General features: G+C 50.5%; 110 protein-coding genes, 2 tRNA genes and 1 pseudogene (1 of these 113 cut by a window edge). 54 read left to right on the plus strand and 59 right to left on the minus strand.

The features are described from left to right. From ACJHYD_RS05045 to ldtE, 10 genes are all read left to right on the plus strand, one after another. A protein-coding gene (locus ACJHYD_RS05045) for an FAD-binding and (Fe-S)-binding domain-containing protein (RefSeq protein ID WP_000612975.1) crosses the window boundary here: on the plus strand, nt 1–2,740 show its 3' portion. The gene continues 317 nt to the left of window position 1, outside the view; the window shows 2,740 of its 3,057 coding nt (coding positions 318–3,057); its start codon lies beyond the left edge, outside the window; it ends in the stop codon at nt 2,738–2,740. Continuing rightward, nucleotides 2,737–3,147: a 1,4-dihydroxy-2-naphthoyl-CoA hydrolase gene (gene menI / locus ACJHYD_RS05050; RefSeq protein WP_000637986.1), complete on the plus strand. Its 411-nt coding sequence runs from the start codon at nt 2,737–2,739 to the stop codon at nt 3,145–3,147. The genes ACJHYD_RS05045 and menI overlap by 4 nt, the downstream gene beginning before the upstream one ends. 99 nt (nt 3,148–3,246) lie before the next feature. Further along, complete coding sequence (locus tag ACJHYD_RS05055; protein ID WP_001296104.1) at nt 3,247–3,435, plus strand: YdiH family protein; 189 nt, start codon at nt 3,247–3,249, stop codon at nt 3,433–3,435. A gap of 548 nt (nt 3,436–3,983) precedes the next feature. Further along, a complete protein-coding gene (gene sufA / locus ACJHYD_RS05060; protein ID WP_000367171.1) occupies nt 3,984–4,352 on the plus strand; it encodes a Fe-S cluster assembly scaffold SufA in 369 nt (122 codons plus the stop codon). An 8-nt stretch (nt 4,353–4,360) separates the two neighbouring features. Then, nucleotides 4,361–5,848, plus strand: a complete 1,488-nt coding sequence (sufB, locus tag ACJHYD_RS05065; protein WP_001389790.1) for a Fe-S cluster assembly protein SufB — start codon at nt 4,361–4,363, stop codon at nt 5,846–5,848. 9 nt (nt 5,849–5,857) lie between these two features. Further along, on the plus strand, nt 5,858–6,604 hold the full coding sequence (sufC, locus tag ACJHYD_RS05070) for a Fe-S cluster assembly ATPase SufC (protein WP_000948872.1): 747 nt from the start codon (nt 5,858–5,860) through the stop codon (nt 6,602–6,604). Continuing rightward, the gene (sufD, locus tag ACJHYD_RS05075; RefSeq protein ID WP_001551170.1) at nt 6,579–7,850 is read left to right on the plus strand and encodes a Fe-S cluster assembly protein SufD; all 1,272 of its coding nucleotides are present in this window, start codon (nt 6,579–6,581) and stop codon (nt 7,848–7,850) included. The genes sufC and sufD overlap by 26 nt, the downstream gene beginning before the upstream one ends. Further along, nucleotides 7,847–9,067, plus strand: a complete 1,221-nt coding sequence (sufS, locus tag ACJHYD_RS05080; RefSeq protein WP_000144587.1) for a cysteine desulfurase SufS — start codon at nt 7,847–7,849, stop codon at nt 9,065–9,067. Before sufD ends, sufS begins: the two co-directional genes overlap by 4 nt. 12 nt (nt 9,068–9,079) lie before the next feature. After that, nucleotides 9,080–9,496 (plus strand): cysteine desulfuration protein SufE, encoded by a 417-nt coding sequence (sufE, locus tag ACJHYD_RS05085; RefSeq protein WP_001551169.1) that lies wholly within the window; start codon nt 9,080–9,082, stop codon nt 9,494–9,496. Nucleotides 9,497–9,644: 148 nt separating this feature from the next. Then, the gene (gene ldtE, locus ACJHYD_RS05090; protein ID WP_000817109.1) at nt 9,645–10,649 is read left to right on the plus strand and encodes a L,D-transpeptidase LdtE; all 1,005 of its coding nucleotides are present in this window, start codon (nt 9,645–9,647) and stop codon (nt 10,647–10,649) included. Nucleotides 10,650–10,712: 63 nt separating this feature from the next. Here the strand turns inward: ldtE and lpp are convergent, their stop codons facing one another. The 3 genes from lpp to ACJHYD_RS05105 all read right to left on the minus strand — a co-directional run bounded on the left by lpp (nt 10,713) and on the right by ACJHYD_RS05105 (nt 12,874). Next, a complete protein-coding gene (lpp, locus tag ACJHYD_RS05095; protein WP_000648420.1) occupies nt 10,713–10,949 on the minus strand; it encodes a murein lipoprotein Lpp in 237 nt (78 codons plus the stop codon). 310 nt (nt 10,950–11,259) lie between these two features. Then, a complete protein-coding gene (gene pykF, locus ACJHYD_RS05100; protein ID WP_001295403.1) occupies nt 11,260–12,672 on the minus strand; it encodes a pyruvate kinase PykF in 1,413 nt (470 codons plus the stop codon). A gap of 7 nt (nt 12,673–12,679) precedes the next feature. Further along, the gene (locus tag ACJHYD_RS05105) at nt 12,680–12,874 is read right to left on the minus strand and encodes a protein YnhH (protein ID WP_240806354.1); all 195 of its coding nucleotides are present in this window, start codon (nt 12,872–12,874) and stop codon (nt 12,680–12,682) included. Between the two features lie 354 nt (nt 12,875–13,228). On the opposite strand from ACJHYD_RS05105, the gene fumD reads away from it, so the two are divergent. The 7 genes from fumD (at nt 13,229) to ydhT (ending at nt 19,624) form a co-directional block, all read left to right on the plus strand. Further along, complete coding sequence (fumD, locus tag ACJHYD_RS05110; protein WP_000528342.1) at nt 13,229–13,438, plus strand: fumarate hydratase FumD; 210 nt, start codon at nt 13,229–13,231, stop codon at nt 13,436–13,438. 455 nt (nt 13,439–13,893) lie between these two features. Beyond that, a complete protein-coding gene (locus ACJHYD_RS05115; protein ID WP_001070230.1) occupies nt 13,894–14,520 on the plus strand; it encodes a ferredoxin-like protein in 627 nt (208 codons plus the stop codon). Between the two features lie 20 nt (nt 14,521–14,540). After that, nucleotides 14,541–16,643, plus strand: coding sequence for an aldehyde ferredoxin oxidoreductase (locus ACJHYD_RS05120; protein WP_001520610.1), 2,103 nt, complete (start codon nt 14,541–14,543; stop codon nt 16,641–16,643). A gap of 12 nt (nt 16,644–16,655) precedes the next feature. Continuing rightward, nucleotides 16,656–17,294 (plus strand): YdhW family putative oxidoreductase system protein, encoded by a 639-nt coding sequence (locus ACJHYD_RS05125; protein ID WP_001551168.1) that lies wholly within the window; start codon nt 16,656–16,658, stop codon nt 17,292–17,294. Nucleotides 17,295–17,357: 63 nt separating this feature from the next. Further along, entirely contained in the window at nt 17,358–18,026 is a 669-nt protein-coding gene (locus ACJHYD_RS05130) for a 4Fe-4S dicluster domain-containing protein (protein WP_001309532.1), read from the plus strand. Then, complete coding sequence (gene phsC / locus ACJHYD_RS05135) at nt 18,023–18,808, plus strand: thiosulfate reductase cytochrome B subunit (protein ID WP_001070006.1); 786 nt, start codon at nt 18,023–18,025, stop codon at nt 18,806–18,808. The genes ACJHYD_RS05130 and phsC overlap by 4 nt, the downstream gene beginning before the upstream one ends. Nucleotides 18,809–18,811: 3 nt before the next feature. Further along, on the plus strand, nt 18,812–19,624 hold the full coding sequence (gene ydhT, locus ACJHYD_RS05140) for a protein YdhT (protein WP_000587586.1): 813 nt from the start codon (nt 18,812–18,814) through the stop codon (nt 19,622–19,624). 11 nt (nt 19,625–19,635) lie between these two features. Here ydhT and ACJHYD_RS05145 read toward each other — a convergent pair whose 3' ends face one another. From ACJHYD_RS05145 to ACJHYD_RS05160, 4 genes are all read right to left on the minus strand, one after another. Continuing rightward, nucleotides 19,636–21,240, minus strand: coding sequence for an FAD-NAD(P)-binding protein (locus ACJHYD_RS05145; RefSeq protein WP_001551167.1), 1,605 nt, complete (start codon nt 21,238–21,240; stop codon nt 19,636–19,638). A gap of 125 nt (nt 21,241–21,365) precedes the next feature. After that, on the minus strand, nt 21,366–21,671 hold the full coding sequence (locus ACJHYD_RS05150; protein WP_001551166.1) for a monooxygenase: 306 nt from the start codon (nt 21,669–21,671) through the stop codon (nt 21,366–21,368). Nucleotides 21,672–21,778: 107 nt separating this feature from the next. Next, nucleotides 21,779–21,855 (minus strand) — tRNA-Val (locus ACJHYD_RS05155). Nucleotides 21,856–21,859: 4 nt separating this feature from the next. Then, a tRNA-Val gene (locus ACJHYD_RS05160) sits at nt 21,860–21,936 on the minus strand. 308 nt (nt 21,937–22,244) lie between these two features. On the opposite strand from ACJHYD_RS05160, the gene ACJHYD_RS05165 reads away from it, so the two are divergent. Further along, complete coding sequence (locus tag ACJHYD_RS05165) at nt 22,245–23,501, plus strand: AIDA repeat-containing protein (RefSeq protein WP_410228812.1); 1,257 nt, start codon at nt 22,245–22,247, stop codon at nt 23,499–23,501. A gap of 40 nt (nt 23,502–23,541) precedes the next feature. Here ACJHYD_RS05165 and mdtK read toward each other — a convergent pair whose 3' ends face one another. Next, nucleotides 23,542–24,915, minus strand: coding sequence for a multidrug efflux MATE transporter MdtK (gene mdtK / locus ACJHYD_RS05170; protein ID WP_001174939.1), 1,374 nt, complete (start codon nt 24,913–24,915; stop codon nt 23,542–23,544). Nucleotides 24,916–25,129: 214 nt separating this feature from the next. Here mdtK and ribE point away from each other — a divergent pair, with 214 nt between their 5' ends. Further along, nucleotides 25,130–25,771 (plus strand): riboflavin synthase, encoded by a 642-nt coding sequence (gene ribE / locus ACJHYD_RS05175; protein ID WP_000493947.1) that lies wholly within the window; start codon nt 25,130–25,132, stop codon nt 25,769–25,771. A 39-nt stretch (nt 25,772–25,810) separates the two neighbouring features. On the opposite strand, the gene cfa is transcribed toward ribE, so the two are convergent. Together cfa and punC are read right to left on the minus strand one after the other, a co-directional pair. Further along, nucleotides 25,811–26,959, minus strand: coding sequence for a cyclopropane fatty acyl phospholipid synthase (cfa, locus tag ACJHYD_RS05180; protein WP_000098896.1), 1,149 nt, complete (start codon nt 26,957–26,959; stop codon nt 25,811–25,813). Nucleotides 26,960–27,249: 290 nt separating this feature from the next. Further along, nucleotides 27,250–28,461, minus strand: a complete 1,212-nt coding sequence (gene punC / locus ACJHYD_RS05185; RefSeq protein WP_001182362.1) for a purine nucleoside transporter PunC — start codon at nt 28,459–28,461, stop codon at nt 27,250–27,252. A gap of 112 nt (nt 28,462–28,573) precedes the next feature. On the opposite strand from punC, the gene punR reads away from it, so the two are divergent. Continuing rightward, nucleotides 28,574–29,506, plus strand: coding sequence for a DNA-binding transcriptional activator PunR (gene punR / locus ACJHYD_RS05190; protein WP_000269493.1), 933 nt, complete (start codon nt 28,574–28,576; stop codon nt 29,504–29,506). Here punR and purR read toward each other — a convergent pair. Further along, complete coding sequence (gene purR / locus ACJHYD_RS05195) at nt 29,503–30,528, minus strand: HTH-type transcriptional repressor PurR (protein ID WP_000190982.1); 1,026 nt, start codon at nt 30,526–30,528, stop codon at nt 29,503–29,505. The two genes, punR and purR, sit on opposite strands and share 4 nt — an antisense overlap. 298 nt (nt 30,529–30,826) lie before the next feature. Here purR and cydH point away from each other — a divergent pair, with 298 nt between their 5' ends. Beyond that, nucleotides 30,827–30,916 carry a cytochrome bd-I accessory subunit CydH gene (gene cydH / locus ACJHYD_RS05200; RefSeq protein ID WP_000102278.1) on the plus strand — a complete coding sequence of 30 codons (90 nt, stop codon included), beginning with the start codon at nt 30,827–30,829 and terminating at the stop codon, nt 30,914–30,916. Nucleotides 30,917–31,081: 165 nt separating this feature from the next. Further along, the gene (locus ACJHYD_RS05205) at nt 31,082–32,251 is read left to right on the plus strand and encodes an MFS transporter (RefSeq protein WP_001551165.1); all 1,170 of its coding nucleotides are present in this window, start codon (nt 31,082–31,084) and stop codon (nt 32,249–32,251) included. 145 nt (nt 32,252–32,396) lie between these two features. On the opposite strand, the gene sodB is transcribed toward ACJHYD_RS05205, so the two are convergent. Further along, a complete protein-coding gene (gene sodB / locus ACJHYD_RS05210; protein ID WP_000007283.1) occupies nt 32,397–32,978 on the minus strand; it encodes a superoxide dismutase [Fe] in 582 nt (193 codons plus the stop codon). Nucleotides 32,979–33,105: 127 nt separating this feature from the next. Next, nucleotides 33,106–33,933, minus strand: a complete 828-nt coding sequence (gene mepH / locus ACJHYD_RS05215) for a peptidoglycan DD-endopeptidase MepH (RefSeq protein WP_000101181.1) — start codon at nt 33,931–33,933, stop codon at nt 33,106–33,108. Nucleotides 33,934–34,267: 334 nt separating this feature from the next. Here mepH and grxD point away from each other — a divergent pair, with 334 nt between their 5' ends. Continuing rightward, complete coding sequence (grxD, locus tag ACJHYD_RS05220; RefSeq protein WP_000108172.1) at nt 34,268–34,615, plus strand: monothiol glutaredoxin 4; 348 nt, start codon at nt 34,268–34,270, stop codon at nt 34,613–34,615. A 50-nt stretch (nt 34,616–34,665) separates the two neighbouring features. On the opposite strand, the gene ACJHYD_RS05225 is transcribed toward grxD, so the two are convergent. From ACJHYD_RS05225 to nemR, 5 genes are all read right to left on the minus strand, one after another. Continuing rightward, nucleotides 34,666–39,282, minus strand: a complete 4,617-nt coding sequence (locus tag ACJHYD_RS05225) for an ATP-dependent helicase (RefSeq protein WP_001551164.1) — start codon at nt 39,280–39,282, stop codon at nt 34,666–34,668. Between the two features lie 92 nt (nt 39,283–39,374). After that, nucleotides 39,375–40,022, minus strand: a complete 648-nt coding sequence (gene rnt / locus ACJHYD_RS05230) for a ribonuclease T (protein ID WP_001282281.1) — start codon at nt 40,020–40,022, stop codon at nt 39,375–39,377. Nucleotides 40,023–40,124: 102 nt separating this feature from the next. Further along, entirely contained in the window at nt 40,125–40,532 is a 408-nt protein-coding gene (gloA, locus tag ACJHYD_RS05235; protein WP_001237796.1) for a lactoylglutathione lyase, read from the minus strand. An 80-nt stretch (nt 40,533–40,612) separates the two neighbouring features. Beyond that, nucleotides 40,613–41,710 carry an N-ethylmaleimide reductase gene (nemA, locus tag ACJHYD_RS05240; protein WP_000093589.1) on the minus strand — a complete coding sequence of 366 codons (1,098 nt, stop codon included), beginning with the start codon at nt 41,708–41,710 and terminating at the stop codon, nt 40,613–40,615. A gap of 36 nt (nt 41,711–41,746) precedes the next feature. Continuing rightward, on the minus strand, nt 41,747–42,346 hold the full coding sequence (gene nemR, locus ACJHYD_RS05245; RefSeq protein WP_001032943.1) for a DNA-binding transcriptional regulator NemR: 600 nt from the start codon (nt 42,344–42,346) through the stop codon (nt 41,747–41,749). A gap of 102 nt (nt 42,347–42,448) precedes the next feature. On the opposite strand from nemR, the gene ACJHYD_RS05250 reads away from it, so the two are divergent. The 3 genes from ACJHYD_RS05250 (at nt 42,449) to sodC (ending at nt 44,235) form a co-directional block, all read left to right on the plus strand. Beyond that, the gene (locus ACJHYD_RS05250) at nt 42,449–42,688 is read left to right on the plus strand and encodes a DUF1289 domain-containing protein (RefSeq protein ID WP_000840481.1); all 240 of its coding nucleotides are present in this window, start codon (nt 42,449–42,451) and stop codon (nt 42,686–42,688) included. Between the two features lie 48 nt (nt 42,689–42,736). Further along, nucleotides 42,737–43,633, plus strand: coding sequence for an aldo/keto reductase family oxidoreductase (locus tag ACJHYD_RS05255; protein ID WP_000250656.1), 897 nt, complete (start codon nt 42,737–42,739; stop codon nt 43,631–43,633). Between the two features lie 80 nt (nt 43,634–43,713). After that, nucleotides 43,714–44,235, plus strand: coding sequence for a superoxide dismutase [Cu-Zn] SodC (gene sodC / locus ACJHYD_RS05260; RefSeq protein ID WP_001298528.1), 522 nt, complete (start codon nt 43,714–43,716; stop codon nt 44,233–44,235). Here sodC and ACJHYD_RS05265 read toward each other — a convergent pair whose 3' ends face one another. The 3 genes from ACJHYD_RS05265 to ACJHYD_RS05275 are packed head-to-tail and all read right to left on the minus strand — an operon-like array spanning nt 44,236 to nt 47,344. Further along, nucleotides 44,236–46,248, minus strand: coding sequence for an FUSC family protein (locus ACJHYD_RS05265; RefSeq protein WP_109553729.1), 2,013 nt, complete (start codon nt 46,246–46,248; stop codon nt 44,236–44,238). It abuts the gene before it with no gap. Beyond that, on the minus strand, nt 46,248–47,105 hold the full coding sequence (locus tag ACJHYD_RS05270) for an HlyD family secretion protein (protein ID WP_001300356.1): 858 nt from the start codon (nt 47,103–47,105) through the stop codon (nt 46,248–46,250). The genes ACJHYD_RS05265 and ACJHYD_RS05270 overlap by 1 nt, the downstream gene beginning before the upstream one ends. A gap of 2 nt (nt 47,106–47,107) precedes the next feature. After that, nucleotides 47,108–47,344 carry a DUF1656 domain-containing protein gene (locus tag ACJHYD_RS05275; protein ID WP_000670998.1) on the minus strand — a complete coding sequence of 79 codons (237 nt, stop codon included), beginning with the start codon at nt 47,342–47,344 and terminating at the stop codon, nt 47,108–47,110. A 200-nt stretch (nt 47,345–47,544) separates the two neighbouring features. On the opposite strand from ACJHYD_RS05275, the gene slyA reads away from it, so the two are divergent. Continuing rightward, complete coding sequence (slyA, locus tag ACJHYD_RS05280) at nt 47,545–47,979, plus strand: transcriptional regulator SlyA (protein WP_000445640.1); 435 nt, start codon at nt 47,545–47,547, stop codon at nt 47,977–47,979. A gap of 46 nt (nt 47,980–48,025) precedes the next feature. Here slyA and slyB read toward each other — a convergent pair whose 3' ends face one another. After that, nucleotides 48,026–48,493 carry an outer membrane lipoprotein SlyB gene (gene slyB / locus ACJHYD_RS05285; RefSeq protein WP_000597196.1) on the minus strand — a complete coding sequence of 156 codons (468 nt, stop codon included), beginning with the start codon at nt 48,491–48,493 and terminating at the stop codon, nt 48,026–48,028. A 273-nt stretch (nt 48,494–48,766) separates the two neighbouring features. Between slyB and anmK the strand changes: the two genes are divergently transcribed. From anmK to pdxY, 5 genes are all read left to right on the plus strand, one after another. After that, entirely contained in the window at nt 48,767–49,876 is a 1,110-nt protein-coding gene (gene anmK / locus ACJHYD_RS05290) for an anhydro-N-acetylmuramic acid kinase (RefSeq protein ID WP_000835077.1), read from the plus strand. Nucleotides 49,877–49,973: 97 nt separating this feature from the next. Then, nucleotides 49,974–50,303, plus strand: coding sequence for a C-type lysozyme inhibitor (mliC, locus tag ACJHYD_RS05295; protein WP_000061974.1), 330 nt, complete (start codon nt 49,974–49,976; stop codon nt 50,301–50,303). Nucleotides 50,304–50,361: 58 nt separating this feature from the next. After that, nucleotides 50,362–51,018 (plus strand): pyridoxamine 5'-phosphate oxidase, encoded by a 657-nt coding sequence (gene pdxH, locus ACJHYD_RS05300; protein ID WP_001282319.1) that lies wholly within the window; start codon nt 50,362–50,364, stop codon nt 51,016–51,018. Nucleotides 51,019–51,146: 128 nt separating this feature from the next. Further along, on the plus strand, nt 51,147–52,421 hold the full coding sequence (tyrS, locus tag ACJHYD_RS05305) for a tyrosine--tRNA ligase (RefSeq protein WP_001295400.1): 1,275 nt from the start codon (nt 51,147–51,149) through the stop codon (nt 52,419–52,421). Nucleotides 52,422–52,482: 61 nt separating this feature from the next. After that, nucleotides 52,483–53,343: a pyridoxal kinase PdxY gene (gene pdxY / locus ACJHYD_RS05310; RefSeq protein WP_001551163.1), complete on the plus strand. Its 861-nt coding sequence runs from the start codon at nt 52,483–52,485 to the stop codon at nt 53,341–53,343. A gap of 43 nt (nt 53,344–53,386) precedes the next feature. Here the strand turns inward: pdxY and gstA are convergent, their stop codons facing one another. The 12 genes from gstA to blr form a co-directional block, all read right to left on the minus strand. Next, nucleotides 53,387–53,992 (minus strand): glutathione transferase GstA, encoded by a 606-nt coding sequence (gene gstA, locus ACJHYD_RS05315; RefSeq protein ID WP_000765742.1) that lies wholly within the window; start codon nt 53,990–53,992, stop codon nt 53,387–53,389. Nucleotides 53,993–54,097: 105 nt separating this feature from the next. Continuing rightward, the gene (gene dtpA, locus ACJHYD_RS05320; protein WP_000100942.1) at nt 54,098–55,600 is read right to left on the minus strand and encodes a dipeptide/tripeptide permease DtpA; all 1,503 of its coding nucleotides are present in this window, start codon (nt 55,598–55,600) and stop codon (nt 54,098–54,100) included. 610 nt (nt 55,601–56,210) lie between these two features. Further along, nucleotides 56,211–56,846: an endonuclease III gene (gene nth / locus ACJHYD_RS05325; protein WP_001551162.1), complete on the minus strand. Its 636-nt coding sequence runs from the start codon at nt 56,844–56,846 to the stop codon at nt 56,211–56,213. Further along, complete coding sequence (gene rsxE / locus ACJHYD_RS05330) at nt 56,846–57,541, minus strand: electron transport complex subunit RsxE (protein WP_001289657.1); 696 nt, start codon at nt 57,539–57,541, stop codon at nt 56,846–56,848. The genes nth and rsxE overlap by 1 nt, the downstream gene beginning before the upstream one ends. A 3-nt stretch (nt 57,542–57,544) precedes the next feature. Further along, the gene (gene rsxG / locus ACJHYD_RS05335) at nt 57,545–58,165 is read right to left on the minus strand and encodes an electron transport complex subunit RsxG (protein ID WP_000920799.1); all 621 of its coding nucleotides are present in this window, start codon (nt 58,163–58,165) and stop codon (nt 57,545–57,547) included. 3 nt (nt 58,166–58,168) lie between these two features. Further along, entirely contained in the window at nt 58,169–59,227 is a 1,059-nt protein-coding gene (rsxD, locus tag ACJHYD_RS05340) for an electron transport complex subunit RsxD (protein ID WP_001551161.1), read from the minus strand. Next, complete coding sequence (gene rsxC / locus ACJHYD_RS05345) at nt 59,228–61,354, minus strand: electron transport complex subunit RsxC (RefSeq protein WP_001551160.1); 2,127 nt, start codon at nt 61,352–61,354, stop codon at nt 59,228–59,230. It lies immediately after the preceding gene. Next, nucleotides 61,347–61,925 carry an electron transport complex subunit RsxB gene (gene rsxB, locus ACJHYD_RS05350; RefSeq protein ID WP_001551159.1) on the minus strand — a complete coding sequence of 193 codons (579 nt, stop codon included), beginning with the start codon at nt 61,923–61,925 and terminating at the stop codon, nt 61,347–61,349. Before rsxB ends, rsxC begins: the two co-directional genes overlap by 8 nt. Beyond that, nucleotides 61,925–62,506, minus strand: a complete 582-nt coding sequence (gene rsxA / locus ACJHYD_RS05355; protein ID WP_000133193.1) for an electron transport complex subunit RsxA — start codon at nt 62,504–62,506, stop codon at nt 61,925–61,927. The genes rsxB and rsxA overlap by 1 nt, the downstream gene beginning before the upstream one ends. 76 nt (nt 62,507–62,582) lie before the next feature. Beyond that, nucleotides 62,583–63,023, minus strand: coding sequence for a DUF2569 domain-containing protein (locus ACJHYD_RS05360; RefSeq protein WP_001306099.1), 441 nt, complete (start codon nt 63,021–63,023; stop codon nt 62,583–62,585). Nucleotides 63,024–63,108: 85 nt separating this feature from the next. Beyond that, a complete protein-coding gene (ydgT, locus tag ACJHYD_RS05365) occupies nt 63,109–63,324 on the minus strand; it encodes a transcription modulator YdgT (protein WP_000217950.1) in 216 nt (71 codons plus the stop codon). 272 nt (nt 63,325–63,596) lie between these two features. Next, the gene (gene blr / locus ACJHYD_RS05370; RefSeq protein WP_001296096.1) at nt 63,597–63,722 is read right to left on the minus strand and encodes a division septum protein Blr; all 126 of its coding nucleotides are present in this window, start codon (nt 63,720–63,722) and stop codon (nt 63,597–63,599) included. 242 nt (nt 63,723–63,964) lie between these two features. On the opposite strand from blr, the gene ACJHYD_RS05375 reads away from it, so the two are divergent. Then, nucleotides 63,965–65,005 carry an oxidoreductase gene (locus tag ACJHYD_RS05375; RefSeq protein WP_001551157.1) on the plus strand — a complete coding sequence of 347 codons (1,041 nt, stop codon included), beginning with the start codon at nt 63,965–63,967 and terminating at the stop codon, nt 65,003–65,005. 35 nt (nt 65,006–65,040) lie between these two features. On the opposite strand, the gene add is transcribed toward ACJHYD_RS05375, so the two are convergent. The 3 genes from add to malX form a co-directional block, all read right to left on the minus strand. Beyond that, the gene (gene add / locus ACJHYD_RS05380; protein ID WP_001551156.1) at nt 65,041–66,042 is read right to left on the minus strand and encodes an adenosine deaminase; all 1,002 of its coding nucleotides are present in this window, start codon (nt 66,040–66,042) and stop codon (nt 65,041–65,043) included. A gap of 103 nt (nt 66,043–66,145) precedes the next feature. After that, on the minus strand, nt 66,146–67,318 hold the full coding sequence (malY, locus tag ACJHYD_RS05385) for a bifunctional maltose regulon transcriptional repressor/cystathionine beta-lyase MalY (RefSeq protein WP_001551155.1): 1,173 nt from the start codon (nt 67,316–67,318) through the stop codon (nt 66,146–66,148). 9 nt (nt 67,319–67,327) lie between these two features. After that, on the minus strand, nt 67,328–68,920 hold the full coding sequence (malX, locus tag ACJHYD_RS05390; protein ID WP_001551154.1) for a PTS maltose transporter subunit IICB: 1,593 nt from the start codon (nt 68,918–68,920) through the stop codon (nt 67,328–67,330). A 174-nt stretch (nt 68,921–69,094) separates the two neighbouring features. Between malX and malI the strand changes: the two genes are divergently transcribed. The 6 genes from malI to uidC all read left to right on the plus strand — a co-directional run bounded on the left by malI (nt 69,095) and on the right by uidC (nt 76,688). Further along, nucleotides 69,095–70,123: a mal regulon transcriptional regulator MalI gene (gene malI / locus ACJHYD_RS05395; protein ID WP_000179512.1), complete on the plus strand. Its 1,029-nt coding sequence runs from the start codon at nt 69,095–69,097 to the stop codon at nt 70,121–70,123. Between the two features lie 111 nt (nt 70,124–70,234). Further along, nucleotides 70,235–71,002, plus strand: a complete 768-nt coding sequence (gene hdhA / locus ACJHYD_RS05400) for a 7-alpha-hydroxysteroid dehydrogenase (protein WP_000483371.1) — start codon at nt 70,235–70,237, stop codon at nt 71,000–71,002. Nucleotides 71,003–71,222: 220 nt separating this feature from the next. Further along, on the plus strand, nt 71,223–71,813 hold the full coding sequence (uidR, locus tag ACJHYD_RS05405) for a DNA-binding transcriptional regulator UidR (RefSeq protein WP_000969092.1): 591 nt from the start codon (nt 71,223–71,225) through the stop codon (nt 71,811–71,813). Between the two features lie 389 nt (nt 71,814–72,202). Next, nucleotides 72,203–74,014 (plus strand): beta-glucuronidase, encoded by a 1,812-nt coding sequence (uidA, locus tag ACJHYD_RS05410; RefSeq protein WP_001551153.1) that lies wholly within the window; start codon nt 72,203–72,205, stop codon nt 74,012–74,014. Continuing rightward, nucleotides 74,011–75,384 (plus strand): glucuronide transporter, encoded by a 1,374-nt coding sequence (uidB, locus tag ACJHYD_RS05415; protein WP_001075890.1) that lies wholly within the window; start codon nt 74,011–74,013, stop codon nt 75,382–75,384. Before uidA ends, uidB begins: the two co-directional genes overlap by 4 nt. 38 nt (nt 75,385–75,422) lie before the next feature. After that, a complete protein-coding gene (uidC, locus tag ACJHYD_RS05420) occupies nt 75,423–76,688 on the plus strand; it encodes a glucuronide uptake porin UidC (RefSeq protein ID WP_001227015.1) in 1,266 nt (421 codons plus the stop codon). Nucleotides 76,689–76,732: 44 nt separating this feature from the next. Here uidC and ACJHYD_RS05425 read toward each other — a convergent pair whose 3' ends face one another. Then, the gene (locus tag ACJHYD_RS05425) at nt 76,733–78,241 is read right to left on the minus strand and encodes a YdgA family protein (RefSeq protein WP_001043323.1); all 1,509 of its coding nucleotides are present in this window, start codon (nt 78,239–78,241) and stop codon (nt 76,733–76,735) included. 100 nt (nt 78,242–78,341) lie between these two features. Further along, nucleotides 78,342–79,517 (minus strand): mannose-6-phosphate isomerase, encoded by a 1,176-nt coding sequence (gene manA, locus ACJHYD_RS05430; protein WP_001170677.1) that lies wholly within the window; start codon nt 79,515–79,517, stop codon nt 78,342–78,344. A 198-nt stretch (nt 79,518–79,715) separates the two neighbouring features. On the opposite strand from manA, the gene fumB reads away from it, so the two are divergent. Both fumB and fumC read left to right on the plus strand, forming a co-directional pair. Beyond that, nucleotides 79,716–81,362, plus strand: coding sequence for a class I fumarate hydratase (gene fumB / locus ACJHYD_RS05435; RefSeq protein WP_000066639.1), 1,647 nt, complete (start codon nt 79,716–79,718; stop codon nt 81,360–81,362). A 142-nt stretch (nt 81,363–81,504) separates the two neighbouring features. Beyond that, nucleotides 81,505–82,908, plus strand: a complete 1,404-nt coding sequence (fumC, locus tag ACJHYD_RS05440; protein WP_001099113.1) for a class II fumarate hydratase — start codon at nt 81,505–81,507, stop codon at nt 82,906–82,908. Here fumC and tus read toward each other — a convergent pair. The 3 genes from tus to rstA form a co-directional block, all read right to left on the minus strand. Then, nucleotides 82,905–83,834, minus strand: coding sequence for a DNA replication terminus site-binding protein (tus, locus tag ACJHYD_RS05445; RefSeq protein WP_001306093.1), 930 nt, complete (start codon nt 83,832–83,834; stop codon nt 82,905–82,907). The two genes, fumC and tus, sit on opposite strands and share 4 nt — an antisense overlap. Before the next feature lie 76 nt (nt 83,835–83,910). Continuing rightward, nucleotides 83,911–85,212 (minus strand): two-component system sensor histidine kinase RstB, encoded by a 1,302-nt coding sequence (gene rstB / locus ACJHYD_RS05450; protein ID WP_001551152.1) that lies wholly within the window; start codon nt 85,210–85,212, stop codon nt 83,911–83,913. Between the two features lie 3 nt (nt 85,213–85,215). Then, entirely contained in the window at nt 85,216–85,935 is a 720-nt protein-coding gene (gene rstA, locus ACJHYD_RS05455; RefSeq protein WP_001551151.1) for a two-component system response regulator RstA, read from the minus strand. A 128-nt stretch (nt 85,936–86,063) separates the two neighbouring features. On the opposite strand from rstA, the gene ACJHYD_RS05460 reads away from it, so the two are divergent. Further along, nucleotides 86,064–86,399, plus strand: coding sequence for a GlpM family protein (locus ACJHYD_RS05460; protein ID WP_000524861.1), 336 nt, complete (start codon nt 86,064–86,066; stop codon nt 86,397–86,399). On the opposite strand, the gene folM is transcribed toward ACJHYD_RS05460, so the two are convergent. The 3 genes from folM to ydgH form a co-directional block, all read right to left on the minus strand. Further along, entirely contained in the window at nt 86,396–87,118 is a 723-nt protein-coding gene (gene folM / locus ACJHYD_RS05465) for a dihydromonapterin reductase (protein ID WP_000513672.1), read from the minus strand. The two genes, ACJHYD_RS05460 and folM, sit on opposite strands and share 4 nt — an antisense overlap. A 36-nt stretch (nt 87,119–87,154) precedes the next feature. Next, nucleotides 87,155–88,537 carry an amino acid permease gene (locus tag ACJHYD_RS05470; protein WP_000412379.1) on the minus strand — a complete coding sequence of 461 codons (1,383 nt, stop codon included), beginning with the start codon at nt 88,535–88,537 and terminating at the stop codon, nt 87,155–87,157. 185 nt (nt 88,538–88,722) lie between these two features. Continuing rightward, nucleotides 88,723–89,667: a DUF1471 family protein YdgH gene (gene ydgH / locus ACJHYD_RS05475; RefSeq protein ID WP_000769322.1), complete on the minus strand. Its 945-nt coding sequence runs from the start codon at nt 89,665–89,667 to the stop codon at nt 88,723–88,725. 523 nt (nt 89,668–90,190) lie between these two features. On the opposite strand from ydgH, the gene pntA reads away from it, so the two are divergent. Beyond that, nucleotides 90,191–91,723, plus strand: coding sequence for a Re/Si-specific NAD(P)(+) transhydrogenase subunit alpha (pntA, locus tag ACJHYD_RS05480; protein ID WP_001295398.1), 1,533 nt, complete (start codon nt 90,191–90,193; stop codon nt 91,721–91,723). Nucleotides 91,724–91,733: 10 nt separating this feature from the next. After that, nucleotides 91,734–93,122 carry a Re/Si-specific NAD(P)(+) transhydrogenase subunit beta gene (gene pntB, locus ACJHYD_RS05485; RefSeq protein ID WP_001551150.1) on the plus strand — a complete coding sequence of 463 codons (1,389 nt, stop codon included), beginning with the start codon at nt 91,734–91,736 and terminating at the stop codon, nt 93,120–93,122. A 24-nt stretch (nt 93,123–93,146) separates the two neighbouring features. Here the strand turns inward: pntB and tqsA are convergent, their stop codons facing one another. Then, on the minus strand, nt 93,147–94,181 hold the full coding sequence (gene tqsA / locus ACJHYD_RS05490; protein WP_001118215.1) for an AI-2 transporter TqsA: 1,035 nt from the start codon (nt 94,179–94,181) through the stop codon (nt 93,147–93,149). Between the two features lie 411 nt (nt 94,182–94,592). Here tqsA and mdtJ point away from each other — a divergent pair, with 411 nt between their 5' ends. Together mdtJ and mdtI are read left to right on the plus strand one after the other, a co-directional pair. Continuing rightward, nucleotides 94,593–94,958: a multidrug/spermidine efflux SMR transporter subunit MdtJ gene (mdtJ, locus tag ACJHYD_RS05495; RefSeq protein ID WP_000276149.1), complete on the plus strand. Its 366-nt coding sequence runs from the start codon at nt 94,593–94,595 to the stop codon at nt 94,956–94,958. Continuing rightward, nucleotides 94,945–95,274, plus strand: a complete 330-nt coding sequence (mdtI, locus tag ACJHYD_RS05500; protein ID WP_000046661.1) for a multidrug/spermidine efflux SMR transporter subunit MdtI — start codon at nt 94,945–94,947, stop codon at nt 95,272–95,274. The genes mdtJ and mdtI overlap by 14 nt, the downstream gene beginning before the upstream one ends. Nucleotides 95,275–95,312: 38 nt before the next feature. Here mdtI and ACJHYD_RS05505 read toward each other — a convergent pair whose 3' ends face one another. From ACJHYD_RS05505 to asr, 3 genes are all read right to left on the minus strand, one after another. Next, a complete protein-coding gene (locus ACJHYD_RS05505; protein WP_001260850.1) occupies nt 95,313–96,134 on the minus strand; it encodes a trypsin-like serine peptidase in 822 nt (273 codons plus the stop codon). 99 nt (nt 96,135–96,233) lie between these two features. Then, the gene (locus ACJHYD_RS05510; RefSeq protein ID WP_000233090.1) at nt 96,234–96,317 is read right to left on the minus strand and encodes a hypothetical protein; all 84 of its coding nucleotides are present in this window, start codon (nt 96,315–96,317) and stop codon (nt 96,234–96,236) included. A 92-nt stretch (nt 96,318–96,409) separates the two neighbouring features. Then, a complete protein-coding gene (gene asr, locus ACJHYD_RS05515; protein ID WP_001362115.1) occupies nt 96,410–96,718 on the minus strand; it encodes an acid resistance repetitive basic protein Asr in 309 nt (102 codons plus the stop codon). A 270-nt stretch (nt 96,719–96,988) separates the two neighbouring features. On the opposite strand from asr, the gene ACJHYD_RS05520 reads away from it, so the two are divergent. Further along, nucleotides 96,989–97,093 carry a KPN_01571 family protein gene (locus ACJHYD_RS05520; RefSeq protein WP_001351109.1) on the plus strand — a complete coding sequence of 35 codons (105 nt, stop codon included), beginning with the start codon at nt 96,989–96,991 and terminating at the stop codon, nt 97,091–97,093. Nucleotides 97,094–97,141: 48 nt separating this feature from the next. Here the strand turns inward: ACJHYD_RS05520 and ACJHYD_RS05525 are convergent, their stop codons facing one another. Beyond that, a complete protein-coding gene (locus ACJHYD_RS05525) occupies nt 97,142–98,395 on the minus strand; it encodes an MFS transporter (protein ID WP_000091840.1) in 1,254 nt (417 codons plus the stop codon). A gap of 106 nt (nt 98,396–98,501) precedes the next feature. Here ACJHYD_RS05525 and ACJHYD_RS05530 point away from each other — a divergent pair, with 106 nt between their 5' ends. From ACJHYD_RS05530 to bioD, 3 genes are all read left to right on the plus strand, one after another. After that, the gene (locus ACJHYD_RS05530; RefSeq protein ID WP_001019558.1) at nt 98,502–99,395 is read left to right on the plus strand and encodes a LysR family transcriptional regulator; all 894 of its coding nucleotides are present in this window, start codon (nt 98,502–98,504) and stop codon (nt 99,393–99,395) included. A 134-nt stretch (nt 99,396–99,529) separates the two neighbouring features. Further along, nucleotides 99,530–100,750 carry a sugar metabolism global transcriptional regulator Mlc gene (gene mlc / locus ACJHYD_RS05535; protein ID WP_000225257.1) on the plus strand — a complete coding sequence of 407 codons (1,221 nt, stop codon included), beginning with the start codon at nt 99,530–99,532 and terminating at the stop codon, nt 100,748–100,750. Between the two features lie 124 nt (nt 100,751–100,874). After that, nucleotides 100,875–101,570 (plus strand): dethiobiotin synthase, encoded by a 696-nt coding sequence (bioD, locus tag ACJHYD_RS05540; protein ID WP_000919226.1) that lies wholly within the window; start codon nt 100,875–100,877, stop codon nt 101,568–101,570. On the opposite strand, the pseudogene clcB reads toward bioD, so the two are convergent. The 7 genes and pseudogenes from clcB to ACJHYD_RS05575 all read right to left on the minus strand — a co-directional run bounded on the left by clcB (nt 101,523) and on the right by ACJHYD_RS05575 (nt 110,528). Further along, nucleotides 101,523–102,815 (minus strand): annotated as a pseudogene (clcB, locus tag ACJHYD_RS05545) (voltage-gated ClC-type chloride channel ClcB). The gene bioD and the pseudogene clcB sit on opposite strands and share 48 nt — an antisense overlap. Nucleotides 102,816–102,972: 157 nt before the next feature. Beyond that, a complete protein-coding gene (gene dmsD, locus ACJHYD_RS05550) occupies nt 102,973–103,587 on the minus strand; it encodes a Tat proofreading chaperone DmsD (protein ID WP_001551148.1) in 615 nt (204 codons plus the stop codon). A gap of 42 nt (nt 103,588–103,629) precedes the next feature. Then, on the minus strand, nt 103,630–104,484 hold the full coding sequence (ynfH, locus tag ACJHYD_RS05555; protein ID WP_001551147.1) for a selenate reductase membrane anchor subunit YnfH: 855 nt from the start codon (nt 104,482–104,484) through the stop codon (nt 103,630–103,632). Between the two features lies 1 nt (nt 104,485). After that, the gene (gene ynfG / locus ACJHYD_RS05560; RefSeq protein ID WP_000213028.1) at nt 104,486–105,103 is read right to left on the minus strand and encodes a DMSO reductase like molybdoenzyme iron-sulfur subunit YnfG; all 618 of its coding nucleotides are present in this window, start codon (nt 105,101–105,103) and stop codon (nt 104,486–104,488) included. 10 nt (nt 105,104–105,113) lie between these two features. Continuing rightward, nucleotides 105,114–107,537: a selenate/tellurate reductase subunit YnfF gene (ynfF, locus tag ACJHYD_RS05565; protein WP_072198879.1), complete on the minus strand. Its 2,424-nt coding sequence runs from the start codon at nt 107,535–107,537 to the stop codon at nt 105,114–105,116. Nucleotides 107,538–107,597: 60 nt separating this feature from the next. Then, nucleotides 107,598–110,024 (minus strand): selenate/tellurate reductase subunit YnfE, encoded by a 2,427-nt coding sequence (gene ynfE / locus ACJHYD_RS05570; protein ID WP_001551145.1) that lies wholly within the window; start codon nt 110,022–110,024, stop codon nt 107,598–107,600. Between the two features lie 198 nt (nt 110,025–110,222). Then, a complete protein-coding gene (locus ACJHYD_RS05575; protein ID WP_001295396.1) occupies nt 110,223–110,528 on the minus strand; it encodes a DUF1161 domain-containing protein in 306 nt (101 codons plus the stop codon). Nucleotides 110,529–110,635: 107 nt separating this feature from the next. Between ACJHYD_RS05575 and ACJHYD_RS05580 the strand changes: the two genes are divergently transcribed. Continuing rightward, nucleotides 110,636–111,346 carry a YnfC family lipoprotein gene (locus ACJHYD_RS05580; RefSeq protein ID WP_001445899.1) on the plus strand — a complete coding sequence of 237 codons (711 nt, stop codon included), beginning with the start codon at nt 110,636–110,638 and terminating at the stop codon, nt 111,344–111,346. 2 nt (nt 111,347–111,348) lie between these two features. On the opposite strand, the gene speG is transcribed toward ACJHYD_RS05580, so the two are convergent. After that, complete coding sequence (speG, locus tag ACJHYD_RS05585) at nt 111,349–111,909, minus strand: spermidine N1-acetyltransferase (RefSeq protein WP_001138584.1); 561 nt, start codon at nt 111,907–111,909, stop codon at nt 111,349–111,351. Nucleotides 111,910–111,943: 34 nt separating this feature from the next. After that, entirely contained in the window at nt 111,944–112,285 is a 342-nt protein-coding gene (locus ACJHYD_RS05590; protein ID WP_000705205.1) for a DUF1283 family protein, read from the minus strand. Between the two features lie 134 nt (nt 112,286–112,419). Between ACJHYD_RS05590 and ACJHYD_RS05595 the strand changes: the two genes are divergently transcribed. The 3 genes from ACJHYD_RS05595 to ACJHYD_RS05605 all read left to right on the plus strand — a co-directional run bounded on the left by ACJHYD_RS05595 (nt 112,420) and on the right by ACJHYD_RS05605 (nt 115,197). Then, complete coding sequence (locus ACJHYD_RS05595; RefSeq protein WP_001314753.1) at nt 112,420–112,746, plus strand: YnfA family protein; 327 nt, start codon at nt 112,420–112,422, stop codon at nt 112,744–112,746. A gap of 205 nt (nt 112,747–112,951) precedes the next feature. Then, a complete protein-coding gene (gene rspA / locus ACJHYD_RS05600; protein ID WP_001295394.1) occupies nt 112,952–114,166 on the plus strand; it encodes a starvation-sensing protein RspA in 1,215 nt (404 codons plus the stop codon). Between the two features lie 11 nt (nt 114,167–114,177). Next, nucleotides 114,178–115,197, plus strand: coding sequence for a Zn-dependent oxidoreductase (locus tag ACJHYD_RS05605; RefSeq protein ID WP_000836035.1), 1,020 nt, complete (start codon nt 114,178–114,180; stop codon nt 115,195–115,197). Nucleotides 115,198–115,343 lie beyond the last annotated feature (146 nt).

Raw genomic sequence — 115,343 nt, forward strand, 5'->3', positions numbered from 1 at the left:
TATGAACCGCATCATCGAAATTAACCCTGAAGAGGGCTGGGTGCGCGTTGAGGCCGGGGTGATAAAAGATCAACTCAATCAGTACCTGAAACCGTTCGGCTACTTTTTTGCGCCGGAACTTTCGACCAGCAACCGGGCAACGCTCGGTGGGATGATCAATACCGATGCATCCGGTCAGGGATCGCTGGTCTATGGCAAAACGTCAGATCACGTACTTGGCGTACGCGCGGTGTTGTTGGGGGGCGATATTCTCGATACGCAACCTTTACCCGTCGAGCTGGCGGAAACGCTGGGTAAATCCAATACCACAATCGGGCGAATTTATAACACGGTTTATCAACGTTGCCGTCAGCAACGCCAGTTAATCATCGACAACTTCCCCAAACTTAACCGCTTTCTTACCGGTTACGATCTGCGTCATGTCTTTAACGACGAGATGACCGAGTTTGACCTGACGCGCATTCTGACGGGTTCAGAAGGGACGCTGGCCTTTATTACCGAAGCGCGGCTGGATATTACGCCCTTGCCTAAAGTGCGCCGTCTGGTGAACGTCAAATATGACTCTTTTGACTCCGCGCTGCGTAACGCGCCGTTTATGGTTGAGGCGCGGGCGCTTTCGGTAGAGACGGTGGACTCAAAAGTGCTGAATCTGGCGCGGGAAGATATTGTCTGGCATTCCGTCAGCGAGTTGATTACCGATGTGCCTGACAAAGAAATGCTCGGGCTGAACATTGTGGAATTTGCTGGTGATGATGAGACGCTGATTGATGAGCGAGTAAATGCACTCTGTGCGCGGCTGGATGAACTTATCGCCAGTCAGCAAGCAGGTGTGATCGGCTGGCAGGTATGCAGTGAGCTGGCAGGTGTTGAGCGTATTTATGCGATGCGCAAAAAAGCTGTCGGCCTGCTCGGTAATGCCAAAGGAGCAGCCAAGCCAATTCCGTTTGCTGAGGATACCTGCGTACCGCCGGAACATCTGGCAGATTATATTGCTGAATTTCGCGCGCTGCTCGACAGCCACGGCTTAAGCTACGGTATGTTTGGTCACGTCGATGCAGGTGTCCTGCACGTCCGTCCGGCACTGGATATGTGCGATCCGCAACAAGAGATTTTGATGAAGCAAATCTCTGATGATGTAGTGGCGCTTACCGCGAAATACGGTGGTTTGTTGTGGGGCGAGCACGGCAAAGGTTTTCGCGCCGAATACAGCCCGGCGTTTTTCGGTGAGGAACTTTTTGCAGAACTGCGTAAAGTGAAAGCGGCATTTGACCCGCATAACCGACTCAACCCAGGGAAGATTTGCCCGCCAGAAGGTCTCGATGCACCGATGATGAAAGTGGACGCGGTGAAGCGTGGCACATATGATCGACAGATCCCCATTGCGGTACGCCAGCAGTGGCGTGGTGCGATGGAGTGTAACGGCAACGGTTTATGCTTCAACTTTGATGCCCGCAGTCCGATGTGCCCGTCGATGAAGATTACCCAGAACCGGATTCATTCACCGAAAGGGCGCGCAACGCTGGTGCGTGAATGGCTGCGTTTGTTGGCAGATCGCGGTGTTGACCCAGTCAAACTGGAACAAGAGCTGCCTGAATCAGGCGTCAGTTTGCGGACGTTAATTGCCCGCACGCGCAATAGCTGGCATGCGAATAAAGGCGAATATGACTTCTCCCACGAAGTCAAAGAGGCGATGTCGGGCTGTCTGGCCTGTAAAGCTTGTTCGACCCAGTGCCCAATCAAAATTGACGTGCCTGAGTTTCGTTCTCGCTTTCTGCAACTCTATCACACCCGTTATTTGCGCCCGCTGCGCGACCACCTCGTCGCCACGGTCGAGAGCTACGCACCGCTGATGGCACGCGCGCCGAAAACCTTTAACTTCTTCATTAACCAGCCGCTGGTGCGCAAACTCTCGGAAAAACATATCGGCATGGTTGATTTGCCGCTGCTGTCGGTCCCCTCGCTACAACAACAAATGGTGGGGCATCGCTCGGCAAACATGACGCTGGAACAGCTTGAAGCTCTCAGTGCAGAGCAGAAAGCGCGCACGGTGCTGGTGGTGCAGGACCCCTTTACCAGCTATTACGATGCGCAAGTGGTGGCGGATTTTGTCCGTCTGGTCGAAAAATTAGGTTTCCAGCCGGTGTTACTGCCATTTTCGCCAAATGGCAAAGCCCAGCATATCAAAGGCTTTCTTAATCGTTTTGCGAAGACGGCGAAAAAGACGGCGGATTTCCTCAACCGTGTGGCGAAGCTGGGGATGCCAATGGTGGGAGTCGATCCGGCGCTGGTACTTTGTTATCGCGATGAATATAAACTGGCGCTGGGCGAGGAACGTGGCGAGTTTAACGTCTTACTGGCGAATGAATGGCTGGCAAGCGCACTTGACTCACAGCCAGTGGCTACAGTCAGCGGTGAATCATGGTATTTCTTTGGTCACTGTACCGAAGTTACCGCTTTGCCGGGCGCGCCAGCACAATGGGCCGCGATATTTGCCCGTTTTGGCGCGAAACTGGAAAATGTCAGCGTGGGTTGCTGCGGCATGGCAGGGACTTACGGACATGAAGCGAAAAACCATAAAAATTCGCTCGGGATCTATGAGTTATCCTGGCATCAGGCGATGCAGCGACTGCCGCGTAATCGCTGTCTGGCGACCGGATATTCCTGCCGTAGCCAGGTAAAACGGGTCGAAGGCACGGGGGTACGCCATCCTGTGCAGGCTTTACTGGAGATTATTAAATGATATGGAAACGAAAAATCACCCTGGAAGCACTGAATGCCATGGGTGAAGGAAACATGGTGGGGTTGCTGGATATTCGCTTTGAACATATTGGTGATGACACCCTTGAAGCGACAATGCCAGTAGACTCGCGGACAAAGCAGCCTTTCGGGTTGCTGCATGGAGGGGCATCCGTGGTACTGGCCGAAAGTATCGGTTCCGTTGCCGGTTATTTATGTACCGAAGGTGAGCAAAAGGTGGTTGGTCTGGAAATCAATGCTAACCACGTCCGCTCGGCACGAGAAGGGCGGGTGCGCGGCGTATGCAAACCGTTGCATCTCGGTTCGCGTCACCAGGTCTGGCAGATTGAAATCTTCGATGAGAAAGGGCGTTTGTGCTGTTCGTCACGATTGACGACCGCCATTTTGTGACGTTGTCACCAGAAAAGTGTGACGCATATTGCTTTTGGTCATTATCTGCACAGTAAACGGTGGTATACTGTGCAGGTCTTGTCTAAAAGCGAGGATGCTATGTCTACTCAACTTGATCCCACCCAGCTGGCCATTGAATTTTTACGCCGTGACCAAAGCAATCTTTCACCTGCCCAATATCTCAAACGTCTGAAACAACTAGAACTTGAATTTGCTGACCTGCTTACTCTCTCTTCTGCTGAATTAAAAGAAGAAATCTACTTTGCCTGGCGTCTGGGCGTGCATTGATCCTGACTTGATGCCGCAATTTCGCCAAATCGACCTGGATTAACCTCCGTCCAGGTTCGATGGCCTTCTTAATACTGCTTATCTACCCGCCTGATATTGTTCAAAAATAATACTAATCGCAGTTTGTGTTAAAACGGCGGGTTAGCTTTATGAGATTATTCTTATCGCCCCTTCAAGAGCTAAGCCACTGAGAGTGCCGGAGATAAGCGCCGGATGGGGTAGAAACCCTTAAGCCTGTGTCGCACAGACTTAAGGGTTTTCTTATTTCTGAACGCTGCACTTTTTTACCTATCTCTTAAATAGTCATTTTCAATACAACTTTTTCTTTTTCATCACAGCCTTAATGCTCCTTAGATAATAATCATTATCTAACAATGAGATACCTAATTCTTAGCGTGCCTGTTAACCCACACATCAGGGTCTATGCTTATTAAAAGCAGGAAAAAAGCATGTTTTACGGTAAAGCCCCTGCGTTTGCTGGGTTGAACTGATAATCATTATCACTAACATGCTGTTATACGCTGAAAGCGATGAAGTGAGGTAAATCGATGGACATGCATTCAGGAACCTTTAATCCACAGGATTTCGCCTGGCAGGGCTTAACGCTGACACCCGCAGCCGCTGTCCACATCCGCGAGCTGGTGGCAAAGCAGCCGGGTATGGTCGGCGTGCGCTTAGGCGTGAAGCAAACGGGCTGCGCGGGCTTTGGCTATGTGCTCGACAGTGTTAGCGAGCCGGACAAAGACGATCTGCTGTTTGAACACGACGGCGCGAAGCTGTTTGTCCCGCTGCAAGCGATGCCGTTTATTGATGGCACGGAAGTCGATTTTGTTCGTGAAGGACTTAATCAGATATTCAAATTTCACAACCCTAAAGCCCAGAATGAATGTGGCTGTGGCGAAAGCTTTGGGGTATAGGCGGTACTATGTCTCGTAATACTGAAGCAACTGACGATGTCAAAACCTGGACCGGCGGCCCGCTGAATTATAAAGAAGGATTCTTCACCCAGTTAGCCACCGATGAGCTGGCAAAGGGGATAAACGAAGAGGTGGTGCGCGCAATTTCGGCGAAGCGTAATGAGCCGGAGTGGATGCTGGAGTTTCGTCTCAACGCCTATCGCGCATGGCTGGAGATGGAAGAACCGCACTGGTTGAAAGCGCACTACGACAAGCTGAATTATCAGGATTACAGCTACTACTCAGCACCATCGTGCGGTAATTGTGACGACACTTGTGCGTCTGAACCCGGCGTGGTGCAGCAAACTGGCGCGAACGCCTTTTTAAGTAAAGAGGTGGAGGCGGCGTTTGAGCAGTTGGGCGTTCCCGTGCGGGAAGGCAAAGAGGTGGCGGTGGACGCCATTTTCGACTCTGTTTCGGTTGCCACCACTTATCGCGAAAAACTGGCGGAGCAGGGAATTATTTTCTGTTCCTTTGGCGAGGCGATCCACGATCACCCGGAACTGGTGCGTAAATATCTCGGCACCGTGGTGCCGGGGAATGACAACTTCTTTGCCGCACTTAATGCGGCGGTAGCCTCTGACGGTACGTTTATTTATGTGCCTAAAGGCGTGCGCTGCCCGATGGAACTTTCCACCTATTTTCGTATTAACGCGGAAAAAACCGGGCAGTTTGAGCGCACCATTCTGGTGGCCGACGAAGACAGCTACGTTAGCTACATTGAAGGCTGTTCCGCTCCGGTGCGTGACAGCTATCAGTTACACGCGGCGGTGGTGGAAGTCATCATCCATAAAAACGCCGAGGTGAAATATTCCACGGTACAAAACTGGTTCCCTGGCGATAACAACACCGGCGGTATTCTCAACTTCGTCACCAAGCGTGCTTTGTGCGAAGGCGAAAACAGCAAAATGTCATGGACGCAATCAGAAACCGGGTCAGCGATTACGTGGAAATATCCCAGCTGTATTTTGCGCGGCGATAACTCCATTGGTGAGTTTTACTCAGTGGCGCTGACCAGCGGTCATCAGCAAGCGGATACCGGCACCAAGATGATCCACATCGGTAAAAACACTAAATCGACCATTATCTCGAAAGGGATCTCTGCCGGACATAGTCAGAACAGTTATCGCGGCTTAGTGAAAATCATGCCGACGGCAACCAATGCGCGCAATTTCACTCAGTGCGACTCAATGCTGATTGGCGCTAATTGTGGGGCGCATACCTTCCCGTATGTCGAATGTCGCAATAACAGCGCACAACTGGAGCACGAGGCAACAACATCACGTATTGGTGAAGATCAACTGTTTTACTGCCTGCAACGCGGGATCAGCGAAGAAGACGCCATCTCGATGATTGTTAACGGTTTCTGCAAAGACGTGTTCTCAGAACTGCCGCTGGAATTTGCCGTTGAAGCACAAAAACTCCTCGCCATCAGTCTTGAACACAGCGTCGGATAAGGAATAAACATGTTAAGTATTAAAGATTTACACGTCAGCGTGGAAGATAAAGCTATCCTGCGTGGATTAAGCCTCGACGTTCGTCCCGGCGAAGTTCACGCCATTATGGGGCCAAACGGTTCTGGCAAAAGTACCTTATCGGCAACGCTTGCCGGGCGAGAAGATTATGAGGTGACGGGCGGCACGGTTGAGTTCAAAGGCAAAGATTTGCTTGCGCTGTCGCCGGAAGATCGTGCAGGTGAAGGCATCTTTATGGCCTTCCAGTATCCGGTGGAAATTCCCGGCGTCAGTAACCAGTTTTTCCTGCAAACGGCACTTAATGCGGTGCGCAGCTATCGCGGCCAGGAAACGCTCGACCGCTTTGATTTTCAGGATTTGATGGAAGAGAAAATCGCTCTCCTGAAGATGCCGGAGGATTTATTAACCCGTTCGGTAAACGTTGGTTTTTCCGGCGGCGAGAAAAAGCGCAACGATATTTTGCAAATGGCGGTGCTGGAACCGGAGTTATGCATTCTTGATGAGTCGGACTCCGGGCTGGATATTGACGCATTAAAAGTGGTTGCCGATGGCGTGAACTCGCTGCGTGACGGCAAGCGCTCATTCATCATTGTTACGCACTACCAACGCATTCTCGACTACATCAAGCCTGATTACGTCCATGTACTATATCAGGGACGAATTGTGAAATCCGGCGATTTCACGTTGGTCAAACAACTGGAGGAGCAGGGTTATGGCTGGCTTACCGAACAGCAGTAACGCGCTGCAACAGTGGCATCACTTGTTTGAAGCTGAAGGGACAAAACGCTCACCGCAAGCACAGCAGCATTTACAACAATTGCTGCGTACCGGACTGCCGACACGTAAACATGAAAACTGGAAATATACGCCGCTGGAAGGGCTGACCAATAGCCAGTTTGTCAGCATTGCGGGAGAGATATCCCCACAGCAGCGTGATGCCTTAGCGTTAACGTCAGACGCCGTGCGGCTGGTGTTTGTTGATGGACGTTACGTGCCCGCGCTGAGCGATGCAACTGAAGGCAGCGGATATGAAGTGAGCATTAACGACGACCGTCAGGGGTTACCCGACGCTATTCAGGCGGAAGTGTTTCTGCATTTGACGGAAAGCCTTGCGCATAGCGTGACGCATATCGCCGTGAAGCGCGGTCAACGGCCGGTAAAGCCATTGCTGTTAATGCATATCACCCAGGGCGTGGCAGGTGAAGAGGTGAACACTGCCCATTACCGACATCATCTGGATCTGGCGGAAGGTGCCGAAGCAACGGTGATCGAACATTTTGTCAGCCTTAATGATGCTCGTCATTTTACCGGGGCACGGTTCACTATCAATGTCGCAGCGAACGCCCACTTGCAGCATATCAAGCTGGCGTTTGAAAACCCGCTCAGTCACCACTTTGCCCATAACGATTTGTTGCTGGCTGACGATGCCACCGCATTTAGCCACAGTTTCCTGCTGGGTGGCGCAGTGTTACGACACAACACCAGTACGCAACTCAATGGCGAAAACAGCACGCTGCGGATCAATAGCCTGGCGATGCCGGTGAAAAACGAGGTGTGTGATACTCGTACCTGGCTGGAACACAATAAAGGTTTTTGTAACAGCCGACAGTTGCACAAAACTATCGTCAGCGACAAAGGCCGCGCGGTATTTAACGGTTTGATCAACGTCGCGCAGCACGCCATCAAAACGGATGGTCAGATGACCAACAATAATCTGCTGATGGGCAAACTGGCGGAAGTGGATACGAAACCGCAGCTGGAAATCTATGCAGATGATGTGAAATGCAGCCACGGCGCGACGGTGGGGCGCATTGATGACGAACAGATGTTTTATCTGCGCTCGCGCGGGATCAATCAGCAAGATGCCCAGCAGATGATCATCTACGCCTTTGCTGCTGAACTGACGGAAGCACTGCGTGATGAGGGGCTTAAACAGCAGGTGCTGGCCCGAATCGGTCAACGGCTGCCAGGAGGTGCAAGATGACTTTTTCCGTCGACAAAGTGCGGGCCGACTTTCCGGTGCTTTCGCGTGAGGTAAACGGTTTGCCGCTGGCTTATCTCGACAGCGCCGCCAGTGCGCAGAAACCGAGCCAGGTGATTGATGCCGAGGCTGAGTTTTATCGTCATGGCTACGCGGCGGTGCATCGCGGTATTCATACCTTAAGCGCCCAGGCGACCGAGAAAATGGAGAACGTGCGCAAGCGGGCATCGCTGTTTATTAATGCCCGTTCGGCGGAAGAGCTGGTGTTCGTCCGCGGCACGACGGAAGGGATCAATCTGGTCGCCAATAGCTGGGGTAACAGCAATGTGCGGGCGGGCGATAACATCATCATCAGTCAGATGGAGCACCACGCTAACATTGTTCCCTGGCAGATGCTTTGCGCACGCGTTGGCGCAGAGCTGCGTGTGATCCCGCTCAATCCCGACGGTACGTTGCAACTGGAGACGCTACCTACGCTGTTTGATGAGAAAACTCGCCTGCTGGCAATTACTCATGTCTCCAACGTGCTGGGAACGGAAAATCCGCTGGCGGAAATGATCACGCTTGCGCATCAGCATGGCACAAAAGTACTGGTGGATGGCGCTCAGGCGGTGATGCATCATCCGGTGGACGTTCAGGCGCTGGATTGCGATTTTTACGTGTTCTCCGGGCATAAACTGTATGGCCCCACTGGGATTGGCATTCTTTATGTCAAAGAAGCCTTGTTGCAGGAGATGCCGCCGTGGGAAGGGGGCGGTTCTATGATCGCCACCGTCAGCCTGAGTGAAGGCACTACCTGGACCAAAGCACCTTGGCGGTTTGAAGCCGGTACACCCAATACCGGGGGCATCATTGGTCTTGGCGCGGCGCTGGAGTATGTGTCGGCGCTGGGGCTTAATAATATAGCCGAGTATGAACAGAATCTGATGCACTACGCGCTATCACAGCTGGAATCTGTACCGGATCTCACTCTCTATGGTCCCCAGAACAGACTTGGCGTTATTGCTTTTAATCTTGGTAAACACCACGCCTATGATGTTGGCAGTTTTCTCGATAATTACGGCATTGCTGTGCGTACCGGACATCACTGCGCTATGCCATTAATGGCCTATTACAACGTTCCTGCCATGTGTCGGGCGTCGCTGGCTATGTATAACACCCATGAAGAAGTGGATCGTCTGGTGACCGGCCTGCAACGTATTCACCGTCTGCTGGGATAACAGGGAGGCACTATGGCTTTATTGCCGGATAAAGAAAAATTGCTGCGTAATTTTTTACGCTGCGCCAACTGGGAAGAGAAATATCTCTACATTATTGAGCTGGGCCAGCGTCTGCCAGAATTACGCGACGAAGACAGAAGCTCACAAAATAGCATTCAGGGCTGCCAGAGTCAGGTGTGGATTGTCATGCGCCAGAATGCGCAGGGAATTATTGAATTGCAGGGCGACAGCGATGCGGCGATTGTGAAAGGGCTTATTGCGGTCGTCTTTATTCTCTACGATCAGATGACGCCGCAGGATATTGTCAATTTCGATGTGCGTCCGTGGTTTGAAAAAATGGCGCTCACTCAACATCTCACCCCATCTCGTTCACAAGGTCTGGAAGCGATGATTCGCGCAATTCGCGCCAAAGCCGCTGCACTTAGCTAAACTAAAGGAACAGCTTTCATCCGGTTGGCTCACATTGCCGGATGGTCAATGTTTACACTGACCTGCACAGGAGTGTTTTGGTTTCAGGTGAACATAAGCGCCATCCGACGTTTCAGCGTGAGTCTCCGGCAAATACAGGAGGTTTACAATGAAACGCGCGTCTTTGCTTACACTCACGCTTATCGGCGCTTTTAGCGCCATCCAGGCTGCCTGGGCGGTTGATTATCCGCTACCTCCAACCGGAAGCCGACTGGTTGGGCAAAATCAAACGTATACGGTGCAAGAAGGGGATAAAAACCTTCAGGCCATCGCCCGACGTTTTGATACTGCGGCAATGTTGATCCTTGAAGCCAATAACACTATCGCCCCGGTGCCAAAACCTGGTACGACGATAACTATTCCTTCGCAACTGTTATTACCTGATGCGCCGCGTCAGGGGATTATCGTTAACCTGGCAGAGCTGCGCCTTTATTATTATCCGCCGGGAGAAAATATCGTGCAGGTCTATCCGATAGGTATTGGTTTGCAGGGGCTGGAAACGCCAGTGATGGAAACGCGTGTGGGGCAGAAAATCCCTAACCCAACTTGGACGCCTACGGCGGGCATTCGTCAGCGTTCGCTGGAGCGTGGCATTAAATTACCGCCAGTCGTTCCTGCCGGGCCAAATAACCCGCTAGGACGTTACGCACTGCGCCTCGCGCATGGTAATGGCGAATACCTCATTCATGGCACCAGTGCGCCGGACAGCGTCGGTTTGCGCGTCAGTTCGGGCTGTATTCGCATGAATGCGCCGGATATTAAAGCCTTATTCTCCAGCGTGCGGACGGGAACGCCGGTGAAAGTGATCAACGAACCGGTGAAATATTCCGTGGAACCGAACGGGATGCGTTATGTTGAAGTACATCGACCACTATCAGCAGAAGAACAGCAGAACGTTCAGACAATGCCATACACACTGCCAGCAGGCTTTACGCAATTTAAAGACAATAAGGGTGTAGATCAGAAATTAGTCGATAAAGCGTTGTATCGTCGGGCAGGGTATCCGGTTGCGGTGAGCAGTGGAGCAACTCCCGCAGCCAGCAATGCGCCTTCAGTAGAGTCAGCGCAGAATGGTGAACCAGAGCAAGGGAATATGTTACGCGCGACGCAGTAGCGGTAAATGGCAGGCAAAAAAAATGGCGCACAATGTGCGCCATTTTTCACTTCACAGGTACTATTACTTGCGGTATTTAGTAGCCATGTTGTCCAGACGCTGGTTAGCACGAGCTGCGTCATCTTTAGCAGCCTGAACGTCGGAACGCATTGCGTTCACGTCGTTGCTCAGCTGGTCAACTTTAGCGTTCAGAGTCTGAACGTCAGAAGACAGCTGATCGATTTTAGCGTTGCTGGAGCAACCTGCCAGCAGAGTAGAACCCAGGATTACCGCGCCCAGTACCAGTTTAGTAGCTTTCATTATTAATACCCTCTAGATTGAGTTAATCTCCATGTAGCGTTACAAGTATTACACAAACTTTTTTATGTTGAGAATATTTTTTTGATGGGAAGGCACTTATTTTTGATCGTTCGCTCAAAGAAGCATCGAACGCTGGGTTTTAGATAAAAAAATTGAGAGAAAACAGGATGCTTCCATCGGATTCATCTTAGATAAAGTGAGATTATATAGTGAAATCCGATTTGATTTTTTATTGCTTCTGGTTATCGATTAAATAAAAAAAGCGCCCATCAGGGCGCTTCGATATACAAATTAATTCACAAAAGCAATATTACAGGACGTGAACAGATGCGGTGTTAGTAGTGCCGCTCGGTACCAGTGCACCAGAAACCATAACTACGACGTCACCTTTGTGTGCCAGACCGCTCTGCAGAGCCAGTTCTTTACCCAGACGGTAGAAATCATCAGTAGAAGTGATCTCTTTAACCAGCTGCGGCACAACGCCTTTGCTCAGTACCAACTGATGAGCCGTTTTTTCGTTGGTGGTCAGTGCCAGGATGGTGGCATCCGGGAAGTATTTACGTACTGCGCGAGCAGATTTACCGCCCTGGGTAGCAACCACGATCAGCGGGGCATCCAGTTTTTCAGCAGTTTCAACGGCACCACGGCATACCGCTTCGGTAATGCGCAGTTTACGGTTGTCATTGTTGAACTCGAGACGGCTGTTCATCACGCGGTCGGTACGTTCGCAGATGGTCGCCATGATAGAAACCGCTTCCAGCGGGTATTTACCTTTTGCGGATTCACCAGACAGCATCACTGCGTCAGTACCGTCGAGGATGGCGTTTGCAACGTCACCGGCTTCTGCGCGAGTCGGGCGTGGGTTTTTGATCATGGAATCCAGCATCTGGGTCGCAGTGATAACGACTTTACGTGCACGGATACATTTTTCGATCATCATCTTCTGGGCGAAGATAACTTCTTCTACCGGGATTTCTACACCCAGGTCGCCACGCGCAACCATGATGCCGTCAGAGGCTTCGAGGATTTCGTCGAAGTTGTTGAGGCCTTCCTGGTTTTCGATTTTGGAGATGATGTGGATGTTTTCGCCGCCGTGCGCTTTCAGGTGCTCACGGATTTCGATAACGTCAGAACGCTTACGAATAAAGGAAGCAGCGACAAAGTCTACGCCTTGTTCGCAACCAAAGATCAGGTCCTGTTTGTCTTTTTCAGCCAGTGCTGGCAGGGCAATGGAAACGCCAGGCAGGTTCACACCTTTGTTTTCACCCAGGTCGCCGTTGTTCAGCACTTTACAGATAACTTTGTTACCTTCAATGGCAGTAACTTCCATACCGATCAGACCATCGTCAACCAGTACGGTGTTGCCAACAGACAGGTCAGTAGTGAAACCTTCATACGTTACCGCAACCATTTCGCTGTTGCCGATAACAGATTTATCAGTGGTGAAAGTAAAGGTCTGACCCGCTTTCAGAGAAACGTCGTTACCGCCTTCCAGTTTCATGGTGCGGATTTCCGGACCTTTGGTATCAAGCAGGATAGCGGCGGTTTTACCAGTTTTGCTCATCACGTTGCGCAGATTCTGAATGCGCTGACCGTGTTCTGCATAGTCACCATGAGAGAAGTTCAGACGCATAACGTTCATGCCAGCGTCCAGCATTTTAGCTAACATCTCTTCAGATTCGGTTTTCGGTCCGATGGTGCAAACAATTTTGGTCTTTTTCATGACAGTCTTAGTCTTTAAGTTGAGAAGGATGGGAGAAACTTGCTTTCTGGGCGCACTGCCGGAAAGCGAATCCGGTATTACGAAAGTGGTGGTGCCTCGCTCTAAGGATAGGTGACATCGAAAAAGCGTGCAGAGGAATGTGTGCTTGTGTCTCAGCCCAACGTGAGTGCCTGTTTTTGAGTCGTTGAGTTCTACAGTCCAAAGTGCTGAAACCATTCAAGAGTCAATTGGCGCGCATTATACGCTGAAATTAATCCAAAAGGAAAACAAAAACAGCGTTTCAAAAAATATACAACTTGTAAGACAATAAATTGTTATCAAAGATTTAACGTTCCAGGGAAAAGGTTACGCAAAAACTTCGCTGTTTGCGCAACGTCTGGTGCCGGGGTTGTCACTGTGAAGATAAGTGAAAGTTCATCCGGTGTATAAATACATCATCGCTCAATTGCTACAGTTAAAATAATTTATCGCGTTATTTGTCTGATTTTGTTTGATTTTTGTCTAATTGGTTAGATTGATATATGCTGATAGTTGGCATGATAAATAGGTATAAAGAATGGGAAATCGGACAAAAGAGGATGAACTGTACCGAGAAATGTGCAGAGTTGTCGGTAAAGTTGTGCTGGAAATGCGCGATCTGGGGCAGGAACCAAAGCATATTGTTATCGCAGGCGTATTACGTACAGCATTAGCCAATAAACGCATTCAGCGCAGTGAGCTGGAAAAGCAGGCGATGGAAACCGTCATTAACGCACTGGTAAAATGACCATTCAGGATGAGGCGATAAGCTTCATCCTGATATTCTTGCTTCAGTTGCGGTCCAGTTAATCATTCTAAATAACAACTGCTGAAATTATACGAATTTCGGTATGTATTTTAATTTATAGCGATAATGTTATTTTTATTTTCTGCAATGAACGTCACAAATAATTGTCGCTTAAGTTAAATTTATTTCAAATGATAATAAATATCAGTTCACTTATAATTTCTTGCTTTGTAATTTTAATTGATAACGATCAATGTTAAGGGCTCAGAATAATCACATTATTTTTTCTCCTAACCATAAAGGATTAGTTTATCGGCGTTAAATCTTTTCTCATACACTATCGGGTTAGGGAAAATATCTGGTGTTGGGGACAGAGTCAGCAGCGTATTAGTTGAATGCTTAATATCAGGCTGCTGAATTGTCAGCACTGTGTTTGCGAAGAGGATGCGAAATAAATGAACCCGGTTGATCGTCCACTATTAGATATTGGCTTAACGCGATTAGAATTCTTGCGTATATCAGGAAAAGGCCTTGCTGGTCTAACAATTGCCCCTGCGTTACTGTCACTTTTGGGTTGCAAACAGGAAGATATTGATAGCGGCACAGTAGGGTTGATAAATACACCCAAAGGGGTGCTGGTGACCCAGCGAGCGCGATGCACGGGTTGCCACCGCTGTGAAATCTCTTGTACCAACTTCAACGATGGCTCAGTAGGGACATTCTTCTCCCGTATCAAAATCCATCGCAATTATTTCTTTGGCGACAACGGGGTTGGCTCTGGCGGCGGCCTGTATGGCGATCTCAACTATACCGCGGACACCTGCCGACAATGCAAAGAGCCGCAATGCATGAACGTCTGCCCGATTGGTGCGATTACCTGGCAGCAGAAAGAAGGCTGTATTACCGTCGATCATAAACGCTGTATTGGCTGTAGCGCCTGTACTACGGCATGCCCGTGGATGATGGCCACCGTAAATACCGAAAGTAAAAAATCCTCGAAATGTGTGTTATGCGGTGAATGCGCAAACGCCTGCCCAACAGGGGCGTTAAAAATTATCGAGTGGAAAGATATTACTGTGTGAATCTTGCAAAGGAAAAAATCATGGCTAACGGTTGGACAGGTAATATATTAAGAGTCAATCTCACGACAGGAAATATTACCCTCGAAGATTCCAGTAAGTTTAAAAGTTTTGTTGGTGGTATGGGCTTCGGCTACAAAATTATGTATGACGAAGTACCGCCAGGCACGAAACCTTTCGATGAAGCGAATAAATTAGTCTTTGCTACCGGCCCATTAACTGGATCTGGTGCCCCCTGTAGTTCTCGCGTAAATATCACCTCACTTTCTACTTTTACCAAAGGAAATTTAGTCGTCGATGCCCATATGGGGGGCTTTTTTGCAGCGCAAATGAAATTCGCTGGATACGACGTCATTATTATCGAAGGGAAAGCGAAATCACCGGTATGGCTGAATATTAAAGATGACAAAGTTAGCCTGGAAAAAGCCGATTTCTTATGGGGAAAAGGTACGCGCGCAACTACGGAAGAGATTTGTCGCTTGACCAGCCCTGAAACCTGTGTGGCGGCTATTGGTCAGGCTGGGGAAAACCTTGTTCCTCTCTCTGGCATGTTGAATAGCCGTAACCACAGCGGTGGTGCGGGAACTGGCGCAATAATGGGTTCGAAAAACCTGAAAGCGATTGCGGTTGAAGGGACGAAAGGGGTCAACATTGCCGATCGTCAGGAGATGAAGCGTCTCAACGATTACATGATGACTGAACTTATCGGTGCGAATAACAACCATGTCGTGCCAAGTACGCCGCAATCGTGGGCAGAGTATTCAGATCCCAAGTCACGTTGGACAGCACGTAAAGGGCTGTTTTGGGGCGCGGCTGAAGGTGGTCCGATTGAAACGGGGGAAATTCCGCCAGGCAATCAGAACACGGTCGGCTTTCGTACCTATAAATCCGTTTTTGACTTAGGTCCGGCGGCAGAGAAATACACAGTAAAAATGAGCGGCTGCCACTCTTGCCCGATCCGTTGTATGACCCAAATGAATATTCCTCGGGTGAAAGAGTTTGGCGTGCCTGGCACCGGTGGTAACACTTGTGTAGCAAACTTTGTCCATACCACCATCTTCCCAAACGGGCCGAAAGATTTTGAAGATAAAGACGATGGTCGTGTGATTGGTAACCTGGTTGGTCTGAATCTATTCGATGACTACGGCCTATGGTGTAACTATGGGCAGCTGCATCGCGACTTTACTTATTGTTACAGCAAAGGGGTGTTCAAGCGTGTTCTACCAGCTGAAGAGTATGCGGAAATTCGCTGGGATCAACTGGAAGCGGGTGACGTTAACTTCATTAAAGATTTTTACTACCGTCTGGCGCATCGTGTGGGTGAGCTGAGTCACCTGGCTGATGGTTCATATGCCATCGCAGAACGCTGGAATTTGGGTGAAGAGTACTGGGGCTACGCGAAAAATAAACTCTGGTCGCCGTTTGGCTATCCAGTTCACCATGCCAATGAAGCGTCAGCGCAAGTCGGTTCCATTGTTAACTGTATGTTCAACCGTGACTGCATGACGCATACCCATATCAATTTTATTGGTTCCGGTTTGCCATTGAAACTGCAACGTGAGGTGGCGAAAGAGCTTTTTGGTTCTGAAGATGCTTACGATGAAACCAAAAACTACACGCCAATCAATGACGCAAAAATTAAATATGCTAAGTGGTCGCTGTTGCGGGTCTGTTTGCATAACGCCGTCACACTGTGCAACTGGGTCTGGCCAATGACCGTTTCGCCGCTGAAAAGCCGTAATTATCGGGGCGATCTGGCGCTTGAAGCCAAATTCTTCAAAGCGATCACTGGCGAAGAGATGACTCAGGAAAAATTAGATTTAGCTGCAGAGCGTATCTTTACGTTGCATCGTGCCTACACGGTAAAACTGATGCAAACCAAAGATATGCGTAATGAACACGATCTTATCTGTTCCTGGGTATTCGACAAGGATCCGCAGATCCCGGTCTTTACTGAAGGTACTGACAAAATGGACCGTGACGATATGCATGCTTCGCTCACGATGTTCTACAAAGAAATGGGCTGGGACCCACAGCTTGGTTGTCCGACCCGTGAAACATTGCAGCGTCTGGGGCTGGAAGATATTGCCGCCGATCTGGCAGCACACAATCTACTGCCTGCGTAAGGAATGGGTGAGATGAACCATCAGGATGAATTGCCGTTAGCGAAAGTCAGCGAAGTTGATGAGGCGAAGCGGCAATGGTTGCAGGGGATGCGTCACCCCGTTGATACGGTAACCGAACCAGAACCTGCTGAAATCCTGGCAGAGTTCATTCGTCAGCATTCTGCGGCTGGGCAGCTGGTGGCGCGCGCCGTGTTTCTTTCGCCACCCTATTCGGTTGCAGAAGAGGAACTGTCAGTTTTGCTGGAAAGCATTAAGCAGAACGGAGACCACGCGGATATCGCTTGTTTGACGGGAAGCCAGGATGATTACTATTACTCAACTCAGGCCATGAGTGAAAACTACGCGGCGATGTCTTTGCAAGTTGTGGAGCAGGACATTTGTCGCGCCATTGCACACGCCGTTCGTTTTGAGTGCCAGACGTATCCTCGTCCTTACAAAGTCGCCATGCTGATGCAAGCGCCATATTACTTCCAGGAAGCGCAGATCGAATCCGCGATCGCCGCGATGGATATTGCACCTGAATATGCTGATATACGGCAGGTGGAGTCATCGACGGCGGTGTTGTACTTGTTTAGCGAGCGATTTATGACCTATGGCAAGGCGTATGGCTTATGCGAATGGTTCGAGGTAGAGCAGTTTCAGAACCCCTGAAATTTCAGGGAGATGTCATGGATAGGGTGGACAGTTGCAGCCACTGCATTAGGGGATAATCAGATGTCCTTCACTCGACGCAAATTTGTTCTGGGGATGGGAACAGTAATCTTTTTTACTGGTTCTGCGTCTTCTCTGTTAGCGAACACGAGGCAAGAAAAGAAAGTTCGGTATGCCATGATTCATGACGAGTCACGGTGCAATGGCTGTAATATTTGCGCCCGCGCATGCCGTAAAACTAACCACGTCCCCGCTCAGGGAAGCCGTTTATCGATAGCACACATTCCAGTCACCGATAACGACAACGAAACGCAGTATCACTATTTTCGCCAGTCATGCCAGCACTGTGAAGATGCTCCTTGCATCGACGTATGCCCGACAGGGGCGTCGTGGCGTGATGAGCAGGGGATCGTGCGGGTAGAAAAATCGCAGTGCATCGGCTGCAGTTATTGCATTGGCGCTTGTCCTTACCAGGTTCGCTACCTTAACCCTGTCACTAAAGTGGCAGATAAATGTGATTTCTGCGCTGAGTCCCGACTGGCAAAAGGCTTTCCGCCCATTTGCGTCAGCGCCTGTCCGGAACACGCATTGATCTTTGGTCGCGAAGATAGCCCAGAAATTCAGGCGTGGTTGCAGGAAAATAAATACTATCAATATCAGCTACCTGGTGCCGGGAAACCGCACCTGTATCGCCGGTTCGGTCAACATTTGATTAAAAAGGAAAATGTATGAACCCGTCGCAACATGCTGAACAGTTTCAGAGCCAGTTGGCGAACTATGTGCCACAGTTCACTCCCCAATTTTGGCCGGTGTGGTTGATCATTGCCGGACTATTGCTGGTAGGGATGTGGTTTGTGCTGGGGCTGCATGCCTTGCTTCGTGCTCGTGGCGTGAAGAAATCAGCCACCGACCATGGTGAGAAGGTTTATCTTTACAGCAAAGCGGTCAGATTATGGCACTGGTCGAATGCGTTACTCTTTGTATTGTTGCTGGCAAGTGGGCTGATAAATCACTTTGCGCTGGTGGGCGCAACTGCGGTTAAAAGTCTGGTTGCGGTGCATGAAGTTTGCGGATTTTTGTTACTGGCATGTTGGCTCGGCTTTGTTCTGATCAATGCCGTTGGGGGTAATGGTCACCATTATCGCATTCGTCGTCAGGGGTGGCTGGAGCGAGCGGCAAAACAAACGCGATTCTATTTGTTTGGCATTATGCAGGGGGAAGAACATCCTTTCCCGGCAACAACACAGTCTAAATTTAATCCCTTACAGCAGGTTGCCTATATTGGTGTCATGTATGGATTGCTGCCGTTGTTACTATTGACGGGGCTGCTGTGTCTCTATCCGCAAGCCGTGGGAGATGTGTTTCCTGGCGTAAGATACTGGTTATTGCAGGCGCATTTTGCTCTGGCATTTATAAGCCTCTTTTTTATCTTCGGTCATCTTTATCTTTGCACCACGGGGCGTACGCCACACGAAACCTTTAAAAGCATGGTCGATGGCTATCACCGGCACTAACGAATGATCATTACACGAGCAGACCTGCGAGAATGGCGTATCGGAGCGGTGATGTATCGCTGGTTCCTGCGCCATTTCCCACGCGGCGGTAGTTATGCCGATATTCATCATGCACTGATTGAGGAAGGATATACGGACTGGGCGGAGAGTCTGGTTGAGTATGCGTGGAAAAAATGGCTGGCGGATGAAAACTTCGCGCATCAGGAAGTTTCCTCTATGCAAAAATTGGCCACAGATCCCGGAGAGAGACCATTTTGCAGTCAGTTTGCCCGCAGCGACGATCATGCTCGCATCGGCTGTTGTGAGGATAATGCCAGAATCGCAACCGCTGGGTATGCCGCGCAAATTGCCAGTATGGGTTATAGCGTGCGGATTGGAAGTGTCGGCTTTAACAGTCACATTGGCAGCTCCGGTGAACGCGCACGGGTTGCTGTAACCGGTAATTCTTCGCGGATAAGCAGCGCTGGAGATAGTAGTCGGATTGCGAATACCGGAATGCGAGTACGCGTTTGTACATTGGGTGAACGGTGTCATGTCGCCAGTAATGGTGACCTGGTGCAAATCGCCAGCTTTGGCGCAAACGCCAGAATTGCCAACAGCGGCGACAATGTACACATCATTGCCAGCGGTGAAGATTCAACAATAGTGAGCACGGGCGTGGTCGACTCAATTATTCTCGGGCCAGGGGGAAGCGCCGCACTGGCATATCATGACGGCGAAAGAGTTCGCTTCGCCGTCGCCATTGAAGGTGAAAACAATATTCGAGCCGGAGTCCGCTATCGTCTTAATGAACAGCATCAGTTTGTTGAGTGCTGATAGCTTTACCTTTAATCAAACGAAAGACGCCTACGTGCACGGGAGGCAGGTTTTACGACAGCCCGAGCCATCGCCTCACCAATTTCTGCACATGCCGTAAGTCCCTGAACGAAAGGCTGGTCGTGCATTAACCAGGGCAACGCGCCGAACGCTACGCGCCCACGAATATCTTCGGGTTGCTGTAACGTATAATCTTCGCCAACATCAGGGTTTTTATCCCCTGTTTTCTGTAATTGTTCGCGTAGTCCAGGGAAAGGAATATCTTTCACTTTAAGCGGACGCTGCCCACGGGCATCAATAAAAACGTCAAACGAGTAGCTGTTGTCTTCCGTTTTCAGGACGGTGCGCGACTCATTAATTTCCATTTCGTAGTCTTCACCGAGGGCGAGAATATGAATGATTCCCGCTTCACGTAAGGCCAGTAGTCGACGAATAGACTCTGAAGGGATTGCCGCATAATTATCGATGAAAACCCGGGCAAGGCCTTTACTGAACCGTTTATGGTCGTGTTCATTCAGATGTGGAACAATTTCCTGTACTGCTTCATGCAGGCGCAGAATGACATAACGCCAGGGAACAGTATGTTTTTCTCGTTTATTGCGTTCGACTTCCTGGAGATTTTTTTCTGCCCAGTCAAATGGGTCGCGTTGTTTGCGCTCGGCAAACCAGGCTTGAGCAAAGGAATCGACATTCAGGCTCTCTAAGGCTATGCGTTGGCTCCAGCCTGGATCAGCAAACTTGATTTCCTCTACTATCAATCTAAATACCCGATCCAAAAGGCCATATTCGCCTTTTTGAATCTCAGCATTTAATGCTTGATCAGTGACGATGTGTAAGGGCTCGTAGGGAATAGGGCAATAGAAATCGGCTTCGGGTAAAATACCCGTGCGCGACATTAACGTAATATTTAGCTTTTCACTTGCGTTATCGCGGTGAAAAATGACGTGTTGTTTATCATCTTCAATGAACGAACCATGCTGAATAGCCACTGCCATTGCCGCATCCAGTCCGCTCAAGGATGTTCCCATAATACCCACGTTACACGCATCGACCTTTGCTTCCATCAGGCCTGACCACGGGCTGGGAAAGTACGTTCTGGTTGCTTCTTCTTCATCAGGCCAGACGTGACCCGTGGCAATCACCGCTAAATCAAACGTCTCGCTGGGTAAATCCTGATTTGTAGCGAGCATGACGCCAGCATTTGTAATTTGCAGATCGGTAACCTGGCATGATTCATAAACAGCCACCGCAAATTTTTGCTGTCGTGCCTGGTCTACTAATCGTAAAAATTGATCGCGGAAATATTCGCCCAGCAGAATTCGCGGTAAAAACTGACGATCGTGCAAGGTTTCTTTTTTAACGCCATAACGCTGGAGATGGCTGGCTTCTTGCTTTTGTAGCCATTCGAGATACGTACAATAAATCGGCGGTATTTCAATACTGGCAATATTTGCCAGCATCAGTTTTGAGTTTTCCTCATCACTGTATGGCATCCCGACACCGGCTTCGTCAGCCTGCTCGAAGATAGAAATAGAAAGTGGAGTTTGTTGCTGTAGAAGCGAGAATAAGGTGTAGATCCCCGTAGGCCCGGCACCCACAATAGCAATTTTTTTCATTGTTACTTACCTGTACGCATTCTTTCGAATTTAGTGTTATCAGATAAGTTTGGTTGAAATTTTTAGAATTTGAGAAATTTCAGACAGGGATGAAAAGGGCGCTAACCGCCCTTGGTTAAAATCTGTCAGGCGAGTTTTGCCTGATTGATTTGACTCAGTGGCTCATTGACATCGAAAACTTTGGCGACAACTTCCTCAACGCCGAGATTTTTCAGTCGGGCAGTATGTTTTTCCAGATAGGCAAGGGCGCTTTTTTCATCAGTGAAAAGGTAGATCCCACCGGCTTCGTGGTTCTTTTCACTTTCTGTCCATACCTTCCACAGAAAACCAGGTTCCTGATTAATCGACTCAGCAAGCGGTTCAAGCTGCTCAGCCATTGCGTCGCCAAATGGGCCATTAAAAGCAAAATGAAGTTGTAACAAAGTTGCCATAGCGATTCTCCTTCTGATAACGCATACGAAGACAGTGTAAATCTTTTAATGTATTGGATACAGAGAAGAAACAGAGGGAAAAAGGAGAAGACCAGATTAAGAAAATCTGGTGCGTCCGAGTGGACTCGAACCACCGACCCCCACCATGTCAAGGTGGTGCTCTAACCAACTGAGCTACGGACGCAGGATGGTGCGTTCAATTGGACTCGAACCAACGACCCCCACCATGTCAAGGTGGTGCTCTAACCAACTGAGCTATGAACGCAACGTTGTAGGTGACAACGGGGACGAATATTAGCGGCAGAGTGGGAAGGTGGCAAGAGGCAAAACGTAATTTTCTGCGCTATTTCGACCGTTTGCAGAGCTTTTAAGCAAATTGGCTATATTTTGTTGATTTGCAAGGGCGATTTTTATTCAGGATCGCATTTACATCTGACACAACCCAATAATCTGTGTATCAGAGTTTAAACAGAGTTGTTTGCCACCATCTCAAAATCTGTCGTGGATAAATCCTCCGTAGCCTTTACACTTAGGTAGCAATAAAGGCACACAGATGCAGCAAAGGAATAAATCATGGGATCTGATGCGAAAAACTTGATGAGCGACGGGAACGTGCAAATTGTTAAGACCGGCGAGGTCATTGGCGTGACGCAACTTACTGAAGGTGAGTTAATTGTTGAAGCTGGCGGAAGAGCCGAAAATACCGTGGTCACGGGGGCTGGCTGGTTGAAAGTGGCAACCGGTGGGATCGCCAAATGCACACAGTACGGCAACAATGGCACGCTATCGGTCAGCGACGGTGCCATTGCCACAGATATTGTTCAGTCCGAGGGAGGCGCAATTAGTCTCTCTACGCTCGCTACGGTTAATGGCCGCCATCCCGAAGGTGAATTCAGCGTTGATAAAGGTTATGCCTGCGGTTTGTTGCTGGAAAATGGCGGTAACCTGCGTGTACTGGAAGGCCATCGCGCGGAAAAAATTATTCTCGATCAAGAGGGTGGCCTGTTGGTCAATGGGACAACCTCAGCGGTCGTGGTAGATGAAGGTGGTGAATTGTTGGTGTATCCAGGTGGGGAAGCCAGCAATTGTGAGATTAATCAGGGCGGCGTTTTTATGCTGGCGGGGAAAGCCAATGATACGTTGCTTGCTGGTGGCACCATGAATAATCTCGGTGGTGAAGACTCTGACACTATTGTTGAGAATGGAGGCATCTATCGTCTGGGTACGGATGGTCTTCAGCTCTACAGTTCCGGTAAGACGCAAAACCTGTCCGTTAATGTGGGGGGGCGGGCTGAAGTGCATGCCGGTACGCTGGAAAATGCGGTAATACAAGGTGGGACAGTCATCCTGTTGTCACCCACCAGCGCGGACGAAAATTTTGTCGTAGAGGAAGATCGCGCACCGGTTGAACTGACCGGTAATGTTGCATTACTGGACGGCGCTTCAATGATTATTGGCTATGGCGCAGATCTGCAACAATCAACGATTACTGTACAGCAGGGCGGTGTATTGATTTTCGACGGCAGTACGGTAAAAGGTGACAGTGTCACTTTCAGTGTTGGTAACATCAATCTAAATGGCGGAAAACTGTGGCTAATCACTGGTGCGGCAACGCATGTGCAACTGAAAGTGAAACGCCTGCGCGGAGAGGGAGCGATTTGCCTGCAAACCAGTGCGAAAGAAATTTCACCTGACTTCATCAATGTGAAAGGGGAAGTTACTGGTGATATACACGTTGAGATAACAGATGCCAGTCGGCAAACTCTGTGTAACGCACTGAAACTACAGCCAGACGAAGACGGGATTGGCGCAACGCTCCAGCCTGCGTAAAAACACAGGCGCAACCCGTGAAGGTTGCGCCTTGTCTTTACTAGCGAGCTGCTCGTTGCAGAATGATGGCTGACGGCAGACGTTGCAGGAACCGCATACGCAGCATCATCATAATGGCTGCCGACGTCAGGCCAATAATAAAGCCTATCCAGAAGCCTGCTGGCCCCATAGGTTCAACGACCAGATCGGTCAGTGCCAGAATATAGCCGCTTGGCAAGCCCAGCACCCAGTAAGCCGTAAAGGTGATATAGAAAATGGAACGCGTATCTTTATAACCACGCAAAATCCCACTGCCAATCACCTGGATAGAGTCAGAAATCTGATATACCGCCGCCAGCAACATCAAATGCGCAGCCAGCGTTACAACCTCGGGATTGTCGTTGTACAACAGGGCGATTTGCTCCCGCAGTGAAACCGTGAAAATGGCCGTCAGGGTTGCCATACAGACACCCACCATAAGCCCGGTCCGCGCAGCGGTTTGCGCATCCAGCGTTGAGCCCTGACCCAGACGATAACCTACGCGGATAGTTACCGCTGCCGCCAGCGACATTGGAAGCACAAACATCAGTGAACTAAAGTTCAGGGCAATCTGGTGTCCTGCGACATCAACAATACCGAGCGGAGACACTAACAGAGCCACGACGGCAAACAGCGTTACTTCAAAGAACAGCGCCAGCGCAATTGGCAAACCGAGTTGAATCAGTCGTTTCATAACCGCAGGATCGGGCTTCGCAGTGCCTTTTTCGTTACGAATATCGCGCATCGAGCGGGCGCGTTTAATGTAAGAAACCATGGCAAGGAACATGACCCAATACACCGCAGCAGTAGCCACGCCACAACCAACGCCACCGAGCTCAGGCATACCGAAATGACCGTAAATAAAGATATAGTTCACCGGAATGTTCACCAGCAGGCCGATAAAGCCCATCACCATACCCGGCTTGGTTTTTGCCAGACCTTCACACTGGTTACGGGCAACCTGGAAGAAAAGATAGCCCGGCGCGCCCCATAGCAACGCACGCAGATAACCCACGGCTTTGTCCGCCAGAGCCGGATCGATGTTTTCCATGGAGCGGATAATGTAACCTGCATTCCACAGCACCAGCATAATGAGAACGGAAACAAAACCCGCCAGCCAGAAACCTTGTCGCACCTGATGCGCAATGCGCTCACGTCGACCGGAACCATTTAATTGCGCGATAACCGGCGTTAATGCCAGCAGCAGTCCGTGACCAAAGAGGATCGCCGGAAGCCAGATAGAAGTACCGATAGCGACCGCCGCCATGTCGGTGGCACTATAGCCGCCCGCCATCACGGTATCGACAAAACCCATCGCAGTTTGGGCGATTTGCGCGAGAATCACCGGGATTGCTAATGCTAATAACAGACGCGCTTCACTGATATACTTCTGCACGTGAACACCTTTTATTTGTAGTTATATGAGAGACTAAAAAGCCGCCTGAATGGGCAGCAAAAAGAAGAAGCAGGGGAAATTCAGTCTATTGTAGCGAGGATTTATTAATTCTCCAGTGAAAAAATAGCCATTCTTACCCCTTCACTGGTAAGGGCGTTTGCCACCTGCTATTGTGCTGAACAGAATGTCTTAACTGATTTCAGGAGTTGTAAGTATGTTTACGGGGATTGTACAGGGCACCGCAAAACTGGTGTCGATTGACGAGAAACCAAATTTTCGCACACATGTGGTGGAGTTACCCGACCACATGCTGGACGGCCTGGAAACCGGTGCGTCCGTGGCGCATAACGGTTGCTGCCTGACCGTGACGGAAATTAACGGCAACCATGTCAGTTTTGACCTGATGAAAGAAACGTTACGCATTACCAATCTTGGCGATTTAAAAGTGGGGGATTGGGTAAACGTTGAGCGTGCGGCGAAATTCAGTGATGAAATTGGCGGACACTTAATGTCAGGTCATATTATGACCACCGCGGAAGTGGCGAAAATATTAACCTCGGAAAATAATCGCCAGATCTGGTTTAAAGTCCAGGATAGTCAGTTGATGAAATATATTCTGTACAAAGGATTTATTGGCATCGACGGTATTAGCCTGACCGTCGGCGAAGTCACGCCAACGCGTTTTTGCGTCCATTTAATTCCGGAAACCCTGGAACGCACGACTCTTGGGAAGAAAAAACTCGGCGCACGCGTCAACATTGAAATTGATCCACAAACTCAGGCAGTGGTAGATACCGTAGAACGTGTGCTGGCGGCACGAGAAAATGCCATGAATCAACCAGGTACAGAAGCCTGATCTGAAATCGCCCCCGGAGAGGGGGCGATAGAATAGCCTTTAGCGAGCCACTCGAAGGCCGTTTTCAACACCGCGTGAGAACACCACCTGCCAGAGCTGAATATCACGGGCGCGGAAAGCACCCGCACAGGCATTCAGATAATAGGTAAACATCCGTTTAAAGCGTTCACTGTAGTTATCCGCAATTTCTGGCCATGCGGCGAGGAATCGTTCATACCACGCCATCAACGTAGTATCGTAATCAGCACCGAAGTTATGCCAGTCTTCCATCACAAAGTGGGGTTCGCTGGACTGAGCAATCTGGCGTACAGAGGGCAGGCAACCGTTCGGAAAAATATATTTATTAATCCAGGGATCAACATTCAGATCGGTTTTTTTCGAACCGATAGTATGGAGCAGGAATATGCCTTCCGGTTTCAAATTACGATCCACCACCGCAAAATAGGTATCGTAATTTTTCGGTCCGACGTGCTCGAACATCCCCACAGAAACAATACGATCAAACTGGTCGTTCAGGTCACGATAATCTTGCAGCAAAATGGTGACATCCAGGCCTTCACAGCGTTCCTGAGCCATTTTTTGCTGTTCGGCAGAAATGGTGACGCCAACCACGCTTACGTCATAATTAGATGCCATGTAGTGCGCCAGTCCGCCCCAGCCGCAGCCAATATCCAGTACGCGCATCCCTGGTTTTAACTGCAATTTTTCACAAATCATTTTGAGCTTCGCCTGCTGGGCAGATTCCAGATTATCGGCATCTTTCCAGTAAGCGCAGGAATATTGCATGAAGGGATCAAGCATGCGGCTGAACAAGTCATTACCCAAATCGTAATGCTCTTTGCCGACTATCCAGGCACGTTTTTTACTCTGAAGATTGAAGAGACGAGCGCCGGCAATACGCAGCGTGTCTTTGAAATGATGGGGGAGTTGGTTCTCGAGACCTGCGCGTAAGACTTTGCTAAAAAACATATCCAGTCGGTCACATTCCCACCAGCCATCCATATAACTTTCGCCTAACCCCAAAGAGCCTTCCTGCAGAACGCGTTTAAAAAAATCGGGGTTTTTCACACGAATATCCGCCGGGGCAGAACCGTTAATGGCTATACCGGCACGGCTAAGTAATTCGTTGGCGATACGGTACCAGTTGTCATCCGGTACACTGACTTCTTCTATACACGATGAACTCATAGTTTCTCCATCACTGGTCGGTGATCAGAACCTTAAAACAGCGTAGACGCTTTTTGGGCTTTGTGAGAAATCTCGCAGAAAAAACCGCGAGTCTATAATCCGACGTAGAACAGAGGGAAAGGAGGAACCCTTGCCGAAATGACCATCCATAGCGAGTCGGGAACGATCCTGTCCCCGTAAAAACATAATATTTATCGTAGCTTTAACAACTCGAAATTAGTATAGGCCGCTAATTTCAATCATACAACAAAATTTTGTTAGCAGCCTAAGTATAAGTATATCGATATAGATCAGTGTGATTCGCTATGAGCGACTTCGGCATTGCCATGATTCTGGCAGTCAACTTCTTCACAACGTTGCATCATGTAACCCAGAGCAACCAGCACTACTGTTGATAACATCACGCTGGTGGTGGTGAGCAATGGCGTGCTGATACTGATAAGCCAGGAAACTACCAGACTTGCGAGGAAGCACAGACCCAGTTGTAGAGTGTTTTGCAACGCTGCGGCGCGACCAGTTGCATGTGGGAAGGGACGCAGCGCCTGGGCGACAACAATCGGGTAGATCGCGCCATTGGCAATCGCCATCACACAGAATGGGATCAGGATTTCGACTAGCGACACATGGCTAATGAAGCCCGCAGCCCAGGTCGCAATGACGCTGACAGCAAACAGTACCAGCAACCACGGTAATAACTGCTTGCCTTGCCATTTCTGCAGTGCGGCGCGACAGCCATAACCACCAATCAGAAACGCGATAGTTTGCGGGACATAACTTAAACCAATAACTGCCGGGCTGTAGCCCATTTCACTAAGGATGAACGGTGAGCCGGTCAGCCATGCAAAAAAACTGGCTGAACAGGCCGCATATATCAGCACGTTGCCGCGATAGGTTTTAGAACGTAGCAGGTCGGTAAAGGTCAGACCATCCTGACTATTGTTACGGGCCTTCGTCGTGGGTTTGAGCCAGAAAATAGGCAGAATCAGCACCACGGTAATGGCAAACAGGGTGGCGAAAATCGCCTGCCAGGAAAAATGGACCAGCAGCCAGCTTCCTAACAGAGGAGCCAGTGCCGGAGATAGACCCACCAGCGGCATGATGGTCGCAAAAATACGGTTAACTTTCTGTGAAGGATAATAATCCGTCACTAACGCTTGCCAGATAACCGCCGCGGCGCAGACACCCACAGCCTGTACAAAACGCAATACCAGCAGCGTAGCGGCGTTTTCTACCCACAGCATCCCCAGACTACCTAACGCAAAAATTGTCAGGCCGATTAATAATACCGGTTTACGACCATAACGGTCGGAGAGCGGCCCCCACAGAAGCTGGGCTGCGGCAAAACCGGCAAGGAACAGACTAAGGCTGGCACTGACAGCAGACGCAGGCGTTTGCAGGTCGGCCTGTATGGCGGCGAAAGCAGGCAGATACATATCGGTTGCCAGAAAACCGAGTACGCTCAAACCCGCCAGCCAGACTAAAAATCTTTTCCCAGGTTGCATGTATATTCTCTAAATCTCTCAATTAAACACCGCCGCAAAGTGTAGGGAGTGAAATTAGTGTTGTGAAACGGTAATATTTGATGACTGGTTTCAAAAATTTTGCAGGCAGACTATGTGGTCAGAATATTCACTCGAAGTTGTTGATGCGGTAGCGCGTAATGGTAGTTTTAGCGCTGCGGCACAGGAGTTGCATCGCGTTCCTTCTGCGGTCAGCTATACCGTGCGTCAGCTGGAAGAGTGGCTGGCGGTGCCGCTGTTTGAACGACGTCACCGTGATGTGGAACTGACCGCTGCCGGGGCGTGGTTTCTCAAAGAAGGGCGCTCTGTTGTCAAAAAAATGCAGATCACCCGGCAGCAATGTCAGCAGATAGCGAACGGCTGGCGCGGTCAGTTAGCTATCGCAGTGGATAATATTGTCAGGCCGGAACGTACACGGCAGATGATCGTTGATTTTTATCGCCATTTTGATGATGTCGAACTCCTTGTCTTTCAGGAAGTGTTCAACGGTGTCTGGGATGCGCTTTCCGACGGGCGCGTGGAACTGGCGATTGGCGCAACACGCGCGATTCCGGTAGGCGGTCGTTATGCCTTCCGCGATATGGGGATGCTAAGCTGGAGTTGCGTTGTTGCCAGTCACCACCCGCTGGCGTTGATGGATGGCCCGTTCAGCGATGATACGTTGCGCAACTGGCCGTCGTTGGTGCGCGAAGACACCTCGCGAACGCTACCTAAACGTATTACCTGGTTGCTGGATAACCAAAAAAGACTTGTCGTGCCTGACTGGGAATCATCGGCAACCTGTATCTCTGCAGGATTATGCATAGGGATGGTGCCAACACATTTCGCCAAACCGTGGCTTAATGAGGGGAAGTGGGTGGCACTAGAACTGGAAAACCCCTTCCCGGATTCGGCATGTTGTCTGACATGGCAGCAAAATGATATGTCGCCTGCGTTAACCTGGTTGCTTGAGTATCTCGGCGATAGTGAGACGCTGAATAAGGAGTGGCTGCGGGAGCCGGAAGAGACTCCCGCAACGGGTGATTAACGACGATAGTCGCGGAACGGGCCGTCAGCCACGGAGCGGCGTTCAATCAACCGCGGATGCACTTCAATGGATTGCGGTTCTTCGCGTTTATTGACGATACGATCCAACAGCATATTGAACGCAGTTTCGCCCAGCGAATCTTTTGGCTGATGGATCGTGGTCAGCGCCGGCGTAAAATAGCGGGCGTTGCGCACGTTATCATACCCGATCAGCGAAACATCCTGCGGGACGCGCAGACCCATTTCATCAGCAGCACAAAGTGCGCCCATTGCCATGATATCGCCACCACAGAAGACGGCAGTAGGGCGATGCGGCTGCGACAGGATTTGCTGCATGGCGCGATAACCGGATTCAGGTTCAAAGTCACCCTGCACAATCCAGCTTTCCGGCACTTTGATCATCGCTTCTTCCATCGCCTTCATAAAACCGGCAAGGCGGCCTGCGCCGGTGTTACGTTCCAGTGGGCCAGGGATAACGCCGATTTCGCGGTGACCGCGTTCAATCAGATAACGCCCGGCCATGTAGCCGCCTTCGAACGCGTTATCAATGACCGCATCGGTGAAGTCAGCTTTTGCTTCACCCCAGTCCATCACCACCATCGGGATATGGCGATACTCTTCCAGCATCGCCAGCAACGGCTCTGGGTACTCAGAACACATCACCAGCAGACCATCGACGCGTTTTTGCGCCATCATCGACAGATAAGCCCGCTGTTTCTCAAGATTGTTCCACGCATTGCCCAGAATCAGGGTGTAACCTTTCTGGAAGCAATTTTTTTCAACCGCTTCAATGATCTCGGCAAAATAGGCCGCTTCGCTGCTGGTCGCCAGCAAACCGATAGACTTGGTGTGGTTAACCTTCAGACTACGCGCCACCGCGCTAGGGGAGTAGTGTAATTCTTTGATCGCTGCCCACACGGCGTTGCGCGTTTCTTCAGCGACGAAACGTGTTTTGTTGATCACGTGTGACACAGTTGTAGTGGAAACGTTTGCTCGTTTCGCTACATCTTTTATTGTTGCCATTCCATTTCACTCCAGACCCTAACTTCAGCTCCTGCAAAATCGCAAGGTAAACGTTTGCCTTTACACACCTTACGCACAACAAAAGTGTTGCGGTACGCCGGAAAAACGACACGGAGCGTCAGGAAGGGGTCAATGGCCAGTACGCAAATAGTGTAAGCGTGGAATTTTGGCCGATCTTGACGAAAAGGGGAAGTGGTAAAAACACTTATCATTATAAATGACGGGAGATTTTTTCATCACAGTGTGTAAAAATGCGTAATATCACTTTTTGTGTGGTAATAAAAAAGGAGAAAACTTGATGAGCACCGACCTTAAATTTTCACTGGTAACAACGATTATCGTCCTCGGTTTGATCGTGGCCGTGGGTTTGACTGCCGCGCTGCACTGATTTCCTCTCGAGGGAGCGCGTTCTCCCTCGCATCTCCTTCCTGTTTGTTAGCAAAATGGCAAAAGTGTTTTCTCTTTTTGTTATTTTCATTTTTTTGTGATTGCTGTCATGCTTTCGCCACTTTAATGAATATCGCGTAATGACGCGAAGAGGTGGAGATAAGGCATGAAAATTAACTATCCGTTGCTGGCGCTGGCGATTGGCGCGTTTGGTATCGGGACAACGGAGTTCTCGCCAATGGGCTTGTTGCCCGTCATTGCGCGCGGTGTGGATATCTCGATTCCCGCTGCCGGAATGTTAATCAGTGCCTATGCAGTTGGCGTAATGGTTGGCGCGCCGCTGATGACGCTTCTACTTTCTCATCGTGCCCGCCGCAGTGCGTTGATTTTCCTGATGGCGATTTTCACGCTCGGCAATGTACTTTCCGCCATCGCGCCGGATTATATGACTCTGATGCTTTCACGCATTTTGACCAGCCTGAATCACGGAGCATTTTTTGGTTTGGGTTCAGTTGTGGCCGCAAGCGTGGTGCCAAAACATAAACAGGCCAGCGCAGTTGCCACTATGTTTATGGGGTTAACCCTGGCAAATATCGGTGGCGTGCCGGCGGCGACCTGGTTGGGTGAAACCATCGGCTGGCGGATGTCATTTCTGGCAACGGCGGGGCTGGGAGTGATTTCAATGGTAAGTCTGTTCTTCTCATTACCTAAAGGTGGCGCAGGGGCGCGACCTGAAGTGAAAAAAGAGCTGGCGGTATTAATGCGTCCGCAGGTGTTGTCTGCATTGCTGACGACGGTACTGGGAGCTGGTGCAATGTTTACCCTCTACACCTATATCTCTCCGGTACTGCAAAGTATTACCCACGCAACACCGGTGTTCGTTACGGCAATGCTGGTGCTGATTGGTGTCGGATTCTCTATCGGTAACTATCTCGGCGGCAAACTGGCAGATCGTTCAGTTAACGGCACGTTGAAAGGCTTTTTGTTGCTGCTGATGGTGATTATGCTGGCAATCCCGTTCCTGGCCCGCAATGAGTTCGGCGCAGCTATTAGCATGGTGGTGTGGGGAGCTGCAACCTTTGCGGTCGTACCGCCGTTACAGATGCGCGTGATGCGTGTCGCCAGTGAAGCGCCAGGTCTGTCTTCATCAGTCAATATTGGTGCCTTTAATCTTGGAAACGCGCTGGGAGCAGCTGCTGGTGGTGCGGTAATTTCCGCTGGGCTGGGATACAGCTTTGTGCCGGTGATGGGGGCGATTGTCGCGGGACTGGCATTATTGCTGGTGTTTATGTCAGCCAGAAAACAACCTGAGGCAGTTTGCGTTGCCAACAGCTAATTAAACAAAAACGCAGAAGGATAACCTTCTGCGTTACAGTTACTGGCAACGTGCGATTTATCTTGCCGGATGCGGTGTTAACGCTTCATCCGAGTTGGCATGGTAAGCGAAGCGCACCAGGCAATGTTGCATTTGCCATCAGTTATTATGCAGCGAGATTTTTTGCTACGAATTCCCAGTTCACCAGCGCCCAGAAGTGCTCCAGATAGCCAGGACGTGCATTGCGATAGTCGATGTAATAAGCGTGTTCCCAGACATCAACGGTCAGCAGCGGAGTTGCATCGGTGGTCAGCGGAGTACCCGCGTTAGAGGTTGAAACGATAGCCAGTTTGCCATCGCTGTTTTTCACCAGCCAGGTCCAGCCAGAACCAAAGTTTTTGATTGCTGCATCAGTAAACTGTGCTTTGAAATCGGCAAAGCTGCCAAAAGATGCGGCGATAGCTTCAGCGACTTTTCCAGTCGGTTCGCCACCCGCGTTCGGTGCCAGGCAGTTCCAGTAGAAAGTATGGTTCCAGACCTGAGCTGCGTTGTTGAATACGCCACCTTCAGAGCTGCGAATAATCTCTTCCAGTGATTTACCTTCAAACGCGGTACCTTTAATCAGGTTGTTCAGGTTAGTGACATAAGTCTGATGATGCTTGCCGTAGTGATACTCGATGGTTTCCGCAGAAATGTGCGGTGCCAGAGCATCTTTAGCATATGGTAGTGCAGGTAATTCGAATGACATTGCTACTCTCCTTTATTATTAATTTGCATACGTACAATAGCCTTATTGTGCGTATGGATAGGGTAGCAAATTAAAAGGTGAGACAAAAGATGAACTTACCCTGTTGCCGTAACAACAGGGTAAAGTTTTAGCGAAGTGTTTTTGGGGTCATTACCCGGCGAGCGCCAACATAGTGGCGCTGCCAGTAGTCTTCACTGAGAGAAGTGATTTGAATTTCCTGACCCGTACGCGGTGACTGAATAAATTTGCCGTTGCCGACATACACGCCGACATGATCGGCTGTACCGCGTCCCTGAGTACGGAAAAAGACCAGGTCGCCGTTTTTCAGCTCACTACGTTCGATAGGTGCTGCATCACGCAGGTGATACATTTCATTCGCCGTACGCGGAATACGAATTTTCACCAAATCTTTATAAGCGTAATAAACCAGGCCGCTGCAATCAAAACCGGTACGCGGTGAGCTGCCACCCCAACGATATGGCTTACCAATTTGCTGCATCAGTTTATTCATTGCCACTTTCGTGGCTTTTTGCACCTTCGCTTTGTGCGCGTCGGCAAGAGTTCCTGACGCGGCATTTTTGACTTTCACACAATGCGATTTATAGCCCTTACGTTTGGTACACTTTTCGGTAAAGCTGGCTGAGGCCGTTTTATTGACGGCGTGTTTGCTGCGAGTTTTGGCGTTTTTAGAAGCGGTAATGGAAGATTTTTTAACGGAAGAAGCGGTTTTGCTTTTGATCGTACTTTTACTGGCGGCTTTTTTCGCTGTTTTCTGGCTGGCTTTCTGGGTCTTTTTGGTGGTTGCCGTGCTTTTCTTTTTATCTGCTTTTTTGGTGATATGAGTAGTAGCAGAACTCTCCCTGGCTTGCTTTGAAGCATGGGCCATAGGCGTTAAAGGCAGGGTGGTAAAAAGTAAAGCACAGAGCGTGATCGAAATACGGTTTATCCGCGCCACTGAGCGTCCCTCTGTTAAGGCAGGTCTATCATGCCTGCGTCTGATTTACAAAACTTGATGATTCTAATGCATAGAAGAAGAGAAAGTTAATAGCTTTTATTGTTAAAAAATACGTTTCGTCGGCGAGCGCAAAAAAATGCAGCAGTGAAAGCTAAAAATGGTCATAAATACGCCAGTTTGCCTTGCGTCAGGGAAGAAACGAATATTTGAAATGCAACAAATAGAGCAAAGGGATAAAATAGCAAAAGCGTGATGAAAATGTTATTTTCCGATGCCGCACTGACCCGCTACAATGTCAGATTACTGCCGTAAAGAAGTTTGAGGAAGCAAGACAATGAGCACCACTATCGAAAAAATCCAACGCCAGATTGCTGAAAACCCGATCCTGCTGTACATGAAAGGTTCACCGAAACTGCCGAGCTGCGGTTTCTCTGCCCAGGCAGTCCAGGCGCTTGCCGCATGTGGCGAACGTTTTGCCTATGTTGATATCCTGCAGAATCCGGACATTCGTGCGGAACTGCCGAAATATGCTAACTGGCCGACTTTCCCGCAACTGTGGGTTGACGGCGAGCTGGTCGGCGGTTGTGATATCGTGATCGAAATGTATCAGCGTGGCGAACTGCAGCAGCTGATCAAAGAAACTGCCGCTAAATACAAGTCTGAAGAGCCGGACGCGGAATAATCCGTCCTGCAATACTGACGGATGCGAACGGGCATCCGTCAGTTCTTTATCTATCCCCAATCCAGCCCTTGTGGCGAACTTGAAAATCCCGCCTCACGCAGCAGCGTAAACATCGGCGTTTGCCGGACCGGTAGATCATTCACTTCTGTTAGCGTAAAGCGCAGCCGTGGTTCGCGACGCAGTGCGGTGGTCAGCGCCTGGAAAATTTCTGGGGCGAGTAATTCATCTTTTTCCTGCCAGACCAGCATTTTTTTGCCGCCTTGCGCCAGATAGAGTAACAATTTGCCGCCAGAAACGACCACCAGCGCACCCGCCCGACGCGTTGGAACCAGCGTTGCCGGATGTGCAGGCCAGGGCAGAAGATTTCCCCACACATTAGCCGGATCGTTGGCGGAGAGCGCCACTGGTGTATAGTGGCGCGTTTGCGTGGCTTGTGTCGCCAGATCGCGCAATCGGTCAATAGTCAGACGTTCAGCGAATTGCGCACTCCCCAAACCTTCTACAAAACGACCTCGCATAATTCGCCCGGAGTCTTCCATACTTCGACAAAGCGTTTGCATCGATGGAAACCCGCCAGGGATATTTTCGGCTATCACCGCCTGACGACTGATGATGCCGTAGCGGTCGAGCATATTTTCCGCCAGCGCCAGCATCCTTTCGGTATCGTTTAGTGGCTCCACCTGCAATAACGACCAGCGTCCGGCCAGCTTTGGTGTGTTGTAAGATACCCGCGGCGAGACGGGTTGTGCATAGACAGGACGCCCACGACGAGCCCGGTGACTGCGGCGAGTTGAGGTGCGCGCGTTGGAACTGCTGCGGGTGAGGGCGCGTAACGGTGCCCAAATATCGCTGGTGATGACGCCTTGCCAGACCAGCGCCCATAACGCCTCTTGCAGTGCCGAGGGATCAACCGATTCGCCGATTTTATCGCGTATCCGTTGGCTGATTTGTTGTGCAAACCAGGCTCCTCCGTCAGCCAGAACCGTGACTATCGCTTGCTGCAGTGCCGAACGATTCGCCTGATTCGCTTCGGCGGGAGTGAACGATTCTGCAGCATATTCCTGTAGATGCAGTGCCACCAGGCCGTCATCTTCACCCAGTTTTTTTTGCCCCGACCAGATAACCGCACCGGTTGCCAGTAATTCATCGAGCATTTCTGGCGAATAGTCGCGTACGCGGGCAGGCAGGATCTGGCTTTCCCAGAGTGAGGCGGGTAAACCGACTCCGGCAAGCTGTTCGATCACCCGCATGACGCCATCCACGCCCTCATAAACGCCTGGCGATGTTGAGGCAAAGAGTGCCGGGCTACCATCGGTGGCGGGTAATACGCCCTGACGTTCCAGCAGCAATCGCGCATAGGTCGTGGCCGCAACGGGACGTGTCGCTTCTCTGGCGGCTTGCAGCGAGCGCAAACGCAGACGACGAAATACTTCACCGCTCACCCAGATGTCTTGTTGCAGATTCATCACCAGCCCCTGTTCGCGCAGTTGCTGAAGTTGCTCTTCGACAATGGCAATACCGAGACTAAACTCATGAGCCAGTTGTTCAGACGTGACCAGAGCATGAGCCCGGAGATAGCGCAGAAAGAGGTCGCGAAGCGGGTAACTGACTCGGTGCAAATCAATCTCTGGCAGTGACTCTGGTAGTCGTACGCCGAGAGCATCGCGCAGCCTGGCGGCATCATCCATACAGGCAAGACGCTCCTGCCCGCTAATCATCGTCCGGAAGATTCGTTTTACTGCAAGAAGATTTTCCAGATACGACGCAATCTCTTCACTGCTGCCTGTATGCCGTTGCACCAGGTCTTCAACGGTCATTGGCCCCAGTTCGCGCAGCAGGTCGAACAATCCTTCTTCACCTTTCGCTCTTCTGCCAGGAGCCAGTCGTTGCAACTCTTCTTCCACCTGGCGAATGACCTGCGGGTCGAGTAATTCCCCCGGATCGACCTGTCCGAGTAGATTGCGCAGTAACTCGCTGTCCAGCGACAGTACGGATGCCCGGCGCTCTGCCAGCGGGGCGTCGCTCTGGTACATAAATTCCGCGACATAGCCGAACAATAAACTAGCGGCGAAAGGCGAGGGCGTAGTGGTCGTGACATCGGATATTTGAATTTCGCCACCGTTCAGGCGACGCATCAAACGTTCCAGCGCGGGAAGATCATAAACATCTTGCAGACATTCGCGTAGGGTTTCGAGAATGACCGGAAAATCCGGATATCCCTGAGCGATTTCCAGCAACTGACTGGCGCGCAGCCGTTGTTGCCAGAGCGGGGTGCGATGGCCCGGCGTGCGGCCCGGCATTAATAATGCCCGCGCGGCGCATTCGCGAAAACGGGCGGCGAAAAGTGCCGAGCTGCCTACCGCCTCGCGGACAATTTGCAGCAACTTTTCTGGTTCAAACAAAAAAATCGCGGCATCGGGCAATTTACCATCGGTGTCAGGAATGCGCGCAACAATGCCGTCATCACTGGCAACCACAGACGCGTCAGCGCCCCATAGTGCATGTATTCGCCCGGCAATCGCCAGCGCCCAGGGTTCATGCACCCGTCTTCCATAGGGAGAGTGCAAAATAATACGCCAGTCACCAATTTCATCACGGCACCGTTCGAGGACCAGATGACGACTCCCCGGAACGATGCCCGTCGCGTTGCGCTGCTCGTCAATCAACCCCTGAATATTGGCGATCGTATTTTCTTCTGCCAACCACGGGGGAATAGTCCCGGAAAAGAACGCGCCATCCGCCAGTAAATGGAGAAAATCGCCGATCATCTCGCCTAATTCTGCCGGACGTCCGTTACCTTCACCACGCCAGAAGGGAAGGCGGGCAGAACGACCCGGAGCAGGAGTCACAATCACCTGATCGCGGGTGATTTGCTGGATCCGCCATGAGGTAGCGCCGAGAGTGATAATGTCGTTCACCCGCGACTCATATACCATCTCCTCATCCAGTTCACCCACCCGCCGCGAACCGGCCTGTTCTTCACCTTCGGGTAATAACACGCTATACATGCCACGATCCGGAATGGTGCCACCACTGGTAACCGCCAACAGCTGAGCGCCAGGTCGGGCGGTCAATATCCCGGTCTCCCTGTTCCAGACCAGTTTTGGTCGAAAAGCAGAAAAATCGCCAGAGGGATAGCGCCCGGAAAGCATATCCAGCGTGGCGTCAAAAACACGTCTTGGCAGATCTTTCCACGGTGCGGCACGGCGTACGCGGGAGTACCATTCGTCTGCCTGTAATGCATCCATCGACGCGGCGGCAACGGTTTGCTGCGCAAGGACGTCGAGTGGATTATGCGGTGGTGTCAGGTTTTCCAGCCTGCCTGCGAACATACACTCAACAATGACTGCGGAATCGACTAAGTCACGCCTGGTTCGGGGGAAAAAAAGCCCTTTGGAGATACCTCCTACCTGGTGTCCGGCACGTCCAATGCGTTGTAACCCACTGGCAACAGAAAGCGGCGTTGCCACCTGAATCACCAGATCCACCGCGCCCATATCAATCCCCAGTTCGAGACTGGAGGTTGCGACCACGCAGCGTAATTCACCCGATTTCAGCGCCTGTTCGGTTATTGCTCGTTGTTCTTTAGAGACGGAGCCGTGGTGTGAGCGGGCAATAAAAATGTCGCTACTTTGTACACGGTTAGAGGTTGCGCCGGAGGTCGACTCGAAATGGGCCGCATCAACGGCGATAGACGGGGAACGCTGTAAGCGTGCGGCGTAAAGCTCATTCAATCGTGCCGTCAGTTTTTCCGCCAGCCCGCGTGAATTAGTAAAGACAATGGTCGAGCGATGGCGCAACACTTCATCAAGGATACCCGTTTCAATATATGGCCAGATGGAGCCTTCCCGGCCGGCATGGCTGTCTTCGCCGGTGCCGCTGGCGACCGATGAGACATCATCCATATTGGCGACCGGTACGACAATTCGTATCTGCGGATGGCGCATTGCGGGCGGGTTGACTACCGTAACCGGGCGATCGCCGCCAAGAAATGCTGCCACATCGCTGGCTGAACGCACAGTGGCAGAAAGGCCAATTCGCTGTGCTGAGGTGTGGAGCAGCGCATCGAGCCGCTCCAGACTTAACGCCAGATGCGCACCACGTTTACTGCCTGCTACCGCGTGGACTTCATCAATAATTACCGTTTCGACGCCGCGTAGCGTTTCGCGCGCGCGGGAGGTCAGCATCAGATAGAGTGATTCGGGTGTGGTGATCAGAATATCCGGCGGATTACGGGTGAGTTTGCTGCGTTCCTGTGCAGGCGTATCGCCAGTACGGATCCCCACGCGAAGATTGACTTCCGTTTCGCCGCGCCGCCGCCGTTCATCGGCAATACCCTGTAACGGGATCTGCAAGTTGCGCTGAACGTCGGTGCCAAGGGCTTTTATCGGTGAAATATAGAGGATGCGTGAGGTTTTACGTTTATGCGCCTCGCGGGTATCTTCGCCGCCTTCGCGGAAGAGCTGATCGAGGGCGTAGAGAAATGCTGCCAGCGTTTTCCCGGAGCCAGTCGGTGCAATCACCAGCGCATGTTCGCCTCGCGCCGCTACATGCCAGGTTTGCGACTGGACAGCGGTCGGCTGTTTAAAGGCGCGAAGAAACCAGTCGCGGGTTGCCGGTGAAAACACGTCCGGCAGGGGCGATGAAAGGTTTGGATTATCTGCCATTAACGCTATTCCCCGTGAATATCATGCATGATGCGTGGAATAGCCTCACTATAGATGCCTGAACCATTGCATGTCATCAGGCATCGACTCGATTACACCTCTTCGGCGGCAGGTAGCGGCCAGCCTCCCAGACGTTTCCAGCGGTTGACGATTTCACAAAACAGCACAGCAGTGCGTTCGGTGTCGTACAGCGCGGAGTGCGCCTGGGTGCTGTCGAAGTCCATGCCAGCGGTCTGGCAAGCCTTTGACAATACGGTTTGTCCGAGTGCCAGCCCGGCAAGTGCAGCAGTGTCAAAAGTGGCGAAAGGGTGGAACGGGTTACGTTTCAGTGAGGCGCGTTCTGCGGCGGCCATCATAAAGCTGTGATCGAAATTGGCGTTGTGCGCCACCATAATGGCGCGGTTACAGCCGCTCGCTTTAATGCCTTTACGTACAACTTTAAAAATTTCGTGCAGCGCCTCGTATTCGCTGACCGCGCCGCGATCGGGATCGTTCGGGTCAATGCCGTTGAAGGCGAGGGCCTCTGGCTGCAAATTTGCGCCGACAAATGGTTCGACGTGGAAATGTAATGTGGTGTCCGGCATCAGCCAGCCTTGTTCATCCATTTTCAGGGTGATGGCGGCAATCTCAAGCAGCGCATCGGTTTTGGCGTTAAATCCGGCTGTTTCAACATCGATCACAACAGGATAAAAACCACGAAAACGGTCGCACAGACCGGTAAGTTGAGCGTTATCGGACATCTGATTCTCTTAATACGGATAAATTGCAGCGCGCATTATGACAAATATTACTTGTCGATGCAGTAAAGATGCGGGCGCGATGAGTTCACGCCCGGCAGGAGATTAGTTGCCCAGACCGCGACCAGCGTCTTTCTCTTCGATTAATTCAATTTTGTAACCGTCCGGATCTTCCACAAACGCGATAACCGTAGTGCCGCCTTTTACCGGACCCGCTTCACGGGTGACGTTACCGCCGTTCTGACGGATTTTTTCGCACGCTTCAGCGGCGTTATCAACGCTAAGCGCGATGTGACCATAAGCAGTGCCGAGTTCGTATTTATCCACGCCCCAGTTGTAGGTCAGTTCAATCACCGCTTCTTCGGTTTCCGGGCCGTAGCCAACAAACGCCAGTGAGTATTTGTATTCCGGGTTTTCGCTGGTACGCAGCAGTTTCATGCCCAGCACTTTGGTATAAAAATCGATGGAGCGTTGCAGATCGCCAACGCGCAGCATGGTATGAAGAAGACGCATCTTTTTATCCTCAAAATGGCTAACAGATTCAAAATGTTGTTTTAGTATAGCGGCGGCTTTGCGCCGCTCGCAATGTTGGATTACAGCGTCGGGTAATCCGTGTAGCCTTCCGCACCGCCGCCATAGAAACTTTCAGCACGCTGTGGATTAAGCTCAGCTTTGCGCTGCAAGCGGGCGACCAGATCCGGGTTCGCAATCCAGTCACGACCAAATGCCACCGCATCAATTAACCCTTTGCCAATCAGCGTTTCGGCTTTTTCTACCGTGTATGCACCTGCGCCGATAATCGGACCGTGGAAACGGGCGCGTACTTTTTCGCGGAACGCATCAGTATACGGTTCACCTCCCGCCCAATCTGGTTCTGACATATGCAGATAAGCAATGCCGCGTTTACCCAGTTGTTCAATCAGATACAGTGCATCGGCTTCTTCATTCGGGCCGTTATCCGTGTTCTGGAAAGTACCGATTGGCGAAACGCGAATGCCAATGCGATCGGCCCCCCATTCTTCAATCCCTGCATCGACCACTTCCAGCACCAGACGTGCGCGATTTTCCACGCTGCCGCCGTACTGATCGGTACGATGGTTTGAAGAAGGAGAAAGGAACTGATGCAGCAAATAACCATGAGCAGAGTGGAGCTCTACCAGATCAAAACCGGCTTCACGCGCGTTAGCAATGGCCTGACGGAAATCATTGACGATACCCGGAATCTCTTCCAGTTCAAGCGCACGCGGCATGGATGTTTCAACACGGATCGCCTGACCATTTTCATCGCGCAGAGAAGTACGTGTTCCCGCGCTAAGTGCGGAAGGCGCTACCGGTGCCTGACCGCCAGGTTGCAGGCTGGCGTGAGAAATGCGTCCGGTGTGCCACAGCTGTACGGCCATATGACCATTTTCAGCATGAACGCCAGCGGTAATTTTTTTCCATGCGGCAATTTGTTCCGGACTATGGATGCCAGGTGCACCAGCATACCCTTTTGCCTGGGCAGAAATTTGCGTGGCTTCGCTAATAATCAAACCGGCACTGGCACGTTGGCGATAGTATTCCGCCATCAACGGGGTAGGGATGTCACCCGGTTCAATACTGCGCAGACGCGTCAGCGGTGCCATAAAAATACGGTTTGCCGCCGTGATCGCGCCCACTTTCAGTGGGGAATACAGTTTTTCAGATGACATAAAGGCTCCCGGTCGTCTGGTGATAAAAAATGCCTGCTAAACGGCAGGCGTCGCAATAATGGTTTTTACATGTGCCAGCGCGTTTTCCAGTGGCTCGGAATTGCGCGAAATTTTGGCCTGCAGATTCGCACCCAGCCATAGTGCGTAAAGCACTTGTGCCTGTTGCAGCGGTTCGCCACAAAAGGTTAAACAATGGCTATCACGGCCATTTTCCAGCGCCTGCGAGAGCAGAACGATCACGCCGCGAGCGCCTTTATCCATCGCGCTACGCATATCTTCTGACAGATCGCACACTTCGGCAGAGAGTTTTACTGTCAGGCAACCACTGATGGTTCCATGTTGGCAAAACTGGTTCAGTGTTTGCTGGTAATAAGCCAGTATGCGGTCGCGGTAGTTACCTTCGCCGGATTGCAGCAACTCAGTCAGTCGCTGGTGATATGCGGCGTAATGGCGCTCAAGCATGGCAACGCCAAACGCTTCTTTAGAGCGAAAGTAGTGATAGAAGGACCCTTTCGGCACTTCAGCAGTTTTTAGTAATTCGCTTAGCCCCATCCCGGTGAATCCACGTTGCAGGCAAAGTTGCTCGCCCGTCGCCAGGAGATGTTCGCGAGTATCATGTTCGGTGTGTTTGTTCATGCGTTGGAGTGTAGTAGACCAGTCGGTCTAGTGCAAGCAAAGTTGCTACTTTGGGCATTAACAGCTTCAATAATGGTAATAATCTTATTTGAGGAGGGCGAAGTGGCGGAGCAATTAGAGTTTTTTCCCGTCCAGAGCCCGTGCCGGGGAATTTGCCAGTCTGACGAACGCGGGTTTTGTCGCGGCTGTTTTCGTAGTCGGGATGAGCGTTTTAACTGGAATAAAATGAGCGATGGCGAAAAACAAGAGGTGCTGCGCCTTTGTCGGCAGCGATTAATGCGCAAATTACGCGCAAATAAGCCAGCGTCATCAGACGAACCGGAGCAACCATCACTCTTTTGAGCCTAATCTTGCGTATACTCCTCTCATATCTGATAAGAGGAAGCGATTATGGTTCAGCGTATTACTATTGCGCCGCAAGGCCCGGAGTTTTCCCGTTTTGTGATGGGCTACTGGCGATTGATGGACTGGAATATGTCCGCCCGCCAGCTGGTCAGTTTTATTGAAGAGCATCTGGATCTCGGCGTGACCACCGTGGACCATGCTGATATTTATGGTGGCTATCAGTGCGAAGCGGCGTTTGGCGAGGCACTGAAACTGGCACCTCACCTGCGTGAACGGATGGAAATCGTCAGTAAATGCGGTATCGCGACGACCGCGCGTGAAGAAAACGTCATTGGTCATTACATCACTGACCGCGATCACATCATTAAGAGCGCCGAACAGTCGCTAATTAATCTCGCGACCGATCATCTGGATCTGCTGTTAATCCACCGACCAGACCCGTTAATGGATGCCGATGAAGTGGCGGACGCGTTTAAACATCTGCATCAGAGCGGCAAAGTGCGTCATTTTGGCGTATCGAACTTTACGCCTGCGCAATTTGCGCTTTTGCAATCACGCCTGCCGTTTACCCTTGCCACTAATCAGGTGGAAATATCCCCGGTACATCAGCCGTTACTGTTGGATGGCACGCTCGACCAACTGCAACAACTGCGTGTTCGTCCGATGGCGTGGTCCTGCCTTGGTGGTGGTCGTCTGTTTAATGATGATTATTTCCAGCCGCTGCGTGATGAACTGGCTGTGGTGGCGGAGGAGTTAAACGCGGGCTCGATTGAACAGGTGGTTTACGCCTGGGTATTACGTTTACCGTCGCAGCCGCTGCCAATTATCGGCTCAGGTAAAATTGAGCGCGTACGGGCAGCTGTCGAAGCTGAAACACTGAAAATGACCCGTCAACAATGGTTCCGTATCCGTAAAGCGGCATTGGGTTACGACGTACCGTAAGCACTTTTAGGAATAGCCGCCGTTCAAAAATGTGTCACTGGTTTACACTTATTCAGGAATGCACAATGAACGGAGGTCCTATGAAACGTTTTAGTCTGGCCATTCTGGCGCTGGTTGTTGCGACCGGCGCACAAGCTGCCAGTGAAAAAGTCGAGATGAACCTCGTCACGTCGCAAGGGGTTGGGCAGTCAATTGGTAGCGTCACCATTACTGAAACCGATAAAGGTCTGGAGTTTTCGCCCGATCTGAAAGCATTACCCCCCGGTGAACATGGCTTCCATATTCATGCCAAAGGAAGCTGCCAGCCAGCCACCAAAGATGGCAAAGCCAGCGCCGCGGAATCCGCAGGCGGGCATCTTGATCCACAAAATACCGGTAAACATGAAGGGCCAGAAGGTGCCGGGCATTTAGGCGATCTGCCTGCACTGGTCGTCAATAATGACGGCAAAGCTACCGATGCCGTCATCGCACCTCGTCTGAAATCACTGGATGAAGTCAAAGACAAAGCACTGATGGTCCATGTTGGCGGCGATAATATGTCCGATCAACCTAAACCGCTGGGCGGTGGCGGTGAACGCTATGCCTGTGGTGTAATTAAGTAATTAAGAGGCCAGCGTACCTTGCGGTGGTGCTTGCTCAAGTTGCGAAAGCGAGCAGTACAGCCGCCAGACAATTGCCGCCAGCTCACGGGCGGCAGGTTGATGATGGCGGGCAAGGCTGTCGCAAATCCGCTGTAATTCTTCAAGTGTGGCCGCCAGTGATTTTTGCTGAACGCCACGCTCACTCATCACTCCGCGCAACAGTGAAATACAGTTATCCCGTACTCGTGATAACGGATCGGAACGCGATTCCCAGTCGCGTAATTGCCAGACAACATGAGAACAGTTCAGCAGCACTACACCCCAGCGTAATAACCAACGGCGAGCCAGCGCATCCTGGCTGTTACTCAACTGACTGACGTGATGATAAGTGAGCGATTCAAATTCGCTTTCACTCAGTGTTGGATGGCGGCTTAGCTGATCGACAAAATCCCGGCGCAGCGCGCGAATATGACGACGGCTTTTACGAGCACCCGACCCTGGACGCAAAATGGCGAACGCTAACCACGCCAGCGCAACGCCAACGATTTTTGCCAGATTATCGTTAAGAAAATCAGCAAAATCATACACCGGGGGATTAGTGACAGCGATAAACAAACCCATAAAAACAATCAGTTGCCCCCACAGTGCGGCAAATTTGGGCATCTGCAATTTAAGAAGCTGCATTGTCGCCAGCAGTGGAAAGAGAAACAGTAAAAATTGCCACAGATCGCTAATCTGGACCATCAGGCCAAATTTGACCACAAAGCTGAATAGCGAAAGTAACACCAGAGTGCGCATCAGTAGTGACAACGACTTAAACGGTGCTGCGACGGCGGAGTAGAGTACGCAGCTAATTGCTGCCAGCGTTAATGCATTGGCACCGGCATCCCATTGCGAAGCAATACTCCATGCGCCAATCATCATCAACGTACAAAATGTACGCAGTCCGCTCCACATAGCTTCGGCGTTATCGGTATGACGAGCCAGGCCGGATGTCCGTGGGAGTCTGGTATGATCATCCACACCGCTTTGCAGACGATGTAATTCCTGACTACTTTGCAGATAAAGGCGGCAAAAATAACGTAGTCGCTGCCAGAAGGCGACGTGCCGGTAGTCGGCGACGTTGGTCGGGCGTAGCGGGGCGATAATACGTGCGACGGTGTAAACATCTGTTTGCGAACTGGCGAGCGCCGTCAGCAGCTGTTCGAGAATTTCTCGTGTGGCACATGGCGGTGAGGGCCAGTTGAGCAACATACGTCGCAGGCTGGAGATGACACTGGTCATACGTAATTGCTGGTGGAGCAGCGCATTAAGGCGTGCGTTTTGCTGGCGAAAACGATAGTGGCTCCAGAAAGCCTGGATACGGAGCAAATTCATGGTCAGTATCTGTCCAATCACCCCCTCATGTGCTGCACGAATGGCATCGGTTGTTTCAGGCTGCCAGAGTAAACTGGCATGTTCCAGTAATCGGGCGTGCATGTTTTTCAATGCGGTTAAAAGGGCAGTAGCATCGGAACTGCTCGGCAGGATCATCATCATCATGCCGCCGCACAAAATACCGACAATCACCTCGCAAACGCGCGCCTGAGCGATATCCCACAGCTGGCTGGCCTCAGTAATATTAACCATCGGAAAGGCGATGATGGCAGCCGTGTAGCCCGCCAGTTGAAATGCATACGCGACATTATTCGTGAAGTGCGCACAGGCCCAGGTACAAAAGCCAAGCCACGCCGCCATGCTCAAAAGAAAAAACCACGGCTCATTGAGCGTATGTCCGGCAAGAAGCAGTGCCGCAATGGCTCCGAGCAAACTGCCAGCGATGCGTCCGAGGCTTTTGCTGATGACACCGCCAACGGTGGGAAAGCTAACCACGGCAGCCGAGGTCATCGCCCAATAGGGTTCATCCAGATTTAAATAATAGGCAACCGTCAGCGCCAGACACATGGCAATGGTATTGCGTAACGCATAACGCCATTGCGCCAGCGTGGCCCTGAACCAGGGCAAATTGCGCAAGGACCATGACGATGCGTTCATTATTGACCTACGGCAATGCTACAGGTGGTGCCCGACACCAGCGTGACATCGCCTGGGACTTTATCCAGCGCAAAGCGGACGGGAACGCGTTGGGCAAGTCGAACCCAGGGGACGTTAGGTTTCACATCCGGAATAAGGCTTGAGTCACTTTCAACGCTCTGATCATAAATCGCCCGACCGATACTGGAAACGTGACCCTGTAACGTTTTGTTATCACTATAGAGGGTAATTTGTGCTGGTGCACCTTCGCGGATATGGCGCAACTTGGTTTCTTCAAAATAACCAATGACGTAAAACGAGTGGCTGTCGACAAGGGCAAACAGCGGTTTCCCGGTGTCAGCGTAATCGCCGATGCGGGTAGTGAGGTTAGTCACCCATCCACTCACCGGGGCGCGAATTTCCGTTTGCGCCAGTTGCCATTGTGCCTGTTTCAGCGTCGCCTGTGCGGCATCAACACTGGCCTGCATCGCTTTAACATTGAGGTTAGCGGTATCGAGTTCTTCGGCAGAAATAAAATTTTGTGAGAGATGACGACGACGATTCGCTTCGTTATTGGCTTTTGCGAGGTCAGATTGCGCTTTCGCCAGCTGAGCCTGTGCGTTCAGCTCGGCGATCTGAAAGGGCGTTTTATCGATCGTGAGCAGAAGATCCCCCGCGTTAACCAGTTGGTTGTCTTTTATATTCAGCTCAACAATACGTCCCGACACCTGAGGGGTGATAGAAACCTGTTCAGCGCGTATTTTCCCGTCGCGTGTCCACGGAGATTGCATGTAATAATTCCACAGCCACCATCCGGCAAGAACCGCAACTACCGCTACAATGATTGTTGAGAAATACTTAATTGTTTTAATTGACATAGTTACCACGCAATCAGTATTGCCAGGGCAAGGCAAACGCAAATCGCAAACAGCGATAAATCCATTAACAAGGGATGCCAGATGTCACCGGCGTAGATCCAGCCACGAAGCAGGCGGTGTACGACAAGCCAGATGACGAATCCAAACGCGAAGGCTTTGAAAAACGGAGGAAAGTAGACGGACGCACCGAACACCAGATCTTGTAAGGGCAATCCTGTTGCATTGAGCATAAACTTCACAAAGTAGATTCCTTTACGACCGAATATATTGCGTTAGATTAATAAATATTCTTTAAGTGCGAAAAATTTACGCGCAATTTCTGAAAAATATGTCTGACGGTAACCAAATGCAGCAATACATTTGTTTTAGCAATACAATTGCTGCACACTATTCTAAAAGCCGCATAATATCTTAGCAAGCTAATTATAAGGAGATGAAATTGGAATCGCCACTAGGTTCTGATCTGGCACGGTTGGTGCGCATATGGCGTGCTCTGATAGACCATCGCCTGAAACCGCTGGAGTTAACACAAACCCATTGGGTTACGTTACACAATATCCATCAGTTACCTCCAGACCAGTCGCAAATTCAACTGGCAAAAGCGATTGGCATCGAGCAGCCATCACTGGTCCGTACTCTGGACCAACTGGAAGAAAAAGGGTTAATTTCGCGTCAAACTTGTGCCAGCGATCGTCGGGCTAAACGTATTAAACTGACGGAAAAGGCAGAGCCGCTGATCAGCGAAATGGAAGCTGTTATTAACAAAACCCGCGCGGAAATTTTACATGGCATCTCCGCAGAGGAACTGGAACAACTGATTAAGCTCATCGCAAAACTTGAGCATAATATCATTGAGTTACAGGCCAAAGGGTGAAATGAAGGGGGCGTGTGGTCAGTAACCTGACCACACGCAAACTTATTTAGCGCGGGGAAACGGTCACCTGACTGCCATTGCTGGCCAGTACGACACGTTGGCCCGGAGAGAAACGAGTGTTGCCTTGTTTCTGTACCACCATGATGGTATTACCATCGTCTTTACGAATTTCCAGCTCGACACCCTGCGTTTTGTTCATTGCACTCTGTACGCCCTGACCGGCTACGCCACCTGCAACAGCACCTGCTGCAGTAGCCAGAGAACGCCCGGTTCCGCCACCAACAGTATTCCCCAGGAAACCACCAAGAACAGCACCGCCAATTGCGCCGATAACGTTGGAATCATCACCGCCCTGAATCTGTACCGGACGTACGTTAACGATGGTGCCATAGCTGACATTCTGTACTTGTTTCGCTTCAGAAGCGGTATAAACATCCCCTGACAGGGTGTCGTTATTAACACAACCGACAAGAGACAGACCTACCATTGAAACAACCAATACGCGTTTAATCATTGAAAAATCTCCTGTTCACCATGAAACGCCACGCAAGCATCCCTCATGGTCAAAGTATATGGCATATGTGAATCCATGGTTACATGTTCTACCAAATATGAGCAAATCATAATGAAAGTAGGATCAACCAATTATAAACAAAATATTCATGATGATTATTGATTTGAAGATAATGTTTTACTACCAACGGTAAAAATCGGTCATTCCGCATAGTATTCACGAAAAGTTTATGTTTGAGTGGTGCGCAAACGTCAGATTGAAAAAGGATGAACTATGAAATCGGGCCGCTTTATTGGCGTTATGTCAGGCACCAGCCTTGATGGTGTTGATGTTGTGTTGGCGACAATTGATGAACACCGGGTCGCACAGCTGGCAAGTTTGAGCTGGCCGATCCCGGTGTCTCTGAAACAGGCTGTACTGGATATTTGCCAGGGCCAGCAGCTTACACTTTCGCAGTTTGGACAGCTTGATACTCAACTCGGGCGACTTTTTGCTGATGCGGTCAATGCCTTGCTTAAGGAACAAAACCTGCAGGCGAGAGATATCGTTGCGATCGGCTGTCACGGTCAAACCGTCTGGCATGAACCGACGGGCGTGGCACCACACACTTTACAGATTGGCGATAACAATCAAATTGTGGCACGCACCGGAATTACGGTTGTCGGTGATTTTCGCCGTCGCGATATTGCCTTGGGAGGACAAGGCGCACCGCTGGTACCTGCGTTCCATCATGCGCTGCTGGCTCACCCAACCGAGCGACGAATGGTGCTCAATATTGGCGGCATCGCAAATCTGTCACTGCTCATTCCTGGGCAGCCGGTTGGGGGCTACGATACCGGTCCTGGTAACATGCTGATGGATGCCTGGATCTGGCGTCAGGCAGGTAAACCTTACGATAAAGATGCCGAGTGGGCACGGGCGGGTAAAGTCATTCTCCCACTGCTGCAAAATATGCTTAGCGACCCGTATTTCTCGCAACCTGCACCGAAAAGTACCGGACGCGAATACTTTAACTACGGCTGGCTGGAGCGCCATTTGCGCCATTTTCCGGGTGTTGATCCCCGAGATGTACAGGCGACACTGGCAGAACTCACCGCCGTGACCATTTCTGAACAAGTTTTGTTGAGCGGTGGCTGCGAACGATTGATGGTATGTGGTGGAGGAAGTCGTAATCCGCTACTCATGGCGCGTCTGGCGGCATTACTGCCAGGCACAGAAGTCACCACCACCGATGCCGTTGGCATTAGTGGCGATGACATGGAAGCATTGGCTTTCGCCTGGCTTGCCTGGCGGACGCTGGCGGGATTACCAGGAAATCTGCCTTCCGTCACTGGCGCAAGCCAGGAGACGGTACTCGGGGCTATTTTCCCCGCTAACCCGTGATATCAGAGTTAACTGAATTTTTCTTACCGCGTCTGCCGTTACACTTGGAACGTTAGGGAGGGCGTATTGCCCTCCAGACCAGGAAAGTCTTCGGGATATGTCTATGAAAAAACTGTTACTGATCTGTTTGCCGGTCCTTCTCACCGGCTGTAGCGCGTTCAATCAACTGGTTGAGCGCATGCAAACCGATACGCTGGAATACCAGTGTGATGAAAAACCGTTGACGGTCAAACTGAATAATCCGCGCCAGGAAGTCAGTTTTGTTTACGATAATCAACTACTGCATCTCAAACAGGGCATTTCTGCGTCTGGTGCACGTTACACCGACGGGATCTATGTTTTCTGGTCGAAAGGCGAGGAAGCGACTGTCTATAAACGCGACCGCATCGTCTTGAATAACTGTCAGTTACAAAATCCACAGCGTTGAGATTTTTCCAGGGGCGGCGCACAATAGCGTTACCCACTGACAATCCGTAAAGAAAACCATGTCTGATAACGACGAATTGCAGCAAATCGCGCATCTGCGCCGTGAATACACCAAAGGCGGATTACGCCGCCGCGATCTTCCCGCCGATCCATTAACCCTTTTTGAACGCTGGCTCTCTCAGGCGTGTGAAGCCAAACTGGCGGACCCTACCGCGATGGTGGTCGCTACCGTGGATGAACATGGTCAGCCTTATCAGCGCATCGTTTTACTCAAACATTACGACGAAAAAGGCATGGTGTTTTACACCAACCTCGGCAGCCGTAAAGCACATCAAATCGAAAATAATCCGCGCGTTAGCCTGCTGTTCCCGTGGCATACCCTTGAGCGCCAGGTGATGGTGATCGGTAAAGCGGAACGACTTTCGACTCTCGAAGTGATGAAATATTTTCATAGTCGTCCCCGTGATAGCCAGATTGGTGCATGGGTTTCGAAGCAGTCCAGTCGCATTTCTGCCCGCGGTATCCTTGAAAGTAAATTCCTGGAGCTGAAGCAGAAGTTTCAACAGGGCGAAGTGCCATTGCCGAGTTTTTGGGGCGGTTTTCGCGTCAGCCTTGAACAGATTGAGTTCTGGCAGGGCGGTGAGCATCGCCTGCATGACCGCTTTTTGTACCAGCGTGAAAATGATGCGTGGAAGATTGATCGTCTTGCCCCCTGAAAAGATGCAAAAATCTTGCTTTAATCGCTGGTACTCCTGATTCTGGCACTTTATTCTATGTCTCTTTCGCATCTGGCGAAAAGTCGTGTACCGGCAAAGGTGCAGTCGTTATATACATGGAGATTTTGATGGCAAGCAGTAACTTGATTAAACAATTGCAAGAGCGGGGGCTGGTAGCCCAGGTGACGGACGAGGAAGCGTTAGCAGAGCGACTGGCGCAAGGCCCGATCGCGCTCTATTGCGGCTTCGATCCTACCGCTGACAGCTTGCATTTGGGGCATCTTGTTCCATTGTTATGCCTGAAACGCTTCCAGCAGGCGGGCCACAAGCCGGTTGCGCTGGTAGGCGGCGCGACGGGTCTGATTGGCGACCCGAGCTTCAAAGCTGCTGAGCGTAAGCTGAACACCGAAGAAACTGTTCAGGAATGGGTGGACAAAATCCGCAAGCAGGTTGCCCCGTTCCTCGATTTCGACTGTGGAGAAAACTCTGCTATCGCGGCGAACAACTATGACTGGTTCGGCAATATGAATGTGCTGACCTTCCTGCGCGATATTGGCAAACACTTCTCCGTTAACCAGATGATCAACAAAGAAGCGGTTAAGCAGCGTCTCAACCGTGAAGATCAGGGGATTTCGTTCACTGAGTTTTCCTACAACCTGTTGCAGGGTTATGACTTCGCCTGTCTGAACAAACAGTACGGTGTGGTGCTGCAAATTGGTGGTTCTGACCAGTGGGGTAACATCACTTCTGGTATCGACCTGACCCGTCGTCTGCATCAGAATCAGGTGTTTGGCCTGACCGTTCCGCTGATCACCAAAGCAGACGGCACCAAATTTGGTAAAACTGAAGGCGGCGCAGTCTGGTTGGATCCGAAGAAAACCAGCCCGTACAAATTCTACCAGTTCTGGATCAACACTGCGGATGCCGACGTTTACCGCTTCCTGAAGTTCTTCACCTTTATGAGCATTGAAGAGATCAACGCCCTGGAAGAAGAAGATAAAAACAGCGGTAAAGCACCGCGCGCCCAGTATGTACTGGCGGAGCAGGTGACTCGTCTGGTTCACGGTGAAGAAGGTTTACAGGCGGCAAAACGTATTACCGAATGCCTGTTCAGCGGTTCCTTGAGTGCGCTGAGTGAAGCGGACTTCGAACAGCTGGCGCAGGACGGCGTACCGATGGTTGAGATGGAAAAAGGCGCAGACCTGATGCAGGCGCTGGTCGATTCTGAACTGCAACCTTCCCGTGGTCAGGCGCGTAAAACTATCGCCTCCAATGCCATCACCATTAACGGTGAAAAACAATCCGATCCTGAATACTTCTTTAAAGAAGAAGATCGTCTGTTTGGTCGTTTTACCTTACTGCGTCGCGGCAAAAAGAATTACTGTCTGATTTGCTGGAAATAATGCATTAAGTGGAAAGGGGGAGTGAGAAATCACTCCCCCTGGTTTTTATACAGGGAACATGATGAAAAATATTCTCGCTATCCAGTCTCACGTTGTTTATGGTCATGCGGGTAACAGTGCGGCAGAGTTTCCGATGCGCCGCCTGGGCGCGAACGTCTGGCCGCTGAACACCGTTCAATTTTCTAATCACACCCAATACGGCAAATGGACTGGCTGCGTGATGCCGCCCAGCCATTTAACCGAAATTGTGCAAGGCATTGCCGCCATTGATAAATTACACACCTGTGATGCCGTATTAAGTGGCTATCTGGGTTCGGCGGAGCAGGGTGAACATATTCTCGGTATCGTTCGTCAGGTGAAAGCAGCAAATCCGCAGGCGAAATATTTTTGCGATCCGGTAATGGGTCATCCGGAAAAAGGCTGTATCGTTGCACCGGGTGTCGCAGAGTTTCATGTGCGGCACGGTTTGCCTGCCAGCGATATCATTGCGCCGAATCTGGTTGAGCTGGAGATACTCTGTGAGCATCCGGTAAATAACGTCGAAGAAGCGGTTCTGGCAGCGCGTAAACTCATTGCGCAAGGGCCACAAATTGTGTTGGTTAAACACCTGGCGCGGGCTGGCTACAGCCGTGACCGTTTTGAAATGCTGCTGGTTACCGCCGATGAAGCCTGGCATATCAGCCGTCCGCTGGTGGATTTTGGTATGCGCCAGCCGGTAGGTGTTGGTGATGTGACGAGCGGTTTACTGCTGGTGAAACTGCTTCAGGGGGCAACGCTGCAGGAGGCCCTGGAACATGTGACCGCTGCAGTATACGAAATCATGGTGACCACCAAAGCAATGCAGGAATATGAGCTGCAAGTGGTTGCTGCTCAGGATCGTATTGCCAAACCAGAACATTATTTCAGCGCAACAAAGCTCTGAAATATCTCATTTCGGCCCACAACGACCTGTGGGCCGATGGCTATTACTTTAAGCCTTCCGCTGACAGCGCGTCTTGTACTTCCGGACGTTCAGCCATACGTTGCATAAATGCCGCAATGTGCTCTAACCCTTCCAGATTCAGTTTCACCGCGTATGCCCAGCGCAGAACCGTAAACAGATAGGCATCAGCAATTGTAAATCGTTGCCCGCAGATCCAGTGCTCATCCTTCAGAGCATCGTTCACATATTGCAGCTTCTTCTCCAGCTGCGCGCGAACTGTTGGTTTGTACTCTTCCGGTGTATCAGGGCGAAACAGAGGTGTGAAGCCTTTATGCAGCTCGGTGGCGATGTAATTCAGCCATTCGATGGTTTTATAGCGGGAAATACTGTTTACCGGTGCCAGCAACTGGCGGTCGGGGACGCTGTCGGCAAGATACTGCATAATCGCTACGCCTTCCGTCAGCAAAGTACCATCGTCCAGCAGCAATGCAGGTACCTGTCCCTTAGGGTTAACGGCAAAGTAATCGTCACCGTTTTCGAGACGTTTTTTCATTAAATCCACACTGACGAGCGTAAAATCCTTTCCGCTCTCACGCAGGGTGATATGGGAAGCGAGAGAGCAGGCGCCCGGTTTGTAGAACAATTTCATCGGTAACTCCTTTTGTCTGTGGTTTAAAGTATGGTAGTGCGTTGCTGAACAAAAAAAAAGCCGCTAACGAAAAGTTAGCGGCTTGTAAAAGAGTTTCCCTGAATTTTACGCTACAGCAGCTTTCGCCGCTTTGTCTGCAGCGTCATCCTGCGTCATGCGGTGCAGTTTCGGCGCGGTCAGCAGCATCAGTACAGCAATAACGGCAGTAGCGACACCAATCTGCAAGAATACGCGACCATAGACTTCCAGTGACATCAGCGGATCGGTAACGTTATCCGGCACAGCCATCATACCCGCAACATAACCACCAATCAGGTTTGCACCGGCAGTGGTCAGGAACCAGCTACCCATAATGAAGCCCATCAGACGCTGCGGAACGAGTTGTGCAACCATTGCCAGACCCAGACCAGAGATCATAAGTTCCCCGATACTCTGCAGGCCATAGCTTGCGACCAGCCAGCTTACAGACACGATACCTGCGTCAGACGCGAATTTTGCACCCAGCGGCAGAATCAGGAACGCACCAGAACACATCACCATACCGATTGCAAACTTAGTTGGCATCGGCAGGGTATCGCCCATCTTGTTATAGATAGCGGCCAGAATCGGGCTACCAATGATGATCCAGAACGGGTTCAGTGCCTGATACTGCTCAGGTTCTACGGCCAGGCCCAGAATGGTGTGTTCAACGTTACGAATCGCAAAGAAGTTCAGTGACGTTGGCATCTGGCTGTACAGCACGAAGAAGATAATGGCTTCGAGCATCAGGATGAAGGCAACGATCATTTTACGACGCGCAGCACCTTTCATCGCGAAGGCTTCTTTACCGAAGATAACCACAATACCGAAGGCAACAACGCCCAGCGCCATACGCGCAACTTCCTGATTGTGCAGCAGCCAGGTGGCGATAGCGATCAGTGCCACAACACCAATAATGGTCAGCAGCAGGTTACGGTAGTTGATAGGCTCGAAGTCTGGTTTTGAACCGTACTGTTTAACCCAGCGTTGGCAGAAGGCGAAGTTAACGATAGTGATCAGCAGGCCTACAACGCTCAACGCAAACGCAACACTCCAGCCGTATTTCGCGGCCAGCCACGGGGTGGCGATCATAGAGAAGAAAGAGCCGATGTTGACGGACATGTAGTACATGGTGAATGCACCGTCCAGACGCGGGTCGTTTTTCTCATAGCATGTAGAAAGCAGAGAAGACGGGTTAGCTTTAAACAGGCCGTTACCGACCGCAATAGCCGCCATACCCATATAAACGATACCGGCGTCGTGACCAGACCAGGCAACCAGAGCATAACCAATCGCCAGCACAATAGCGCCAAGCATAATTACGCGTTTAGTACCCAGTACCTTGTCACCTAACCAGCCGCCGATAGCGACCAGACCATAAACCAGGGCACTAAAGGAAGAGAAAAGGGTGATTGAATCCGCTTCAGACATACCCAGTTGTTTAACCAGGTAAACAGCCATAATTCCTTGTAGGCCGTAATAACCAAAACGTTCCCATAACTCAATCGAGAAGATGAGATAGAACGCCTTCGGTTGTTTGAAAGCGTTCAAACTGACGCTTTCAGTTGGTTTTTGGTTTGCAGTGGACACTTTTACCTCTTTTTTTACATCCCATATTAACGGGGGTGCTTTCTCGCGTTATGCCTAAAAAACATACGCGCAATTGTTATAGTGGGAGGGGAAACGGCAGGTAATGTTCACTATCTTGCACTTTCAGACAAGTCCTTTGTAATAATCTGTTACATATAACTGAGGCGGGGAATTCAACCATTCCGGGAAATGTTATCCAGCGTTAAATTTTTCAAAAAACGTAACGGCAGATTTTTTCACTACCCTGAGAGGGGGATGATGGCTTAACGGCGATATGTTCTGCTATTTAGCGTTTTTCCTAGTGAGATAGTCCAGTTTCTGAAAAATAGCCAGTGTAATGTTTTGTAGGTCAATATTTGTTGCGTGTGTAAATTTAAATGATTTTAACCTAGTTCTTGCAATGTTTTTACATTGCCACAGCATCGTGATCTTGATCACGAATGAATAGAAAATTTCGCTATTAAAAAAACAATTAACCTGCATTTTTGGTTATCCACAAACGGATTACCTGATGATAACGCTAAGCAATGGCATCATTGACGTTAAAAAGATGTTTTAAAAGAGGATAAAGAAAGGTTATCAATGGGGTAATCGGTGTTACCCCTTTTCTTCAGATGTCAACTTTCTCTTTGTATTCACAAAGATCTTCAATAATACAAGAGCCACAGCGAGGCTTGCGGGCAATACAGGTATAACGCCCGTGCAGGATCAACCAATGGTGGCAGTCGACTTTAAACTCTGCCGGAACCACTTTCAGTAGCTTTTCTTCTACCTGTTCGACGTTTTTCCCCGGCGCAAATTGAGTACGATTACAAACGCGGAAAATGTGCGTGTCGACAGCAATAGTCGGCCAGCCGAATGCAGTGTTTAATACGACGTTGGCTGTTTTACGACCTACACCAGGCAGGGCTTCAAGCGCAGCACGATCTTCCGGAACCTCGCCATTATGCTGTTCCAGTAAGATACGGCAGGTTCTGATGATATTTTCTGCTTTGCTGTTATAAAGCCCAATGGTTTTGATATAGGTTTTCACCCCTTCGACGCCCAGTTCAAGCATCGCTGCAGGTGTATTAGCCACCGGGTAGAGTTTCGCCGTCGCCTTATTAACACTGACATCGGTCGCCTGAGCGGAAAGCAGTACGGCAATCAGCAATTCAAAAGGCGAACTGAAATTAAGCTCGGTGGTGGGATGAGGATTGTTCTCACGCAGGCGAGTGAGGATCTCCAGGCGTTTTGCTTTGTTCATCAGACATTCCCTGTTTCACCGTTTGGCAATGCACGTTCGGCAGCTGCTTCAGTACGGCGCTTTTTCATTCTTTCATCAATCAGGTATTTCCCTGCCAGCATCAGTCCCAGGCCAATAAATGCACCTGGTGGCAGCATCGCCAGCAGGAAAGGGGAGTCGGTGTGGAAAATTTCCACGCGTAATACTTTTGCCCAGCTACCTAACAGCGCATCTGCACCGTCAAACAACGTGCCATTGCCGATAATTTCGCGTAGTGAACCCAGCACGAACATGGCGCAGGTTGCGCCCATACCAATTGAAAAGCCGTCCAGTGCCGAAAGCGCCGGACCTTTTTTGGCGGCGAAGGCTTCAGCGCGGCCCACAACGATACAGTTAGTGACAATCAGCGGAATAAAAATCCCTAATGATTGATACAGGCCAAAGGCGTAGGCGTTGATCAGCATCTGTACAGCGCTGACCACCGAGGCGATGATCATCACGTAAATGGGAATGCGGATCTCGGCTGGCGTCCAGTGACGCAGCGTCGAAATGGTCAAGTTGGTCAGCGTCAGTACCAGCGTAGTCGCAAGTCCTAAACCCAGAGCGTTAGTGGCAGTGGACGTGACCGCCAATAGCGGACAGAGGCCGAGCAGCTGGACCAGCGCAGAGTTGTTTTTCCACAACCCCTGAACAATAACGTCTTTAATTTCGCTCACGCTTTATTCTCCACAGGCAGGAAGTTGAGAAAGTTGTGACGGTAACGTCTGAGCGTACAATCCGGCGCGTTTTACCGCATTAACCACCGCGCGCGGAGTAATCGTCGCGCCGGTGAACTGGTCGAAATCACCACCATCTTTCTTCACCGCCCAGTGCGCATCATCCGCACCACTGATTTTTTTACCCGCAAAATGGGTGATCCAGTCAGAAAGGCGCAGTTCGATTTTATCGCCAAGCCCTGGCGTTTCGTGGTGCTCTGTCACGCGCGTGCCAAGTACCGTGCCGTTAAAATCGGCTCCCACCAGCAGCTGAATCGCACCGGAATAGCCATCTGGCGCGGTTGTTTCCAGAACGGCGGCTACCGGTTTGTCATCCTGTTTGGCGATGTAAACCCGATGCTCACCTTTACCTAACTCTGGCGCAGTTACCAGATAGCAACTCTGTGCCAGCGCATTGTTATAGCGTTCGGCTGGCAGCACCTGATCAAATAACGCTTTTTGTTGCAGACTGGCCTGTTCAGCAATCGTCGTTTTGGTCATCTGGTTGATGGCCGCAGTTAACCCTGTAGAACCCGCTGCAAATAGTGCCAACGTAATGCCGTGTTTTCGGATAGTTTTCAGCATGGTTTACCCTTTGCGATGGCCGTAGACGCGCGGACGCGTGTAGTAATCGATCAGAGGAACCGTGATGTTCGCCAGCAGGACGGCAAAAGCCACGCCGTCAGGATAGCCGCCGAAACTGCGGATCAACCAGACTAATAAGCCCGCCAGCGCGCCGAAAATAAGACGACCACGATTGGTCGTAGAAGCGGTAACCGGGTCAGTCAAAATAAAGAATGCGCCGAGCATAGTCGCACCAGACAGCAGATGAATTTGGGGTGATGCCAGTGTTTCTGGTGAGAACAACCAGCCCAACGTTGCGCATAACGCCAGCGTTACTAAGAAGCTGAGGGGAATATGCCAGCGAATCGCTTTCTGCCATAGCAACCACACGCCGCCAGCCAGCCAGGCGAGATTTACCCATTGCCAACCAGCGCCCGCCAGAATACCGCTGTAGATCGGATATTGCATAATCTGTTCAACCGAATGACCGGCACGGACAGAGGTTTTAAATGTATCCAACGGTGTCGCCTGACTAATGCCATCAATACCTAAGCGTAGCGTGTTCATATCACCACCACTGGGGGTATGTCCGCTGAAAATAACCTGTATGGCGTCGATAAAACCAGGGATGTTGACCGCAATTTCATGTGGCGGTAACCAGCTGGTCATCTGCACCGGGAAGGAGATCAGTAAGACCACATAACCAATCATTGCCGGATTAAACGGGTTTTGCCCCAGACCGCCATACAACTGTTTAGCGATGATCACCGCAAACACCGTACCCAGTACGACCATCCACCATGGCGCGAGGGGGGGAATACTTACCGCCAGCAATAAGCCTGTCAGCAATGCTGAGTTATCTTTCAACGTTGCGGCTACCGACTGCTTGCGTAGTTTGAGTACGAGAGCTTCGGCTAACAGAGCACTGACCGACGCCAACAGGATCTGAACGAGAGTACCCCAACCAAAAAACCACAGTTGCGCTGCGATTCCTGGCACGGCTGCGAGCAACACCAACAGCATAATGCGCGATGTCTGGCGCTGGTTATGGGTATAAGGGGAGCTAGCTATTCTGAATACCATTTAGTCCTCGTTTACAACCTTTTGCTGGGCGGCTTTTTTGGCCTGAACGCGGGCAATAGCCGCGGCAACTGCCGCTTTGCGCGGATCAACCTGTTCTTCTGGTTCCGCATTGGCCTTTTGCTGTTCCAGCTTGCGTGCTTTGGCGCGGGCAATAGCGGCTTCGACGGCGGCTTTGCGCGGATCGACCTGTTCTTCTGGTTCCGCATTAGCCTGTTGCTGTTCCAGCTTGCGTGCTTTGGCACGGGCAATAGCGGCTTCGACGGCGGCTTTGCGCGGGTCAACCTTTTCTTCTGGCTCCGCATTAGCCTGTTGCTGCTCCAGCTTGCGCGCTTTGGCGCGGGCGATAGCGGCTTCGACGGCGGCTTTGCGCGGGTCAACCTGTTCTTCTGGCTTCGCATTAGCCTGTTGCTGCTCCAGCTTGCGTGCTTTGGCGCGGGCGATAGCGGCTTCAACTGCGGTTTTACGTGGATCAGCAACGGTTGCTGCGTCGTTAGTTTGCTGCAGTTCTGCCTGTTTCGCTCTGGCTTGCGCTTTACGGGCTTCTCGTACTGCAATAATTGCACTGTTATCCGGGCGTTCGCCCGCTTTAATCACAATCGGCTGTGTAGCCTGGGCCTGTTTCTCTTTCACCCGCGCCAGAGCGGCAGCAATCGCATCTTTATCTTTGGCTGCAGGTTGAACGGCTGCGCTCTTATGTCGTTCAAGGCGAGCCGCTTTTTCGCGCTCCAGACGAGCCTGGCGCGCTTCGAAACGCGCTTTGGCTTCTGCGGCGCGCTTTTCTTCCTGATGAATAGCCGCAATTTCAGCTTTTTCCTGACGGAAATATTGCACCAGGGGAATATTGCTCGGGCAAACCCACGCGCAAGCCCCACATTCAATGCAGTCGGCAATGTTATGCGTGGTAGCTTTATCGTGTTGCTGACCTTTGCTGAACCAGTACAACTGTTGCGGCAAAAGATCCGCAGGGCAGGCGTCAGCACAGGCGCTACACCGGATGCAGCTTTGTTCTTCCTGTGGTTCGCCAAGCTCATTGGCAGAGGGAGCCAACAGACAGTTGGTAATCTTTACGACCGGGACATCCAGCCATGGCAAGGTAAAGCCCATTAGCGGGCCGCCCATAATCACCATTTGATCGGCAGAGGGGCAGAATCCGGCGTCATTCAATAAATGACGCACTGGCGTCCCCAGCCGTGCCCAGACGTTGCCCGGGCGAGCGATTGCTTCGCCAGTCAGGGTTACGACACGCTCGGTAATCGGCTCGCCATCAATAACGGCACGTTTCACTGCATAAGCAGTGCCGACGTTTTGCATTAATACGCCGATATCGGATGAACGCCCGCCATGTGGAACCTGCTTCCCGGTCAGAATGTAGGTTAATTGTTTAGCACCGCCAGAAGGATATTTAGTTGGAATCACCCGCAGAGAAATATCGTGAGAGTCCGCCAGCACCGCGCGGAGCATGGAAATCGCCTGCGGTTTGTTATCTTCAATGCCGATAAGAATTTCGCGTGGCTGCAGAATATGCGCAAGAATGCGAATACCCTCTACGACCTGAGCCGCGCAATCCTGCATCAAACGGTCATCGGCGGTAATGTACGGCTCGCACTCAGCAGCGTTGATAATCAACGTTTCAATCTTATCTCCGCCGCCCTGCAATTTAACGCCTGTCGGGAATCCCGCACCACCCAGCCCGGCAACACCAAACTGATGAATGCGCTCGATTAACTCTTCGCGACTGCGAGAGCGATAATCGTCCCAGCCGTCGCGCGGGATCCAGCAGTCTTCGCCATCAGCATCAATAATCACGCTTAATTCAGCTAAAGCTGAAGGATGAGCCGTAGAGTGGGGCGCAATAGCCGTAACGGTACCCGAGGTGGGCGCGTGAACTGGCAGCATTTTGCCGCGACCACGGGTAAGCGGCTGGCCGCGCAGTACTTTATCGCCGACGCTAACGCACAACTCACCTTCAGAGCCAATATGTTGTTTCAGTGGTATGACAAAACGCTGCGCCAGGGGTACCTGGCGCAGGGGCGTACCGTTGGACTGGGTTTTCATCTCCGGTGGATGGATGCCGCCGTTGAAATCCCAGATTTTATTTTTTCTGAATGCAGAGAATAACTTAAGCATGGTGTTCCACGGGAATGATACGCACGGGAATGGTGTTCAGATCCCATTTCCAGGAGTCAGGTGTTTCTGCAACCGGTTGCAACGAGATGCAGTGCGTCGGGCACGGATCAACACATAAATTGCAGCCCGTACAGAGATCACTCATTACCGTATGCATGGCGCGGGTAGCGCCAACGATGGCGTCTACCGGACACGCCTGAATACATTTAGTGCAGCCAATACAGTTATTTTCATCAATAACCGCCACCATCCGCGTAGGCGTTAGCTCTTGCGCTTCGCCATCCAGCGGCTGTGGCTCGACATTAAGCAACTCAGCAATTTTTAGCATCACAGCTTCGCCACCTGGGGCGCAGCGGTTAATTTTTTCACCGTTACAGCTGATGGCTTCCGCGTAGGGGCGACAGCCGGGATAACCGCACTGACCACACTGGCTCTGCGGTAAGATTTCGTCAATTTTCTCAACGACCGGATCGTCTTCCACCGCAAAACGGCGGGAGGCATAACCCAGAATGGCGCCAAACGCCAGGCCCAGCAGGCTCACGGCGGCAACGGCAATCCAGATAGCATTCATTACAACTTCACCAAACCACTAAAGCCCATAAAGGCCAGAGACATAAGACCTGCGGTAATTAACGCAATGGCATTACCGCGAAAAGGTGCCGGGACATCAGCCACAGCAAGGCGTTCGCGGATGGCGGCGAAGAGCACCATCACCAGCGAGAAACCGACAGCGGCGGAAAAACCGTACAGCGCCGACTGCAAGAAATTGTGCCCGAGATTGATATTCAGCAACGCCACGCCGAGCACTGCACAGTTGGTGGTGATAAGCGGCAAAAAAATCCCCAGCAGACGGTAAAGCACCGGGCTGGTTTTGCGCACCACCATCTCGGTGAACTGCACAACCACAGCAATCACCAGAATAAACGCCAGGGTGCGCAGGTAAATCAGATTAAGCGGGATCAAAATCCACGTATCGATAAGCCAGGCGCAAATAGACGCCAGCGTCATCACAAACGTTGTTGCCAGCCCCATGCCCATCGCGGTTTCCAGCTTTTTGGAAACTCCCATAAACGGACAGAGACCGAGAAACTTGACCAGTACAAAGTTATTGACCAGTACAGTTCCGACAAACAGTAACAGGTAGTCAGTCATTTTTCGGCCTGAAATAAAAAAGCCGCCTATTATCCGTTAATCCAGAGCAGGCGACAACAGGTTAACTGTAAGGTTATTACGGATTCACAAACGTCGCTTTCACCCGCGACGAGCGTTTAAAATAGGGGACGATCAATGCGGTTGCCAACAAAGTAAACAGTAACTGGCGAACGGCTATGCCATCTTCCACGGGTGAAAAAGCGAACGCTTTTACTGCCAGCAATACGGAAATAAGCAGCCAGATAATATAGTGTTTAGGAACACAACGCCGACGTTTAAAGAAAGCGATGGTCAACCACAGTGTGTAATACCACATGGCGATAGCGGTAATAAAAGAAACGCCCCATAAGATTTGTGTCGTCAGTGCTTGTTCGCCGAGCGTTTGAAATGTTTGCGGAGAAGATAACGCAGCGGTATACAGCAACAACGCCAGCGTCGTACTTAACAGAGCGACTAAAAGCCAGGCCAATGGGCCAAGCAACCAGCCTCCAATACGTTGTGGCGTTGTGGTGGTCATAGGTTCTCCAGAATAGCGACGCAAACAGGCAAATCTAATTTTAGGGGCGTTATTATAAGGCTTTTATAACCGATCGCTACTTTCTTTATTGGACATAGTGCCAGACGGACTTCGGTACCTGGCCGAGGTCAAACAAACGCCCGCCAGAAACCAGCTCTGCGCGACGGTGATCGGCAGCACGATACATATTGATCAGTTCCTGATCGTCCGTCAGGGTGTAATTAAGATGGTCGTAGAGTTTTTCCAGACTTTCGAGTGAACTGATTTTGCGAAATTTTAATAAGTAGTCCTGAACAGTCATAAAAGGTCCATAAAATAATTAATACCAAAGGGGTAGGTATTATTAGTGATGATAAAATTTCACCAAAAGTGAACGCTTGTGTTATTACAATAATAAGAATGCGCTGATGGCAAATATTCAGGGATGAAAAACTGCTCTGAAAAGAGTAACGCGCTTTACTATCTCTGACAATCACCAACAACATCGAACAAGATAATAAATTCCTGGTTTAATATCCGACAAGTGAAAACATGCACCCGGACGGGCAGCATGTCGCTCTACAAGCACAGAGCTTACTTGTGTTGTACCGTAGTACTCTGTTCAGGTGGCTGATAGTTGTCAATGTGACTCGCCACGCCAAGAAGAATGACTGAAACGACAAGAACGATCCAACCTGTTAATTCAATAAGACGATTCATTACAGCCCACATCTCTGTTGATTGATCCATTAACTTCAGGGGGTAAATGTTACTTAGCAATAATAGCTCCAGCAAGATTTTTACTGAGGTTTTTGCGATATTTAGCTTTTGTCGTTGGAAAATTCGCTATTTTTTTGACTTAAGTTAAACAACATCCCTTATTGCTGGCAGGTTATTAAACTGTTGAGCGAGGGTAAAGGATAGTGTCAAATAGCCATCATACTTCAATGAGAGGCAATGACATGAGCGACAACATCCGTGTTGGGTTGATTGGGTATGGTTATGCGAGCAAAACCTTCCATGCGCCCCTGATTGCGGGCACGCCCGGGCTGGAACTGGCGGTAATCTCCAGCAGCGATGAAACAAAAGTAAAAGCCGACTGGCCAACGGTTACGGTTGTCTCTGAGCCGAAGCATCTGTTTAACGATCCCAACATAGACCTGATTGTCATCCCTACACCCAACGATACCCATTTCCCGTTAGCCAAAGCGGCGCTTGAGGCGGGTAAACATGTGGTCGTTGATAAACCCTTTACCGTGACACTGTCACAAGCGCGAGAGCTGGAAGCGCTGGCAAAAAGCCTGGGGCGTGTGCTGTCTGTATTCCATAACCGTCGCTGGGATAGCGATTTCCTGACGCTAAAAGGTTTGCTCGCGGAAGGCGTACTGGGTGAAGTTGCTTACTTTGAGTCTCATTTTGACCGCTTCCGTCCGCAGGTGCGCGATCGTTGGCGTGAACAGGGCGGCCCAGGCAGCGGTATCTGGTACGATTTAGCACCGCACCTTCTTGATCAGGCCATTACGCTATTTGGTTTACCGGTCAGCATGACGGTAGATTTGGCACAGTTACGGCCCGGAGCGCAGTCGACCGATTATTTCCACGCCATCTTGTCCTATCCGCAGCGGCGAGTCATTTTACACGGTACCATGCTGGCAGCCGCTGAGTCAGCACGTTATATCGTGCATGGATCCCGAGGCAGTTATGTAAAATATGGCCTCGATCCACAGGAAGAACGTCTGAAAAATGGCCAGCGTCTGCCGCAGGAAGACTGGGGCTACGATATGCGTGATGGCGTACTTACCCGCGTGGAAGGTGAGGAACGTGTCGAAGAAACGCTGTTGACAGTACCAGGGAATTATCCGGCTTACTATGCGGCTATTCGTGATGCGTTAAATGGCGATGGTGAAAATCCGGTTCCGGCAAGTCAGGCAATCCAGGTAATGGAGTTGATTGAGCTGGGCATCGAATCCGCCAAACATCGCGCGACGCTGTGCCTTGCGTGAAAAGAGGATGGTGCAATTAGCACCATCCATTTTTGTTACTTCGCAGCGACTTTTTCTCGCAGTGCGCGTTTTTCCTCTGCGCTGAGGAAAGCCATTTCCAGACCATTAATCTGCGCCTGGCGGATTTGCTCGCGGGATAACCCAGCAGCCGGCGCGGCAACGGTATATTCGTGAATGATATCCACTCCCTGTACGCCGGGATCGTCAGTGTTAATGCTGGCACGAATGCCATGCTCAAGGAACGTTTTCAGCGGATGTGCCGCCAGCTCTGCCACGGTGCTGGTCTGAATATTGGAGGTCAGACAGGATTCAATACCAATTTGCTGCTCGGCGAGAAAATCCATCAGCGCCCGATCTTCAATGGCTTTTACGCCATGTCCAATACGTTCCGCCCCCAGTTCACGAATCGCCTGCCAGATGCTTTCCGGCCCGGCAGCTTCGCCTGCATGGACGGTAATATGCCAGCCCGCATCACGCGCGCGGTTGAAGTGAGAAAGGAACAGACTTCCCGGGAAACCAAGTTCATCACCGGCTAAATCAAGTGCGGTAATCTGGTCTCGGTGGGCTAAAAAGGCCTCCAGCTCTTGCTGACAGGCGGCTTCACCGAAGGTCCGGCTCATAATGCCGATAAGCTTCGCCTGTACACCAAAGGTGCGGCAACCCTCACGTACGCCATCGATCACCGCTTCGACAACACCCGCTACAGGCAGCTGATGTGCCATTGCCATGTAGCCCGGTGAAAAACGCAGCTCGACATAGTGCAGGCCGTTACGGGCTGCATCTTCAATGTTTTCAAATGACACGCGGCGACAGGCATCAAGAGAGGCGAGAACTTTAACGCCCCAGTCAAGTTTGGTCAGAAAGCTCACAAGATCGGGTTCGTTGGCAATGACCTGAACGTGGGGAATCAGTGTTTCTAGGGATTGTGCAGGAAGCGAGATATTATACTGGCGGCCAAGTTCAAGAATGGTCTGGGGACGAATGTTGCCATCAAGGTGGCGATGGATATCAGTTAATGGCAGGGTGGTATCAATCATGGTCGCACTCTTTTTCTGGATATAAAAGTGCGCACCATTATAAAAACAAAGCAGGGTAAAAATCCACGATTGCGCAACGATTTTTTACGTTGCGCAATTGGGGTTAACGAACAGCGCGGATGGCGTTAATTAATCCAGCAACACCTTTTTCCAGTTTCGAACGCGGGCACCCGGCATTGAGACGGACAAAACCACGACCTTCTTCACCGTAGGTATACCCCGGCATGATCGCGACCTTCTCTTGCTCGATAAGCGCTTTTTGCAACGCGTTGTCGTCAATATTCAACGGACGTAGATCAATCCAGGCCAGATAAGTGGATTGCGGGATCTGCCAGTTGAGTTCAGGGAACGCGGCGTTCATTTTATCTGCGATATACGTCAGGTTATCTTTCAGATAGACGCGTAAGGCATCCAGCCACGGCGCGCCTTGCTGATAGGCGGCGATATGGGCAGTTAACGCCAGTACTGAAGGGGAAGAAAGGCCATCACGTCCTTTCAGTGCCGATAAATAGGCATCACGGCTGCTGCTATTTTCTATAATCCCGTAAGCACCGGTCAGGGCGGGAATATTGAAACTTTTCGATCCCGACGTTAGCAATGCCCAGTCTCCGCGCGCCACATTACTCCAGGGAATATGCGGCTGCTCGGCCCAAACCATATCCATATGGATTTCATCGGAAATAACCCGCACACCATGACGCTCGCACAGGTCAGCCATGATCTCCAGTTCATCGCACGTCCACACTTTCCCGGTAGGATTCTGTGGGCTACACAGGAGCATAATTTTACATTCTGGTTTCGCCAACACGGCTTCAAGCTTGCCCATATCGCAAAACCAGCCGTCAGCCCGCTTCTCTAAAGCGACGGGCATTACTGTGCGCTGGTTACCTTCAATGGCCTTGTAAAATGCGTCATAGGCGGGTGTGTGGATCACCACGCCTTCACCTGTTTCAGACCACTGACGAATCAGTTCTGAAACCATATAGATAACAGAAGGGCCATACACCACCGACTGCGTATCAATTGCGGTGTAATGCTGGGTGGAAAACCAGTGGGCAATAGCCGCGAGAAACTCATCGTTTTTCCAGCGGCTGTAGCCAAACACGCCGTGCATCAGGCGCTGATTCAGCGCCTCGATAATGCAGGGGGCAGTGGCAAAATCCATGTCTGAAATCGTGAACGGTAACAGGTCAGCAGTGCCGAAACGGTCAGCGACATAATCCCACTGCGTACACCATGTGCCATGACGATCCACGACCTTTGAAAAATCGAACATATCTTATCCTTATGCCTGGACAGTATGCATCAGACCGGCCATTTCATCTTTTACTGACTGAACTTGTGGCCCGATAACAACCTGCAGGTTATGTTGATTAAGTTGTACTACGCCAATTGCCCGATTGTCCTTCAGTGCCTGCACATTAACAAGCGACATATCTTTCACAGACAAACGCAGACGGGTAATGCAGTTATCGAGGCTGACAATATTGTCGGCACCGCCTAAGGCTTCGAGGATTGCCGGAACGTTGTAACCTGATTTACCCGGCACACCGGCAACGGCTTTTTCGATTGAGCTGGCAACTTCGCTATCGCGCCCCGGGGTTTTCAGATTGAAGCGGGTGATAGCGAAACGGAAGATGACGTAGTAAACGACAAACCAGATTGCCGCCACCACTGGCACCATGTACCACTTGGTTGACAGACCATGCAAAATACCGAACACCACGAAGTCGATGATATTGCCGTCGGTATTACCGATGGTGACGCCGAGCACAGACATGACGGTGAAGCCGAGGCCGGTTAACAGCGCGTGGATGACATACAGAACTGGCGCTACGAACAGGAACAGGAATTCCAGCGGTTCGGTCGTGCCGCCAACGACGCAGGCGATCAGGCCAGAAATCAGCAGACCTTTAATTTTATGGCGATTTTCCGGGCGCGCGCAGTGATACATAGCTAACGCTGCACCTGGCAGACCGCCGAGAAACGCAGGCATTTTACCTTGCGAAAGGAAACGCGTGGCGCTTTCAGAAAAACCGTGAGTGGTCGGGCAACTCAATTGCGCCTGGAAGATGGTCAGTGCGCCGCTGACGGTTTGACCGCAGACTTCCTGCGTGCCGCCTGCGTCGGTAAAGCGAATTAATGCCACCAGAATGTGATGCAGACCAAACGGCAACAGCAGACGTTCACCGGTACCAAACAGCATCGGTCCGAAATCACCCGCACTGTTGATCATATGGCCCAGGCCGCTAATACCCATGGCGAAAATCGGCCAGACTAATGGAATCACCAGACCGACAAGGCCCATCACCAGCGAGGAGATGATTGGTACGAAGCGCGTACCGCCGAAGAATGCCAGCGCATCCGGCAGGCGGATATTATGGAATCGCTCATGCAGCATCCAGACGATAATACCGGCGATCACCGCACCGAGGATCCCGGTATCGATCGACTGGATCCCAAGAATGCTCTGTATGTTATTGGTTTTCAGAACGGCGGCGTCTGTGGTTGGCAGAATGCCTTTATTGGTTAACCAGAAGTTTACCGCGAGGTTCATTACCGCATAACCGACGAAGCCAGCGAATGCCGCTACGCCTTTGTTTTCGCGTGCCAGGCCCAGCGGGATGGCGATACAGAACATGACTGGCAGGAAACTAAAAGCAAACGAGCCAATCTTACTCATCCAGGTAAAGATAGCCTGCAACACGGGGTTGCCCAGGACCGGGATTAGGGTGATGACATCGTGGCTACTAAGGGAACTACCAATGCCGAGCATAATGCCGCAGAACGACAATAATGCCACGGGTAACATGAAGGTTTTGCCTAACTGCTGGAAGAACTCCCACAGCGTGACTTTCGGTGCTGTTTTCGCCGTCATAAAACGACTCCTCGTAGAGAACAATCTGGATTCAGTAAATTGCGCGAAAAGATAAAACGTTTTATCAAATTTTAGTGAGGCATAAATCACATTACGCAACGATAATAGCGGGTATAAGATAAATAAAAGGTAAAACGTTTTATCTGTCACATAATCAGGGAGTAGGTCATCTGCATGGCTACCGCCAAAAAAATAACCATTCATGATGTTGCGCTGGCTGCGGGCGTGTCGGTAAGTACCGTTTCGCTGGTGCTTAGTGGCAAAGGGCGAATCTCTACCGCCACAGGAGAACGCGTTAACGCCGCCATTGAAGAGCTGGGATTTGTGCGCAATCGCCAGGCGTCGGCGCTGCGCGGCGGGCAAAGCGGCGTCATTGGTTTGATCGTCCGTGATTTATCTGCGCCGTTTTACGCCGAATTGACGGCCGGATTGACGGAAGCTCTGGAAGCGCAGGGACGGATGGTGTTTTTGCTTCACGGCGGTAAAGACGGCGAGCAGCTGGCACAACGGTTTTCACTGTTACTGAATCAGGGGGTCGATGGTGTGGTAATTGCCGGGGCTGCAGGAAGCAGCGATGACCTGCGACGGATGGCAGAAGAAAAAGCTATCCCGGTGATTTTCGCTTCCCGTGCCAGTTATCTTGATGATGTTGATACGGTTCGCCCGGACAACATGCAGGCTGCACAGTTGTTGACGGAGCATCTCATTCGCAATGGGCATCAGCGGATCGCCTGGCTGGGAGGGCAAAGTTCCTCATTAACCCGTGCAGAACGGGTGGGGGGCTATTGTGCGACTCTACTAAAATTTGGCCTGCCGTTTCACAGTGATTGGGTGCTGGAGTGCACTTCCAGCCAGAAGCAAGCCGCGGAAGCTATCACGGCGCTTTTACGTCATAACCCGACCATCAGTGCCGTGGTTTGCTATAACGAAACTATTGCGATGGGGGCATGGTTTGGTTTGCTGAAAGCAGGGCGGCAAAGCGGGGAAAGCGGAGTCGATCGTTACTTTGAGCAACAGGTTTCGCTGGCGGCATTTACCGATGCGACACCAACCACACTTGATGATATACCCGTTACCTGGGCCAGCACGCCAGCGCGGGAACTTGGTACCACACTTGCGGATCGCATGATGCAAAAAATCACTCATGAAGAGGCGCATTCACGCAATCTTATTATTCCCGCCCGGCTCATTGCGCCGAAATAATCCTCTCTTTATCTGCTATACCTGGTAGTGTCCTTTCCTCAAGGTTAATGATAAAAAATGTGGCACACAGGCGGTGCCTTTTATTTTTACTGAAGTTCACAGGAGGTTTATGTGTTTAATTCTGACAACCTGAGACTCGACGGAAAATGTGCCATCATCACAGGTGCCGGTGCAGGTATTGGTAAAGAAATTGCCATTACATTCGCGACAGCTGGCGCATCTGTGGTGGTCAGTGATATTAACGCCGATGCAGCTAATCATGTTGTAGATGAAATTCAACAACTGGGTGGTCAGGCATTTGCCTGGCGCTGCGATATTACTTCCGAACAGGAACTCTCTGCACTGGCAGACTTTGCCGTCAGTAAGCTGGGTAAAGTTGATATCCTGGTTAACAACGCCGGTGGCGGTGGGCCTAAACCGTTTGATATGCCAATGGCAGATTTTCGCCGCGCTTATGAACTGAATGTATTTTCTTTTTTCCATCTGTCACAACTTGTTGCGCCAGAAATGGAAAAAAATGGCGGTGGCGTTATTCTGACCATTACTTCTATGGCGGCAGAAAATAAAAATATAAACATGACCTCCTATGCATCATCTAAAGCTGCGGCCAGTCATCTGGTCAGAAACATGGCGTTTGACCTAGGTGAAAAAAATATTCGGGTGAATGGCATTGCGCCGGGGGCAATATTAACCGATGCCCTGAAATCCGTTATTACACCAGAAATTGAACAAAAAATGTTACAGCACACGCCGATCAGACGTCTGGGCCAACCGCAAGATATTGCTAACGCGGCGCTGTTCCTTTGCTCGCCTGCAGCCAGCTGGGTAAGCGGACAAATTCTCACCGTCTCCGGTGGTGGGGTACAGGAGCTCAATTAATACACTAACGGACCGGTAAACAACCGTGCGTGTTGTTTACCGGGATAAACTCATCAACGTCTCAGCTAAATAACTGGCAGCCAAATCACGGCTATTGGTTAACCAATTTCCGAGTGAAAAGTATACGAATAGAGTGTGCCTTCGCACTATTCAACAGCAATGATAGGCGCTCACCTGACAACGCGGTAAACTAGTTATTCACGCTAACTATAATGGTTTTATGATGGATAACATGCAGACTGAAGCACAACCGACACGGACCCGGATCCTCAATGCTGCCAGAGAGATTTTTTCAGAAAATGGATTTCACAGTGCCTCGATGAAAGCCATCTGTAAATCTTGCGCCATTAGTCCCGGGACGCTCTATCACCATTTCATCTCCAAAGAAGCCCTGATTCAGGCGATTATCTTACAGGACCAGGAGAGGGCGCTGGCCCGTTTCCGGGAACCGATTGAAGGGATTCATTTCGTTGACTATATGGTCGAGTCTATTGTCTCTCTCACCCATGAAGCCTTTGGACAACGGGCGCTGGTGGTCGAAATTATGGCGGAAGGGATGCGTAACCCACAGGTCGCCGCCATGCTTAAAAATAAGCATATGACGATCACGGAATTTGTTGCCCAGCGGATGCGTGATGCCCAGCAAAAAGGCGAGATAAGCCCAGACATCAACACGGCAATGACTTCACGTTTACTGCTGGATCTGACCTACGGTGTACTGGCCGATATCGAAGCGGAAGATCTGGCGCGTGAAGCGTCGTTTGCTCAGGGATTACGCGCGATGATTGGCGGTATCTTAACCGCATCCTGATCCTCTCTCTCTTTCCGCGGGCTGGTGACAACTGAGCCCGCGTTTCATATCGTAATTTCTCTGTGCAAAAATTATCCTTCCTGGGTTCGGAGAATTCCCCCCAAATATTCACTGTAGCCATATGTCATGAGAGTTTATCGTTCCCAATATGCTCGAACGAACGTTCGATTGCTTATTTTGTGGCTTATGTCAACGCTGTTTTAAAGATTAATGCGATCTATATCACGCTGTGGGTAGTGCAGTTTTTGGTTTTTTGATCGCGGTGTCAGTTCTTTTTATTTCCATTTCTCTTCCATGGGTTTCTCACAGATAACTGTGTGCAACACAGAATTGGTTAACTAATCAGATTAAAGGTTGACCAATATTTTTATCTTAATGAGGAGTCCCTTATGTTACGTCCTGTAGAAACCCCAACCCGTGAAATCAAAAAACTCGACGGCCTGTGGGCATTCAGTCTGGATCGCGAAAACTGTGGAATTGATCAGCTTTGGTGGGAAAGCGCGTTACAAGAAAGCCGGGCAATTGCTGTGCCGGGCAGTTTTAACGATCAGTTCGCCGATGCAGATATTCGTAATTATGTGGGCAACGTCTGGTATCAGCGTGAAGTCTTTATACCGAAAGGTTGGGCAGGCCAGCGTATCGTGCTGCGTTTCGATGCGGTCACTCATTACGGCAAAGTGTGGGTAAATAATCAGGAAGTGATGGAGCATCAGGGCGGCTATACGCCATTTGAAGCCGATGTCACGCCGTATGTTATTGCCGGGAAAAGTGTACGTATCACCGTTTGTGTGAACAATGAACTGAACTGGCAGACTATCCCGCCGGGAATGGTGATTACCGATGAAAACGGCAAGAAAAAGCAGTCTTACTTCCATGATTTCTTTAACTATGCCGGGATCCATCGCAGCGTAATGCTCTACACCACGCCGAACACCTGGGTGGACGATATCACCGTGGTGACGCATGTCGCGCAAGACTGTAACCACGCGTCTGTTGACTGGCAGGTGGTGGCCAATGGTGATGTCAGCGTTGAACTGCGTGATGCGGATCAACAGGTGGTTGCAACTGGACAAGGCACCAGCGGGACTTTGCAAGTGGTGAATCCGCACCTCTGGCAACCGGGTGAAGGTTATCTCTATGAACTATGCGTCACAGCCAAAAGCCAGACAGAGTGTGATTTCTACCCGCTGCGCGTCGGCATCCGGTCAGTAGCAGTGAAGGGCGAACAGTTCCTGATCAACCACAAACCGTTCTACTTTACTGGCTTTGGTCGTCATGAAGATGCGGATTTGCGCGGCAAAGGATTCGATAACGTGTTGATGGTGCACGATCACGCATTAATGGACTGGATTGGGGCCAACTCCTACCGTACCTCGCATTACCCTTACGCTGAAGAGATGCTCGACTGGGCAGATGAACATGGCATCGTGGTGATTGATGAAACTGCAGCTGTAGGCTTTAACCTCTCTTTAGGCATTGGTTTCGAAGCGGGCAACAAGCCGAAAGAACTGTATAGCGAAGAGGCAGTCAACGGAGAAACCCAGCAGGCGCACTTACAGGCGATTAAAGAGCTGATTGCGCGTGACAAAAACCACCCAAGCGTGGTGATGTGGAGTATTGCCAACGAACCGGATACCCGTCCGCAAGGTGCACGGGAATATTTCGCGCCACTGGCGGAAGCAACGCGTAAACTCGACCCGACGCGTCCGATCACCTGTGTCAATGTAATGTTCTGCGACGCTCACACCGATACCATCAGCGATCTCTTTGATGTGCTGTGCCTGAACCGTTATTACGGTTGGTATGTCCAAAGCGGCGATTTGGAAACGGCAGAGAAGGTACTGGAAAAAGAACTGCTGGCCTGGCAGGAGAAACTGCATCAGCCGATTATCATCACCGAATACGGCGTGGATACGTTAGCCGGGCTGCACTCAATGTACACCGACATGTGGAGTGAAGAGTATCAGTGTGCATGGCTGGATATGTATCACCGCGTCTTTGATCGCGTCAGCGCCGTCGTCGGTGAACAGGTATGGAATTTCGCCGATTTTGCGACCTCGCAAGGCATATTGCGCGTTGGCGGTAACAAGAAGGGGATCTTCACCCGCGACCGCAAACCGAAGTCGGCGGCTTTTCTGCTGCAAAAACGCTGGACTGGCATGAACTTCGGTGAAAAACCGCAGCAGGGAGGCAAACAATGAATCAACAACTCTCCTGGCGCACCATCGTCGGCTACAGCCTCGGTGACGTCGCCAATAACTTCGCCTTCGCAATGGGGGCGCTCTTCCTGTTGAGTTACTACACCGACGTCGCTGGCGTCGGTGCCGCTGCGGCGGGCACCATGCTGTTACTGGTGCGGGTATTCGATGCCTTCGCCGACGTCTTTGCCGGACGAGTGGTGGACAGTGTGAATACCCGCTGGGGAAAATTCCGCCCGTTTTTACTCTTTGGTACTGCGCCGTTAATGATCTTCAGCGTGCTGGTATTCTGGGTACCGACCGACTGGAGCCATAGCAGCAAAGTAGTGTATGCATATTTGACCTACATGGGCCTCGGGCTTTGCTACAGCCTGGTGAATATTCCTTATGGTTCACTTGCTACCGCGATGACCCAACAACCACAATCCCGCGCCCGTCTGGGCGCGGCTCGCGGGATTGCCGCTTCATTGACCTTTGTCTGTCTGGCATTTCTGATAGGACCGAGCATTAAGAACTCCAGTCCGGAAGAGATGGTGTCGGTATACCATTTCTGGACGATTGTGCTGGCGATTGCCGGAATGGTGCTTTACTTCATCTGCTTCAAATCGACGCGTGAGAATGTGGTACGTATCGTGGCGCAGCCGTCATTGAAGATCAGTCTGCAAACCCTGAAACGGAATCGCCCGCTGTTTATGTTGTGCATCGGTGCGCTGTGTGTGCTGATTTCGACCTTCGCGGTCAGCGCCTCGTCGTTGTTCTACGTGCGCTATGTGTTAAATGATACCGGGCTGTTCACTGTGCTGGTACTGGTACAAAACCTGGTCGGTACTGTGGCATCGGCACCGCTGGTGCCGGGGATGGTCGCGAGGATCGGTAAAAAGAATACCTTCCTGATTGGCGCTTTGCTGGGAACCTGCGGTTATCTGCTGTTCTTTTGGGTTTCGGTCTGGTCACTGCCGGTGGCGTTGGTTGCGTTGGCCATCGCTTCAATTGGTCAGGGCGTTACCATGACCGTGATGTGGGCACTGGAAGCTGATACTGTAGAATACGGTGAATACCTGACCGGCGTGCGAATAGAAGGGCTCACCTATTCACTATTCTCATTTACCCGTAAATGCGGTCAGGCAATCGGAGGTTCAATTCCTGCCTTTATTTTGGGATTAAGCGGATATATTGCCAATCAGGTGCAAACGCCGGAAGTTATTATGGGCATCCGCACATCAATTGCCTTAGTACCTTGCGGATTTATGCTGCTGGCATTCGTCATTATCTGGTTTTATCCGCTCACGGATAAAAAATTCAAAGAAATCGTGGTTGAAATTGATAATCGTAAAAAAATGCAGCAGCAATTAATCAGCGATATCACTAATTAATATTCAATAAAAATAATCAGAACATCAAAGGTGCAACTATGAGAAAAATAGTGGCCATGGCCGTTATTTGCCTGACGGCTGCCTCTGGCCTTACCTCTGCTTACGCGGCACAACTGGCTGACGATGAAGCGGGACTACGCATCAGACTGAAAAATGAATTACGCAGGGCTGATAAGCCCAGTGCTGGCGCGGGAAGAGATATTTACGCATGGGTACAGGGAGGATTGCTCGATTTCAATAGTGGTTATTATTCCAATATTATTGGCGTTGAAGGTGGGGCGTATTATGTTTATAAATTAGGTGCTCGTGCTGATATGAGTACCCGGTGGTATCTTGATGGTGATAAAAGTTTTGGCTTTGCCCTGGGAGCAGTAAAAATAAAACCCAGTGAAAATAGCCTACTTAAATTAGGTCGCTTCGGGACGGATTATAGTTATGGTAGCTTACCTTATCGTATTCCGTTAATGGCTGGCAGTTCGCAACGTACATTACCGACAGTTTCTGAAGGAGCATTAGGTTATTGGGCTTTAACGCCAAATATTGATCTGTGGGGAATGTGGCGTTCACGAGTATTTTTATGGACCGATTCAACAACCGGTATTCGTGATGAAGGGGTGTATAACAGCCAGACGGGAAAATACGATAAACACCGCGCACGTTCTTTTTTAGCCGCCAGTTGGCATGATGATACCAGTCGCTATTCTCTGGGGGCATCGGTACAGAAAGATGTATCCAATCAGATACAAAGTATTCTCGAGAAAAGCATACCGCTTGACCCGAATTATACGTTGAAAGGGGAGTTGCTCGGCTTTTACGCGCAACTCGAAGGTTTAAGTCGTAATACCAGCCAGCCCAATGAAACGGCGTTGGTTAGTGGACAATTGACCTGGAATGCGCCGTGGGGAAGCGTATTTGGCAGTGGTGGTTATTTGCGCCATGCAATGAATGGTGCCGTGGTGGATACCGACATTGGCTATCCCTTTTCATTAAGTCTTGATCGTAACCGTGAAGGAATGCAGTCCTGGCAATTGGGTGTCAACTATCGTTTAACGCCGCAATTTACGCTGACATTTGCACCGATTGTGACTCGCGGCTATGAATCCAGTAAACGAGATGTGCGGATTGAAGGCGCGGGTATCTTAGGTGGTATGAACTATCGGGTCAGCGAAGGGCCGTTACAAGGGATGAATTTCTTTCTTGCTGCCGATAAAGGACGGGAAAAACGCGATGGCAGTGCGCTGGGCGATCGCCTGAATTACTGGGATGTGAAAATGAGTATTCAGTATGACTTTATGCTGAAGTAACAAATAACGCCGGAGAGAAAAATCTCCGGCGTTTTGGCTGTGAATTACTGCTGCGGAATAGCGGGTACAGCCGGAACGTTTAATGCCGGCATTGCAAACATCCCAACAAAATCTTCCAGTGGCATTTTCTGCCCGTTTAACGTGATCTGACCGTTAGCATATTGCAGGCTGGTGGTGATGGTATTGTCCTGCAAGGTGGTCAGGCGGAACATCTGCCCCATTGCTGACGCACCTTCAACTTGCTGTTTCGCCAGTTTTTTTGCTTGATCTTCCTGATAACCTTCCAGCTTCGCTACCTGAGTCATAAACTCAGTTGCCATATCCACCGGAATGGTCAGTTTCGCATCCAGAGATTTAACCGAGCGGTCTACTTCCTGCGCCAGCGTTTGCGGCGCTTCTTTAGTCGTTGCCGGATCTTTCAGGAACAGCGACAGATTCAGCGCACTTTCACCCTGACTGTTTTTCCAGCTTAGCGGCGCGATAGTAATCACCGGATCGCCTTTCAACATCAGCGGCAGGGCGCTAAAGAAGGCTTCCGTCACTTTCTCCTGATAAAGTTCGGGATTGTTGGCAATTTCTGGCTGTGCCAGCAGCGCCTGAGTTTGCGCGTTATATTGCTGGCTAAACTGATGCCAGGCTTCACCATCAATCTGGCCGACTTTTAAAGTCAGCTTGCCGCTGCCCAGATCCTGATTCTGTACCTTCAGGCTGTTTAGCGAGTAATCCAGTTGGCTATTGATCGTTTTACCGTCATTGACCAGATCCGATTTACCGCTGATCTCCATGCCTTCCAGCAGTGCCAGTTCTTTGCCTTCCACTGAAATGGTCATTTTTTCCAGCGACAGTTTTTGATTTCCTACGCGCTCACCAAAACTTGCCAGCGTGCTGGAACCGTCGGTTTTCAGATTATTAAAGGTCAACTGTACTTTCTGGTTGTATTCGTTAACCGCGTCTATCCGACCACTTTGCGCCTCCCCGGAAAGGGAGATAGCTTTGCCGTCTCTGTCTGCATTTAACTGGAACTCGCCGCCGCTAAAGGCGACTTTTTCATCCTTTTGCTCGTAATTCAGTGGCTTGAGCGAAATATCGGAACTGGAATCACCTCTGTAACCAATGCGGGAGTTAATCTCAAAAGGCGTTTCACCTTTTGCCATATCAAACAGTGGCTTGCTAACTTCGTTATTAACCAGCGTGGTTTGAATTGATGCCATCGACGGGATCAGGTTCAGTTTTTTTAGCTGGGCAAGGGGGAAGGGACCATGATCAACTGATTCGTTGAAGATGACGCTCTGACCGCTTTTAATCCACGGATTTTCTTTCCCGGCAATGGGTTTCACCAATAGTTGCAGCTGACTGCTGAATACGCCGCGATGATAGTTTTGATAACTCACTTCCAGGTTGGATTCAGGAGCGGTCAGTTTGAGTTGCGCGTTCGCCTGCGCGACCATGTCTTCGAGATGGGTTTCAATCTTCTTGCCTGTATACCATGCGCCGCCTGTCCAGACTACGCCTAGCGCAACAATGACGCCTACCGCTACCAGCGATTTATTCATAATGATTATCCATAAAATGAAATCAGGCGGACTGGCCGCCTGAAGGTGTTATAAGCCTTTAATAAGCTTAGCAAGAGATGTTAATTTTTTCAGTAAGCTCTTACAGCTTGTTGTAAACACGCGCTAAACGGCCGTGGCCTTTGACAGTCACCGGTGATTCGTTGGCGGCAATAAACGCTGATTCACCCGGTTTAAGCTGTAACTGCTGAGAACCTTTCCACAGCGTTGCATCGCCTTCGACGCAGAACAAAATGGCGGCACTCTGCTGGCTGATGGTGGTTTCTTTATCACTAAGGTCATGCAGCGAGAAGGCAAAATCATCCACAGGAATCGGGAAGTCCAGTTCTGCACCTTGTTTCACCGGCTGGGTCAACAACTGGTTAGCCGGTTTGGCTTCGAACTTCACATTGGCAACCAGTTCCGGAATATCAATGTATTTAGGCGTCAGACCCGCACGCAGCACGTTATCGGAGTTCGCCATCACTTCCAGCGCCACGCCTTGCAGGTAAGCGTGCGGTGTTTCAGCGAACAGGAACATCGCTTCGCCAGGATTCAATTTCACCACATTCAGCAACAGCGGGGAGAACAGACCGCTGTCATCCGGGTAAAATTCAGAAATTAAACGAATTGTTTGCCACGGTTCACCCTGCTGGCTGTCAAGGGCCGATTTTAAAATCGCCAGCGCGCGGGATTTTTCTTCACCCTGCATATTCAACAGGCTGGCGAACAGTTCGCTTAAACGTTCGGCATCAGGCTGTTGTAAAAAGTGAGCAATCGCCGGATGTGCACCTGCGACCGGCTGGAGCAGGGAGACAATCTCGGAAAACTCACGAAACGCGTTCATCGCAAGGAAAGGCGTCAGCGCAAAAACCAGCTCCGGCTTGTGGTTAGGATCTTTATAGTTACGCTCGGCGGCATCCAACGGAATACCTGCGGCATTTTCTTTGGCAAAACCGATTTCAGAATTGCGTTTGTTTGGATGAACCTGAATGGAGAGCGGCTGTGCTGCGCATAATACTTTGAACAGGAAAGGCAGTTCGCCAAAGCGTTTGGCAACGGCCTCTCCGAGCAGAGTCGATTTATCACTCTCAATCACATCACGCAGTGAAACGATATCTCCGGCGGCATTCTGCACTCGTGAACTGCTTTTCGGATGTGCGCCCATCCACAGCTCGGCCATCGGCTGGCTGGACGGATTTTCCATACCATAAAGTTCAGTCAACGCCGTTTTGCTGCCCCAGGCATAGTTTTGCACTGAGTTAATGAGTTTTTGCATGATCAATCCCTGTTTTAATGTGGAAATTAATCCCGCTATTAAAGCAAGAATCCTACGGGAAGTAACCTGGAGCCGCAAAAAGTCGTACTAGTCTCAGTTTTTGTTAAAAAAGTGTGTAGGATATTGTTACTCGCTTTTAACAGGGCAACGGAACACCCGCCCAGAGCATAACCAAACCAGGCAGTAAGTGAGAGAACAATGTCAAACAAACCCTTTCATTATCAGGCTCCTTTTCCACTCAAAAAAGATGATACTGAGTATTACCTGCTAACCAGCGAACACGTTAGCGTATCTGAATTTGAAGGGCAGGAGATTTTGAAAGTCGCACCCGAAGCGTTAACTTTGTTGGCGCGTCAGGCGTTTCATGATGCGTCATTTATGCTGCGTCCGGCTCACCAACAACAGGTGGCCGACATTCTGCGTGACCCGGAAGCCAGCGAAAATGATAAATATGTGGCGCTGCAATTCCTGCGCAACTCCGACATCGCCGCAAAAGGCGTTCTGCCAACCTGTCAGGATACCGGCACCGCGATTATTGTTGGTAAAAAAGGGCAGCGTGTATGGACCGGTGGCGGTGATGAAGCGGCGCTGGCACGCGGTGTCTATAACACTTATATCGAAGATAATCTGCGCTACTCGCAAAACGCGCCGCTGGATATGTATAAAGAGGTGAATACCGGCACCAATCTACCAGCGCAGATCGATCTTTATGCCGTTGATGGCGACGAGTACAAATTCCTCTGTATCGCCAAAGGTGGCGGTTCGGCAAACAAGACGTATCTCTATCAGGAAACCAAAGCGTTACTGACGCCGGGGAAACTGAAAAATTACCTGGTTGAGAAGATGCGCACGCTGGGTACGGCGGCCTGTCCTCCGTATCATATTGCGTTCGTTATTGGTGGAACTTCTGCAGAAACGAACCTTAAAACGGTGAAACTGGCTTCCGCTAAATACTATGATGAACTGCCAACGGAAGGGAATGAGCACGGACAGGCGTTCCGCGATGTGGAACTGGAAAAAGAATTGCTGATCGAAGCGCAAAATCTTGGTCTGGGTGCGCAGTTTGGCGGTAAATACTTCGCTCACGACATCCGCGTGATTCGCCTGCCACGTCACGGCGCATCCTGCCCGGTCGGTATGGGCGTCTCCTGTTCTGCTGACCGTAATATCAAAGCAAAGATCAACCGTCAGGGGATTTGGATCGAAAAACTGGAACATAATCCAGGCAAATATATCCCGGAAGAGCTGCGCAAAGCGGGAGAAGGCGAAGCGGTGCGCGTTGACCTTAACCGTCCGATGAAAGAGATCCTCGCACAGTTGTCGCAGTATCCCGTTTCTACACGCTTATCGCTGAATGGCACGATTATCGTTGGTCGTGATATTGCTCACGCCAAACTGAAAGAGCGGATGGATAACGGCGAAGGGCTGCCGCAGTATATTAAAGATCATCCGATTTACTACGCGGGTCCGGCCAAAACGCCGGAAGGTTATGCCTCCGGTTCTCTTGGCCCAACGACCGCCGGACGGATGGATTCTTATGTCGATCAACTGCAAGCGCAGGGCGGAAGTATGATCATGCTGGCGAAAGGCAACCGCAGCCAGCAGGTGACGGATGCCTGTAAAAAACACGGCGGTTTCTACCTCGGTAGTATCGGTGGTCCGGCAGCTGTATTGGCGCAGGGAAGTATTAAGAGCCTGGAATGTGTTGAATATCCGGAACTGGGAATGGAAGCCATCTGGAAAATTGAAGTGGAAGATTTCCCGGCATTTATCCTTGTGGATGATAAAGGAAATGACTTCTTCCAGCAGATACAACTCACACAGTGCACCCGCTGTGTGAAATAAACAGAGCCGCCCTTCGGGGCGGTTTTTTTACATGGCACGAAAGACCAAACATTTGTTATCAAATAGTAAATAATAAGTGAGCTAAAAGTTGCTTAACGAAAGCAAAACAGAAAGAAAAAATTAATCAGGTGAGGAGCAGGCCATGAATACAGTACGCAGCGAAAAAGATTCGATGGGGGCGATTGATGTCCCGGCAGATAAGCTGTGGGGCGCACAAACTCAACGCTCGCTGGAGCATTTCCGCATTTCGACGGAGAAAATGCCCACCTCACTGATTCATGCGCTGGCGCTAACCAAGCGCGCAGCGGCAAAAGTTAATGAAGATTTAGGCTTGTTGTCTGAAGAGAAAGCGAGCGCCATTCGGCAGGCGGCGGATGAAGTACTGGCAGGACAGCATGACGACGAATTCCCATTGGCTATCTGGCAGACCGGCTCCGGCACGCAAAGTAACATGAACATGAACGAAGTGCTGGCTAACCGGGCCAGTGAATTACTCGGCGGCGTGCGTGGGATGGAGCGTAAAGTTCACCCTAACGACGACGTGAACAAAAGCCAAAGTTCTAACGATGTCTTTCCAACGGCGATGCACGTTGCGGCGCTGCTGGCGCTGCGCAAGCAACTCATTCCGCAGCTTAAAACCCTGACACAGACGCTGAGTGAAAAATCCCGTGCATTTGCCGATATCGTAAAAATCGGTCGAACCCACTTGCAGGACGCCACGCCGCTAACACTGGGGCAGGAGATTTCCGGCTGGGTAGCGATGCTCGAGCATAATCTCAAACATATTGAATACAGCCTGCCTCACGTAGCGGAACTGGCTATGGGCGGTACAGCTGTGGGTACTGGACTAAATACCCATCCGGAGTATGCGCGTCGCGTGGCAGATGAACTGGCAGTCATTACCTGCGCACCGTTTGTTACCGCGCCGAACAAATTTGAAGCGCTGGCGACCTGTGATGCCCTGGTTCAGGCGCACGGCGCGTTGAAAGGGTTGGCTGCGTCACTGATGAAAATTGCCAATGATGTCCGCTGGCTGGCCTCTGGCCCGCGCTGCGGAATTGGTGAAATCTCAATCCCGGAAAATGAGCCGGGCAGCTCAATCATGCCGGGGAAAGTGAACCCAACCCAGTGTGAGGCATTAACCATGCTCTGCTGTCAGGTGATGGGGAACGACGTGGCAATCAACATGGGGGGCGCTTCCGGTAACTTTGAACTGAACGTCTTCCGTCCGATGGTGATCCACAATTTCCTGCAATCGGTGCGCTTGCTGGCAGATGGCATGGAAAGTTTTAACAAACACTGCGCAGTGGGTATTGAACCGAATCGTGAGCGAATCAATCAATTACTCAATGAATCGCTGATGCTGGTGACTGCGCTCAACACCCACATTGGTTATGACAAAGCCGCCGAGATCGCCAAAAAAGCGCATAAAGAAGGGCTGACCTTAAAAGCGGCGGCCCTTGCGCTGGGGTATCTTAGCGAAACCGAGTTTGACAGCTGGGTACGGCCAGAACAGATGGTCGGCAGTATGAAAGCAGGGCGTTAATCTGCAACATACAGGTGCAGCCGGGGAATGATCAAACGAAGCGGCTGCGCCTGTGGTTTATAACGGTGTTGCACATTGTCGGCATCGTAATTTAACAACTCCCCAACGTCCGGCACGCCCGCGCCATTATCCCGATTAATCAGCGCAATAAGCGGTGTAGGGCAAGCGTGTTGTACTTGTTTTTGATCTCCCTTGTACCAGACGCGGGCAATCGGCTGCACCTTCACCGGACGTTTGATTTTTAACTTCGCGTCCTGTGGCAGGGTAGCAATATCCTGATACTCTCTCTCCAGTTTTCTTTGCCACTCCTCGCGCGTCCACGGTGCGACACTGCGCGGTGATTTCAGGCTTTTTTCCAGCTGTGCCAGGACTTCATCACGATGCAAATTCTTAATGATATGTTTATTGGCCCAGCCAAAACGTAAAGTGGCGGGGTCGTGCAGAACAGTGAGCGTTCGGTAAGCATTAAGGGTGATCAGCCCCGGCAAATGACGATGCACCCATTCAAAACGCGCCGCTGTGGGGAGTTCTGACTCAACCGTGACGATACGCTCGAACGTAGTCTTGAGTTGATTGATGCGCTGAATATGACTGACCAACGCTGCTTGCGAAAGGTTATCGACCTGGTAACACAATACGCCAGGTAGACGAACAGCGGCCTTGCTGCTGCGATTTTCGGACTGTTGTTGAATAAATAAATGGCGGAAATGACGTAACGCCAGCGACTGCGCGTCGTTGCCGAGATGTTGCTTTACCTCAATACGATTAAGCGGATTATGCTCATCCTCTTTTTTTACCTCCGGCAAAGAGAACACGCGGGCAACCAGCAATTTGTGCTGTTCTAGCTCAGCGGCAAATGCAGCCAGTTCTTGTTCCATCTGGCGAAAGGTAGTGTTGAGTCGGTCTACGAGATCGTAACGCGCCATAATATTAACCACCTTAGTTACAACATACTTTATTTTATAGCACAGTATCGACAGCCTGACCACCGTGCGCATAGTGTCAGGCAGAGGTAAATTGCGGGATGTTATGCCATAACGGCCAACTAAACGAGAAGCGGGCACCACCCAGTTCGCTGGTGTCACAATTAACCGTACCGCCCATTGCTAGTGCTATAGAGTGGACAATCGCCAACCCCAGCCCGCAGCCGCCGGTTGAGCGATCCCGGCTGGGATCGAGGCGAACAAAAGGTTCAAAGATATGTTCGCGGTTTTCAGGGGCAATCCCTGGGCCATCATCCTCAACAATTAATGTCGCTCTATTCCCCGACAGTAGCAGGCTGGTTTCAACCGTTGAGTGACAGTAGCGCAGGGCGTTATTGAGCAAATTATCCAGCACGCGCTCCATTAAGCGCATATCCAACGCCGCATAATGGCCTTGCATGAGCGTTTTTATCCGTACCATTTTATCGGGCGTTACTGCCTGAATATCTGCCAGATGCGTTGACAGCCATAACGGCAGGTCTGGTTCGCTAAGATGAAGCTCATTTTGTGGGCGATCGAGTCGGGCATAAGTTAGCAACTCTTCAATTAAAGCTTCAAGTTGACTGATATCACGATTCAATGCCTGGGATTCGGCGGCGCTCAGGTTATCACTCATCTCCAGTCGATAACGCAAGCGCACTAACGGCGTTCGCAGTTCGTGAGCGACTCCGTCAATAAGCTGTTTTTTGCTGGCTATCAAGGCGTTGATATTGTCCGCCATCTGGTTAAATGCGACGCCAAGGCGTTCAAAGCTCGAACCCTCATCAAAGTGGATACGTTCATTGAGATGCCCATCGCCAAATCGTTGCGCCGCTGCTTCCAGTTTTAACATATCCTGCCAGTGCGGACGCATCCAGATAAACACCGGAAAGGCGAGGGAAATGGCAATAAAAGCGATCAGGGCGATATCCAGCAATCGCATCTGATGGAGGTAATAAAGATAAGGAACAGGACCAACTGCCAGCACGTAGTGGCTGCGCGGGATACGTTGCAAAAACGTGTACTGATCGTCCAGGGCGACAATTTCGCCGCCACGCAGCCGGTGCATGGAAATATCATCAAGATGGTATTTACTCAGTGGCTCGACTCGCAGATCGAAAGAGAGATTTAAATCCATCTCCTTCAGCGTCTTACCCCAATCGTGTGGGGGGATCTCACGCAATTCGCTGCGCATCAGATACAGCGAACTGTTCATCAAATCATCCAGCGACTGTTTGCCCGCGCGTTCGGCGGTAAATTTGTACACCAGCCCAACCAGCAGAGACATCACAAGGAAGCAGACAAACAATAACAGGTAAAACTGGATAAACAGTTTTTTCATCGCTTATTCCCATGCATGAGGCGCAAAAAGATAGCCTTTGTTACGCACAGTTTTAATGCGATAAGGTTCTGCGGCGTTATCGAGCAGTTTTTTTCTTAACCGCGAAATAGCCACGTCCACGCTACGATCCAGGCCGTCATAACTGACGCCGCGTAAATTTTTCAGCAATGCATCGCGGTCCATGATTTGCCCGGCATGGGTAGCTAATTCCCACAATAATTCGAAATCAGCTGTCGAGAGCGAGATTTCAGTGTTAGCCAGGGTGACTACGCGGTTGATAGGATCGATGGTCAACGTGCCGAAATGCAGGGCTTTGTAGGGAGTCAGTGACGTTTCCTGAAGACCTTTGGTCAGCGTGGCTTGCTCATTCTGACGCAAATGCAAACGTAAACGCGCTAACAAAACAGCAGGGGGCGTCGTTTTGAGAATATAGTCGCAGGCTCCCATTTCCAGTGCCAGGATGTGGTTCATATCGCTATCGAGAGAGGTTAGAAGAACAATTGGTCCGGACCACTTTGCGCGTAAATCACGACAAATGGTCATGCCGTCCTTGCCTGGTAGCATGATGTCGAGTAACACCAAATCCGGATTTTCTCGCAAAATGGTTTCTTCGGCATGGTCGCCGCGCGGCTCTACGGTAACCTGCATATCATGTTTTGCCAGGTACGCGGCAATCAGTGAACCGACTTCCGCATCATCTTCCACAAATACGATAGTGTTCATATTATTCACGGTAGATATAAAAACGTCACAATACACCGCGCTGTTTTTACTTACTATCAATCGTTTCTAAACAAGTTTTCATCAGGTATTCTACTGATGACTTGTTATGGAAGTGTTAAGGTAAAAAGATGGGGCTGGTAATCAAAGCCGCGCTCGGTGCGCTGGTAGTGCTGTTGATTGGTGTTTTAGCAAAAACGAAAAATTATTATATCGCCGGGCTGATCCCACTTTTCCCGACCTTTGCGCTCATCGCGCATTATATTGTTGCCAGCGAACGCGGCATTGAAGCCTTACGCGCAACCATCATTTTTAGCATGTGGTCGATTATTCCCTATTTTGTTTACCTGGCGTCGCTGTGGTATTTCACCGGAATGATGCGCTTGCCCGCCGCTTTTGTTGGTTCTGTTGCATGCTGGGGGATAAGCGCATGGGTGTTGATTATATGCTGGATTAAGCTGCATTAACGCAGATGACGACCGCCATCAAGAGGGAAACTGCGTCCGGTGACAAAGCAGCTGGTAAGTAAGTAATCGACCAGGTCGATCACTTCTTTCTCGCCAGGCGCGGTTTTCATCAGTGATTTATTCAGCGCCTGTTGTCGATATTCGGCATCATCATGTTCATTAAACAGGATCAGCGATGGCGCAATAGAATTCACTTTCACTTCCGGTGCCAGCTTGCGGGCAAACGAACGGGTCATATTATCCAGTGCCGCTTTGCTTGCAGCATAGGCAATATGTTTGTCGCTACCGCGCTCCACCACATAATCGGTAAAGTGAATGATATCGCTGGCGGCGTGTCCGTGCCCACGCAGTAATCTTTCCAGGGCATGGTTGAGTAGATATGGGGTATTAACGTGGATCTGCATCATGCAAGCCAGTACGTCGGTCAGTGGCGCTCCCGGTTTTTCCGCCATCCACGCGCTGGCGTTATGCAAAATAGCACGCAGGCCATGGGTGCTTTTTAGTACTTCATCGGCAAACGCCATCACACCGTCGTTGGTCGAAAAATCAGCCTGAATACACTGCGCACCTGCCTTAATCAGTCCATCAATGGCTGGATAGTGCGTCCGATAGCTGACAATCACCGGTTGCTTTTGATTAATGAAATGCCAGGCGAGTGCGAGGCCGATGCGACGACCTCCGCCAGTAATTAATATTGGCAAGGGCTGGGCTTTACCCATCGTTATCTCCTTTGCTATCCAACGATGGGATGAACGTTATCCCACCAGCATCCAGGTCGCCGGAACTGAGGCAATTAACAGCATGCCAATTAGCACCATTTCCTGACGGTTCAGTACGTTATCATGTGTATGCGTTTTACGCGCATACAGGAAAACCAGCAGCCCCGGCGCATACAGAACAACGGATAACAGCAAGTGCATTGGACCAGAGGCGTACAATAACCATAAGCCATAAATGCAGGCACCGACACCTACCGCTTTATGCAGTGGACGGGTTGCGATTTTCAGCAAGAACGCGCCGACCAGGAAATAGGGCACCAGAATCATTTCTGAGGCGATGGTCAGCAACGTGTTGTAATCGGAACCGGTCAGCCAGATGAGCACCAGACAAATTTGCACGCAGATGTTGGTCAACCACAGTGAGGCGGATGGCGCGGCTTGTGCGTTCTGGCGCGCAAAAATGCGTGGGAATGCTTTATGAGTGGCAGCCAGGAACGGAACTTCTGCCGCCATGATGGTCCAGCTTAAGTACGCGCCGCAAACGGAAACGATCAAACCGGCAGCGATGATGATTTCGCCCCACGGTCCCATCATTTCCACCATCAGACCGGCCATTGACGGGTTACGAATTTCAGCCAGTTCAGGACGTGCCACCACGCCCAGCGAAAGCAGCGTTACCAGCAAATAAACGCCCAGAGCGGAGAGAACCGCCAGCAGTGTCGCTTTGCCAACATCACGTTTATTACGCGCACGCGCAGAAACAACCACGGCACCTTCAACACCAATGAAAACCCACAGGGTGATCAGCATGGTGTTTTTCACCTGTTCCCACACGGGTACGCCAAGTGCAAGTCCGGTGAAGTCGAGCTTGAAGGTATCCAGTTTGAACATCATCATCGCCAGCACAACAAACAGACCCAGCGGCAACAACTTTGCCAGTGTCGCCACCAGGTTAATGCTGGCAGCGGTTTGCACTCCGCGCAGGATCAAAAAGTGAACAATCCACAATAACGCCGATGCACCGACGATCGATTGCCAGGTATTACCATCACCAAACAGGCGCAATTCCGGCGTGTCCGTAAAAAAGCTTAACGCGGAAAAAACGATCACCAGATAGGAGACGTTGGCGATGACTGCGCACAGCCAGTATCCCCATGCGGAACAAAAGCCGATTAGCTCGCCAAACCCTTCGCGGGCATAGGTAAAGATACCGCCGTCAAGTTCGGGACGAATGCGCGTGAGGATCAGCATGGCAAAGGCCAGCAATAAAATGCCAGCGCCAGTAATACCCCAGCCGATGAGCAGTGCTGCCGGGCTGGCAACTGCCGCCATATTTTGCGGCAGACTGAAAACACCCGCGCCCAGCATTGAGCTTAATACCAGCGCGGTGAGTGCGCTCAGTCCCAGTTTCTTTTCCATCGATATCCAGTGATTAAAACGTGACAAGAAGAATAAATATTAGGGCAAAACGCATAAAAATGGAGTTTGCCACTGAAGCGCGGGATTTTACGAAGAGATGTGTCTGCATGCAATGGTCGCGGGGAAATTTGTGACTAAAAATGCGAAAGGCGGCATCAAGCCGCCTTATAGGAGTAACTGAATAGTTATTTATACAGATCTGCGCTGACGGTCAGGTTATTACCACGTTCCTGCCACTGGCGGGTGATGTGGTAATACTTAGCACCTTTCTTCGCGGCACGTTTCGCAACCTGATAGGAGACTTCGGTCATGTTGCCGTAGTTGCCAGAGAATTTGATGCTGTCGAACGGGACCATCATCGCTGCGGTCGCTTTGTTCAGTTCTTCGACTTTAGTGCCATCCGGGAGCGTGACGGTGTAACGCCCGCCTTTTGATGACTGGGTTTCAAAGAAGCGACCGACTTCAGAACTTGGTGATGCGGTAGTCGCAACACCCGGGATCTCAACTTTCTTCGCAGCTTCGCCACCGGCAGCCAGAGCTGCACGTCCTGCTTCGGAATCTGCCGGGATCACATCCGGGCTCTGGACGATACGTTTCTTCGCATCTTTTTTATAGATGAATGCAGTAATACGCTGGTTGCCGCCCTGGTTGGCATCGATTTGACGAACGATGTAGAAAGAGTAGGCACCTTTCGCTTTTGCCGCTTTGGTGATGGCATCATTGACTTCTGGCTGGCTACGATAGAAGCCCTGGACGGTGACCGTGTCAAACGGTTCAATCAGAACAGCCTGATCTTTCGGCAGTTCGACAACACCGTTAATTACGCGATTACTTGTTTCTTCTGCTTTTTCAGCATCGGCTTTATAGAGGTCAGCGACCACACGCCAGTTACCGCTGTTACCAAAATCAGAAGTGTCGACAACATAAAAAGAGGCGGCACCTTCTTTATCTGCGCGACGAGAAACGGCTTTCACCGCTTCGCCAATAGCATTAAAACGACCGGTAACCACTACACGGTCAAAAGGTTTAACCGCTGCCGCTTGCTCCGGTGTCAGTTCTGTTGCTGCGTTAACGGAGAATGCCGTAGCAGAAAGCAGTGCCGACGCCAGGAGGGTGTTCTTAAGCTTCATAAAAATAATCCTTCGCCTTGCGCAAACCAGGTACTGGTATTGTTATTAACGAGAAACGTGGCTGATTATTGCATTTAAACGGTGTAACTGTCTGCGTCATTTTTCATATCACATTCCTTAAGCCAATTTTAATCCTGCTCAAATGACCGTCTATGCTTAAAAAACAGCCGTATCAGCATCATTACTACTGAAGCAACTGAATTGTATAAGTTAATTTAATGTTAAGTAGTGATTCGTGCCGGGGCGATGTCTCGTTTTACCCGACCGCCGAAGACAATTATCAGTCTTTATCCGGCGTTCTAAGGTGTTTATCCCACTATCACGGCTGAATCGTTAATATTTTGCGAGTTCACGCCGAAATACTGATTTTTGGCGCTAGATCACAGGCATAATTTTCAGTACGTTATAGGGCGTTTGTTACTAATTTATTTTAACGGAGTAACATTTAGCTCGTACATGAGCGGCTTGTGTGACTCCTGACACAGGCAAACCATCATCAATAAAACCGATGGAAGGGAATATCATGCGAATTGGCATACCAAGAGAACGGTTAACCAATGAAACCCGTGTTGCAGCAACGCCAAAAACAGTGGAACAGCTGCTGAAACTGGGTTTTACCGTCGCGGTAGAGAGCGGCGCGGGTCAACTGGCAAGTTTTGACGATAAAGCGTTTGTGCAAGCGGGCGCTGAAATTGTAGAAGGGAATAGCGTCTGGCAGTCAGAGATCATTCTGAAGGTCAATGCGCCGTTAGATGATGAAATTGCGTTACTGAATCCTGGGACAACGCTGGTGAGTTTTATCTGGCCTGCGCAGAATCCGGAATTAATGCAAAAACTTGCGGAACGTAACGTGACCGTGATGGCGATGGACTCTGTGCCGCGTATCTCACGCGCACAATCGCTGGACGCACTAAGCTCGATGGCGAACATCGCCGGTTATCGCGCCATTGTTGAAGCGGCACATGAATTTGGGCGCTTCTTTACCGGGCAAATTACTGCGGCCGGGAAAGTGCCACCGGCAAAAGTGATGGTGATTGGTGCGGGTGTTGCAGGTCTGGCCGCCATTGGCGCAGCAAACAGTCTCGGCGCGATTGTGCGTGCATTCGACACCCGCCCGGAAGTGAAAGAACAAGTTCAAAGTATGGGCGCGGAATTCCTCGAGCTGGATTTTAAAGAGGAAGCGGGCAGCGGCGATGGCTATGCCAAAGTGATGTCGGACGCGTTCATCAAAGCGGAAATGGAACTCTTTGCCGCCCAGGCAAAAGAGGTCGATATCATTGTCACCACCGCGCTTATTCCAGGCAAACCAGCGCCGAAGCTAATTACCCGTGAAATGGTTGACTCCATGAAGGCGGGCAGTGTGATTGTCGACCTGGCAGCCCAGAACGGCGGTAACTGTGAATACACCGTGCCGGGTGAAATCTTCACTACGGAAAATGGTGTCAAAGTGATTGGTTACACCGATCTTCCGGGCCGTCTGCCGACGCAATCCTCACAGCTTTACGGTACTAACCTCGTTAATCTGCTGAAACTGTTGTGCAAAGAGAAAGACGGCAATATCACTGTTGATTTTGATGATGTGGTGATTCGCGGCGTGACCGTGATCCGTGCGGGCGAAATTACCTGGCCGGCACCGCCGATTCAGGTATCAGCTCAGCCGCAGGCGGCACAAAAAGCGGCACCGGAAGTGAAAACTGAGGAAAAATGTGCCTGCTCACCGTGGCGTAAATACGCGTTGATGGCGCTGGCAATCATTCTTTTCGGCTGGTTGGCAAGCGTTGCGCCGAAAGAGTTCCTTGGGCACTTCACTGTGTTCGCGCTGGCCTGCGTTGTCGGTTATTACGTGGTGTGGAATGTTTCGCACGCGCTGCATACACCGTTGATGTCGGTCACCAACGCGATTTCAGGGATTATTGTTGTCGGAGCACTGTTGCAGATTGGCCAGGGCGGCTGGGTTAGCTTCCTTAGTTTTATCGCGGTGCTTATAGCCAGCATTAATATTTTCGGTGGCTTCACCGTGACTCAGCGCATGCTGAAAATGTTCCGCAAAAATTAAGGGGTAACATATGTCTGGAGGATTAGTTACAGCTGCATACATTGTTGCCGCGATCCTGTTTATCTTCAGTCTGGCCGGGCTTTCGAAACATGAAACGTCTCGCCAGGGTAACAACTTCGGTATCGCCGGGATGGCGATTGCGTTAATCGCAACCATTTTTGGACCGGATACGGGTAATGTTGGCTGGATCTTGCTGGCGATGGTCATTGGTGGGGCAATTGGTATCCGGCTGGCGAAGAAAGTTGAAATGACCGAAATGCCAGAACTGGTGGCGATCCTGCATAGCTTCGTGGGTCTGGCGGCAGTGCTGGTTGGCTTTAACAGCTATCTGCATCATGACGCGGGAATGGCACCGATTCTGGTCAATATTCACCTGACGGAAGTGTTCCTCGGTATCTTCATCGGGGCGGTAACGTTCACGGGGTCGGTGGTGGCGTTCGGCAAACTGTGTGGCAAGATTTCGTCTAAACCGTTGATGCTGCCAAACCGTCACAAAATGAACCTGGCGGCTCTGGTCGTTTCCTTCCTGCTGCTGATTGTATTTGTTCGCACGGACAGCGTCGGCCTGCAAGTGCTGGCATTGCTGATAATGACCTCCATTGCGCTGGTATTCGGCTGGCATTTAGTCGCCTCCATCGGTGGTGCAGATATGCCAGTGGTGGTGTCGATGCTGAACTCGTACTCCGGCTGGGCGGCTGCGGCTGCGGGCTTTATGCTCAGCAACGACCTGCTGATTGTGACCGGTGCGCTGGTCGGTTCTTCGGGCGCTATCCTTTCTTACATTATGTGTAAGGCGATGAACCGTTCCTTTATCAGCGTTATTGCGGGTGGTTTCGGCACCGACGGCTCTTCTACTGGCGATGATCAGGAAGTGGGCGAGCACCGCGAAATCACCGCAGAAGAGACAGCGGAACTGCTGAAAAACTCCCATTCAGTGATCATTACTCCGGGGTACGGCATGGCAGTCGCGCAGGCGCAATATCCTGTCGCTGAAATTACCGAGAAACTGCGCGCTCGTGGTATCAACGTGCGTTTCGGTATCCACCCGGTTGCGGGGCGTTTGCCTGGACATATGAACGTATTGCTGGCTGAAGCAAAAGTACCGTATGACATCGTGCTGGAAATGGACGAGATCAACGATGACTTTGCTGATACCGATACCGTACTGGTGATTGGTGCTAACGATACGGTTAACCCGGCGGCGCAGGATGATCCGAAGAGTCCGATTGCTGGTATGCCTGTGCTGGAAGTGTGGAAAGCGCAGAACGTGATTGTCTTTAAACGTTCGATGAACACTGGCTATGCTGGTGTGCAAAACCCGCTGTTCTTCAAGGAAAACACCCACATGCTGTTTGGTGACGCCAAAGCCAGCGTGGATGCAATCCTGAAAGCTCTGTAACCCTGACGGCCTCTGCGGAGGCCGTCACTCTTTATTGAGATCGCTTAACAGAACGGCGATGCTTTGACCTCCCGCTGTTTGTTCAAGCGCAATTTTGACAATAATTGTCAACGGCACGGAAAGCAGCATACCCACCGGTCCTAACAACCATCCCCAAAAAATCAACGACAAAAATACCACCAATGTGGAAAGCCCCAGCCCACGCCCCATGATGCGTGGCTCCAGAATATTGCCGAAGACCAGATTAATCAGCAGATATCCCGCCAGCACCAGCAACGCTTCGTAGAAGCCATTAAACACCAGTACCTGAGCGATAGGGGGAATTGCCGCGAGAACTGAACCAATATTAGGGATGTAATTAAGCGCAAAGGCCAGCAATCCCCAGACAAAAGCGAAGCGAACATCGAGTGCGGCGAGCATCGCCCAGGCGACCAGGCCGGTGATGATGCTGATGGCTGTTTTCAGCACCAGATAATGAGAAACACTGTCAATCGCACGTTGAATCGCCGCCATCCCTTCAACCGGACGCGCCATCATTTGCTGAAATTTTCCGGGCAATTGTGGCACTTCGAGCAGCATAAACAGCACCGTCAGCAGCAATAAAAATATTGATGACATGGCATTAGATAACTGCGTCAATAAGTTGGTGAGCAACGTCATCGCCGCGTTCGGATCAATGTAATGCGCCAGTTGGTCAACTGAGACATCAATCCCTACGCGTTGCAACAACGGTTCAATCGCTTGCAGCGGCGTCATAATAGAGTTGCGATATTGCGGTAACGTCCGCGTCAACTCGTTGAGTGCGGAACCCAGATAAGCTAACAGCAACACCATCGCCATCACGATGATGGTCATCAAAATCGACACCGCCAGTACACGCGGCACTCGCCAGCGGACCATGTGTTGCACCAGCGGGTTAAGAATAACAGCAATAAATAATGCGAGAATAAACGGCACGATGATCTCGGCGGCAAAACGGATACCGCAGAGAATAATGACCAGCATTCCCAACATAATGACGATTTTTAGGCCATTGAGCGTGATGATCGGCTTTGCCATGCTTGTCCCCGTTTTTTCTTCCTTTGCTAATAATAATGTCTTTTTCGCTCCGTCATCATAACGAAAATCAAACCGCTCAGGTAAAGAAGTGAAAATATTTTGAGTTAATTCTTAAGCTATGATACAAATCAGGCGTGTTCAACTACCGAGGACAATTATCATCCGCGATGACGAGAAGCAACACTGCGGATAATTGTAATATTATGGACAATTTGTTCAGGACGTTATTTTCTACATTTACCCATCTTCGTACCTCATCCACTATCTTGCTCGTAGGTGAGCAGCACTGGCGCAACGCGCTTTAGTCCTTTCTTCTGCTTAAGCTTACGCTATGCGCGGGGCTTGACCACTTTACTTTGGTTTCGCTGAATTAAGCGAAAATTAAAATAATTCTCTTGCAGGAGAAGGACAATGTATATTTATTGGATTTTATTAGGTCTGGCTATTGCTACAGAAATTACCGGTACGCTGTCTATGAAATGGGCGAGCGTCAGTGAGGGAAATGGCGGCTTTATTTTAATGCTGGTGATGATTTCTCTGTCGTATATATTTCTCTCTTTCGCCGTTAAAAAGATCGCCTTAGGCGTGGCTTATGCGCTGTGGGAAGGTATCGGTATTTTATTTATTACCTTGTTTAGTGTTTTGTTATTCGACGAAAGTTTATCGCTGATGAAAATTGCCGGGTTAACCACCCTGGTGGCCGGGATTGTATTGATCAAATCAGGTACCCGTAAAGCGCGTAAACCTGAACTGGAGGTGAACCATGGCGCAGTTTGAATGGGTTCACGCCGCCTGGCTGGCATTGGCAATCGTGCTGGAAATCGTTGCTAACGTCTTTTTGAAATTTTCTGACGGCTTTCGTCGCAAAATATTTGGCTTGCTCTCCCTGGCGGCGGTGCTGGCTGCCTTTAGTGCGCTTTCTCAGGCCGTTAAAGGGATCGACTTGTCTGTCGCTTATGCATTGTGGGGCGGGTTTGGTATTGCCGCCACGTTAGCCGCAGGTTGGATCTTGTTTGGTCAACGGTTAAATCGTAAAGGCTGGATTGGCCTGGTCTTGCTGTTGGCTGGAATGATCATGGTGAAACTTGCCTGATGAACACGCTGCCCGCGCTGTCGGGCAGCGTTTGAACATTATTTTTGCGACAGTTGATCCAGCCTGTCGCGAAAACCGGTAACAGAAATGGCCCGGTTATCGGCGCGCCAGCGATCTTTCGCGGCAGGAGCCGAACTTTGCACCCCAATTAATTGCCAGCCGTCATCGGTATGCAACATCAGAGGCGAACCGCTGTCACCCGGCAAGGTATCGCACTGATGCGACATCACCGACGTTTGCGCCCAGCCAGTCACTTCACAGTTTTGATGACTGTACAACGTATCGAGATGATCTTCAGGGTATCCCGCCTGAGTCACTTTACGACCTGCCGCTTTTAATGCGGCGGTAAGCGCGGCTTTATCTCCCTCAAATAACGGCAATGGTGTAATGCCAGAAGGCGGATTACGTAGCACAATCAAACCGAAGTCCCACGGCGCAGCTGCGGGAGGAACAATCCAACCATCCCCATCTGCTTTTAACCGCTTTCCCAGTGTCGGATCAACGCGGCCTTCTATGTCGTGGATCTCATAGCGCCAAAGACCTTTATTTGACACGAAACGCAGCGCTACCGCTTTATCGGCTTTACCCTTTGGCGGCGTCAATAAACAGTGTCCTGCCGTTAATGCCAGATTGGGTGCAATCAGCGTCGCCGTACATAAATTGCCGCTGGCCGTTTCCAGTTGGCCAACCGCATCCCACGGTGATTGGGTCGTGTCATTCACTGGCACACGATCATCATGACCAAAAAACAGGGTGCTGACCTCATCGTTTGCCGATTTGGCAACGTCTGGTTTATCTGCAAACACAAAAGCAGACGTCAAACTAATTGCACCCAACACTACAGCAATGGTTGTACGCATATCACACTCTGGTGGGTAATTATGATTATTAAAAGCAAACCCTCATAAATACTATAGACGGGACGGGATGAAAGTGGGAGTAAAATCAGATAACTACGATCAGGAAAGATAAAAACGGGCGGCAATCAGTGCGCATAAAATAAGGATGATAAGAATGAACTCAAAGCGATAACGGCCCACCATACTACCCTCCGCTAAAGGCGGTGCTAAACGTTATCCGCTTAGCACCGTAATTTTCAGGCGCGAGGGGGCGCGCCAGCATTACTATTGATAACTTACGCTGCGGGTTGTGCAGCAGGTTTTGCCGGTTGCTGATGGCTGTGTTTCTTGGCGTGTTTCTTCGCTGCCTGCGCTTTTTGTTCAGGAGCTTTCTGTTCAGCTTTGGCATTTTTATGATGCTTTTTAGCCGCCTGCGCTTTCTGGGCAGGTGCTGCTTTATGCTGTTTTTTATGATGTGTGGTTTTCGCAGGCGCTGCTTTGGTGGTCGTCGCAGTCGGAGCAGGTGTGGTCGCAGTCTCTGCAGCAAAGGCGGCAGAAGACAGACCCATAGCAGCGGCAACAACCAGAGCTAATACTTTTTTCATTGTCATACCCTCAATTTGTTTTTTCATTTAACCCCACTGCGGGGCCGTTGAAATAACTATATCCCTGGGAATGGCAGACTTCCGTGAGTGGTTGGTTTCAGCGTGTAACGATATGTACAAACGCTGAATAAATTACAGCGTTGATAATAACGTATTGTGACTTAAGGGAAATTTAGCTACCAATAATAGTAGTCTTGATCGGGTTAACTATTTTACTACTTACAAAGCGGTAGAATAACTGCGCATCAGTAATAAATGACACACAGCAAAATGAATCCGTTTATTTGGGTACTTATAATCCTGATGACACTAGATGCGCTGCGGGAATTGGCTGGCGCTTCGTCTATTTTAGGATGGCTATTAACGTTGGTTTGAGCAGGCAATAAGTCCGGATGGGTATTTACCGCAGTCCGGACTTATTTTTCAGGCGTGCAGACGACGATGCAAACGCGTCCCGACCAGCAGAGCAATGACCAGCATCAGAGCAATAAATGCGCCGACGCCGTTCCAGCCATAGTTATGCCAGAAAACACCACCCAGCGTCCCGGCAATACTCGACCCCAGATAGTAACTGAACAGATACAGCGAGGAGGCCTGGCCTTTAGCGCGTTTTGCGCGGGGGCCGATCCAGCTGCTGGCTACTGAGTGGGCTGCGAAGAATCCGGCTGAGAAGAGTAACATTCCGGCAAAGATCAGCCACAGCGAGCTAAATAAGGTCATCAGTAAACCAAACAGCATAACCCCCGTCGAAAACAACATCACCGGACCGCGCCCATAGCGGGTGGTCATGGTTCCGGCTTTGGGTGAGCTCCATGTACCGGTCAAATAAGCCAGCGATAATAAGCCAACCACGGCCTGGCTGACATGCCAGGGAGAGAGCATCAACCGATAGCCGATGTAATTAAACAGCGTGACGAACGACCCCATCAGCAAAAAGCCTTCTGCGAACAATAACGGTAATCCCCGGTCACGCCAGTGCAGACGAAAGTTGATAAACAACGTCTTAGGTCGCAGCGAAGTCGGGCGAAAATGGCGTGATTCAGGGAGGATTTTCCAGAACATTAACGCCGAGGCCAGCGCGAAACAACCGATTGCCGCCAGAGCAATTCGCCAGTTGAAAAAGTCCGTGAAGACACCGCTAATTAAGCGTCCGCTCATACCGCCAATTGAGTTGCCGCTGATATACAACCCCATCGAAAAGGCCACGAAACTGGGGTGGATTTCCTCGCTAAGATAAGTCATGCCAACAGCTGCCACGCCACTTAACGAAAGCCCAATCAAGGCGCGCATAATCAAAATGCCGTGCCAGCTGGTCATCATTGTCGAAAGTAACGTACAAATGGAGGCCAACAGTAGCGCCGTGACCATCACTGGTTTGCGACCAATGGCATCGGATAGCGGGCCAGTAAACAGCAAACCGATAGCCAACATCGCCGTTGAAATGGACAGTGAAATACTACTGTTAGCAGGCGTTAAGCCAAACTCCTGCGAAAGCACCGGAAGGATAGGTTGCACACAATAGAGAAGTGCGAAGGTTGCCAGTCCGGCAGAGAAAAGCGCCAGGGTGACACGCATAAATTGCGGCGTACCGCGTTTAATAAATTGATTTGGCTGAGAAATGCTTTGCTTGTCAGTGTCGCTTGCCGGAGCGCCATCAACAGTTGTAGTACGGCTCACTTGAAATCCTTGCTAAATATGCCTGTGGATCAGGCTTATGAATAGATTAGGAAAATCGAATTGTTCTGTCTAATATATTAATAATCTCAAATAAGATGTTTTAAATATGAATATTGAACTTCGTCATCTGCGTTACTTTGTTGCGGTTGCAGAAGAGCTGCATTTCGGGCGCGCCGCTGCCCGCCTGAATATTTCGCAACCACCGCTAAGTCAACAGATTCAGGCGCTGGAGCAACAAATTGGTGCCCGACTGCTGGCACGGACCAATCGCAGTGTATTGCTGACGGCAGCAGGAAAACAGTTTCTTGTAGATAGTCGGCAAATCCTGTCTATGGTGGATGATGCTGCCGCTCGCGCTGAAAGACTGCATCAGGGTGAAGCGGGGGAGTTGCGCATTGGTTTTACTTCGTCCGCTCCTTTTATTCGGGCGGTGTCCGATACGTTATCGCTGTTTCGCCGTGATTATCCCGATGTCCATTTACAAACCCGCGAAATGAACACTCGCGAGCAAATCGCTCCGCTCATTGAAGGAACGCTGGATATGGGATTGCTGCGTAACACAGCGTTACCGGAGACGCTTGAACACGCAGTCATCGTCCATGAACCGCTTATGGCGATGATCCCGCACGATCATCCCCTGGCAAATAACCCGAGTGTAACGCTGGCTGAACTGGCGAAAGAACCCTTTGTCTTTTTTGATCCGCACGTCGGGACAGGGCTGTATGACGATATTCTCGGGCTGATGAGACGTTACAATTTGACGCCCGTCATCACTCAGGAGGTGGGTGAGGCAATGACCATCATCGGTCTGGTTTCCGCCGGTCTGGGTGTTTCAATTTTGCCTGCGTCATTTAAACGTGTTCAGCTCAACGAAATGCGCTGGGTGCCGATTGCTGAAGAGGATGCGGTTTCTGAAATGTGGTTGGTCTGGCCGAAACATCATGAACAAAGTCCGGCTGCGCGTAACTTTCGTATTCATCTGCTGAATGCTCTCAGGTGAGGGAAATTTCAGCGAAAAAGCCCGAAAAATGTGCTGTTAATCACATGCCTAAGTAAAAATTTGACGACACGTATTGAAGTGCTTCACCATAGCCTACAGATTATTTCGGAGCGCGAAAATATAGGGAGTATGCGGTGGTTGCTGAAAATCAGCCTGGGCACATTGATCAAATAAAGCAGACCAACGCGGGCGCGGTTTATCGCCTGATTGATCAGCTTGGTCCAGTCTCGCGTATCGATCTTTCCCGTCTGGCGCAGCTGGCTCCTGCCAGTATCACTAAAATTGTCCGTGAGATGCTCGAAGCACACCTGGTGCAAGAGCTGGAAATCAAAGAAGCGGGGAACCGTGGCCGTCCGGCAGTGGGGCTGGTGGTTGAAACTGAAGCCTGGCACTATCTTTCTCTGCGCATTAGTCGCGGGGAGATTTTCCTTGCTCTGCGCGATCTGAGCAGCAAACTGGTGGTGGAGGAGGCGCAGGAACTGGCGTTAAAAGATGACTCACCATTGCTGGATCGTATCATTTCCCATATCGATCAGTTTTTTATCCGCCACCAGAAAAAACTTGAGCGTCTGACTTCGATTGCCATTACCTTGCCGGGAATTATTGATACGGAAAATGGTATTGTACATCGCATGCCGTTCTACGAGGATGTAAAAGAGATGCCGCTCGGCGAGGCGCTGGAGCAGCATACCGGCGTACCGGTTTATATTCAGCATGATATCAGCGCATGGACGATGGCTGAGGCCTTGTTTGGTGCCTCACGCGGGGCGCGCGATGTGATTCAGGTGGTTATCGATCACAACGTGGGGGCGGGCGTCATTACCGATGGTCATCTGCTACACGCAGGCAGCAGTAGCCTCGTGGAAATAGGTCACACGCAGGTCGACCCGTATGGGAAACGCTGTTATTGCGGGAATCACGGCTGCCTCGAAACCATCGCCAGTGTGGACAGTATTCTTGAGCTGGCACAGCTGCGTCTCAATCAATCCATGAGCTCGATGTTACATGGACAACCGTTAACCGTGGACTCATTGTGTCAGGCGGCATTGCGCGGCGATCTGCTGGCAAAAGACATCATTACCGGGGTGGGCGCGCATGTAGGGCGCATTCTTGCCATCATGGTGAATTTATTTAACCCACAAAAAATACTGATTGGCTCACCGTTAAGTAAAGCGGCAGATATCCTCTTCCCGGTCATCTCAGATAGCATCCGTCAGCAGGCCCTTCCTGCGTATAGTCAGCACATTAGCGTTGAGAGTACTCAGTTTTCTAACCAGGGCACGATGGCAGGGGCTGCGCTGGTAAAAGACGCGATGTATAACGGTTCTTTGTTGATTCGTCTGTTGCAGGGTTAACATTTTTTAACTGTTCTACCAAAATTTGCGCTATCTCAATTTGGGCCAGGAAAGCATAACTTAGACTTTCAAGGTTAATTATTTTCCTGGTTTATATTTGTGAAGCATAACGGTGGAGTTAGTGATGCTGAAGCGTTTCTTTATTACCGGTACAGACACTTCTGTAGGGAAAACGGTGGTTTCCCGCGCATTGCTACAAGCGTTAGCCTCCCAGGGAAAAACGGTTGCGGGATATAAACCCGTAGCGAAGGGGAGCAAAGAGACACCCGAAGGGCTGCGTAATAAAGATGCCCTGGTGTTGCAGAGTGTTTCAACCATCGAACTGCCTTATGAAGCAGTTAATCCTATCGCGTTAAGCGAAGAAGAAAGTAGCGTGGCGCACAGTTGCCCAATCAATTACACCCTCATTTCAAACGGCCTGGCAAACCTGACCGATAAAGTCGATCATGTGGTGGTAGAAGGGACTGGCGGCTGGCGCAGTCTGATGAATGATTTGCGTCCGCTCTCTGAATGGGTGGTGCAGGAACAACTGCCGGTGTTGATGGTTGTCGGTATTCAGGAAGGTTGCATTAACCATGCACTGCTAACAGCTCAGGCGATCGCCAACGACGGGCTACCGCTCATTGGCTGGGTGGCTAACCGAATCAATCCAGGACTGGCGCATTATGCGGAAATCATTGATGTGCTGGGTAAAAAACTTCCGGCACCGCTCATTGGTGAACTGCCTTATCTGCCGCGCGCCGAACAGCGTGAACTGGGGCAATACATCCGCTTAGCTATGCTGCGCAGTGTGCTGGCGGTAGATAGAGTCACGGTGTAAAGTCCGCGAAATTACCGACGCAATTACGCAGGCAATCAATAAACCGGGGAGTAGCTGATACTCCCCGGTCATTTCACATATCATCAACGTCGACATAATCGGCGCGTGCGTGGTTGCCGCCAACAGTGTCGCCATCCCGGTCAATCCGAGTAAAAGCGTAATTTCTTCGCCATCAGGGAACCATAATCCCAGGCTACGACCATACAACATGCCAATGGCAAGACCGATAAATAGCGTCGGTGTAAAGACACCACCGGGCGCGCCAGAACCACTACTCGCCAGCACGGCAAACAGTTTACAGAGGAAGATCCCGGCAATGATCATTAACAGTGGCGGGGCGGTTAAAAAGGATTGTACGGTGCTATAGCCGTTGCCCCACACTGCAGGTGTGAACAGGGAAAGCAGACCCACGATCAACCCGCCCAGTGCCAGTTGCCAGGGCGGCGCAAGTTTGAGACTTACAAATCCACGATGACAGGCGTTCATTAACGTTAACAACAGTGGTCCGCACAGACCTGCCAGCACACCTGTACTGATAATCAGCGCATAGTCACGAGCCTGAACCGTCACTGAGAGTTGTACGCTGTAGAGTAACGCGTCGCTATGATTAATCAGATTGCTAACCAGCAACGCCACGACGGCGGAAATAATCACCGGGCCGAGAGAGGCCAACATCATAGTGCCAAACAGCACTTCGGCTATAAATAAACTGCCAGCAAGCGGGGCGCGATAGGCCGCAGCCATTCCCGCCGCAGCTCCACAGGCGATCCATAATTTCCACTCCTGGCGTGGCGTAAAACGTTGGACAAAACAGGAGGCGGCAAGGGCAGCTAAAAGAATCATCGCACCTTCGCGACCAATTGCACTGCCGCTGGTTACTACCAGCAGAGAGGCAAGCGATTTAACCAGGCTTGCTGCGTAATCAAACTGCCCATCGGTTTGCAACGCTTCCATGTAATCGGTCGGCGCATGAGGGCGTTGCTAGGTAAATTTCTGCCAGCCCATCAGCAACAAACCCGCCGCCAGTCCGCCGAGCGCCGGAGTTAGCAGCCGTCGCCACGGGGAAAGATTTGTCGCTGCATTGACCAGACTGCCCGAGTCATTATTGAGGAACAACCACTCCAGTAGCAGCATTGCATGACGAAACCCGGCAACGGCAAAGGCCGCGAGAATACCGACGACTGTTGCGATAAGCAGACGGCGGAACATAGTGCGCAGATCCGGATAGATGTGTAGATGATGCATGAGCAGAAATGGGCAATGAAACACGGGCGACTATTTTGCGGCAAAAGAAGCCAGACGCAAAAGCAGTGCGTGCTTTAAGAGATAAAAAACGTGACACTGTAACGTATTATTGCCGAATTGCGCGTAATCGTCACCATCCGGCAATATTACGGTGATCCTATCGAAACAGCGATTTAACCGCGACAGGAATTAACAGTTGTGATTGCCATTGCGCCAGCGTTAAGCGAGCCAGTTCACCCAGTGCACGGTAGAAAGGGTGTTCTGCTTTTTCGATAAAAACGTCAAGAAATCGTGTTGACCACGGAAAAAGGTGCCATGCCAGCAATTCTTCGCATTCTGTCTGGCGACCATTCTCCGCCAACCACGCAGCCATCAACAGCAGTGAACCAAAATGATCTTCCGGTTCGTTTTGCTGCATTTCAAACTGAATGCCTTTCTCGCGCATCCACTGACGAAGTGCCAATGTTGAATCGCCAAACAGCACAGATTCGCGATCCAGCCAGACCGACCCCCACGGCGGTGACGGCAGTGCCCACGGGCCGACAAACAAACGCTGCCAGGCCTGGGCGTGAGTCTCTTCACTCTGTGTCTGAAAAGCCGTCACCAGCGGCGCTAATGACGCTTCTGGTAGAGGCCACTGAGTTTCCCAGCCGTCACGGGTGAGTACCGCAACCAGGGGGGCGGCTTCCGCACTCTCTGGAGCGTAATAAAACAGCGCGCCCAACACGCGCGCCGCGACAGAAAAATTATCTTGCTGTGAAAAATGGGTCATTCCTAACATCCTGAAATGTGCGGGTTGCCCCGCACCAATTTGTTAACCTGCAATAGCCATTCCTACCGTCATGTGCAGGCCATAAAAGAGCACACGCCCGATCATCTCACCGCCAAGTATGAGGATTAGCCCCAGAACAAGTCCGGCAACGTGAGGTTCACGGCGACGAATGAGCGGACAAAGCCAGCATCCTAGACCTGTGCATAACAATACCACACGCCAGACCTGTAAGGAGGCGTAATCTGGTACCAGTGCGCTGGCTTGTTGTACGGATGAGTGAATAGACGCCAGAGACAAACCTTGCAGCACAATCACCCCGGCACAAGCGATCAGCGCCAGAACGCTAATGATGGCAAATGGTGTGGTATTAAATGTAACGCGGGCTGCCCGCAGAATTGCAGCAGCAAGTATTGGACCGCTCAATAATACTGTCAGAAAGAAAGCCAGCGTAGTGTAACCGTTATGCCAGGTTGGCACAGTGTCGATTTGATACACGCCGGTCATCATCCAGACGAAAATGACGCCGAGCGCCATGCTGACAAGTAACCAGAGTTTCCCCAACGCTTGCGGCATTTTACCGATGATCGTCACCAGCCACCATAATCCGCCAACGGCAAAAAATATTGAACCGGCAGCAATCTCGTTACTCAGACCAGAAGCTCCGATTCGATTCAGCGAGTTAAACGCCCGCAGTGGCGATCCCAGGTGCATGACAGAGGCAATAAACCCGATGCCCATCAACAGCCAGAGGAAAAACATGCCACGAACAATGTGCTGACGGTCTGCGTCATTTTTGGCGGCGAACCAGCCAATTCCGCTAACAATCAGCGCGCCTACTACGCATTGACCCAATACGGTAAAGATAACCAGTGGCCATTCATGCCATCCATTTCCCATTTTACACTTCCTCCGGATTAGCCAGATAACCAGTGGTATCGCCGGTCGGGCGGCTGTTGGCGTTAGGTTTGATAACGATATTGGGTTTTGTGAAATGCGCGCGCGGCAGTGGCGCGACGGCAGCCAGAGTGCCGTGCTTCTGGCGCAGCTCTTCAATTGGACCGAACTCAAGTGCACGCAGCGGGCAGGATTCGACACATATGGGTTGTTTCCCCTCGGCGACGCGCGAATAACAACCATCGCACTTCGTCATGTGCCCTTTTTCAGCATTGTACTGTGGCGCGCCGTACGGACAAGCCATGTGGCAGTAGCGGCAGCCGATACAAACATCTTCATCAACCACCACAAAGCCATCTTCACGCTTATGCATTGCGCCGCTGGGGCAGACTTTTGTACATGCGGGGTCATCGCAATGGTTACAGGAGATGGAGAGATAATAAGCGAACACGTTCTGGTGCCAGACGCCATTATCTTCCTGCCAGTCGCCGCCAGCATATTCATAAATACGGCGGAAACTGACTTCCGGGCCAAGATCTTTAAAATCTTTGCACGCCAGTTCGCAGGTTTTACAGCCAGTACAGCGGCTGGAATCGATAAAAAATCCATATTGTGTGGTCATGGGCTACTCCTTAAACCTTTTCGATCTGGACAAGATTGCTGTGCGACGGGTTTCCCTTTGCCAGCGGTGAAGGGCGGTGAGAGGTCAGAATATTGATACTGCCGCCGTGATCGACCCGGTCACCAAACATATCCGCTTTAAGCCACGCACCTTGCCCGATGGCGGTAACGCCAGGCAGAATACGCGGAGTCACTTTTGCGGCAATCAGCATTTCTCCATTATTGTTAAATACCCGCACGGTATCGCCATGACGGATACCGCGTGCCTGAGCATCAATGGGGTTGATCCACACCTCTTGTGGGCAGGCCTGCTGTAACACATCAATATTGCCGTAGCTGGAGTGGGTACGCGCTTTGTAGTGGAAGCCCGTTAGCTGCAGTGGATAGGTTTTCCGCAGGGGATCGTCCCAGCCATCAAAACCTGGGGTATACGCAGGAAGGGGATGAATAATTTCATCTTTTTTCAATTCCCAGGTATCCGCAATCGTCGCCAGTCGTTCAGAATAAATTTCGATTTTCCCCGAAGGTGTTTTCAACGGGTTTGCCTGTGGATCTTCACGGAATGCGCGGAAAGCGACGTAGTGTTCTTCCGGGCATTTTTTCTTAAAGATCCCGGTCGTTTTCATCTCCTCGTAGTCGGGCATCTCAGGGTTACGTTCCTTCGTTTTCGCATGGAGATATTTGATCCATTCATGCTGACTGCGACCTTCAGTAAAGGTTTGATAAACGTCCGGTCCTAAGCGTTTGGCGACTTCACTCAGCATCCAGTAGATGGGTTTGCGTTCAAATTTTGCTGAGGTTGCGGGTTGGGCGAGGATCACATAGCCCATATTCCCTGCAGATTCATGAGAGATAAGGTCTTCTTGCTCTGTTGGCATCAGGTCGGGCAACAGGATATCGCAATACTTAGCCGAGGCCGTCATGAAGTGGTCAATGCCAACAATCATCTCGCACTTGCTGTCATCCTGAAGCACCTCATGGGTGTGATTGATGTCGCCATGTTGATTGATCAATGTGTTACTGGCGTAGCACCATAAAAACTTGATGGGGACATCCAGTTTTTCTTTTCCACGAACACCATCACGGGTCGCGGTCATTTCCGTACCGTGGTCGATGGCATCTGTCCATGTAAAGACGGAAATCTGCGTTTTAACAGGATTCTCAAGCATCGGGAACCATTCTACCCCCAGATCCCAGCTACCTTCGCGTACACCTGAGTTGCCGCCGTTTATGCCGACGTTACCGGTGAGAACGGAAAGCATGGCAATAGCGCGGGACGTTTGTTCGCCGTTGGAGTGTCGTTGTGGCCCCCAACCCTGACAAATATAAGCAGGTTTTGCTGAACCGATCTCTCGTGCCAAATGGATAATTTTTTCTGCCGGTATGCTGGTGATTTTTGCTGCCCATTCCGGCGTTTTAGCTATGCCGTCAGGCCCTTCGCCCAGAATATAGGCTTTATAATGCGCGTTACGTGGTGCGTTGGCGGGCAGCGTTTTTTCATCGTAACCAACACAATATTTGTCGAGAAATGGCTGATCGACCATGTTTTCAGTAATCAGTACCCAGGCAATCGCACAGGCCAGTGCTCCATCGGTGCCAGGGCGAATGGGCAGCCATTCATCTTCACGTCCGGCAGCTGTGTCGTTATAACGTGGATCGATGACGATCATGCGTGCATTTGAACGTTCGCGGGCTTGCTCGACGTAGTAAGTGACACCACCGCCGCTCATCCGGGTTTCTGCCGGGTTATTTCCGAACATAACGACCAGTTTCGTATTGGCGATATCATCCGGGCTGTTGCCATCATTGGCACCGAACATATAACTCATTGCGGCACTGATTTGAGCGGTACTGTAGCTGCCATAGCGACTGAGAAAACCACCGCAAGAGTTCATCAGACGGTACGGGACGTTCGAGTTGGTGATGTTTCCGCCATCTACGCCTGTTCCGTACAGGACATGTACAGCCTCATTGCCGTAATCTTTAAGGATCCGCCGAAGATTATCACTGATGGTATCCAGGGCTTCATCCCAACTTATCCGTTCAAATTTACCTTCACCGCGCTTGCCGACGCGCTTCATGGGATATTTCAACCTGTCAGGATGATTCATCCGTCGGCGGATAGAGCGCCCGCGTAAACATGCCCGAACCTGATGATTACCGTAGACGTCGTCACCTGTCGTATCAGACTCCACCCAGTACACGGTGTCATCTTTCACATGCAAACGTAACAGACAGCGGCTCCCGCAGTTAACGGTGCAGGAACTCCAGACCGCTTTCTCTTCTACCGGTGTCTCTGCCGCTCGGACCATTTGGGAAAATGGCAGAGTGAAAGCACTGCTTGCCAGCGCAAGACTGCCAAGTGCGGAGGTTTTCATCAGACTTCTACGGCTGATTTCAGCCTTCATGAGCGCCTCTGTGGTATGGATTTTCATCATTACTCACTTATTGCTTTTCAAACAAAATGTCATGTCAAAATTTATGGTCGTAGTGGGTTATATTTTTTCGATCTCGACCAGATTAGTGTGCTGCGGGTTTCCCTTCGCCAGTGGTGAAGGGCGCAGAGTGGTTAGCGTATTCACACAGCCGCCGTGGTCGATTTTATCGCCAGACATATTGGCCTCGTGCCAGGCTCCCTGACCCATAGCGCTAACTCCAGGAAGAATGCGTGGTGTCACTTTGGCTGGTAGCCGAACTTCGCCACGATGGTTAAACACCCGCACCATATCGCCGTTGGCAATCCCACGTTTCTGTGCATCTATAGGGTTGATCCACACCTCCTGACGGCAGGCTGCCTTCAGGACATCAATATTGCCGTAGGTCGAGTGGGTACGGGATTTGTAATGGAAACCAAACAGTTGCAGTGGGAAGGTTCTACGTTCAGGGGAGTCCCAGCCTTCAAAGGTTGAGGCATAAACTGGCAGTGGGCTTATCACTTCATCTTTTTCCAGTTCCCAGGTACGGGCAATTTCCGCCAGCTTGCTGGAATAAATTTCAATCTTACCGGAAGGCGTTTTAAGTGGATTTGCCTCGGGGTCGTCACGAAATGCTTTGTAGGCGACAAAATGACCATTGGGATCTTTACGCTTATAGATACCCATTTTTTTCAGTTCGTCGTAAGACGGTAACGCCGGATCTTTGGCAAGCATTTTGGCGTACAGATGTTGTAACCATTGTTCCTGCGTGCGACCTTCTGTGAACTTTTGATAGACGTCAGGTCCAAGACGTTTCGCGACCTCACTCAGGATCCAGTAAATCGGTTTGCGTTCGAATTTTTCGCTGGTGACTGGCTGGAGGAAAATGAGATATCCCATGTTACCGGCGTAGTCGTTAGGAATAATATCTTCCTGCTCAACGGTCATCAGGTCTGGCAGCAGAATGTCGGCATATTTTGCCGATGAGGTCATAAAGTTTTCGATGACCACAATCATTTCGCATTTCGATTCGTCCTGCAGAATTTCATGCGTTTTGTTGATGTCAGAATGCTGATTAACCAGGGTATTTCCCGCGTAGTTCCAGATGAACTTAATGGGCACATCCAGTTTATCTTTGCCCCGGACGCCGTCGCGGATTGCCGTCATTTGCGGGCCATGATCGATAGCATCCGTCCAGCTGAAGCAGGAGATTGACGTTTTGACCGGATTATCCAGCACCGGTAGGCGTTCTATGGTAATGGTATAGGTCGATTCACGCGCGCCACTATTCCCGCCGCTGATGCCGACATTGCCCGTCAAAATAGGCAACATAGCAATAGCGCGTGCGGTCAGCTCACCGTTTGCCTGGCGTTGCGGCCCCCAGCCCTGGCAGATATAAGCGGGTTTTGCTGTGCCAATTTCACGCGCCAGCTTGATGATACGGTCCACCGGGATACCGGTAATTTGCGAAGCCCACTGCGGCGTTTTCGCTGTTTTGTCGTCTCCTTCACCAAGAATATAGGCTTTATAGTGACCATTTTTTGGTGCATCTGCGGGTAAGGTTTTTTCGTCATAGCCGACGCAGTATTTATCGAGAAAAGGTTGATCAACGAGATTTTCGTTAATCAATACCCAGGCAATACCCGCAACCAGCGCGGCATCGGTGCCCGGGCGAATAGGTAGCCATTCGTCTTCACGACCAGCAGCCGTATCGGTATATCGCGGATCGATAACAATCATTTTTGCGTTCGATTTCTCGCGCGCTTTTTCAAGAAGATAAGTGATGCCACCGCCGCTCATGCGGGTTTCTGCCGGGTTGTTACCAAACATCACGACCAGCTTGCTGTTTTCAATATCCGTGGTGCTGTTGCCATCATTACTGCCGTAGGTGTAGGGCATGGCACAGGAAATTTGCGCGGTGCTGTAGGAGCCATACTGGTTGAGTGAACCGCCGTAGCAGTTCATCAGGCGTTTGACCGCCGAGGCTGATGGTGAAGAGCGGGTCATATTGCCGCCAACAATCCCCGAAGAGTACTGAATATATACAGCCTCATTGCCATATTGTTCGACGGTTTTTTTCAGGCTACTGGCGATAGTATCCAGGGCTTCATCCCAGCTAATCCGTTCGAATTTGCCTTCGCCGCGTTTGCCCACGCGTTTCATTGGGTAATTCAAGCGATCGGGATGATTAATACGCCGACGGATGGAGCGACCGCGCAAACAGGCACGTACTTGATGATTGCCATACTCGTCGTTGCCGGTGTTGTCAGTTTCCACCCAGGTCACTTCATTATCTTTAACATGCAGACGAAGTGCACAGCGGCTACCACAGTTGACGGAACAGGCACCCCAGACCACTTTCTCGCTGGCCTGTTGTACCGCTGCCGCTGCACTGCGCAGGGTGAACGGTAAAGAAAAACCGCCTGCAGCCAGCGCCAGAGAACCTATCGCGGTAGATTTAACGAGTGTTCTGCGGCTGATGCCTACCATTTGTTCATTTTTGGACATAACTCACTCCCTGTTCTTTATCGTTATATAAAAGTTTATATATTGAATATTTAGCGCGCTAACAATAGAGGGAGTCTACCTATTTTGGGTTAAGAATTATTAATCCATATCAATAGAAGGGTATGAGTAATAAGGTGGGATTATGTTGTATGTTCAAATCGCCGGATGTGTCGTATCCGGCGTGCAGTCGATAATGTATTACTGCGGTTCGGCAGGCGCGCCATCCTGGGTAGACTGCGCGGGAGCAGAGACGTTACCGCTGGTGGTGCGGGTGTAGAGAATTTTATGCGTATCATTAGCGCAATGCCCGACGACCTGGGAATCAGGCTGATCAACCTGGTCATTGGGTACAATACTTAACGTGAAGCTGCTTTCGGGAACGCCATTATTGATAATGCGCTGTGATATATCGCTCTGTATGCGCTCACAGGATCCCGGCGCGGCGAGTACCGCGGGTGAGGCGAGGGCGAGCAGAAGCGCGGCACAGCAGGTTGAGAGTTTCATCATAAGCTCCTTACGCGAAGATAACTTCTTTAAGCATAGCATTTAACGTGTAAAGTACTGTATTTGCTACTATGATTGAGAATCATCTCTACTCTCTGGTGACTGTTGTGAAATACAAATTACTGCCATGCTTACTCGCGATATTCCTCACAGGATGTGACCGCACAGAGGTAACACTTTCATTTACCCCTGAGATGGCCAGTTTCTCTAATGAATTCGATTTTGATCCGCTGCGTGGTCCGGTAAAAGATTTCACTCAGACATTAATGGATGAGCAAGGTGAAGTGACGAAACGTGTTTCGGGGACTTTGTCGGAAGAAGGCTGTTTTGATTCACTCGAATTACTGGATCTGGAAAATAATACCGTGGTTGCCCTGGTACTGGACGCCAATTATTACCGTGATGCCCAGACACTGGAGAAAAGAGTTCGTTTGCAGGGAAAATGCCAGCTAGCAGAATTACCTTCTGCAGGGGTGAGTTGGGAAACCGATGATAATGGCTTTGTGATTAAAGCCAGCAGCAAACAGATGCAGATGGAATATCGCTATGATGATCAGGGTTATCCGCTGGGTAAAACCACGAAAAGTAACGACAAAACATTATCTGTCAGCGCTACGCCATCAACGGATCCGATCAAAAAATTAGATTACACAGCGGTTACTTTACTGAATAATCAACGAGTTGGTAATGTAAAACAGAGCTGTGAATATGACAGTCACGCCAATCCGGTGGACTGTCAGCTAATCATTGTTGATGAAGGAGTAAAACCCGCCGTCGAACGGGTTTACACCATCAAAAATACTATCGATTATTATTAATGCTATTGTGCGGTCGGCTTCAGGAGAGTCTGACCCGGTGTTTTGTGCTCTGCCAGATACTGATGCTGGAATATGCACATGCGAATGGCATTCCGATATTGACCATTAATAAAGAACTCATGCATCAATTCACCTTCAACCGTAAAGCCAAGCTTGCGGTAAATGTGAATCGCTTTTTCATTCTCTTTATCGACGATCAGATACAGCTTATAGAGATTGAGAACGGTGAAGCCATAGTCCATTGCTAATTTTGCAGCACGGGTTGCCAGACCTTTCCCCTGATATTCCGGGGAGATAATTATCTGAAATTCTGCGCGGCGATGAACATGGTTAATTTCCACCAGCTCCACCAGACCGGCTTTTTCGCCGTCACATTCCACCACAAAGCGCCGTTCGCTCTGATCGTGAATATGCTTATCGTACAGATCAGAGAGTTCAACAAAGGCTTCGTAGGGTTCCTCAAACCAGTAACGCATCACACTGGCGTTATTGTCGAGTTGATGTACATAGCGTAAATCTTCACGCTCCAGCGGGCGTAGCTTAACACTGTGGGCGCTTGGCATAACGTGTCCTTACATTCCTTAAATCAATAACAGGTTAGGGGGTAATAACGCGGCCAGTTCGACGGTCCAGGCAGCGCAAAGTATTTGGCTCCCAGTAGGCATTGATGTTGGCGCTTTGCTCACATTTATCGCGGTTATCAAAAGCGGCGTCGGCTTTATCCCACTCTTTTTCAGTGCGTTTATTCACTTTCTGACGCAGATTGCGCGTGTCATTCCATTGCTCTTTTTCCATAGCGGCGTGCTGGCGGCTTTGTGCACTGTCGCCAGACTCAATCACCAGTTTGTTAGTTTCGGCATGAACAGTTGTGCTCAATGCCATTGCGCAAGGCAGCAGAAAAGCGAGCAGGCCAATTCGTTTGCTGAGAGTAATTTTCATAATTCATTCCCTGTATGAATGATTAAAGGTGATTCTACACCATCCACTGCGAACGCAAAACGTACCAGGAGGATGTTTATATTGATGATATTATGTCGTCCTATAACTATACATGATGTCAATAAGTGACAAAGATGATTAAAACAACGTTACTATTTTTTGCTACTGCGCTGTGTGAAATTATTGGATGCTTTCTGCCCTGGTTGTGGTTAAAACGAAACGCCAGTATCTGGCTGTTGCTTCCGGCGGGGATTTCTCTGGCACTGTTTGTCTGGTTGTTAACGTTGCATCCTGCGGCGAGTGGGCGTGTTTACGCGGCTTATGGTGGCGTTTATGTCTGCACGGCGTTGATTTGGCTGCGTGTTGTGGATGGCGTGAAACTGAGTCTTTATGACTGGACGGGGGCGTTGATTGCGCTTTGCGGCATGTTGATCATTGTTGCGGGCTGGGGGCGCGCGTAAGGACATAAATCCATTTTATCAATAAGATACAAGGAAGTGTCAGCTGACAAAAGATATTCTATTTCATCTTTTGTCAACCATTCACGGCGCAAATATACGCCTTTTTTTGTGATCACTCCGGCTTTTTTTGATCTTTATACTTGTATGGTAGTAGCTCAGTTGCGTAGATTTCATGCATCACGACAAGCGATGCAAGGAATCGAACATGAAGATCGTAAAGGCTGAAGTTTTTGTTACCTGTCCGGGGCGTAATTTCGTCACATTAAAAATCACCACTGAGGACGGTATTACGGGCCTTGGGGATGCCACCCTCAATGGACGTGAGCTTTCCGTGGCCTCTTATTTGCAGGATCACCTTTGTCCGCAGCTTATTGGTCGCGATGCGCACCGTATCGAAGATATCTGGCAGTTTTTCTATAAAGGTGCTTACTGGCGTCGCGGTCCGGTTACGATGTCGGCCATTTCAGCGGTTGATATGGCGCTGTGGGATATTAAAGCCAAAGCTGCCAACATGCCGCTTTACCAGTTACTCGGCGGCGCGTCTCGTGAAGGGGTGATGGTTTATTGCCATACCACCGGTCACAGTATTGATGAAGCTCTGGATGATTATGCTCGTCATCAGGAGCTGGGATTCAAAGCCATCCGCGTGCAGTGCGGAATCCCTGGTATGAAAACCACCTACGGCATGTCGAAAGGTAAAGGTCTGGCTTATGAACCCGCAACCAAAGGACAGTGGCCGGAAGAGCAGCTGTGGTCGACGGAGAAATACCTCGATTTCATGCCGAAATTGTTTGACGCGGTACGTAACAAGTTTGGTTTTAATGAACATTTGCTGCATGACATGCACCATCGCTTAACGCCTATTGAAGCGGCGCGCTTTGGTAAAAGCATTGAAGATTATCGCATGTTCTGGATGGAAGACCCGACGCCTGCGGAAAACCAGGAATGCTTCCGTCTCATTCGCCAACATACCGTCACACCCATCGCGGTGGGTGAAGTCTTCAACAGCATCTGGGACTGCAAGCAACTGATTGAAGAGCAACTTATCGATTATATCCGCACCACGCTGACCCATGCAGGCGGAATTACCGGTATGCGCCGGATTGCCGATTTTGCTTCGTTGTATCAGGTACGTACTGGCTCACACGGTCCTTCCGATTTGTCACCAGTCTGCATGGCTGCGGCGCTGCACTTTGATCTGTGGGTCCCCAATTTCGGTGTCCAGGAGTACATGGGTTATTCCGAACAAATGCTTGAAGTCTTCCCGCACAACTGGACTTTCGATAACGGCTATATGCATCCGGGAGACAAACCGGGTCTTGGCATCGAATTCGATGAAAAGCTGGCGGCGAAATATCCCTATGAACCTGCTTATCTGCCAGTCGCACGTCTGGAAGATGGCACGCTGTGGAACTGGTAAGGAGTAAGATAATGAAAAGCATTTTAATTGAAAAACCGAATCAACTGGCAATTATCGAACGCGAAATACCCACCCCGTCAGCGGGTGAAGTACGAGTAAAAGTGAAACTTGCCGGAATTTGTGGTTCAGATAGCCATATTTATCGTGGGCATAATCCTTTTGCGAAATATCCGCGCGTCATTGGTCATGAATTCTTTGGCGTCATTGATGCAGTGGGTGAAGGCGTGGAAAGCGCCAGAGTCGGTGAACGCGTTGCTGTCGATCCGGTGGTCAGCTGTGGGCATTGCTATCCGTGCTCTATAGGTAAGCCGAACGTTTGTACGACACTGGCTGTATTAGGTGTGCACGCTGACGGTGGTTTCAGTGAATATGCCGTGGTTCCGGCAAAAAATGCGTGGAAAATTCCTGAAGCAGTGGCCGATCAATATGCGGTGATGATCGAACCTTTTACCATTGCGGCGAACGTAACCGGTCATGGTCAACCGACTGAAAATGATACCGTTCTGGTTTACGGTGCCGGTCCAATCGGCCTGACGATCGTTCAGGTATTAAAAGGCGTCTATAACGTTAAAAATGTGATTGTTGCCGATCGCATTGATGAACGACTGGAAAAAGCGAAAGAGAGCGGGGCTGACTGGGCGATTAATAACAGCCAGACACCGCTTGGCGAGATTTTCGCTGAAAAAGGCATAAAGCCGACATTAATTATCGATGCGGCTTGTCATCCTTCTATCCTGAAAGAGGCCGTAACGCTGGCTTCTCCAGCGGCACGTATTGTATTGATGGGCTTCTCCAGTGAACCGTCTGAAGTGATTCAGCAAGGAATTACCGGAAAAGAACTCTCTATTTTCTCTTCACGCTTAAATGCAAATAAATTCCCGGTCGTTATCGACTGGTTAAGTAAAGGGTTAATTAAACCAGAAAAATTAATTACCCATATGTTTGATTTCCAGCATGTTGCTGATGCCATCAGTTTATTTGAACAGGATCAAAAACATTGCTGCAAAGTCTTACTCACTTTTTCTGAATAATACCAATAACGGCGAGTAAGTAGTACGCATCTTACCTCTTTTTTAGAGATAACCATTATGACAATAGAAAAACACGAAAGAAGCACTAAGGATTTGGTGAAAGCAGCAGTATCGGGATGGCTGGGCACTGCGCTTGAATTTATGGA

The organism is Escherichia sp. WS1368 (genome assembly GCF_046487485.1).
Taxonomy (GTDB): Bacteria; Pseudomonadota; Gammaproteobacteria; order Enterobacterales; family Enterobacteriaceae; genus Escherichia; species Escherichia coli.

What these genes read in the sequence shown, in the direction of transcription:
- menI (WP_000637986.1), top strand. Translation starts at nt 2,737, where the DNA reads ATGATATGGAAACGAAAAATCACCCTGGAAGCACTGAATGCCATGGGT.
- ACJHYD_RS05055 (WP_001296104.1), top strand. Translation starts at nt 3,247, where the DNA reads ATGTCTACTCAACTTGATCCCACCCAGCTGGCCATTGAATTTTTACGC.
- sufA (WP_000367171.1), top strand. Translation starts at nt 3,984, where the DNA reads ATGGACATGCATTCAGGAACCTTTAATCCACAGGATTTCGCCTGGCAG.
- sufB (WP_001389790.1), top strand. Translation starts at nt 4,361, where the DNA reads ATGTCTCGTAATACTGAAGCAACTGACGATGTCAAAACCTGGACCGGC.
- sufC (WP_000948872.1), top strand. Translation starts at nt 5,858, where the DNA reads ATGTTAAGTATTAAAGATTTACACGTCAGCGTGGAAGATAAAGCTATC.
- sufD (WP_001551170.1), top strand. Translation starts at nt 6,579, where the DNA reads ATGGCTGGCTTACCGAACAGCAGTAACGCGCTGCAACAGTGGCATCAC.
- sufS (WP_000144587.1), top strand. Translation starts at nt 7,847, where the DNA reads ATGACTTTTTCCGTCGACAAAGTGCGGGCCGACTTTCCGGTGCTTTCG.
- sufE (WP_001551169.1), top strand. Translation starts at nt 9,080, where the DNA reads ATGGCTTTATTGCCGGATAAAGAAAAATTGCTGCGTAATTTTTTACGC.
- ldtE (WP_000817109.1), top strand. Translation starts at nt 9,645, where the DNA reads ATGAAACGCGCGTCTTTGCTTACACTCACGCTTATCGGCGCTTTTAGC.
- lpp (WP_000648420.1), bottom strand. Translation starts at nt 10,949, where the DNA reads ATGAAAGCTACTAAACTGGTACTGGGCGCGGTAATCCTGGGTTCTACT.
- pykF (WP_001295403.1), bottom strand. Translation starts at nt 12,672, where the DNA reads ATGAAAAAGACCAAAATTGTTTGCACCATCGGACCGAAAACCGAATCT.
- fumD (WP_000528342.1), top strand. Translation starts at nt 13,229, where the DNA reads ATGGGAAATCGGACAAAAGAGGATGAACTGTACCGAGAAATGTGCAGA.
- ACJHYD_RS05115 (WP_001070230.1), top strand. Translation starts at nt 13,894, where the DNA reads ATGAACCCGGTTGATCGTCCACTATTAGATATTGGCTTAACGCGATTA.
- ACJHYD_RS05120 (WP_001520610.1), top strand. Translation starts at nt 14,541, where the DNA reads ATGGCTAACGGTTGGACAGGTAATATATTAAGAGTCAATCTCACGACA.
- ACJHYD_RS05125 (WP_001551168.1), top strand. Translation starts at nt 16,656, where the DNA reads ATGAACCATCAGGATGAATTGCCGTTAGCGAAAGTCAGCGAAGTTGAT.
- ACJHYD_RS05130 (WP_001309532.1), top strand. Translation starts at nt 17,358, where the DNA reads ATGTCCTTCACTCGACGCAAATTTGTTCTGGGGATGGGAACAGTAATC.
- phsC (WP_001070006.1), top strand. Translation starts at nt 18,023, where the DNA reads ATGAACCCGTCGCAACATGCTGAACAGTTTCAGAGCCAGTTGGCGAAC.
- ydhT (WP_000587586.1), top strand. Translation starts at nt 18,812, where the DNA reads ATGATCATTACACGAGCAGACCTGCGAGAATGGCGTATCGGAGCGGTG.
- ACJHYD_RS05145 (WP_001551167.1), bottom strand. Translation starts at nt 21,240, where the DNA reads ATGAAAAAAATTGCTATTGTGGGTGCCGGGCCTACGGGGATCTACACC.
- ACJHYD_RS05150 (WP_001551166.1), bottom strand. Translation starts at nt 21,671, where the DNA reads ATGGCAACTTTGTTACAACTTCATTTTGCTTTTAATGGCCCATTTGGC.
- ACJHYD_RS05165 (WP_410228812.1), top strand. Translation starts at nt 22,245, where the DNA reads ATGGGATCTGATGCGAAAAACTTGATGAGCGACGGGAACGTGCAAATT.
- ribE (WP_000493947.1), top strand. Translation starts at nt 25,130, where the DNA reads ATGTTTACGGGGATTGTACAGGGCACCGCAAAACTGGTGTCGATTGAC.
- cfa (WP_000098896.1), bottom strand. Translation starts at nt 26,959, where the DNA reads ATGAGTTCATCGTGTATAGAAGAAGTCAGTGTACCGGATGACAACTGG.
- punC (WP_001182362.1), bottom strand. Translation starts at nt 28,461, where the DNA reads ATGCAACCTGGGAAAAGATTTTTAGTCTGGCTGGCGGGTTTGAGCGTA.
- punR (WP_000269493.1), top strand. Translation starts at nt 28,574, where the DNA reads ATGTGGTCAGAATATTCACTCGAAGTTGTTGATGCGGTAGCGCGTAAT.
- purR (WP_000190982.1), bottom strand. Translation starts at nt 30,528, where the DNA reads ATGGCAACAATAAAAGATGTAGCGAAACGAGCAAACGTTTCCACTACA.
- cydH (WP_000102278.1), top strand. Translation starts at nt 30,827, where the DNA reads ATGAGCACCGACCTTAAATTTTCACTGGTAACAACGATTATCGTCCTC.
- ACJHYD_RS05205 (WP_001551165.1), top strand. Translation starts at nt 31,082, where the DNA reads ATGAAAATTAACTATCCGTTGCTGGCGCTGGCGATTGGCGCGTTTGGT.
- sodB (WP_000007283.1), bottom strand. Translation starts at nt 32,978, where the DNA reads ATGTCATTCGAATTACCTGCACTACCATATGCTAAAGATGCTCTGGCA.
- grxD (WP_000108172.1), top strand. Translation starts at nt 34,268, where the DNA reads ATGAGCACCACTATCGAAAAAATCCAACGCCAGATTGCTGAAAACCCG.
- ACJHYD_RS05225 (WP_001551164.1), bottom strand. Translation starts at nt 39,282, where the DNA reads ATGGCAGATAATCCAAACCTTTCATCGCCCCTGCCGGACGTGTTTTCA.
- rnt (WP_001282281.1), bottom strand. Translation starts at nt 40,022, where the DNA reads ATGTCCGATAACGCTCAACTTACCGGTCTGTGCGACCGTTTTCGTGGT.
- gloA (WP_001237796.1), bottom strand. Translation starts at nt 40,532, where the DNA reads ATGCGTCTTCTTCATACCATGCTGCGCGTTGGCGATCTGCAACGCTCC.
- nemA (WP_000093589.1), bottom strand. Translation starts at nt 41,710, where the DNA reads ATGTCATCTGAAAAACTGTATTCCCCACTGAAAGTGGGCGCGATCACG.
- nemR (WP_001032943.1), bottom strand. Translation starts at nt 42,346, where the DNA reads ATGAACAAACACACCGAACATGATACTCGCGAACATCTCCTGGCGACG.
- ACJHYD_RS05255 (WP_000250656.1), top strand. Translation starts at nt 42,737, where the DNA reads ATGGTTCAGCGTATTACTATTGCGCCGCAAGGCCCGGAGTTTTCCCGT.
- sodC (WP_001298528.1), top strand. Translation starts at nt 43,714, where the DNA reads ATGAAACGTTTTAGTCTGGCCATTCTGGCGCTGGTTGTTGCGACCGGC.
- ACJHYD_RS05265 (WP_109553729.1), bottom strand. Translation starts at nt 46,248, where the DNA reads ATGAACGCATCGTCATGGTCCTTGCGCAATTTGCCCTGGTTCAGGGCC.
- ACJHYD_RS05270 (WP_001300356.1), bottom strand. Translation starts at nt 47,105, where the DNA reads ATGTCAATTAAAACAATTAAGTATTTCTCAACAATCATTGTAGCGGTA.
- slyB (WP_000597196.1), bottom strand. Translation starts at nt 48,493, where the DNA reads ATGATTAAACGCGTATTGGTTGTTTCAATGGTAGGTCTGTCTCTTGTC.
- anmK (WP_000835077.1), top strand. Translation starts at nt 48,767, where the DNA reads ATGAAATCGGGCCGCTTTATTGGCGTTATGTCAGGCACCAGCCTTGAT.
- mliC (WP_000061974.1), top strand. Translation starts at nt 49,974, where the DNA reads ATGTCTATGAAAAAACTGTTACTGATCTGTTTGCCGGTCCTTCTCACC.
- pdxH (WP_001282319.1), top strand. Translation starts at nt 50,362, where the DNA reads ATGTCTGATAACGACGAATTGCAGCAAATCGCGCATCTGCGCCGTGAA.
- tyrS (WP_001295400.1), top strand. Translation starts at nt 51,147, where the DNA reads ATGGCAAGCAGTAACTTGATTAAACAATTGCAAGAGCGGGGGCTGGTA.
- pdxY (WP_001551163.1), top strand. Translation starts at nt 52,483, where the DNA reads ATGAAAAATATTCTCGCTATCCAGTCTCACGTTGTTTATGGTCATGCG.
- gstA (WP_000765742.1), bottom strand. Translation starts at nt 53,992, where the DNA reads ATGAAATTGTTCTACAAACCGGGCGCCTGCTCTCTCGCTTCCCATATC.
- nth (WP_001551162.1), bottom strand. Translation starts at nt 56,846, where the DNA reads ATGAACAAAGCAAAACGCCTGGAGATCCTCACTCGCCTGCGTGAGAAC.
- rsxG (WP_000920799.1), bottom strand. Translation starts at nt 58,165, where the DNA reads ATGCTGAAAACTATCCGAAAACACGGCATTACGTTGGCACTATTTGCA.
- rsxD (WP_001551161.1), bottom strand. Translation starts at nt 59,227, where the DNA reads ATGGTATTCAGAATAGCTAGCTCCCCTTATACCCATAACCAGCGCCAG.
- rsxC (WP_001551160.1), bottom strand. Translation starts at nt 61,354, where the DNA reads ATGCTTAAGTTATTCTCTGCATTCAGAAAAAATAAAATCTGGGATTTC.
- rsxB (WP_001551159.1), bottom strand. Translation starts at nt 61,925, where the DNA reads ATGAATGCTATCTGGATTGCCGTTGCCGCCGTGAGCCTGCTGGGCCTG.
- rsxA (WP_000133193.1), bottom strand. Translation starts at nt 62,506, where the DNA reads ATGACTGACTACCTGTTACTGTTTGTCGGAACTGTACTGGTCAATAAC.
- ACJHYD_RS05360 (WP_001306099.1), bottom strand. Translation starts at nt 63,023, where the DNA reads ATGACCACCACAACGCCACAACGTATTGGAGGCTGGTTGCTTGGCCCA.
- ydgT (WP_000217950.1), bottom strand. Translation starts at nt 63,324, where the DNA reads ATGACTGTTCAGGACTACTTATTAAAATTTCGCAAAATCAGTTCACTC.
- blr (WP_001296096.1), bottom strand. Translation starts at nt 63,722, where the DNA reads ATGAATCGTCTTATTGAATTAACAGGTTGGATCGTTCTTGTCGTTTCA.
- ACJHYD_RS05375 (WP_001551157.1), top strand. Translation starts at nt 63,965, where the DNA reads ATGAGCGACAACATCCGTGTTGGGTTGATTGGGTATGGTTATGCGAGC.
- add (WP_001551156.1), bottom strand. Translation starts at nt 66,042, where the DNA reads ATGATTGATACCACCCTGCCATTAACTGATATCCATCGCCACCTTGAT.
- malY (WP_001551155.1), bottom strand. Translation starts at nt 67,318, where the DNA reads ATGTTCGATTTTTCAAAGGTCGTGGATCGTCATGGCACATGGTGTACG.
- malX (WP_001551154.1), bottom strand. Translation starts at nt 68,920, where the DNA reads ATGACGGCGAAAACAGCACCGAAAGTCACGCTGTGGGAGTTCTTCCAG.
- malI (WP_000179512.1), top strand. Translation starts at nt 69,095, where the DNA reads ATGGCTACCGCCAAAAAAATAACCATTCATGATGTTGCGCTGGCTGCG.
- uidR (WP_000969092.1), top strand. Translation starts at nt 71,223, where the DNA reads ATGATGGATAACATGCAGACTGAAGCACAACCGACACGGACCCGGATC.
- uidA (WP_001551153.1), top strand. Translation starts at nt 72,203, where the DNA reads ATGTTACGTCCTGTAGAAACCCCAACCCGTGAAATCAAAAAACTCGAC.
- uidB (WP_001075890.1), top strand. Translation starts at nt 74,011, where the DNA reads ATGAATCAACAACTCTCCTGGCGCACCATCGTCGGCTACAGCCTCGGT.
- uidC (WP_001227015.1), top strand. Translation starts at nt 75,423, where the DNA reads ATGAGAAAAATAGTGGCCATGGCCGTTATTTGCCTGACGGCTGCCTCT.
- ACJHYD_RS05425 (WP_001043323.1), bottom strand. Translation starts at nt 78,241, where the DNA reads ATGAATAAATCGCTGGTAGCGGTAGGCGTCATTGTTGCGCTAGGCGTA.
- manA (WP_001170677.1), bottom strand. Translation starts at nt 79,517, where the DNA reads ATGCAAAAACTCATTAACTCAGTGCAAAACTATGCCTGGGGCAGCAAA.
- fumB (WP_000066639.1), top strand. Translation starts at nt 79,716, where the DNA reads ATGTCAAACAAACCCTTTCATTATCAGGCTCCTTTTCCACTCAAAAAA.
- fumC (WP_001099113.1), top strand. Translation starts at nt 81,505, where the DNA reads ATGAATACAGTACGCAGCGAAAAAGATTCGATGGGGGCGATTGATGTC.
- tus (WP_001306093.1), bottom strand. Translation starts at nt 83,834, where the DNA reads ATGGCGCGTTACGATCTCGTAGACCGACTCAACACTACCTTTCGCCAG.
- rstB (WP_001551152.1), bottom strand. Translation starts at nt 85,212, where the DNA reads ATGAAAAAACTGTTTATCCAGTTTTACCTGTTATTGTTTGTCTGCTTC.
- rstA (WP_001551151.1), bottom strand. Translation starts at nt 85,935, where the DNA reads ATGAACACTATCGTATTTGTGGAAGATGATGCGGAAGTCGGTTCACTG.
- ACJHYD_RS05460 (WP_000524861.1), top strand. Translation starts at nt 86,064, where the DNA reads ATGGGGCTGGTAATCAAAGCCGCGCTCGGTGCGCTGGTAGTGCTGTTG.
- folM (WP_000513672.1), bottom strand. Translation starts at nt 87,118, where the DNA reads ATGGGTAAAGCCCAGCCCTTGCCAATATTAATTACTGGCGGAGGTCGT.
- ACJHYD_RS05470 (WP_000412379.1), bottom strand. Translation starts at nt 88,537, where the DNA reads ATGGAAAAGAAACTGGGACTGAGCGCACTCACCGCGCTGGTATTAAGC.
- ydgH (WP_000769322.1), bottom strand. Translation starts at nt 89,667, where the DNA reads ATGAAGCTTAAGAACACCCTCCTGGCGTCGGCACTGCTTTCTGCTACG.
- pntA (WP_001295398.1), top strand. Translation starts at nt 90,191, where the DNA reads ATGCGAATTGGCATACCAAGAGAACGGTTAACCAATGAAACCCGTGTT.
- pntB (WP_001551150.1), top strand. Translation starts at nt 91,734, where the DNA reads ATGTCTGGAGGATTAGTTACAGCTGCATACATTGTTGCCGCGATCCTG.
- tqsA (WP_001118215.1), bottom strand. Translation starts at nt 94,181, where the DNA reads ATGGCAAAGCCGATCATCACGCTCAATGGCCTAAAAATCGTCATTATG.
- mdtJ (WP_000276149.1), top strand. Translation starts at nt 94,593, where the DNA reads ATGTATATTTATTGGATTTTATTAGGTCTGGCTATTGCTACAGAAATT.
- mdtI (WP_000046661.1), top strand. Translation starts at nt 94,945, where the DNA reads ATGGCGCAGTTTGAATGGGTTCACGCCGCCTGGCTGGCATTGGCAATC.
- ACJHYD_RS05505 (WP_001260850.1), bottom strand. Translation starts at nt 96,134, where the DNA reads ATGCGTACAACCATTGCTGTAGTGTTGGGTGCAATTAGTTTGACGTCT.
- ACJHYD_RS05510 (WP_000233090.1), bottom strand. Translation starts at nt 96,317, where the DNA reads ATGGTGGGCCGTTATCGCTTTGAGTTCATTCTTATCATCCTTATTTTA.
- asr (WP_001362115.1), bottom strand. Translation starts at nt 96,718, where the DNA reads ATGAAAAAAGTATTAGCTCTGGTTGTTGCCGCTGCTATGGGTCTGTCT.
- ACJHYD_RS05520 (WP_001351109.1), top strand. Translation starts at nt 96,989, where the DNA reads ATGAATCCGTTTATTTGGGTACTTATAATCCTGATGACACTAGATGCG.
- ACJHYD_RS05530 (WP_001019558.1), top strand. Translation starts at nt 98,502, where the DNA reads ATGAATATTGAACTTCGTCATCTGCGTTACTTTGTTGCGGTTGCAGAA.
- bioD (WP_000919226.1), top strand. Translation starts at nt 100,875, where the DNA reads ATGCTGAAGCGTTTCTTTATTACCGGTACAGACACTTCTGTAGGGAAA.
- dmsD (WP_001551148.1), bottom strand. Translation starts at nt 103,587, where the DNA reads ATGACCCATTTTTCACAGCAAGATAATTTTTCTGTCGCGGCGCGCGTG.
- ynfH (WP_001551147.1), bottom strand. Translation starts at nt 104,484, where the DNA reads ATGGGAAATGGATGGCATGAATGGCCACTGGTTATCTTTACCGTATTG.
- ynfG (WP_000213028.1), bottom strand. Translation starts at nt 105,103, where the DNA reads ATGACCACACAATATGGATTTTTTATCGATTCCAGCCGCTGTACTGGC.
- ynfF (WP_072198879.1), bottom strand. Translation starts at nt 107,537, where the DNA reads ATGAAAATCCATACCACAGAGGCGCTCATGAAGGCTGAAATCAGCCGT.
- ynfE (WP_001551145.1), bottom strand. Translation starts at nt 110,024, where the DNA reads ATGTCCAAAAATGAACAAATGGTAGGCATCAGCCGCAGAACACTCGTT.
- ACJHYD_RS05575 (WP_001295396.1), bottom strand. Translation starts at nt 110,528, where the DNA reads ATGAAACTCTCAACCTGCTGTGCCGCGCTTCTGCTCGCCCTCGCCTCA.
- speG (WP_001138584.1), bottom strand. Translation starts at nt 111,909, where the DNA reads ATGCCAAGCGCCCACAGTGTTAAGCTACGCCCGCTGGAGCGTGAAGAT.
- ACJHYD_RS05590 (WP_000705205.1), bottom strand. Translation starts at nt 112,285, where the DNA reads ATGAAAATTACTCTCAGCAAACGAATTGGCCTGCTCGCTTTTCTGCTG.
- ACJHYD_RS05595 (WP_001314753.1), top strand. Translation starts at nt 112,420, where the DNA reads ATGATTAAAACAACGTTACTATTTTTTGCTACTGCGCTGTGTGAAATT.
- rspA (WP_001295394.1), top strand. Translation starts at nt 112,952, where the DNA reads ATGAAGATCGTAAAGGCTGAAGTTTTTGTTACCTGTCCGGGGCGTAAT.
- ACJHYD_RS05605 (WP_000836035.1), top strand. Translation starts at nt 114,178, where the DNA reads ATGAAAAGCATTTTAATTGAAAAACCGAATCAACTGGCAATTATCGAA.